Consider the following 113713-nt stretch of genomic DNA (forward strand, 5'->3'; position numbering starts at 1 on the left):
ACATGGTGCTCGCCGCCCAGATAAAGATCGAAACGGCCTTCCAGCACATAGATGAATTCATCCTGCGTCGGATGGACATGCGGCGGCACGAAGGTGCCGGGCGGGTCCAGCGTTTCAAAGGAAAAACAGGCCTCGCCCTCGGATTTCATCCAGTAGGTATGGCCGAGAATGCTCCACTCCACCTCATCAAGGCCGGTTCCGGCGCGGGTGATGCCGGGTTCCGTGTTCACTTGAACCATGTTCGCAATGGCGGTCTTCATGCTGGTTCTCTCCGTCCTGGCCCGTTGCGGGCGCGCTGTTCTCCTCTGGCCGGGCGGCACTTGTAACGGGGTCCTGCCCCGTGCCTGTCTCCGGCCTGTCCCTACGAGACGCGCTTCTGCCCCCTCCCGTCTATCCGCTGGGCGAAAGGCTTCATGCGCTGCGCGAAAAACCGCCGTTTACCGCTTTCCTTCGCCGGCTGTCCGGTGTTAGCATTTGTACTGACTGGTCCAGCAATGAGCGAAAAAAGCCGAGGGGACGGGCCAGAGAACGCTGGTGCAAACCATGCAGATGCAAGCGATCCAGATGCCACTTTCCGGCCACGCCCGGGTGGCGACGCAGGACGTGGACCAGGCAGCGGAGGAGGTCGGGCGGATTTTCTGCTCCCATCGCCTGCGTCCGCGCGATCATGGACGTGACTTCTTCGCCTGCCACAACAGCCGCGCCTTTTCCGGCGGCTCCATCAACTATGTTGCCTATGGCGGCGAGGTGGAGATTGATCCGGGCTGTCTGGAGCGGTTCTTTCTGGTGCAGATTCCGCTGACCAGTGGTGCGGAAGTGTGCATCGGCAGCCAGATGGTCACAACCGGGGCCGCACGCGCGGCCTCCGTTCTCTCCCCCACCCGGCCCAGCCTGATGCGCTGGAAGGCCAGCTGCGGGCAGGTGATCCTCAAGCTGGAGCGGCAGGCGGTGGAGGACATGTTCGCCGCGCTGACGGGGAGCGAGGCGCAGGAAATCGTCTTTGATCCGCAGCTGCGGCTCGACAGCGAGCCGGGGCGGACGCTGGGGGCGCAAATCCTTGCGCTGGCCCGGCTGGCTGACCAGATCCCCCGCGGTGATCCGGCCGGAGCAGAGGCGCTGAACCGGCTGGGCTGGTCCACCACCCATGCGCTGCTGTGGACCCATGCAGGCACGGCGCGGGACAGGCTTTGCGCCACGCCTCAGGACATCGCGGGCGCCGGGCACAAAGTGTCGCGGGCGCTCGACTACATCGATGCCCATCTGGCAGATCCCATTGACTTCGCTGAGCTGGCCAGCGCCTGCGGCTACAGCCTGCGCGCCTTGCAGCTCGCCTTTCAGGCCGAGCGGGGCCAGACGATATCGCAGGCGCTTCAGGAGCGGCGGCTCAGCATGCTGCGCCAGCACCTGATGGCCGCGCGCGGCCGCAGGGATGGAACGGCCAATATCACCACGCTGATGCAGGCCTGCGGGCTGCAGCATGCCGGTCGGGCTGCCGGTGCCTACCGGGACCTGTTCGGCGAGACACCCGCTGAAACCCTGCGGGCACTGCGCAAAAGCATCATCTGAAAAGCTGTGCCAGCAGCGTGAGACGCGTGCCAGAGAGCGCGGGCGTCACTCCCCGGTGCCGGCTGTTTCGTCCTGTGTCTCATCAGGGGCCTCGTCCCACATCCGGCCCAGGTCCTCGGCATATTCGGTGCAGACGACAATCGCCTTTTCGCCCGGGTAGTAGAAGGCATTGGCCTCACCGCACTCCTCGATCCGCACTCGCACCGTCACCGGCAGGCTGAAAAGCGCGTTGAGATCCTTGATTTCCGACGCAACCAACGAGCGGGCCGGCTCGCCGCCCTTTCCCGGCACGAGCACCAGTTTGCCTTTGTTCCCGGATGTCTTCCCGATTGTGTCCAGGGCCCTGCCCCAGGAGGAAGCCATCAGTTCCCATTCATCGGGACAGTCTTCCATCCGCTCCTCGGGCAATTCCAGCTCACGCGCCACCTCGGCGCGCTCATCCGGATTGGCGCCGTAGAAGTGGCAGACAAGCATGTAGTAGCGCTGAAGGTCCGTTCCGTGCTGGCCGTGATAGACCGGCCCATCGCCTTCCCGCTCCGCCTCGTCATGGGCCAGACTGTAGGCATAGGCCGTATCATAGACGATCGTGACCGCCGCATCCTCTTCCCACAGCTGATGGATCAGCAGCGTGGCCAGAGCGTCGGCCGCATCTTCCTCGCGCCCCAGAACCGGCAGCTTCAGCACATCCACAAGGGCATGGCCGAATTCGTGGTAAAGTGTTGAAATGATGTTGGACTGGATGAAGCTGTCGCGTGCCTCATCTCCGCGTGCCGCAGCCAAGCCGAGAGCAAAGGCGAGCGCAAATGCAATGAGCCTCATTCGAGCATAGAACTCCGGCGTTGAGCTGGTGCCACATTCCCGTCAATCACATATCCGCTTCCCGGCAGGGCCACAGCTGCCTGACGGCACCGGGCACCTGGGAGGCGCAGAAACATCCCGGTCAGCCGTGCAGCCGTGCCGCAAGGGTTGGCGGCACGCGCAGCGCGGCAACGGCCATGCGCGCAGCGGCGCGGCGAAGGCCCGTCCGCGCCTCCCCGCCCGGCATCCCGGCAATGGCGCTGCTGCGCAGCAGGCGGATGCGGCTGCGGCCAATGCGGCGGACCAGATCGAAATCCGCCATCCCGGCCAGATCCCGATGGCCGCCCAGCTCCTCGTAGAACCTGCGTGAAATCAGCAGCCCCTGATCCGCGTTCGGCATCGCCAGGATCCGGCTGCGCAGCATCGCGCCGAACTCGGACAGACGCGCCCCGAAGCCGAAGGCATCCAGCTTCAGCCGGAAAGCGGCTGCGCAGCGGTTCGCCTGACCGGAGCGTTCCACCCGCTCAATGAATGTCTGCACATCCTGATGCCAGCCGTGTTCCAGCACGGTGGAGGCATTGAGAAACAGCAGCCAGGGGGACTTGCGCGCCAGCGCCGCTCCGTGCGCAAAACGTGCGCCCTCCCCCTTCGCCAGCACCTCGAACTCGCAACCGGCCGCATCCGCCACCTTGTGCGTGGCATCGGACGAGCCGCCATCCACAACCAGAACCTCGCGCACGAGGCCATCCGCCGCGCCCGGCACAAGGGCCGTCAGCGCATGCGCCAGCTGGGCTTCATTGTCATGTGTGGCAAGGACAACACTGATCATGAAACGGGTTGTAGCGCCTTTTCGGGGGTCTGGCGAGAGAGGCCTTGCCCGGCTTGCATTTTCAGCTAATGTTCTGCTTATGTTCTCATTGGAGAGTCGCTGAAGCATGGCGCGGATTGATCAGACGGAACAGGACACCCGGGAAGCTGCCATGGCCGCATTGCGCCTCGATGAGGATCTGCGGCGCGGGCGCGGGGCCGCGCTCAACATGCCGGGCCGCTTCGAGCGCCAGCAGCGCGAAGGCTTTGACGATGGCTGGGAGACGCCGGACGATCTGCCGCCGCTGAAGACCACGGTGCAGGAAGAGAAGGCCCGCACCATCATCACGCGCAATTCCTCGCCCGACATTTCCTTTGACCGCTCGATCAACCCCTACCGGGGCTGCGAGCATGGCTGCATCTACTGCTTTGCCCGGCCCAGTCATGCCTTCATGGGCCTCTCCCCCGGCCTCGACTTCGAGACACGGCTCTTTGCCAAGCCCAATTCAGCCGAACTGCTGGAGCGGGAACTGGCACGGCCCGGTTATCAGGTGCGCACCATCGCCATCGGCACCAACACGGACCCCTACCAGCCCATCGAGCGGCGCTACAAGCTGATGCGGGAGATCCTGACGGTGCTGGAGACCTACAATCACCCGGTCGCCATCGTCACCAAATCGGCGCTGGTGCTGCGCGATGCGGACATCCTGTCGCGCATGGCGGAGAAGGGTCTGGCCAAGGTGGCGCTGTCCATCACCTCGCTCGACAAGGACCTGGTGCGCACGCTGGAGCCCCGCGCCAGCGCCCCGCACCGGCGTCTTGGCGCGCTGAAGGGGCTGTCGGAAGCGGGCATCCCGGCTTCCGTGATGATGGCGCCGGTGATCCCGGCCCTCACGGACAGCGAGATCGAGGCGCTGCTGGAAGCCGCCGCAGAGCATGGCGCCACCGAGGCCGGTTACATCCTGCTGCGCCTGCCGCTGGAGGTGTCCGAACTGTTCCGCGACTGGCTGCTGCGCAACCGGCCGGACCGCTACCGCCATGTGATGAACATCCTGCGCTCGATGCGCGGCGGCAAGGACTATGACGCCGAATGGGGCCAGCGGATGCGCGGGCTCGGCCCCTATGCCCAGCAGATCGGCCAACGCTTCAGCCTCGCCTGCAAGCGGCTGGGGCTGAACCAACGGCGCAAGAAGCTGAACACGGAGCTTTTCACCCCGCCGCAGGTGGGCGGCGTGCAGCTCTCCCTGTTCTGATCTGGGACGTTACTGGTCCTTGCTCTTGCATTGCGGCCGGGAATCATCACGATCCGCTCCATGAGCAAGGCCCCCTCCCTTTTTGATCTGCGATTCGGCGACACACTGGATGCCGCGCTGGAAGCCGGACATGCCGCAGGCCTCCGCGGCGCACTGTGTGGCGTGGACGAGGCCGGGCGCGGACCGTGGGCCGGGCCGGTCGTCACCGCTGCCGTGATCCTCGACTACTCAAACCTGCCGGTGGGCCTGAACGATTCCAAGAAGCTCACCGAGAGCCGGCGCAATGCCCTCTATGACGAGATCTGTGCCACGGCTTTCGTCAGCGTTGCCAGCAGTTCGGCCGCCACAATCGACCGGATGAACATCCGTGCCGCAACGCTGGACGCCATGCGCCGGGCCGTGGCGGGTCTCTCCCGGAAAGCTGGCTATGTCCTGGTGGATGGCCGCGATGTGCCGCCGGGGCTCGGGGTGGACGGGCAGGCGCTGATCAAGGGCGACGGGCGGTGCCTTGCCATTGCTGCGGCATCCATCGTTGCCAAGGTCACCCGTGACCGGATGATGGAACGGGCGGACGGGCTTTTTCCCGGCTATGGCTTTGCCGTGCACAAGGGCTATGGCGTACCGGCCCATGCCGCTGCCCTAACGGTGCTCGGCCCCTGCCCCCTGCACCGCATGTCATTCCGGCCCGTGGCTGCAGCCGTGCGGGACTGAGCTTCACCTTACCCAACAAAAAAGCGGCCCGCAGGGGCCGCTTTCATGAGATCAGTGATCCGGCAGGCTTCAGTTGAGGCCAGCCTTGACCTGCTCGATGCTCTTGGCCGTCAGACCCTCGGCAACGGAACCCGTCACCTTGGCCACCAGCATGCTTTCAGCAGCGGCGACCGCCAGATCAGCAGCCTTTGCCTTCACTTCCGCGATGGCATGGGCTTCGGCCTGGGCAATCTTGTCTTCGGCAGACTTGGTGCGCCGGGCAATCAGCTCTTCCAGAGACCGGGTGGTCTCCAGCGTCAGCTGCTCTGCCTCTGCACGGGCCTCAGCCACGATTGCTTCAGCTTCCGCTTCCGCCTCATGACGGCGGCGCTGATAGTCGGCCAGAAGCGCCTGAGCTTCTTCACGAAGCTTGCGGGCTTCTTCCAGATCCGTGCGGATCTTGGTTGCGCGGCTGTCAAGCGCTGCCGTGATCTTGGCCGGAACACCGAGCCAGGCGATCAGGACAAAGAACAGGATCAGGCCGACCAGTGCCCAGAATGATGCATCCATGACCGGTCTCCTTACTTCGCCGCAGACTGAACGGCAGCGTCTGCTTCAGCCTTGGCCGGAGCCACACCGATCAGAGCTTCCACCAGGGCGGAAGATGTCTCGCTGGCGATTTCACCAACCTGGGCCAGAGCCTTGTCCTTGATGGACGAGATATGCGCATCGGCCTCTGCCAGCTTGGCCGCAAGGCCCTGCTCGGCGGTGGCGCGGCGTGCATCCGTCTCAGCCTTGAGCTTTTCACGGGTGTCCTGTGCAATGCCGCGTGCACGGGCACGGGCTTCGGACAGGGCCTGCTCGTAAGCGGCAATGGCTTCGTCGGTCTCCCGCTTCAGGCGCTCGGCTTCCGACAGATCGCCCGCGATGCGGTCGTGACGGTCCTCGAGAATGCCAGCGATGCGCGGCAGAGCCACATTCTTCATGATCCAGTAGAAGACCAGGAAGGTGACGAACAGCCAGAACAGCTGCGAGACAAAATGAGTCGGGTCGAACGGCGGGAAACCTGCCCCGTGTTCTGCCGCCGGAACGTCCAGGATAACCTGCCCGTCCACAGTAGTATGGGTTTCGCCTGCCATTATCGCCTCCAGATACCGGGAAGGCGGCGCAGGTGCGCCGCCCCCGGTCTCATTCGTTCCAATACGCCGTTAGGGACGATTAGACGGCGAACAGGAGCAGAAGGGCGATCAGCAGCGAGAAGATGCCCAGAGCTTCGGTCACGGCGAAGCCGAACACCAGACGGCCGAACTGGCCATCAGCAGCGGACGGGTTGCGCAGGGCGCCCGACAGGAAGTTGGAGAAGATGTTACCCAGAGCCAGGGCGACGAGGCCCATGCCGAGAGCGGCGATACCAGCGCCAATGAACTTTGCTGCTTCTGCTTCCATGACACGTGCTCCTAATTGACGTTTGTCAGCGTTGTCAGGCGGCCTTTGCGGCCACATGAGTTGGTGAGTTTAGTGAGACGGATGAAGGGCGTCGTTGAGGTACATGCAGGTCAGCAGCGTGAACACATACGCCTGCAGGAACGCAACGAGGAACTCCAGTGCCGTCAGCGCCACCGTCATCCCGAGCGGGAGGACGGCCCCGAACATGCCAGCTGCACCCATGGCGCTCATGCTGACAACGAACCCGGCGAACACCTTGAGGGTGATATGGCCCGCCAGCATGTTCGCGAAAAGACGAACCGAGAGGCTGATCGGGCGGGAGAGGAACGAGATCACTTCGATCGGCGCAACAAGCGGCACCAGTGCGCCCGGCACACCAGCCGGAACGAAGAGGTGCAGGAAGTGCAGGCCGTGACGGGCGAAGCCGTAGATCGTGACCGTCAGGATCACGAGCAGCGCCAGGGCGAAGGTCACGATGATCTGGCTGGTGATCGTGTAGAAATACGGGAACATGCCGAGCAGGTTCGCGACCAGCACGAACATGAACAGCGAGAACACCAGCGGGAAGAAGCGCATGCCTTCCGTTCCGGCGCCGTTGCGCAGCATCCCGGCCACGAACTCGTAGCTGAGTTCAGCCATGGACTGCCAGCGGGACGGGATCAGGCCGCGGCTGGAAGACGAGAAAATCAGGAACGCCGCAGCGGTAATGACCGTCACCACCATGAACAGGGCGGAATTGGTGAAGGACAGATCGATACCGCCGACCTCGATCGGGACGAGCGTCTTGATATGAAACTGATGGATCGGATCGTTCGCCACCGGTCAACCTTCGTTCTATCGTTCACAAAGCGCTGTTTGCGCGGGCTCTTAGTCGTCGCACCGCCGTCACGTCAAGTCACTTTCGGGGAGAATCCTGCGAAGACTCGTCAGAATCTTCATCTTTCCCACCCGGTGTGACCGGCTTGCGCCAGGCCTCCCCCTGCTCAGGCACCACTCCGGCCGACCTGAGCACATTGAGAATCCCCGCACCGAACCCCAGCAGAATGAAAACGACAAGCCCGAGGGGCATCGTTCCCAGCCACTGATCCAGGAGCCAGCCAATCATGCCGCCCGCCACGATCCCGGCAATGAACTCCGAAGAGAGCTTCATTGCCTGTGCCATGCCGGCCGTCGAACTGCGGCTCGCCTTTGCCTCTGCGCGTATTTCGCTTTGGCGGCGCTCTTCCAGCAGCTGATTGAGCTTCTCCCGTCGAGACGACAGGTCAGCTTCGGAAATTTCAGAGGATCCTTCTTTGGCATCCCCTTGTTGCGGCGAACGGTCCATAGGCCCCTCACATTCAACAAAGGAAACGCCGGTCCTCCGTCGCCCCCTTAAGCCGGGCGCACAATAGTCGGCACCACCTGCCCTGTCAAGAACATGGGTTAGGAATTCAACTTATTGAAACAATTGAATTTTCTGGTTCTGTGAACAAGTTCCAGCACGACTTTTCCGCCCCGTTTGCCCTTGCCTTGCCACAGTTCGGTGCTGCGTCATACCGCGTCGCGGAATCGCTCTGCCGTTTCAAGGTCCACGGACACCAGCTGCGACACCCCACGCTCGGCCATGGTGACGCCGAACAGCCGGTTCATCCGTGCCATGGTGATCGGGTTGTGAGTGATCACCACGAAGCGGGTTTCCGTACGTCTCGCCATTTCTTCCAGGAGGTCGCAGTAGCGCTCCACGTTGGCATCGTCCAGCGGCGCATCCACTTCGTCGAGCACGCAAATCGGCGCCGGATTGGTGAGAAACACGGCAAAAATCAGTGCCATGGCCGTCAGCGCCTGCTCCCCGCCGGACAGCAGCGTCATGGTCTGCGGCTTCTTGCCCGGCGGGCGGGCGACGATTTCAAGGCCGGCATCCAGCGGATCATCACTGTCCACCAGCTGCAGTTCCGCCGTGCCGCCGCCGAAGAGATGGGTGAACAGCCGCTGGAAATGGCCGTTGACGATCTCGAAGGAGGCCAGCAGGCGCTCGCGCGCCTCGCGGTTGAGGTTGGAGATGCCGGTCCGCAGGCGCTTGATGGCCTCGATCAGATCATCACGCTCGCGCGCAAGTGTCTCGCGCTGTGTGTCGATTTCCGCCAGCTCATCATCGGCGCGCAGGTTCACCCCGCCCAGCCGCTCTCGCTCGGCCTTGAGCCGTTCCAGCTTGCGCTCCATGCTTTCCGGGTCCGGCAGCGGTGCGCCTTCGGTGAAGCCTGCCAGTTCGGGCAGCTGGATCAGCGGCACATCCAGCGCCTCGGAGATGCGGCCGATGACCGTCTCCACACGCTCGCGGGCAGCAGCAACACGCTCTTCAGCACGCACATGGCCCTCGCGGGCGCGGAACAGCACCTCCTGCGCCTCCCGCGCCATGCGGTCCACGTCCGATAGGGAGGCCTCGGCCTTCACAAGTGTGTCATCCGCCTCCTGCTTGGCAGCTTCCGCCTTGGCAATCGCGCTGAAAAGGTCGCGGCGGCGGATTTCGATGTCCTCCGGCGCCTCGATCAGCTCCTGCCGCTCGTCCTCCGCCTCGCCCATGCGGGCGCGCAGGGTTTCGATCTGGGAGGCGGCATTGGCGGCGCGGCTGCGCCAGCTTTCATGCTCGCGGGCAATCGCCTCCAGCCGCCGGTCGCGCATCTGCTTTTCACGGGCGATACCATCGGCCATCACCCGCGCTTCGGACAGGGCGCTGCGGGCTGCGGCCAGCTGGGTGTGAAGCTGATGGATTTCCTCCGTCAGTCCACCCGAATCGGGCAGCTCCTCCAGCCGTTCAGCCGCTTCCTCGACTCGTTCGGCAGCTTCTTCGGCTTCGGCAGACAGGCGCCGGGCCAGATCCTCTGCCCCTTGCAGGCGCAGCGCCAGCTGGGAGAGCACCCGCTCTGCCGCCATCAAGGCCTCACGAGCCTCGCTCAGGGCTTTCTGATGATCGCGCAGCTGCTGGCGTGCCGCCTGCTCCCGGTCTGCTGCCTGCTGCACGCGGGAAGAAGCCGCCTCCAGCGCCTCGCGGGCGGTCTCCACCCGTTCTCCGGCAATGCCGATTTCACCGGCCAGCGCCGCCAGACGGTTGCGCTGCGCCAGCCGCTGGGCAGCGGGTGTCGGGGCATCAGCGGCAACGGTAAAGCCATCCCAGCGCCACAGGTGCCCCTCTCGGGAGACAAGCCTCTGGCCGGGCTTCAGCAGCGCCTGAAGACGCGGTCCATCTTCCGCCGCAACGATGCCGATCTGCGCCAGACGGCGGCGCAACTCGGCGGGAGCCTCCACGTCTGACGCCAGCGGGCTTGCGCCGGATGGCAGGGGAGAATCACCAGCCGCCGTACTTTCCGCCGTTCCGGACCAGCGCACGGGCGCGCCCTCGTCCAGCGAGGCTTCCAGATCATCACCCAGTGCTGCACCCAGCGCCGTTTCTAGGCCGGGCTTCACGGTCATGCGGTCCACCACGGGCGCATGCGCCCCGGCGGCCACCATGTTGAGCACGCTTTCCAGCGTGCGCGCTTCGGTTTCCAGCCGCTGCAACACGCGCTCGGCCTCGGCCTGCGGTGCACGGGCGCCCTGCTCCGCCTCGCGGGCGTTGCGGGTATCCTGCTCCGCCGTCTCCAGCCGCTCCTCGGCCTCCAGAACGGCAGCTTCGCACAGCTCCACCTCTTCGGCGCGCCCGGCAACGCCGTCGGCGGCATCCATCTCGGCCCGCAGCGCCTCATACATGCGCGAAGCGTCCGCGGACTGGGAGCGCAAGCGCTCGGCCTTGCCCCGCGCTTCATCCAGCGTGCGCTGCATCTGCTGGCGCTGCGCTGTCACCCGCGCTTCAGCGGCGGTCTTCTCGTTCAGAACCTCTTCGAGATCACGCACCTTGCTGCCCGCGTCCTCGACGCGCTCTGCAGCCAGTTCGGCGCGTTCGGCGGCGGTTTCGCCCTCTTCCAGCAGTTCGGCCCGCTCTTCGGCCAGCCGTTCCAGAACCTCGCTGTTTTCCTCGATCATCCGCTCTTCGCGGGCAAGGTCTTCCGCCAGCTGCACAAGGCGGCGGTTGAGGTCCACCAGCTTTTCGCGCACGCGCCGGTCTTCGGCATCCAGCTCGTTGCGAGCGATGACAAGCCGCTGCAAGGCAGCCCCGGCGCGTGCGGCTGCATCGCGGATCTCCGGCAGGCGGTGGGCCGCAATGGCCTGCGTCTTGGCGGCCTCTGTCTGTGCTTCCGCAGCAGCCACCACCTCGGCACGCGAGGCAGTGAACATGCGGTCCGCCTCTTCCAGACCTTCACGGGCCTCATTCAGGCGCAAGTAAAGGATTGCAGCTTCCGCTGAGCGGATCTCGGCAGACAGGTTGCGGTAGCGCGAGGCCTGCCGGGACTGGCGGCGCAGGCTGTCGAGCTGGCCGTCGATCTGCACCAGCACGTCTTCCAGACGTTCGAGATTCTGCTCCGCTGCCCGCAGCCGGATTTCCGCCTCGTTGCGGCGGCTGTGCAGACCCGAGATGCCGGCCGCCTCTTCCAGGATCTGGCGGCGGGAGGTGGGCTTGGCCGAGATCAGCTCACCGATCTGCCCCTGCCGCACCATGGCGGGAGAGCGGGCGCCGGTGGAGGCATCGGCAAACAGCAGCTGCACGTCACGGGCGCGCACATCGCGCGAGTTGATGCGGTAGACGGACCCTGCCTCACGCTCGATGCGGCGGCTCACTTCCAGCATGTCGCTGTCGTTGAAGCCGGTGGGCGCCTTGCGGTCGGCATTGTCGAGGAACAGCGTCACTTCCGCCGTATTGCGGGCCGGACGGTTGAGGCTTCCGGAGAAGATCACATCGTCCATGCCGGAGGCACGCATGTTCTTGTAGGAGTTTTCCCCCATCACCCAGCGCAGCGCCTCGACAAGATTGGACTTGCCGCAGCCATTGGGGCCGACAACGCCGGTCAGCCCGTCGCCGATGACGAATTCCATCGGCTCGACGAAGGATTTGAACCCGGCCACGCGCAGCTTGTTGAACTTCACGCCGCGCCTCCAACGGTGAGGAGGAGGGAACGATTGTTCTGATGGCAAGGCAGCTCCGCCCCCCTCCCCCAACGTGGGGAGGGGTAAGGGGGGGGGGGCTGTGAGCCTGCTTGTGTCCGGGAGGCACCGCGATTTCTCAAGCGAACTGTCAGGCCGCTGTTTTCCAGAACAGAAAAGCAGCGGAGCATCGAAATGCCGAGCCCCCCACCCCCAGCCCCTCCCCACAAGGGGGAGGGGGGCGAAGAGACAGCCGCAAAGCCGTGGTCACGCAACATCACCGCCCCAGCCAGGGCACGGCTATCCCGCACCGGCCAAACGGCCGGGCAGGCAGAAGCCATTACCCTGTCGAGCATTTCTGTCACGCGCATGCGCCCCCGGAAAGATGCCGCCCGCCCCAGGAGGCCGGATGGCTGCAGGACACGGCTCCCCAGCCATGCCCTTTGGCGCAGACTCCGGCTGACGAGAGGGGCTCTTGTCAAGGAAAAGCCGCTTCTGACCGCCCGGATCAAACCGCCAATTGCGGGAATAGCGGGGAAAACGGCAATAAAACGCCCCGCCGCAGACCGGCTGCGGCGGGGCGGAAGCTCAACTGGAGCCTTGCTCAACTGGCCCCTTGGGCTCAGAGGTGCTTTTCGATGACCTTGGCAAACTCGTCGAAGGAGGACGCGCCGACAATACGCTCGCCGTTGACGAAGAAGGTCGGGGTCGAATTGACACCGAATTCCTTGGAGGCCCGCTCCTGCACGGCGGTGATGCCATCGAGAAGCTGCTGGTTGCCGAGGCATGCCTCGAAGCTTTCCTGCGTGAAGCCGAGCTGCTTGGAGAAATTCAGCATGGCGTTATAGGGGTCCTGCGTGAAAGCCCAGCTGCGCTGATCGGCGAACATGGCCGAGAGGACGTCGAAATACTTGTCCTGCGGCGCGCAGCGGGCCAGCATGAAGCCGCCGGAAGCGACGGGATCCAGCGGGAACTCGCGCATGATCATCTTGGCCTTGCCCGTGTCGATATACTGCTTCTTCAGCTCGGGCAGGGTGTTCTTGTGGAAGTTGGCGCAATGGCCACAGGTCAGGGACGCGTATTCGATGATGGTCACCGGCGCATCTTCGTTGCCGATCACCATGTCACCGAGGGGGCCCGGCTCCATCAGCTTCGCAACATCTGCCGATTGGGCAAAGGCCGGGACGGAGGTTGCCAGGGCGGCGGCAAAGGTGGTTGCGGCGGCGCTGGCCAGAAGCTGTCTGCGGGTAAGGTTCACGATCATATCCTGCCTGATACTGTTTGGCGGTCGCAGTCATGTGCCCGCTTGCAAGGGACACGTCAACCGGACAGTGCAATTGTGGCAGCAGTGGGAAACACACGTGTCCGTGATATCGAAAGCCTGCCGCAGCGGCAGAAAACCGCATGGCAAGCGGTGTTTTGTCCTGTTGAAGGCTCTACTCAGCTGCCGGAGGAGCGGGCGATGACCTGCTTGCCAAGGGTCTCCAGCGCCTGGCGCAGGCCCTTGTGCTCCAGCCCGTCAAGCTTGGCATCCAGCTTCTTCTGCTCGTCATCCGTCAGGGCGCGCAGGGCGGGCCGCTGCTTCTTCACCGGCACGGTCACCGGCTTCTGGACGATACGGATGCGGCCTATTGCAGCCCAGCCGAAATAGGCGTTGATGCGCTCCAGCACGATGGGCATGTCATGGGTCAGCATAAGGGCCGTTGCACCATCGGTGTTGACCACGAGCGTTGCAGGCTCCGGCACGCCCGAGCCATCCCGGTCCGGCGTGCGCGGCCAGATCAGCCGTTCGGGCCGCACCCTTTCGCCGTAGCGATCGCCCACGATGTCCGGCCAGCTGGCCACCAGATCAGCCGAGGCAAAGCCGCGCTTGCGGAAGACGGGCTCCATCGCCTTGCCGATCAGATCGGCAAGCGGGCGCGACTGCACCCGTCCCTGTCTGCCTGATCCGCCCAAGCTGCTCATCGGTCTGCCCAATTCCTTCTGCGGCCGGCGCATTGCGCCTGCATGTGCCTGTCAAACTCCTCCTTGCAGTTTGCGCCGAAATCAAGACCAGCCTCTTAACGCCAGAATGGCGGGGCATTTTCACCCGCTTTTCCCCAGCTGCCGCACAGGGCAAGCCTTGATTTACCGCCGCTCCCGGCCAAGCTTTGCGCCATGGACGCATCATCTCCGCCCCTTCTGCAGGATCAGGCCACCGCTCAGCGCGCGCAAGAGCTTCTGGCCTGGTACGACTGCCACGCCCGTGCCCTGCCCTGGCGCGTGCCTCCGCATGAGCGGGCGGTGGGCGTTGTCCCGGATCCCTACAGGGTGTGGCTGTCGGAGATCATGCTGCAGCAGACCACCGTTGCCGCCGTGAAGGACTATTTCCTCGCCTTCACCGCCAAGTGGCCGAAGGTCACGGATCTGGCAAACGCCGAGACCGATGACGTGATGAAGGCATGGGCCGGGCTCGGCTATTACTCCCGCGCCCGCAACCTCAAGGCCTGCGCCGAAAGGATCGCCTTTGAGCTTGGCGGCCGTTTTCCCGAGACCGAGGAAGGCCTGAAGGCGCTGCCCGGCATCGGGCCCTATACGGCGGCAGCCATCGCCGCCATCGCCTTTGACCAGCGCGCTGCCGTGGTGGACGGCAATGTGGAGCGGGTGTTGTCGCGGCTGCATCTGATCGAAGAGCCGCTGCCCGGCGCAAAGCCCGCCATCCGTGCGGCGATGGATGCGCTGACCCCTGAAAAAAGGCCGGGCGACTTTGCGCAGGCCGTGATGGATCTGGGCGCCACCATCTGCACCCCGCGCCGCCCCGCCTGTGCCCTGTGCCCCTGGAGCGCGCCTTGCGAGGGCCGCCGTCAGGGCATCGCCGACACCCTGCCCCGCAAGGCGGCCAAGGCGGAAAAGCCGACGCGGCGGGGCGCAGCCTTCGTCATGCTGCGGGATGGCGACGGCGCCCTCGCCCTGCGCAAGCGTCCGCCCAAGGGGCTTCTTGGCGGCATGGCCGAAGTGCCCGGCACGGTCTGGAGCACGGATTTTGCCGAAGAGACGGCGCTTTCAGCCGCCCCCGTCAAGGCCCGCTGGCACCAGCATCTGGGCGTTGCCACCCACACCTTCACCCACTTCCATCTGGAGGTGACCGTCTACAGCGCCACATTGCCTGCCGGCACGCCCCTGCCCGAAGGCTGCTGGTGGTCAGAACCGGGCGATGTGGAGGGCGAAGCCCTGCCGATCGTGATGCGTAAGATCATCTCGCACGCCCGCCGGTGAGCCCCTGCGAACGCGGCTATTTTCCCTTATCAATCAAGGCTTTGCGATTCCTCTTGCTTTTTCCATGCCGTCAGGATTGATCGCGCACCATTTCGCGTCGATCAGAAAGTCATCGGCACATGTTCAAGCATACTGTGAAGGACGTTTTCACCCCTGCCGAATGCGCAGAGATCATAGCCCTCGCCGAGAATGCGGAGATGACGGACGGGGGCTTGGTCGGCGGTGTGCAGCACACCATCCGCCGCGCACGCATCTCCTGGCTCGATGATCAAGGCAGTGCTGCCTTTGTCATGGACCGCATTCTTGCAACGGTCGCGGCCGCCAACCGCGAGGCCTTTCAGTTCGACATCACCGATTTCAAGGAGCGGCTGCAGGTCGCCGCTTATGACGAGACGGATGAAGGCCACTACGACTGGCATTCCGACATCGGCGACGGCCCCATCGCCCGCCAGCGCAAGCTCACCATCGTTGTTCAGCTGACACCGCCCGCGCTCTATGATGGCGGCAGCCTCGATCTTGATCTGGGCAGCACCAAATGGTCAGCACCGAGAGAACAGGGCTCTGCGACGCTTTTTGCCAGCTTCATGCTGCACCGGGTTACCCCGGTCTCACGCGGGCGGCGCTATTCACTGACCTGCTGGTGCCATGGGCCATCCTTCCGTTGACACCCATTGTGAAGATACCAACGGGAAAAATGAGGGACCTCAACCTGAGGGGCTGGACAGCCACTGTAGAATTATTCTAATGTAGATCCAGTTCAAACCTGCTGAATGAAGTGAGTCTCATCATGAAGGGCAATCCCAAGGTCATCGACTGCCTCAACGAGGCCCTGTTCCTCGAACTGGGCGCCATCAACCAGTATTGGCTGCATTACCGCCTGCTGGATGACTGGGGCTATACGCGCCTCGCCAAGAAGGAGCGCGCCGAGTCGATCGAAGAGATGCAGCATGCGGACAAGATCACGTCGCGCATCATCTTCCTGGAAGGCCATCCCAACATGCAGAAGCTGGCTCCCCTGCGGATTGGCCAGACCATCAAGGAAGTGCTCGAGTGTGACCTCGCCGGCGAATACGACGCCCGCACCTCCTACGCCAAGTCCCGCGAGATCTGCCGTGAGGAAGGCGACATCGTTTCCATGCAGCTGTTCGAAGAGCTGCTGAAGGACGAGGAAGGCCACATCGACTTCCTCGAAACCCAGCTTGAGCTGCTCGGCCGCATCGGCGAAGAGCGCTACGGCATGCTGCAGGCAGAACCGGCCAACGAAGTCGGCGAATAAGTATCAGGCCCCAAAGATCATTCAGAGATCCCAAGAAGCGCGCTGGCCCCGGCCGGCGCGCTTTTTTGTTTGGTGCAACAGGGCTACCGGCGGCCGGCACCACCTCTCCATCGTCTTCCCGGCCAAGCGTAGCGCGAGCCGGGACCGGTGAGCCAAGGTGCCTTTTTCCCGGTGTCAGTCCGATAAGCCTCGACTCACCGGCCCCGGATCTTCGCTTCGCTTTCGTCCGGGGTGACGACGGATGGATTTTCTATGTGATGGAGGGCTTCGGAGAGGCACCTATCCGCGGCTCACCCGCCAATCCGCCGCCATCTCAGCTTGCGCGCTTGCGCGGCAGCATCTCAGCTTGCGCGCTTACGCGGCAGCATCTCAGCTTGCGCGCTTGCGCGGCGCGGGTGCAGGCATGCCCTGGAGAACTTCGGCGCGGACGGGGCGTGGCGGGGAGAAGAGATGCCCCTGCGCCATGGAGACATCAAAGTCCAGAAGCTCCAGCACCTGCGATTCCGTCTCCACATGCGAGGCAATCAGCGTCATGCCGTAGCGGTGCAGCAGATTGCCGAAATCGCCCGGATGGATATGCCCGTGATCGGAGCTGCGGCGGCCAATGAGATAGTCCGCATGCAGCTTGGCATAGCGGAACCCGCGCTCGGCCAGTGACTTGAAGTCCATCTTCAGGTCATGGATCTGGTCGATGGAGAAATGGAAGCCGATCTCGGCGAGAGCGCCGAGGCTTTCCATCTCCACAACGCCCATCTGCGCCACATCGTCCTGCGTGAACTCGAGGATCAGCAGGTCGCTGAAGCTCTTGTTGTTGCGCACGAACTCCAGGAAGCCGGGAAAGAACGTCTCGTCCGCCAGCGAAATGGAGGAGACATTGCAGAACAGGGCTGCATCGCGGTTGCGTGTCGTCAGGCGGCGGATCACCTGCACGGAGCGGAACAGCAGCAGATTGTCGATGCGCGGGATGAGGCCCGAGCGGATCGCCTCCGGCAGGAAGACGGCCGGCTCCAGAACCTGGTCGTTGCCGTCTCTCAGGCGCGTGAAGGCTTCATAATATTTCACCCGGCGCTGCGGCAGGGTGACGATCGGCTGCAGGAACAGATCCACCCGGTTGGCATTCAGCGCCGAGCGGATCATCTCGCGCATGGCCGGATCGGCCTTTTGCGAAACCGGGGCCTGCGGCTGGAATGCCGGACGCGGCGGCTCCGGCTCGTTGCGGAAGCCGGGCTGCTCGAAACCGCCGAACACAGGCTCGATCCGCCCGCCGGGCATGTGCTCGGGCTGATGCTGATGCGGCTGATGCGGCGCGTGCTGCGGCTCCGGCTGGCGCTGCGGCTCGGGAGCGTGATGCCCCTGATGCTGCGGCTGATAGGCCGGCTGCTGCTGCGCGGCATAGGCCTGCGGCTGCTGGGGCGCGTCCTGATAATAAGGCTGCTGGGCGTAGGCCGGCTGCTGATACTGAGGCTGCTGGGGCGCAGCCAGCTGCGGCTGCATGTGCTGCGGCGCCTGCTCATAAGGCTGGCCATGATAGGCAAGGCCCTGCACGGGCGCCGGGCCGCCAATGGCGCGCTGGTCCTCGATGCGGGTTTCCATGTCGGACATGGCTTCCGCCATCTGCTTGACCAGCGTGCCCAGCACCTCGATCTCGGCAAACAACGGATCGATTTCCTCGCGGGTGCGGCGCGGAATGGTGTGCTCGACGCCCGTCAGGCGGCCTTCGAGATTGTTGACGTCCTCATCCAGCTCCAGCAGCCGGTCTTCCAGACGCTCGACAACGTCGCTGACTTCGCCCCGGTCGCGGCCACGGCCCAGCACCACCTGCACCACGATCATGGTGCACATCAGCGCAAGCGACAGCGACAGCGCTTCCCCCGGCGGACGGCCAAACTGATAAACGAGCACAGCGGCGGCCGACAGGGCAATCACGCCCATACAGATCAGAATGATGATGGTCGCTAAACGCCCCATGCCTTTGGCCGCACTACCCCGAATCAATACTCTGTTAACGATTTTGCCCGAAAGCCGCTGTAGTTCCGACTCCGCAAACCCGCCTTTACGGGGAAAACTTTGCCTAGTTCTCATTAAAGCGCATTAATAATGGTTAACAGTGCGGCGCTGCGGCCTTCCTGCAACGCAACAACGGCCAGCCGCAAAAACCCTTGCAATTCGCTGCGAGAGCCATAGCCTTATCATCAGGGGCTGAAACGGGAGGCCCGCTATCTCTTGAACAAACGGGGAGATTGGCGGAGTGGAAGGACAGTCGGCCAGTGAACGGGAACCGGAAGCGCGCCTTGCCCGCGCAGGCGGTACCGTTCGGCCCGCATCCGGCACCGGCAACAGCTCGCAGCCAGCCGTCAACCGTGACCTCGTCCGCCTCGCCCTGCACAAGATCACCGGCAGTCCGGAGTTCTCGGCATCCCAGCAGCTGCGCCAGTTCCTGACCTTCGTGGTGGAGGCCTCCATCGCCGATCCGCCGGTCCCCCTGAAGGGCTACACCATCGCCACACAGGCACTGGGGCGGGACGACAGTTTCAACCCAGCCACAGACCCGATCGTCCGGGTGGAGGCGGCGAGACTGCGCAAGCGCCTTGAGGATTATTATGCGGGCACCGGACACAGCGATCCGGTGCGCATCATCATCCCCAGAGGCAGTTACCAGCCCGGCTTTCACCTCATGCCCGTGCCGGAATCCGGAACTGCCCCCGAAACGAAGCCGGAGGCAGGGTCAGAACCACCCTTCCCCGCCGATCCAGCGCTTACGCCTCCCACCTCTTCCGCAAAGTTGCTGGAAACACCGCAGGCGCGCAGCTTTCCGGCCGTTCTGCTGCGCCCGGCGGTGTTCTTTCCGCTGATGGCGATCGCCTTCGCCGCAGGTTACGCCGCCGCACACCTTTAGCCGGTTCCAGTCATGGAAGGCGCCATCCTGTGGTGTGGCTCTGGCCGAGGCCGCACGGCACCAGAGAAAATCCCGCAGAGAAATCAACCATGAAACCCTGAGCCCCCGGCCGATTGGATGGCCTTGCCGTCACTATTTACGAGGCTGACAACGCTTTGTTTACCACGTTTGCACAACACTCAGCCGACAGTTCAGACAAGACCTGCCTGAAGACATCTGACAAGAGCGGGAGTAACCCGGGGATGGGGAGCCTTCCGGACCTCACAAGGTCCATTCATGTGCGCGTTCTTGACGCAAGCCCGGCGGATGCAACCCGTGCAGCCACGGTCTGTGCGCGGCTGAGCGGTGCTGTTGCCGATCCGCTGGTCTATTCGGACCCGCGCCAGTGCCTCGATGCGCTGAGCGACGCTTCGGCCGATGTGCTGATCATCGACATCGAGACGGCCGGTGGAGACGAGGCGCTTGCCCGTTTTGCCGTGCGCAGCCCCGGTGCGATCATCATCGCCACCAGTTCCCACGGTTCCGTCACGCAGGCCATGAATGCCATGCGCGCCGGAGCACACGACTTCATCGCCAAGCCCTTCACGCTGGATGCCTTGATGAGCAAGGTGCAGGCCCAGCTCGACGGCCGCCGCCCGCAGCTTCAGCCCCAGTCCGCACGCCGGGACACCCCGGCCATGCGCCAGATGGATCCGGCCTCCCGCGCGCCCATCGGCCGCTTCACCGGCACATCACAGCTGATGACGGGCGTCTACAATCAGATCGGCCGCCTTGCGCCGTCTGATGCCCCGGTCTTCATCACGGGTGAATCCGGCACGGGCAAAAGCCTGTGTGCCGAAGCGATCCACGTTCTGTCCGGCCGGGCCGGCAACCGCTTTGTCTCTATCAACTGCGCCGGGCTTTCGGTGGAGCGGATCGACACGGAGCTGTTCGGTGATGGCAGCGAGGCCTATCCTGGCGCCACGGCACAGGCGGCCGGCGGCACCCTGTTCCTTGATGAGGTGAACGAGCTGGACCTGTCGCTTCAGGCCAAGCTTCTGCTGCTGCTTCAGGACAAGGGGCTGGCGAAGCCGGAGGATGGCGCGCCATCCAGCCTGCGCATCATGTGTTCTTCCAGCCGCGATCCTCTGGCGGAAGTCGCCACGGGCCGTCTGCGGGAAGACCTTTATTACCGGCTGAACGTGCTGCCCGTGCATCTGCCGCCCCTGCGCGAGCGCCGCGAGGACATCCTGCCGCTGGCACTGGAGTTCCTGACCCGCTTCGCCGGCGAGGACCGCAGATCCTTCCGCGGCTTTGATGCCGATGCGGAAGCGCGGCTTGAGGCTTATGCCTGGCCCGGCAACGTGCGCCAGCTGGAAAACACCATCCGGCAGATCGTGGTGATGAACAACGGCACGGCGGTCACCTATGACATGCTGCCGCATTTCATCCGGGAGGCCTCTGCCCGCGCCCGGCTGGGCAGTGATGAAGCCCGCGAGCGCCGCCGCCCCGCACGCGGCGCCCGGCCGCTGGCTGCCATAGAGCCCCTTTGGGCGCAGGAGCGGCGGATCATCGAAGATGCGCTGGATGCCTTTGACGGCAATATCGCACTGGCTGCTGCAGCGCTCGAGATCAGCCCCTCGACCATCTACCGCAAGAAGCAGTCCTGGTCGGAGCGCTCTGCCGCCATGTGAGTGCAGGCCGAGCGGCGCAAGCCCCCCGAAAGTCCGAAAACCCGAATCCTCCGGCCAATCAGCCGGAGGATTTTTTCGTTTGGTCCGGCATTGACAAGGCCCGCAGGCGCTCCTAAATCGGGGGCTGTTAGCACTCGCTGTTGAGGAGTGCTAACAAGACGCGGGGCAACCCGCGATCTCTCGAGCCATCAACATTATGGATTGCGTGCTGCTTCATATGGGGGCACGCCGCATGAGAGGAAAGAGCCAAATGACGTTTCGTCCGCTGCACGACCGTGTCGTTGTTCGTCGCGTAACCTCCGAAGAGAAGACCGCCGGCGGCATCATCATTCCGGACACCGCCAAGGAAAAGCCGCAGGAAGGCGAAGTCGTCTCCGTCGGCGCTGGCGCCCGCAAGGACAACGGCGAACTGATCCCGGTTGACGTTAAGGCTGGTGACCGCGTGCTCTTCGGCAAGTGGTCCGGCACCGAAGTCAAGATCAACGGTGAAGACCTGCTGATCATGAAGGAATCCGACATCATGGGCGTGATCGCCTGATCAGGCGGACCTCCGGATTTCACTGACATCAACCCAAATTAGAGTGAGACGATAAAATGGCTGCCAAGGACGTAAAGTTCGGTGCTGATGCCCGCGAAAAAATGCTGCGCGGCGTCGATATCCTCGCAAACGCCGTCAAGGTGACCCTCGGCCCGAAGGGCCGCAACGTGGTCCTCGACAAGGCCTTCGGCGCTCCGCGCATCACCAAGGACGGTGTGTCGGTTGCCAAGGAAATCGAGCTGGAAGACAAGTTCGAGAACATGGGCGCCCAGATGGTGCGCGAAGTGGCCTCGAAGACCAACGACATCGCCGGTGACGGCACCACCACCGCCACCGTGCTGGCCCAGTCCATCGTCAAGGAAGGTGCCAAGGCTGTTGCCGCCGGCATGAACCCGATGGATCTGAAGCGCGGCATCGACCTCGCTGCTGCCGAAGCCGTGAAGTACCTGGTGTCGGTTTCCAAGAAGATCACCACCTCTGAAGAAGTCGCTCAGGTCGGCACCATTTCCGCCAACGGCGACGTGCAGGTTGGCAAGGACATTGCCGAAGCCATGCAGCGCGTCGGCAACGAGGGCGTGATTACCGTCGAGGAAGCCAAGTCTCTTGAGACCGAGCTGGAAGTCGTCGAGGGCATGCAGTTCGACCGCGGCTACCTGTCCCCGTACTTCGTCACCAACGCCGAGAAGATGCTCGCCGAGCTGGAGAAGCCCTACATTCTCCTGCACGAGAAGAAGCTCTCCAACCTGCAGGCCATGCTGCCGGTTCTCGAAGCTGTGGTGCAGTCGGGCAAGCCGCTCCTCATCATCGCTGAAGACGTCGAAGGCGAAGCTCTGGCGACCCTCGTCGTCAACAAGCTGCGCGGCGGCCTCAAGATCGCTGCCGTCAAGGCTCCGGGCTTCGGCGACCGCCGCAAGGCCATGCTGGAAGACATCGCCATCCTGACCGGCGGCACGGTGATCTCCGAAGACCTCGGCATCAAGCTGGAGAGCGTCACGCTCGACATGCTCGGCCGCGCCGAGAAGGTCTCCATCTCCAAGGAAAACACCACCATCGTTGATGGCGCTGGCTCCAAGGACGACATCGCTGGCCGCGTTGCACAGATCAAGGCGCAGATCGAGGAAACCACCTCGGACTACGACCGCGAGAAGCTGCAGGAGCGTCTGGCCAAGCTGGCTGGCGGCGTCGCCGTCATCCGCGTTGGCGGTGCAACCGAGATCGAAGTGAAGGAAAAGAAGGACCGCGTCGACGACGCCCTGAACGCGACCCGTGCGGCCGTCGAAGAAGGCATCGTCCCGGGCGGCGGCACCGCGCTCCTGCGCGCCAAGGCTGCTGTCGAGAAGCTGTCCTCCGACAACGCTGACATCCAGGCCGGCATCAAGATCGTCCTGCGCGCCCTTGAGTCCCCGATCCGTCAGATCGTCGAGAACGCCGGCGTGGAAGGCTCGATCGTCGTCGGCAAGATCCAGGAGAACAACGACGTCTCCTTCGGCTTCGACGCTCAGACCGAGACCTATGTCAACATGATCGAAGCCGGCATCATCGACCCGACGAAGGTCGTGCGCACTGCCCTGCAGGACGCCGCTTCCGTCGCCGGCCTGCTGATCACCACCGGCGCCATGGTTGCCGAGCTGCCGAAGAAGGACGCTCCGGCAATGCCGGGCGGCGGCATGGGCGGCATGGGCGGCATGGACTTCTAAGAAGTCCCTACGCTTCAGAGATACGGAAAGGGCGGTCCTCGGGCCGCCCTTTTTGCATGGGGCTCTGCTATTTGATGGGTGCTGTCAAAATGCGGATAAAAGTCCGCACACTCGAAGAATTTCTATCTAATTGATTTTTATACCTATTTCCAAATTCTCATTCCGGAAGCATCTTCCAGAGCGGCGATTTCTGATATAAGGGGGATAAAAGGAGGACCCGAATGCCAATCCATGATCCTTGCGCACTGCTCGACCGGTTGCTGAAAGAGCCTGCTGAAAGTCCTTGGCTTGAATTTAAGGTTGGAAACAAGGATCCAAAAGAGATTGGAGAGTACATCTCGGCTCTTGCAAATTCCGCAATGCTCGCAGGCAGAGACAGGGCATTTCTAGTCTACGGCATCGAAGACAGTACGATGAAAAGAGTAGGCACAGACGTTCGCCTGCGAACATCCAAATACGGCAATGAAGATTTCCAGAACTGGTTGACACGAAAAATTGCGCCTAGAGTGCTCGTAGAGATACAGGATTTCATCTGCGACGGACTACATTTTTCAGTAGTCGCGGTGGAACCTTCATACGAAAGGCCAGTAAAATTTGGCGACACAGAGTTTATCAGGGTTGGGCAAAACAAGAAGAAGCTGGCCGATTTTCCCGAACTCGAGCGCGCGCTCTGGATTGCAACAGGCCGCCGGAGCTTTGAGACAGCAGTGGCGGCTTCAAACGCCAAGATCAGTGATGCTCTGGAGATGCTCGATCCTGATCCAATCTATGACCTGACAGGAATACCCAAGCCAAAGAACAACGACGAAATTATCAGAAAGATGATTGATGAAGGGTTTCTGATCGACAATCTGGAAGGGCGCTTTGATGTCACCAATTTGGGTGCGATCATGCTTGCACGTGATGTTACAGTCTTTCCTTCCATAGCAGGCAAGGCGGTCCGTATCATAAAGTATTCTGGCCAGGACAAGTCCAAGTCCGAATTTGAGCAGGAAGGAAAGAAAGGATACGCCGTCGGCTTTGCAGGAATGATGCGTTTCTTGATGGAACGTCTGCCAAAGGAAGAACGGTATATTGACGGCGTAAGGCGCATGGTTCCACACTTTCCCGAAACAGCAGTCCGGGAGGTTATCGCCAATGCTCTCATTCACCAAGATTTCATGGCGACAGGAACTGGGCCTGTCATCGAGATATATGACAGTCGCCTGGAAGTAACGAACCCGGGAAACTCGCTGATTAGCACCGATCGTATTATCGATGAGAGGCGCTCAAGAAACGAAAAACTTGCAAAGGCTATGCGCTCTTTTGGTCTCTGTGAAGAACGTGGAGGTGGGTTAGACAAGACGCTTATCGAAATCGAGGCACGACACCTGCCACCTCCAGATTTTATTTCCTCCGAAACATCAATGCGTGTTGTTCTTCTTGCACCGCGAAACTTCGGGCAGATGTCGAAGGCTGAGAAACTGAGAGCCTGCTTCCATCATTGCGTTCTTCGATGGATGGCACAGGATTACATGAGCAATACGACATTGCGTGACCGGTTCTCATTGACCCGTGATGATTATCAAGCCGTCTCTGCCGTCATTGCCGAATCGATTAAACGCGCCCGCATCGCGCCGGCCGATCCGGATCAAGGCAAACGTAATGCGAGATATGTGCCTTACTGGGCAGCCTAAGTCTCAATAGCTATCCTACCGGATTATATTCACATCCCTCCCCCGCAAGCGTCCTTCAAGGCAGGGCAGCTGGGGCCGGGATGGTCATGAATATTCAGGAAATTCTCGCCGAGAGGTCGGTCTGGACCTCGGACTTCATGGAAGCCACCGCCCATCTTGGGGCGCATGTGGCGGAGCCGTTTCTGACGACGGTCAATCTGGTGACGATCCATCAGATGACGCGCGCTGCCAAGATCGGGCTGGTCACCGCCTGGCAGGAGGACCCCGGCCTTGCGGAGGATCTGGGGGCGAGCTGGGCGTGGAGCCTCGACGACCGGCACTATCTGGTGCGCGCCCTGCGGCTGGAGCGCGAGCGGCATCTGGGGCTGAGCTATTTTCCCTTCGAGGTTGACGGCATCCGCAGCCTGATCGCGGCGGCAGAAGCCGCCTCACACGGGCACCGGCACGTGCATCCGGTCTTCGTGCTCTACACCAGCTTTACCGGACCGGAGCACCGGATGAGCGAAGGCTGCCTGTTCATCGATGCGCGGCGCATGCAGGACTTCCTGTTCAACCGCAACCGCCTGACGCTTCGCCCGGCCATCGTCACGCTTGAGGAGGCAAGGCATGCGGGCGCCCGGCCCTGGTATGAAATGTTTCCGCTGAAGTGAGGCCGTATGCTCACGCGCCCTGCCCTGCCTGCGTCAAGGCAAGAGACAGACCAGCGCAGGGAGCAGTCCATGTCTCTTACCGACGTTCTCAAGACCCAGTCCACCTGGACCTACAACATCATGAAGGCCTCATCCAATCTGGGCGAGGTGATCCGGGAAGACGCGATCACGAGTGTCAATCTCGCCGTGATCAATGATCAGTCGACCGGCCAGAATCTCGGCCTCGGCACGACAAGCCTGCAAGGCGCCAAGCTGGAGATCGAATTCGGCGGCGACTGGATCTGGAACTACAAGGGCTCCGTCCTGCTGGTGCAGGCGAAGAAACTCGATGTCGTGAACAGGTTCCCGTTCTACACGATCGACATCAACCAGATGAACACGCTGATTGCCACCACAAAGAACGGCTACTTCGGCGACAGCCCGGCCATCGGGCTCTACGTTTTCTACAACAGCTTTTCGGACGAAAACCCGGCCGATTTCGGCTGCACGATGATCAATGCCACAACGCTGCAGACACAGCTGACGCTGACGGGCCAGATCAACCAGAAGACGGCGCAGGTGTCTCCTACTCAGATGAAGACGGCCGGCTGGGCCCCCTGGTGGCAGATCTTTGCGTGATCCGGCCCATGTCGTGAAGTCCGGCCCGGCCTTGGCGCCGGGCCGGACTGATCCTTGTTTCTCAGCCCCGCGCCGGAATATTGACCGCCTTCTGGTTGGCCGGGCGGGCCATGCAGGCTTCGAACCAGCGCAGCACGTTCTTGCGGGTGGCAAGGTCCACGTGCTCTGCTGCCTCATAGAAGCCGGAGAGGGTGCGCAGCCAGGGCCATGAGGCCATGTCGGCGATGGTGTAGTCCGCGCCCATGATGAACTCGCGGCCCTCAAGACGCTGATCGAGCACACCCAGCAGGCGCTTCACCTCGTCGCGGTAACGCTCGAACGGGCGGCGGTCCTCATATTCGCGGCCGGCGAATTTGTGGAAGAAGCCGAGCTGGCCGGACATGGGGCCAAGGCCGCCCATCTGCCACATCAGCCACTGGATGGTCTCATACTTCCCGGCCGGATCCTCCGGCAGGAATTGGCCCGTCTTTTCCGCAAGATAGATGAGGATGGCACCCGATTCCCAGATGCCGAAAGGCTTTCCGTCCGGGCCATTGGGGTCGATGATGGCGGGGATCTTGTTGTTCGGGTTCAGCGACAGGAACTCGGGCGTCATCTGGTCACTGGAGCCGAAATCCACCAGATGCGGCTCATAGGCAAGGCCCGCTTCTTCCAGGAAGGCGCTGACCTTGATGCCATTCGGCGTCGGCAGGGAGTAAAGCTGGATACGGTCAGGATGCTGGGCCGGCCACTTCCGGGTGATCGGAAAATCCGCAAGGCTTGTCATGTTCGGGCTTTCGCTCTTGTGCCAAAGGGCGGGAGGGGAGATAAGACGCGAGGCAGAGCACCCCGCTTGTCTAACTTAAGCATCTTGTCCGCCCTGCCAAGACCGTACCCTGTCAGAATTTCCAAACCTGCGGCTGAGAAGCGGCCACATATCACGAGAGGCCCTTGCCATGATGGATGAAGACCGCGTCGTGAATCTGGAGATCGGCCTTGCCCATGCCATCCGCACCATCGACGACCTCAACGCCGTGGTCATCGAGCAGGGCAAGCAGATCGAGCGGCTGACGCGCAAGCTGAGGGAAATGACGGACCAGATCGACGAGCTGATCGAGACGGGCATTTCCGCCCATCCCGTCACCCGCCCGCCGCATTATTGAGTGCGAACACTCAATTGTTCACGAAGCCATCGATCATCGAGACGATGGACTGGCTTTGCGCGGTCTTCGCATTGGCATTCGGGTTCGTTACAGGGAACAGATTGAAGAACTCGCGGGCGTAATATTCGTTACCGCTGGCGATTTGCGGACCTGCGACATCATAGTTGTTCGTCGCAAAGGACGCATTCTGCTGGTATTGGCCAAGCCAGTCATACTTGTTCCAGATCGTGGCACCAGCCACATTGCCAGCCAGAGAGGCAAAGTTCTGGCCGGCGTACCAGTTGGCAAGCGCGGCCGGTGTCATCAGCGTATGGCCCGTATGCACCTGGTTGCGCGCCGTGGGCACCAGCGCAATGCTGGCGGCATAGGCAGCTCCCGTACCCTGCGCCGTCGCAACCTGATTGGGCTGAATGCGGAAATCCATCAGACAGAGCGGCCGGAGGCGCTTGTTGATCTTGGATGGAAAGAACGAACTTTCCCAACCTGCATTCTTGCGCGCCCAGAATGTGCCCTCGAGCGCCCCTGCATTCACATAGTAGAGGCCGGTCGGGCCCGTTGCCTGCGACCGCCCATTCATGTCCACCAGATCGCCTGTCGTGATCGCCTGCGCATTTGCAATCATGGCGGCAATCGTCGCCTGAAAATCAGCAAGGGAAACGCCGAGGCGGACAAAGACATAATACTTGCTCTTGTAGACCGGCCCCTGAACCTGCTGAAGACTGGACGAAAGCGCCGTACGCGGGTTGGTGATCTGATTGATCATCCCCGCCACCGCAAAATAGACGCGCGTGCGGGCCGTAGTCGCCAGAAAGCCGGCCTGATGCAACGGCCTGAACCGGGTCGTATTGTCCGACCCCGCCAATCCGTAATAGGTGCTTGGCAACTGAGTGCCCTGCAACACGAGATGATCCTCGTAGTTGCTGCTTTCCGCCCGCGGATCCAGCCGCACGGTGCCGAAGCCCGCATTGTTCGCATCGATCATCTGCAAGGTGGCATCGGTCTGCTGGGGCATCTGACTCTCCCGGAAAGGGCGGCGGCTCGGCCGGATTTTCGCTCTGTCAGATAGACGCAGAGCGGGAGGCAGACGTGAAATTCCCGCTGATTGACCCCGCAAAAGGTTTGTGCCATAAAGCCCGCATCATCAAGAGAAGGGCTGGCGCCCTCGCCAACCTGCCCGGCCGGGCAAGGTGGTCCCCGCAAAGGGATGTGGCCATGGGGAAACCCAGGGCAACCAAGCGGTCAGAACGTCAATGCGCCAGTCCTCCTCGGGCAACCGAAGGAGGATTTTTTAATGTCGAGAAGAGAGAGTAACGCCGTGAACGCATCCGTCCAGATTGTCCTGGCCGGGGCACAGCTGAAGGACCTGGCCGCACCTGCCGCCCGTTCTTCCCTGACCGCCTCGGAGTTTTATGTCCTGCAGCGCCTGCGTCAGTTGAAACTGACTGCCGCGCTCCGCCGTACACATGCGCCGCTGACCTCAGAGATGCGCAAGACACGGGTGGAAGGGCTGATCGCACTGTGGAACACAGGTTGTTCCAAAGCGGTCGACGAGAGCCTTTACGCCGATCTCGAGCGTCGCGCCCGGCAGAGCTTTCCCGGCTGAACCGCCGCGGAACCCGTTCCCGAACCACGCTATTTTCACGTGCCATGGCTGAAAAGCCTTGCGCTTCGTGCTGTTCCGCCTGCCCCCAAACAGGCCACAAGCCGGTCAGGACTGCCTGACCGGCTTCTTCTTTCTGTTCGTCATGGCAAGACGAAAGTGGAGAGGCTTTCACCAATGGACTGATGCCAAGGCTTTCGATGCCGACGCATCACGCCTTGAAATCGCTCAGGCGCCGCACGGGCTTGACCGCCCCTCAATGAGCCCGGCTCACCCGGAGCTGACCTCAGCACTCCGCCGGAACCGGACGCGGACGGCCATCCTCATCCACGGCGACGAAGGTGAACATCGCTTCGGTCACCTTTTCCCGCTGGCCATAGCGGTGGCGCAGGGCCCAGGCTTCCATGTTGATTTCCATGGAGGACCGGCCGATCCGGCCAACGCGGGTGTAGATGCACAGCACATCACCCACATGCACCGGACGGATGAATTTCATCCGGTCGATTGCAATGGTCACAACGCGGCCACTGGCGCGCTGGCCAGCGGCAATGCCGCCTGCAAGGTCCATCTGCGACAGCACCCAGCCGCCGAAAATGTCGCCCGAGGCGTTGGTATCGGCCGGCATGGCCATAGTGCGAAGGGTCAGGTCACCGGTTGGCTGTTCGGTTTCTGCGTCCGAAGTGGCTGTCACATGGCTCTCCATGAAAGACGGTGGGGAGGAAAATCAGAGGGTTGCGGCCTGCTTGAGCACTTCGGGGCGCTCGAGGCAGTAATAACCGGAGATACGGCTGATGGTGCCGAGCCGCTTCCAGTCGTTCAGCACGCGGCTGACATTCTCGCGCGCAGCACCTGCCATATTGGCAATCTCGGACTGGCTGAGCTTGTAGTGAATGAGGATGCGGCCGTTATCCAGCGGCTTGCCGAAGGTCTCCGACAGCTGCATCAGCGTCTGAGCCACGCGGCCCGGCAGCGGCAGGAAGGAACGGGCGGCCAGAACATCGTTGGACTGCCGCAGCCGCTTGCCGACGATGGACAGCATGTGCCGGTAGAGCTGCGGGTTTTCATCGGCAAAGCGCTCGAAAGCGGACTTGTCGATGAAGGCGAGCCGTGCCGCCTTCAGCGCCGTGACAGTGGCCGAGCGCGGGCGCCCATCGAGCAGCGCCAGTTCACCCACCAGATCCCCCGGCCCCAGCACGGCGAGCAGCTGCTCATCCCCTTCGACGGACAGAATGGAGACCTTGAGGGAACCTTCCAGAATGGCGTAGCAGCCATTGCCCGGATCGCCGGTCTCGAACAGGATCGCTCCCTGGTTCACCTTCATCGGACGCGCCAGACGGGTGAGCCCGTCCGCCAGCTCTGACGGCAGCCCCTCGAGAGTGAAGCTGTTGTCGAGAAAACCCTTGAGATCCGACACGAGACGCTGCCCCTTGGCTCATGGCAGACACACGGCCCTGCGCCGCCCGCCTGCCCAGTAAAAATTGTCTACCCTGCCTCTGGCAATCTCGCAAAAACTGCCCATATCCACAATAGCAGACAGCGAGAGCTGTTTGCCTCCTCCCGAAGAACGGCTCCAGCCCCCACTGGAGCCGTTTCCGTTTGCGGAAGGCAGATCGAGGACTGGCAGGAGAAAACCGGCTGGTACGCCTTCAGTAAAGGAAGATGTCCTTCTCTGCCAGTGTGTTGAAGAATTTGAGGCTTTTGAGCACGGCAAAATGCCGCTCGCGCCTTGCAAGCTCCGCCTTTGGCAGTTGCCGCCGCAGACGGTCATCGATGATCGCAGGCCGCGCCACGACGAAAGCCATTTCAGGAAGTCCGTCGAAGTGATGCCTCAGCGCCTCCTGCAGTTCCGCCTCGGTTGGCGGGTCCGGCAGCATGGGGCCGCTGGCCAGCAGCGGAAAGCCAAGCTTCAACACAAAGCGGCTGAAACGGCGCAGCGCCCGCCCTTCCCCTTGCGGGTAGATGAGAAGCGGACGGGTGGCAAGGCCCTCAGCCTCCACCGACCGTGCCAGCAGCCGAACCAGAGCCCGGTGGCGCATCAGGCCATCGGACAGGGTGATGAATTGCGGTTCAGCGCCGAAATGTGCCATGAAGCTGCGGATCTGGGCGGCCATCTCCTCAAGGATGATTTCGTCGGGCAGCAGCCCGAAACCTGCGCGGCGGCCAAACCAGCCGGGGCTGCGGAAGGATGGCCCCAGTTCCTGCCGCCAGCGGGGGCTCATCGGCATGCCGAAGGCGCCTGTCAGCGTCAGGGTCAGGCCAACCAGTGCATGACCTGCGCCGCCATCCACGACCTCGCGCAAGGGCGCATATTCACGCCGCCACAACTCGGAGAAAGCAAGACAGCCCACCGCGCTGAGGCGGCCCTGCGCCAAAAGCTTGCGGATCGCCCGGTCCGTGCCGAACGCGAAGCCATAATCGACTGCCGCCAGGGTGATCCGTTTCATTCCGCCCCCTACCCGCAATTTATCGCGGGGCACCATGCCTCTTTGCTAACCGCAAAAAGGCTTGGAATACAATCGGAAACAGAAATTCAGGCATAACCTTGCGGCATCAGCCTATTGCGCAGACATCCAGAGAGCGGGATCAATCGGCTCCAGCGGCGGCCCTTCCGGCTGATCGATGACATAGACCAAGAGGTCCTCAAGCGGCACGCCCTCAACCTTGCGCGTGAGGGTTGCCACAAGCTCCACCCGGCCAAAGGTCTCCGACAGCCGCTCGGCCGCATCGCGCCGTGCTTCGGTGACATAGAGCCCCGGCACGGAGAACAGCTCCGGCCCCGGCTGCGGCATCATCACATAGCGGATGCGGTCATTGAGCTGGATGACAGGAATCTCACCCCGGAAGGCAAAGGCCATCTGGCCATTGAGGCCGTAGCCCATGGTGGCGATGTAGCCAGCCCCTTGCGCATCGGCGATCTGGCGCAGTTCATCATGGATCTGCTGCCAGCCGCGCATCTGGAACGTGGGGTCCTTGCGGGCGAACTTGCCGGTGAAGGGCGACACCGCATGCACCTGCACTGCTGCGCCAAGGCCAAGCCCCAGCACAACCGCCACCGCCGCAAGCCCGCGCCAGAAGCGTGCTGTGCTGCCAGCCACAAACACCGCCGCCATGATGCAGAAGGCCGGGAACACGGGCGCCGGCCAGTTGCCCTGCACACGCGAATGCAGCGCATGGACGAGCAGATAGGCAAGAAACGGCAGCGTCGTCAGCACGATCAGCCCGGCGCCTGCCTCGCCCTTGCCCATGCGCCGGACCAGTTGCCACAGCCCGGCCAGGGCAGGAATCGCCACAAGCGGATTGAGCAGGCCCAGGAAGGCGCCGATGAATTCGATGATGAACTTTTCCGTCCAGTCACCCCGCCCGGCGCGGCCGAACTGCTTGTAGAACGAAGCCCAGTCATGGCCCGCATTCCACATCAGCACCGGCGACAGCACGGCAAGAGCAATGAGCCCGCCCGCCCATAGCTGCCAGGAGAGGAACCAGCGGCGGTTGGCGGGCATCAGCAGCCACAGCACGATCCCGGCGCCAAGGAACAGCACGGAATATTTGGAGACGAGCCCAAGACCTGCGAACAGCCCAACTGCCAGCCACCAGCTGGGTTTTCCTGAAGCGGTGAGTTCCGCCAGAGCCCAGAGCGTCAGACCCCAGAAGAACACGGAAGGCGCATCAGGCGTTGCCAGCACAGCGCCGATGCCGACCAGCAGCGTCGCGTTGAGAAACAGCACGGACAGCCCGGCCACACGCGGGCCGAACAGCAGGAAGGCCGTGCGCCACAGCGCCAGCGACCCAATGGCCGCCGACAGGATGCTGACGAGCCGCAGCCCCAGCGCCGTGTCACCGGCCATCTGCTGGCCCAGCCAGATCCACCAGGCCACCATCGGCGGGTGGTCGTAATAGCCGAAAGCCGGATAGAGGCCCCAGAGCCGGTAATAGCCCTCGTCCTCGACGATATAGGCACTGGCCCCCGTCCAGAGGCGCAGCGCCGTCAGCGCCAGCACCAGAAGGACAAGCAGCTTCGGCTGCAGCCACAGCGGCAGGTCTGCCACTCTTTCGCGGCCTGTTCCCAATGCGCCCGTCTGTCCAGCCATGATCAGGTCACCCTCAGGACTTGCGCCAGGTCAGCACGGAGGAGGCAGCATAGTTCCACACCGCGCCCATCACCGCACCGGCAGCGCCAGCAATCCACCACACCGGCTCATTTTCATAGATCAGGTTGGCAACGCCGACATTGGCCAGCACGCCGACACTGCACACCGCATAGAAGGTGACGAGACCGCGCAGCATGGCAAGGCCTGTCAGCCGCCGGTCGCGGTAGGTCAGCTGGTTGTTGAGGAGGAAGTTGGTGGTCATGGCAACGAAGGTCGCGGCAATCTGCGCCTGGTTGAAGTCCAGCTCCAGCGCCAGCAGCGACGCGCGCAGCGCCACCAGATGCACCAGCACGCCGCTGGCGCCCACAAGGCTGAACATGAGGAAGCGGACGGAGACCATGTCGCCGAGATACTTCGAGACCAGAAGGCCCAGATAATCCAGTGTCACCAGCGTATCGAGCTTGCTTTCCCCTTCCTGCCGCTCGCGGAAGACAAAGGGCAGCTCGCGGATGCGCAGGCGTCCCTCGCCGCTGGCCACAATGTCCAGCAGGATCTTGAAGCCTTGCGCCGAGAGGCGCGGAGCAAGTTCATCGACCACTTCCCGCCGCAGCATGAAGAAGCCGCTCATCGGGTCGGAGAGCGTCACCTTCAGCAGCTTGCGCGCCAGCGCATTGGCGAAATTGGAGCCCGCCTTGCGGATCGCGGAGAGGCCCTCGCCGATATCCCCGCCTTCCACCTTGCGGCTGGCCACCGCCAGATCCACCTCGCCGGAGCGCAGCGCCGCCAGCATGCGCGGCAGCAGCGTCTCGTCATGCTGCATATCCGCATCCATAACCGCCACAAAGGGAGCAGACGACGCCAGCATGCCTTCGACGCAGGCACCCGAAAGGCCCCGGCGTCCTACCCGGCGGATCACGCGGATGCGCGGATCTTCGGCGGCAATGGCGCGGGCTGCGGCGGCGGTGCCATCCGGTGAGTTGTCATCGACGAAGATGACTTCCCAGGCCACGCCTTCCAGCGCCTTGCGCAGCGCCGCAATCACCAGCGGCACGTTGCCCCGCTCATTATAGGTCGGCAGAACCACCGTGAGTTCCGGCGCGGCGCCATGTTGCGCCTCTGTCCGGTTCAGGCTCACATCCATGCGGAAAATCCGTTCTTCAATCATCTTGCGGCGGCCATCTGCCTGCCGGTCTGTTTGGCCGGGAACATAGCCAAAAGGCCGCCATTTGCAAGCGAGGCGCGGTTGACGCCAGCCTGCGGCCCGTTGCCGCCCGCGCAGCTTTTGCCGTGCCTTTGCAAAGGCTCGCCGCTAGACTGGCGGCCTGATCAGGAAAGCAGGCCATGACCTCAGTCGATATCCGCCCCGCCGTCACCCGCGTGCCCATGCATGAAAGCATCACGCGGGATGAGATCAACACGCTGGTGGACAGCTTCTATGATGCCGTGCGCGCCGACGAACGCCTCGGCCCTATTTTTGAAAGCCGCATGGCTGGGCACTGGGACGCGCATCTGGAACGGATGAAGGGCTTCTGGGGCTCCGTGCTGCTGAAGACCGGCGAATACAAGGGCCGCCCGGTGCCTGCCCACCTGCCCATGCGCCAGGAGGTGGAAAGCGATGATTTCCGCCGCTGGCTCACCCTCTTCCGCGCCACCGCCCGCCACGTCTTTGCCGATCCGGAAGCTGCCGCCATCGTCATCCGCCAGGCCGAGCGCATCGCCACCAGCCTCTGGCTCGCCATGCTCGGCACCCCCTTCGACCGCCCGCCGGGATTTCTGTTCGGGGAGGAATAGGGGGAAGGCGCTCTCTTTTGAGCACAGCGCCCTTTTTCCACCTTGAGCTACGATATGCAGGCGTCGTGCATGAAGCCAGACACAGATGGGGAAGGTCTGAAGTCTCGTTACTCCGGCACGGCGTTTCAGCCCCCCTTCCCCTGGTGGGGAGGGGCAAGGGGGTGGGGGGAAAGACCTTTCCGTCTGGCAAAGTCTCCATTGATTACAGACAGCTTCTCCTCTCCAGCCTCTTCAGGAAAAGCTAATTTTTTCAAAATCTTGCGGACTCAGAGCCCCCCACCCCTTACCCCTCCCCACGAGGGGGAGGGGGGCGGAGAGACCCTGTCACAGAGCAGATGCATCACTGCGGGCAATGCCCGAACCTGATATGTGAATCCGGTAGCCTCAAGGGGGAGGGGAAATGAGAGGCCGTGCTGTGCAGGGCAAACAGCCTTTTTCCCCTGCCATCCATTTCAAACGCCGCCCACCACAGGAAGAGGGCGTGCAGGCTGAAAACAGGCACCGCCCGCTTCCCCGCCCAATGCCTTGCCCGGCGGGCTGGTTTCGTCTAGGAAACAGCCAGCCGTTTCAGGGGCATGAAAGCCGCTGGACATGACCGCAAGCCTGTTGCACAGCATCCCGGAAAGCAGCCTGTTCCATGTCAAATCCGAAGACCCAGAAACTGAAGGCGCGGCTGCCGCGCGGCTTTGTTGACCGTTCGGCAGCGGATATCCGCGCCACGGAAGAAATGGTCGCGAAGATCAAGGCGGTTTACGAGCTTTACGGGTTTGATCCGGTCGAGACGCCGATGTTCGAATACACCGACTGCCTCGGCAAGTTCCTGCCCGATACGGACCGGCCGAATGCGGGCGTCTTTTCCGTGCAGGATGATGACGAACAGTGGCTGAGCCTGCGTTATGACCTGACGGCCCCGCTCGCCCGCCATGTGGCCGAGCACATCAACGAGATCCAGCTGCCGTTCCGCAGCTACCGGGCAGGCTGGGTGTTCCGCAACGAAAAGCCCGGCCCCGGCCGCTTCCGCCAGTTCATGCAGTTCGACGCCGACAGCGTCGGCGCGCCGGGCGTCGGGGCTGACGCGGAAATGTGCATGATGTTCGCCGACACGCTGGAGGCCCTGGGGCTGAAGCGGGGTGAATATGTCATCCGAGTTAACAACCGGAAGATTTTGGATGGTGTTCTGGAAGCCATCGGCCTTGGTGGTGATGAGAACGCTGATCAGCGTCTCACCGTTCTCCGAACCGTTGATAAGCTAGACAAGTTTCCTGTTGCGGAGATTCGAAAGCTTCTTGGCGATGGACGCTTCGATGAATCGGGCGACTTCACCTCAGGAGCCAAACTGGCATCAGACCAAATTGATGTCATCCTCGCGATGACCAATTCTCTTTCGATGTACGTGGCTGACCCTGATGAAGCTGAGCTGCTTCGCCGCCGCAATTTGCCCGTTGGTGAGAGACATAGTGCATTCGCTCTCGGTGTTCCAATGTACAATGGGACATTCCCGCATTGGAATGAAACATCCGCCGAGGGCATCTGGTCTCTCGCTCAGATTCAAGATTATTGCGTTTCAGCCGGTTATTATTCTGATCGAATCCGCATAGACCCCTCCGTCGTGCGCGGCCTCGAATACTACACCGGCCCCGTCTATGAGGCGGAACTGCTGTTCCCCGTCACCAATGAAAAGGGTGAGGTGGTGCAGTTCGGCTCCGTTGGCGGCGGCGGGCGCTATGACGGGCTGGTGAAGCGCTTCACGGGCCGCGATGTTCCGGCCACGGGCTTTTCCATCGGCGTGTCGCGCCTGATGAGCGCGCTGAAGAACCTCGGCAAGCTGGAAGGCAGCGAGACGCTGCCGCCGGTTCTCGTCACCGTCATGGACGGCGATGCGCAGGCCATGGCGAATTATCAGAGGCTAACCCAGAAGCTGCGCGGAGCCAAAATCCGCGCCGAGATGTATCAGGGCAACTGGAAGAAGTTCGGCAACCAGCTGAAATATGCCGACAAGCGCGGCTGCCCGCTGGCCATCATCCAGGGCTCGGACGAGCGCGCCAATGGCGAAATCCAGATCAAGGACCTGATCGAGGGCAAGCGTCTTTCAGGTGAAATAACCGACAATGTAACATGGCGCGAAAGCCGCCCGGCGCAGGTGACGGTGACCGAAGACGAAATGGTGGAAACCGTGAAGCGCATGCTGGCCGGGCAGGCCGAAGACCGCGCCCGCGCGACAAGCTGAGGACAGGACGATGACGGGAAGCACCGCAGCGAACGGATCAGGGGCAGATGCCGGCACCGCACGGCTGGCGGCAACCGCACTGGCGCGGCTGCAGGCCGCCGGGCATACGCGCATCGACCCGCCGATCCTGCAGCCTGCGGACACGTTTCTGGATCTGGTGGGCGAGGACATCCGCCGCCGCCTGTTCCTGACCAACGGTGCCGATGGGCCGGAGCTGTGTCTGCGCCCGGACTTCACCATTCCCGTCTGCCGCCAGCACCTCGAAAGCGAACCGGCCAACCGGCGCGATGACTATTGCTACGCGGGCCCCGTGTTCCGCCAGCGCCCCGGCGGCATCGGCGAGATCCCGCAAGTTGGCGCCGAAAGCCTTGGCCGCTCCGACCGGGAACAGGCGGATGCCGCCATGCTGGCACTCGCGACCGGCGTGCTGGCCGACCTTGGCATCACGGATCCGGTGATCCGCATCGGCGACGAAACGCTCTTCACCGCCGTGCTTGCCGGGCTGAACCTGCCCGTGGTGTGGCAGCGCCGTCTGCGCGGGTTGTTCGGCGAGACGGCCCGGCTGGACGCGGCCATCGCCCGCATGGGCGGCGAAGGCATGCAGGATGACAGCGCCACCCGCCTCGGCTTCCTCGCCGCGCTCGACGGCGCCAATCATGAAGCCGCGCAGCAGGTGGTCACCGATCTTCTGTCCATCGCCGGCATCACCGCCGTGGCCGGGCGCAGCGCCAGCGAAATTGCCGAACGCTTTCTGGAGCAGGCCGCCCTTGCCAACGGCTCGGGCGCCAATGCGGGCGCGGCGGCCACCTTGCGCGACTATCTTGCCATCAAGGGCCAGCCGGATGTGGCGCTTGGCGAGCTGAAGGCCTTCGCCAGCCGTCATGGCCTGGACCTTTCCGGCCCGCTTGCGGCCTTCGAGGCCCGGCTTGCGGCCATCAACGCCCACGGCCTTGCCGCCTCGCGCATGCAGTTTGCCGCTGATTTCGGCCGCCGCCTCGATTATTATACCGGCTTCGTCTTCGAGATGACCGCTGCAGGCCATGACCTGCCGGGGCAGATCGTCGGCGGCGGGCGCTATGACAAGCTGCTGCGGCTGCTGGGCGCCCCGCACGAGGTGCCCGCCGTCGGCTTTTCGCTGTGGCTGGACCGGCTGCAGACCGTTCTGGAGGCTCGCGCATGACCCGTCTGATCATCGGCATTCCCTCCAAGGGCCGCCTGCAGGAAAAGACCTCCGAGTTCTTCGCCGCCAGCGGGCTGCGGATCGTGCAGCCGGGCGGCGACCGCAATTACCGCGGCGCCATCAAGGGGCTGGAGGATGCGGAAATCGCCTTCCTCTCCGCCTCCGAGATTGCGCGCGAACTGGCGGAAGGCACCATCCATTTCGGCATCACCGGGCTGGATCTGGTGCATGAAAGCATCGCCGCGCCGGAGCGCCTCGTGCATGTCGTCACCCCGCTCGGCTTCGGCCCGGCGGATGTGGTCGTCGCCGTGCCCAAGGCCTGGATCGACGTGGAAACCATGGCCGACCTCGGCGACGTGGCCTCCGACTTCCGCGCCCGCCATGGCCGCAGCCTGCGGGTTGCCACCAAATACGTGAACCTGACCCGTGCCTTCTTCGCCCGGCAGGGCATTGCCGATTACCGGATCGTCGAGAGCGCCGGCGCCACGGAAGGTGCGCCTGCCGCCGGCTCTGCGGAACTCATCGTCGATATCACCACCACCGGCTCGACGCTGGAAGCCAACGCGCTGAAGATCCTGAAAGACGGCGTCATCCTGAAGAGCCAGGCCCATCTGGTCGCTTCGCTGAAGGCGGACTGGAGCGGCACGGCACTGGGAGCAGCCCGCACCATTCTGGACCGGGTGGCGGCTGAAGAAACCGCAAGGGGCCTGCGCATCGTCCGGGCGCTCGTCACCGATCCGCGCGGCGCGGTGAAGGCCGTGCTGCCGCTGGGAGCTGAACTCGCCTTCGGCCATCCGGCCGACGAAACGGTTCTCGCCCTGCTCTGCCCCAAGGATCAGGTGGCCGACTGCGCCCAGAAACTGATCGAGCATGGCGCCCAGACGGTCAGCGTCGAGACGCCGGACTACATCTTCCGCAGCACCAACCGCCTGTTCGATCCGCTGGCGGAAAAGGTAAGACCCTGAAAAATGGCCGCCTTGCGGGCTAGAGAGCGCAAGGCGGCCAGTCTCATCGGGGGAAGACCGGTGCGCCGCGCGGGGGGCTGCGGCACCGGCAACCGTTTCTGCAACAGCTTCACGGTATGAGATGTACGCTGAAAGCTGCCCGGCGGATCAGGCCGGCATGGCAACCGGCCGCGCGAATGTGGCACGGTGTGCTTCCAGCGGCGCACGGCGGCAGCAGCCCTCAAGGTGATCGTTCACAAGGCCCATGGCCTGCATGAAGGCATAGACGGTGGTCGGCCCGACAAAACTCCAGCCGCGCTTCTTGAGATCCTTGGACAGGGCCACACTTTCCGCTGACTGGGTGATCTGCGACAGCGTCGCCCGGTCACAGCGCAAGGGACGCGCCTCCGGCTTCGGCTCGAAACGCCAGAAATAGGCCGCCAGAGACCCGAACTCGGCCTTCAGCTCGATCGCGCGCCGGGCGTTGTTGATGGTGGAGACGATCTTGCCACGGTGGCGTACGATGCCCGTATCCGCGAGGCAGCGGGCAATGTCCTCATCGCCGAACTCCGCCACCTTGTTGAAATCAAACCCGGCAAAAGCCGCGCGGAAGCCTTCACGCTTGCGCAGGATCGTCAGCCAGGACAGGCCGGACTGGAAGCCTTCGAGGCAGATCTTCTCGAACAGGCGGTGATCATCCGTGACGGGCCAGCCCCATTCCTCATCGTGATAGATGCGGTAATCCTCCAGCCCGCCATACCACTTGCAGCGGTGCTGGCCATCCGGCCCCTCGATCAGACCATCCATTCCTGCCTCCCGCATCTGGGATTTTTGTTCTTTTTTTGTTCTATATGCTTTTCATCCACGCCGCAAACAGAAAAGCCGGCGCGAAGGCCGGCTTTGTGATCTTGTGAAACCCGGAAGGATCAGGCGAACAGGGCGTCGATGTCGTCCTGGGTGGCCACATCCATGTCGGACTTGAGCGAGGGGCCGTTGAGCAGAGCGGCGTCGCCCTCGGCCTGCGCCCGCATCTTGACCTCGAAGTCGTTGAAGCTCTCGATACCGCCCCAGATGTTCATCATGTCGATGATGCGCTCTTCAATGAAGCGCAGGGTATTGATCACCTTGGTGATGCGCTGGCCGGTCAGATCCTGGAAGTTACAGGCTTCAAAAATCAGGATGACCTTTTCCTGGATATCCTGCGCCATTTCACGGTCATGGCCGCTCACGCGGGCCGACAGGGTGTTGGCGGTCTCGTCGATGAACTCGGCTGCGGACAGAATGCTTTCCGTGGCACCCTCGGTGCCCTCGACAACGGCATCCAGCTCGTTGGAAACGCGCGCCATCTCCTCACCTTCCGACCCGGTGGTGTGGTGCAGGGCTGCGATTTCCTTCTTCGTGGCGTTGATCGCCTCATAGATCGCGTCAAGTTCAGCCTTCAGCTTGGCAGCTTCATTGAGTTCCTTGCGGAACTCCTTCAGCACCTGATCGCTGATGGTTTTGCTGTCTGCAGGCTCGTTGCCCTGCACGAGCGACTTGAGCGCCCGAATCTCCGCCATCAGTTCCTGATGGCGGTATTCCTCCAGTCTTTCTGGCTGCGCTGCAGCCGTCGCATCACGGAAAAGACTTTCAACCCGGAATGCACGTTTTGCCGCCGCCATAACTGCTCCTGCCATCACGCAAATACTGTAGGAGATTGCCCATCCTGGGGCTGATTTATATCCGCCGATGTTTAAGGAAATGTTCCCGGGTTCCGTTGAAACGCGCAGATGATACGGATTCAGGTCCTTGATGCGATTTTGGTTTTCAAGCTGTGGCGCAAACGATTAAAGTCCGCCGGCGTGGATGGTTAACGCCGCGTCAGGAAGGTCCCGCAGCCCGGTGAAGCAGTTTCAGATGCCGCGCATTTCCATCACATGTCTTGCCCTTCTGCTTGCCGGCAGCCTCGCCGGCAAGGCTGTGGCGCAGCCGGATACCTTCACCACAGAGGAACTTGTGACCGGCTTCAACGCGACCGTCTTCGGCCTCGAATACCGCACCTGGAGCTGGCAGCCCTACCTGGTGAAGAAATTCGCCAAGCCCGTCCGGTTCCGCATCTTCAGCCTGTCGCACAAGGACCGCCGGGCCGAAGTCGAGGCCTTCATTGCCGAAATGGACCGCAAGATCGCAGGCATTTCGATCCAGGTGGCCAGCGCCACCGAAGAGCCGAACTTTGACGTCTACATCGTTGACCGGCACCAGTATGAGGACGTGGTGCGCCAGTCGGTCTACAAGGACATGACCGCCGATGCGCCGGGCCGCTGCCTTGTGCGGGTGGAGTCCGGGCGCCGGGGCATCAAGAACTCCCGTGCCGTCATTGTTTCCGATGAGGGCGACTTCCTGTTCCGCCGCTGCCTGGTGGAAGAGCTGCTGCAGGGGCTCGGCCCCATGAATGATGATGACCGGCTGGTGCATTCGGTCTTCAATGACAGCTCGCGCCACAACCGCTTCACCGTTTTCGACCAGCTTATCCTGAACATGCTCTATGACCCGCGCATCAAGCCCGGCATGTCCCCTTCCGAGGCGGAGAAGGTGCTGCCGGTGGTTGTGCGGGACGCCCGGCGGCGGATCCAGCCCTGAGCCATCAGGCCCCTCGCATAAGGCTGGGTAACCAGCCGTTCACCATATCCGTAAACCGCTCCTTTACCTTGATTCCAGATTGCCGGACTGGTTAGCGCGCCGTTCACCCTTTCCACGCGGTCAGATACCTAAAATTTGAACGAATGCCGGTCTCCGGCTTGAAGGCTATCTGTTTGCGAGTAACGCCAATGAAGCGGATACGGACCCTGACTGCCGCCGGGCTTCTCAGTGCCCTTGCACTGGTGCCCGCGGCCACACCAAGCGCCATGGCCCAGAGTGCCGGCCGTGCCACCCCGCCGCCGGTGATCCTGAGCCCGGATCTGGCAGAACCCTGGCTGCTGCAGCTGCGCCCCCATGGCATTCAGCCGCCAAGGCCGCAACCGCCGCAGCAGAGCTGGTTCTCCTTCAGCAGCAGGCAGCCTGCCCCCGTGCAGCTGGCCCATGCCGAGCCTGCCCGCAAGGCACCGCAGGCCACCCGTCAGATCGACCCGAAATTCCTGCCTGCCGTGGTGGACTACACCGGCCCCCACAAGCCGGGCACCATCGTGGTGGATACCAACACCCGCTATCTCTATCTGGTGCAGGCGGGCGGGACAGCACGCCGCTATGGCATTGGCGTCGGCAAGCCGGGCTTTGAGTGGGCCGGCACCCACAAGGTCACCCGCAAGGCGGAATGGCCGGACTGGCGCCCGCCGGCTTCCATGCGCAAGCGCCGCCCGGAACTGCCCACCTTCATGGCGGGCGGGCCGAACAACCCGCTGGGCGCCCGGGCGCTCTATCTGGGCTCTTCGCTCTACCGCATTCACGGCTCGAACGAGCCCTGGAGCATCGGCCATGCGGTGTCCTCCGGCTGTATCCGCATGCGCAACGAGGACGTGACCGACCTTTACGAGCGCGTCGGCGTCGGTGCGACGGTGATCGTCATCTGATCTGGCGGCGCAGCCCCGGGAACGGGGCTGCTGCCGTTTGACGCGAAAGATCCCGGCCATGTTCCCCTTCTCCAGATCCCGGCGCTCTGCCGCTCCCCATGCGGGCGCGGTCTATCTGCTGGCAGCCGTTGCTGCGGGCATCTCCGGCGGGCTGGCTGGCACGGCCTTTCATCTTGGCGTGGATGCCCTCTCCAGCCTGTACCGCGATCTGCGCCTGGCGGTGACGGCCCCGCTGCTCTCGGGCCTCATGACGGCCGCCATCTCCGCCCTTGCCGCACTTCTTGCCGCCCTGATCGTGCGCCGCATCGCGCCGGAAGCCGCCGGCAGCGGCATTCAGGAAGTGGAAGGCGCCATGGAGGGCTTGCGGCCCATGCGCTGGGTCCGCGTGCTGGCGGCAAAGTTCACCGGCGGTTTGCTAGCGCTGTCCTCCGGGCTCGTTCTTGGGCGGGAAGGCCCGACGATCCACATGTCGGCCGCCGCCGCCGCAGGTATTTCGCAAGGCCTGGGCTTTACCGCAGATGACCGGCGCGGATTGCTCGCGGCAGGCGCTGCGGCCGGTCTTGCCGCCGCCTTTTCTGCCCCGCTCGCTGCCATCCTCTTCATCGTGGAAGAAACCCGCCGCCAGTTCCCCTATGGCTACCGCACCTATATGGGGGTGATCCTCGCCAGCATCGCCAGCGGCCTCACGGTGGAAGGCCTTCTGGGCACCCGCCCGGCGCTGGAGATCGACACCAGTGCCCTGCCCGTTCTGAGCTTTCCGCTGTTCATCCTGCTCGGCGCGCTGCTGGGTGCGCTTGGCACCGGCTTCAACAGCGCCGTCCTCGCCAGTCTCGACGCCATCCAGAAACTGCCGAAACGGCTCTGGTGGCTGCCGCCTGTTGCTGCGGGCGGCCTGACCGGCGCCCTGCTGATTGCCTTTCCGCTTGCAACGGGAGGCGGCGATCAGCTGGTCAGCTTCGTCACGGCCGATCATCTGGGCCTTGGCCTGCTTCTGCTGCTGACTGCGCTGCGTTTTGCCGGGGCGCTGGTGTCCTACAGCATCGGTGTGCCGGGGGGCATCTTCGCGCCGATGCTCTCCATCGCCACCTGTGCGGGCCTTGCCTTCGGCGTTGTGGCAAGCCAGCTGCTTCCCGGCGCGGATCTCCCGGCACAGGCATTTGCCATTGCCGCGATGGGCGGCTTCTTTGCCGCTTCGGTGCGGGCGCCGCTGGTGGCTGTCGTCCTTGTTCTGGAGCTGACGGGCGCCTATCCGCTGCTGCTGCCGGTGCTCGTCACCTGCGCCGCCGCAACGCTCGCCGCCCATGCGCTGAACGGGCGGCCGATCTATGAAATGCTGCTGGAACGCACGCTCCGCCTTGCAGGCGAGACGCCGCCGCCAGCGGAAAAGGACCGCACGCCGATCCAGCTCGGCCTTCCGGGAAGCTGAGCCGGCTCATACCAAGGCTTTCGATGCTGACGCATCACGCCTCGAAATTGCTCAAGCGCCGCACGGGCTTGACCAACTCTCGATGAGTCAAGCTCATCGAGAGTTGGTATCAGTGCGTGGCAGCTGCCGCCTTTTCCTGCAGCACTTCCGGACAGGGCCCGCCATAGGCCCAGTCCAGCAGTTCCGCCGTATGCACCACGGGTATATCGATCCCGGTTCCGATCTGCGTCATGCAGCCGATGTTGCCGGTGGCGACCAGATCCGGCATCGTCTTGCGGATGTTGGCGACCTTGCGGTCCCTGAGGCGCGTGGCGATTTCGGGCTGGAGAATGTTGTAGGTGCCGGCCGAACCGCAGCACAGATGTCCCTCCGGCACATCCTTCACGGTGAAGCCTGCGGCCTTCAGCAGGTTCTTCGGCTGGCGGGTGATCTTCTGCCCGTGCTGCATGGAACAGGCGGAGTGATAGGCGATGGTCAGCCCGCCGGGACGCACCGGCGCGCCCAGATCCAGCCCGGTCAGAAACTCGGTGATGTCCTTTGCAAGACCGGACACCTGCGCCGCCCGCTCCGCATAGGCCGGGTCGTTGCGCAGCATGAAGCCATAGTCCTTGATCGTCGTGCCGCAGCCGGAGGCGGTGATGAGGATGGCGTCGAGCCCCTCGCCATCCGCCTCGCGCATCCACACATCCACATTGCGCCGGGCGTCGGCGAGCGCATCCTCTTCCCGGCCCATGTGATGCACCAGCGCACCGCAGCAGCCTTCGCCCTTGGGCAGAACCACCTCATATCCGGCGCGCGTCAGCAGGCGGATGGTGGCATCGTTGATGGATGGGGCAAGCACCGGCTGGGCACAGCCGTTCAGCAGGGCAACCCGGCCCTTCTTCGCCGCCGCCTGCGGCTGGAAGTTGCCCGGCGCCTCATAAAGGCCACGCCCCGGTGCCTTGGACGGAGCAAGCGACAGCATCGCGCCCAGCTTGGCAAAGGGACCGCCCAGCGCCTTGAAAGCGCCTGCCAGCGGGCGGCCCATATAGGCCCCCACCAGCGCCAGCCGGAAGCGGCCGGGATAGGGCAGGACAGCGGCCAGCAGCGAGCGGATCAGCCGGTCGGCCAGCGGGCGGCGCCAAGTCTGCTCGATATGGGCGCGGGCATGATCCACCAGATGCATGTAGTTCACGCCAGACGGACAGGTGGTCATGCAGGACAGGCACGACAGGCAGCGATCCACGTGGCGCACGATCTGCTCGTCTGCCGGACGGCCGTTCTCCAGCATGTCCTTGATCATGTAGATGCGCCCGCGCGGGCTATCCAGCTCATCACCCAGCAGGGTAAAGGTGGGGCAAGTGGCCGTGCAGAAGCCGCAATGCACGCATTTGCGCAGAATCTTCTCCGATTCGGCCACATGCGGATCTGCGAGCTGTTCGGCGGTGAAATTCGTCTGCATACGTCACCTGAGGGTCAAGGGTCACAGATCCGGCGCGATACGGCCGGGATTGAGAATGCCTTTGGGATCGAACTGGGCCTTGAGCCGGCGCGACAGCGCCGCAAGCGCAGGCTCCTGCGGCTCGAACACAGGCACGCTGGAGCGCGCGCCAGCATCCGCCCGCACCAGCATGGCATGGCCGCCGCCGTGGTCCGCCAGAGCGTCACGGATGGGCACGTCATGCAGATTGCCATCAAGGCACTGCAGCCAGACCAGCCCGCCGCTCCAGTCATAGAAGGCTTCCACCGGAATGCTCTGCTTCAGGCTGGCGAGATATCTTGCCCCCGAAGCTGGCGGCAGCGACACGCGCCAGACCGGCAGGCTGCCGCCCGCAAAAGGCTGGCAATCGCGGATCGCGGCCCAGGCGGCACGGGAGGCTGAATCCTCCAGCCGCTCCACGGCAGCCCCGCCCGGCAGGACCTCAGCCAGCAGGCGGGACAGCGCGGCAAAACGGTAATCGACAGAGGGGCCGAAGCCCTCCAGCCGGATCAGCGTCACCGCCCGGCCCCGGTCCTGTCCGGCAAGGCCCAGCCTTACAAACAGGCCTTCAGGCAGATGCGCCGCCGCCGACACTTCGGCAGGCGTTCCCATCGCCCGGCAGAGGGCGGCAACCGCCGTGGCATCGTCCAGCCCCTCGATCAACAGGCTCACGCTGGTTTCCGCCCGTGGATTGACCTTGAGCGTCAGTTCGGTGGACAGCGCCAGCGTGCCCCAGGAGCCGCAGAGCGCACGCGGCAGATCGTAACCCGTGACGTTCTTCACCACCTTGCCGCCGGCCCGGAAGATCTCGCCGCGCCCGGAGACAGCCTCCAGTCCCAGCACGTGATCACGGGCAGCGCCCGCCTTGATGCGGCGGGGGCCGGAGAGATTGGCAGCCAGTGCTCCGCCCAGGGTCCCTTGCGCGGAAACGCCGCCCAGCAGCGGGCCATAATCCATGGGCTCGAAAGAGAGCTCCTGCCCAGCTGCGGCCACCGCCGCCTCGATCTCCGCCAGCGGCGTGCCCGCCAGCGCGGTCAGCACCAGTTCGGCAGGCTCATAGACGAGGATGCCGGACAGGGCCGACAGGTCGGCCACAAGTCCAGCCTGCACCGGGCGGCCCAGCGCGCGCTTGGAGCCCTGCCCGATGATTTCAAGCGGCAGATCCTCGGCAGCCGCATGGGCCACAAGGTCGCGTAATTCTCCTGCATTGCGCGGCCGCACGGCCTTCAGCGCAGCGGCACCGGGAGCCAAGGTGGTCTGGTCTGGGGTCATCTGTTCCACCTGCTCAGAAACGCGGAATGTCCGGGAAGGGCATCTGCCCCTTGTGCACATGCATGCGGCCAAGCTCGGCGCAGCGGTGCAGCACGGGGAAGACCTTGCCGGGATTGAGAAGCTGGCGCTCGTCAAAGGCGCATTTGACCCTCTGCTGCTGGCGCAGGTCATCCTCGGAGAACATCTCCGGCATCAGGTCGCGCTTTTCGATGCCGACGCCATGCTCACCGGTCAGCACGCCGCCCACCTCGACGCAAAGCCGCAGGATGTCGGCGCCGAAGGCCTCGGCAGCCTCCAGTTCGCCCGGCAAATTGGCATCATAAAGGATCAGCGGATGCAGATTGCCGTCCCCGGCGTGGAAGACGTTGGCGACCCTGAGCCCGTGCTTTTCCGACAGCGCCCGCATGCCGGCCAGCACACGCGGCAGCTCGCGCCGGGGAATGGTGCCGTCCATGCACAGATAGTCCGGCGAAATGCGCCCCACCGCCGGGAAAGCCGCCTTGCGCCCGGCCCAGAACACCAGCCGCTCCTCTTCGCTCGTCGAAACGCGCAGATAGCCGGAGTTGTTGGCGCGGGCGATTTCCTCCACGCGGGCCAGCAGATAGTCCACCTCCGCCTCCGGCCCGTCCAGCTCCACGATCAGCAGCGCCTCGGCCTCGCGCGGATAACCGGCATGGACGAAATCCTCCGCCGCTTCCAGCGCCAGCTTGTCCATCATCTCCAGCCCGCCGGGGATGATGCCTGCGGCGATGATATCGGCCACGCAGCGTCCGGCATCTTCGGTAGCAGAGAAGCCGACCAGCGCGGCGCGGGCCGTTTCCGGCTTCTGCAGGATGCGAACGGTGACTTCCGTCACGACGCCCAGCAGTCCTTCGGAGCCGGTCATCATGGCCAGGAGATCATAGCCTTCCGCATCCAGATGCTTGCCGCCAAGCCGGATGACCTCACCGGTCACCAGCACCATTTCGAGGCCCAGCACGTTGTTGGTGGTGAGGCCATATTTCAGGCTGTGCACGCCGCCGGAATTCTCCGCGATGTTGCCGCCGATGGAACAGGCGATCTGCGAGGACGGGTCCGGCGCGTAATAGAAGCCCTCGTGCTCCACGGCGCGGGTGATGCCGAGGTTGGTCACGCCGGGCTGGACAGTGACGGCACGGTTGGGAAAGTCGATGTCGAGGATGCGGTTGAACTTCATCATCGACATGAGCACGCCATCGGCCACCGGCAGCGCACCGCCGGAGAGCGAGGTGCCGGCCCCGCGCGGCACCACCTTGACGCCGTTGTCATAGCAGTAGCGCAGGACGGCCGCGACCTGCTCCACCGTTTCCGGCAGCACGACGATCAGCGGCATCTGCCGGTAGGCGGTCAGCGCATCGGTCTCATAGGGGCGCATGCCGGTGTCATCGGCGATCACACCCTCTCCCGGCACGATGGCCTGAAGCGCGGAAACGATCTCCGCCCGGCGCGCCAGAACGGCGCCATCCGGCTGCGGCATGGCAAGTCCGGCCATTTTCTCTCCTCTCCGGCAAAAATGTGATCCATTCTTGCCCTCCTGCCCGTAAGACAGCAAACGGACCGGCTCCACCGCCCCGGAAATGCCTTCTGTCAGCCTTACGGAAAGGCAGTCTGGCAAAAAACCGGCGCAAGCGGAATATCCGGTCCCTTACTAGCTCTCTTTCCGGCGGGAATAAAATGAGCAATCTGACCGATATGGAAATCTTCGCCCGGGTCGTCACAGCCGGCAGCATGTCGGCCGCAGGACGGGAGATGGGGCTTTCCCCTGCCGTCGTGTCGAAACGCATCCGCCGGCTGGAAGACAAGCTCGGCACCCGCCTTCTGCAACGCACCACCCGGCAGATTGCCCTGACAGAGGCTGGCCATGGCTTCTATGACCGGGTTCTCGCCATTCTTGCCTCGGTCGAGGAAGCCGAAACCTTTGTGACACGGGGATCGGCGCAGGCGCGCGGCACGCTGAAGGTCAGCGCGCCCACATCCTTCGGCCGCATGCACGTGGCGCCTTATCTCGCCCGCTTCCTAGAAGCCAATCCGGACCTTTATGTCAGCCTCGACCTGTCGGATGAGTTCGTCGACATCGTCGGTGACGGCTATGATCTCGCCATCCGTATTGCCGAACTGTCCGACTCCAGCCTCGTTGCCCGGCGCCTTGCGCCCGTGCACCGGGTACTCTGCGCCGCCCCGTCCTATATCGAGCGGCATGGCGAGCCGAAGAGCATCGATGATCTCGTCGAGAACCACGTCCGGGTTGCCGCCGCCGCGCAGGACCCCTGGCGGCTGATGGGGCCGCGTGGCCTGGAAATCGTCAAGACGGACGCTCCCTTGCGCACCAATTCCAGCGAGGTGGTGCGCGAAGCGGTGCTGGCCGGCGTCGGCATTGCGCTGCGCTCCACCTGGGACGTGGGACCGGAACTGCGCGAAGGCAAGCTGCAGATCGTCCTGCCCCAATACCGCGCCTCCAAGGACGTGGGCCTGCATGCGGTCTATCCCACCCGGCGCTTCCTGCCGGCCAAGGTGCGGGTTTTCATCGACTTTCTGGCCCAGCTCTACGGCCCGCAGCCCTATTGGGACGAGGGCCTGTCCGGCTGGCTCGGCAGCATGGAGCGCGCGGCGGGCTGACGGCGTAGCTCTGCGTATGAGCCACAGTGACGCACCCGCTTGCAGCTTGAAAAGAGTAGAATATCTTCTCTGTGACCGGCTTGGCGGCCGTGACTGAGGGAGAAACGCGATGAAATATGTAGTGCTTGCTGCAGCCATGCTGGCTGCTGCGGCGACGGGGGCACGTGCAGACGGCGATGCCGCTGCGGGCGAAAAGGTCTTCAAGAAGTGCATGGCCTGCCATGAAGTTGGCGCGAGTGCCAAGAACAAGGTCGGGCCGGAACTGAACGGCATCGTCGGGCGCCCGGTCGCCGCGATTGCCGAGTTCAAATACTCTCCGGCCATGACCGAGTTCGGTGCCGGTGGCAAGGTGTGGGACGCAGAGACCCTGCACACCTATCTGGCCAACCCGAAAGGCTTGATCCCAAAGACGAAGATGGCTTTTGCCGGTCTCAAGAAAGATCAGGAAGTCCTCGACGTGATCGCCTACATGAACCAGTTTAACGAGGACGGTTCAACCAAGTGATCCGTATCTGCGGACTTGCAAGGCCGGGCCCAGCGCCCGGCCTTTTGCGTTTTCATGCAGCTCAGGACCTCTCGATCGTCATCCCGGCCAAGCGCAGCGCGAGCCGGGACCGGTGAGCCGGGGTGCAAGTTGGTTGAACGAAGGAAGAGAGCCGAAGCACCTCGGCTCACCGGTACCGGATCTCCGCTTCGCTTCGTCCGGTATGACGACGGAGGGGACACGGTCTAACTCCACCCCCTCAATGCGGCTCCCCTGTATCCGTGTGATGCGCCCGGATGCGGCGGACGGTCCACCAGACGGCGAGCAGCACCAGCGGCACCGACATCCCCGAGACCAGTCCCGGATCGGGCATGGGCACACCCGCTTCCTTCAGGCCCTTGGCGAGATAGCCCACCAGCCCCACCACATAGTAGCTGACGGCGGCCACCGAGAGCCCCTCCACCGTCTGTTGCAGGCGCAGTTGCAGCCGGGCGCGGCGGTTCATGGAATCGAGCAGATCCCGGTTCTGGCGTTCCATGTCCACATCCACCCGCGTGCGCAGCAGCGTCGTGGCGCGGGCAAGTTTGCGTGACAGGTTGATCTGCCGGTTCTCCACCGACTCGATGGTGCGCATGGCCGGGGCAATCCGGCGTGCGAGAAAGGAAGCCAGCCCGAGATAGCCAGGAACCGGGGCTTCCTCGATGGTCTCCAGCCGTGCCTTGAGAATGCTGTGATAGGCACGGCTCGCCCCGAAGCGGTAGGCGCTGGCGGCCGCGCCCGCCTCCAGATCCGCCGCCAGATCGGAGAGACGCTCCAGCAGGTGGCGGTTGCTGTCCATGTCCGACGCCCCGCGCATCTCCCCGGTCAGCTGCACAAGCTCCTCCTCGATCCGCCGGACATCCGGCGAGAGCTCCGTGGCCATGGGCAGGCCAAGCAGTGCGAGCGTGCGGTAGGTTTCCACCTCGATGAGACGCTGCGCCAGCGCGCCGGTCTGGCTGGGCGCCATGCCCCTGTCGATGAGCAGAATACGCGTCAGCCCCTCGCCGTCCTGCCGGAAATCAGTCATGGCGACGGCCCGCCCCTCCTCGGATTGGAGGGCGGCCAGGCTTGCCCGGTCGAACCACCGGGCAAGCGCAGCCTCGTCGTGACCATTTTCCGGCACGACATCCAGCCTTGCCGCCACCAGCATCGGCCCCGGAGCCCGGAAGCCCGATCCGAAGGGATGACCGGCGGGAATCCGCCCGAAGGGATGCCCGCCATCCGGTACCACGTCAAAGGTGTAGGTGATGAATTCCGAATGCTGCTCCCAGCGCAAGGAGCCACCCGCCATCGGCAGAACATGCGAGCGGTCGCTCTCCCCCGGCCCCTTGACGCCCTGGCTGCGGCAGAGATCGGCAAACCAGATCCGGTCATCCCGAATGGCCTGAGAATCACAGGTGAAGGCGTAATGCAGCAGGATGCGCGGGCTTTCCAGCGCGCGGAACGGGCGGGCATGAAGCTCGCCCAGCACGGCCGCCCTCAGGTGATGCTTGCCGAATGGCAGCAAGCCACCGGTCTGCTGCGTGTTTGCGTCCGCGTTCATTCTCGCCCCCGTCTTCCTGCCTCAAAGTGGCGCAGGATCCTCGCATCTGTCATGCGCAAAATTGCGACGGAGGCAAGCTGCGACACAATGTAAGGGCTCATGCAAAGGTAGAACTTGCAATTGGACAAAAAATTTGACCAATTATCGCAAGAGAAAGGAATGCCGCATGTTCGCCAAGGTCAATCATGCCCGTACCGCCGATGCCGTGGTGGATCAGATCGAGCTTCTGATCCTCAATGGCGTGCTGCGCCCGGCCGACCGGCTGCCGCCCGAGCGGGAGCTGGTGGATCTGGTGGATGTGTCGCGGCCGATCCTGCGTGAGGCCCTGAAGACGCTGGAAGAGCGCGGGCTTGTGGTGAGCCGCCAGGGCGGCGGCACCTATGTGGCCGACCTGACCGGTTCGGTGTTTTCTGAAGCGCTGGTGGATCTCATCGCCCGCCATCCTGCCGCTATCGAGGACTATCTCGACTTCCGCAGCGACATTGAAGGCCTTGCAGCAGCCAAGGCAGCGGCAAGGTCCACCGCTGCCGATCACGCCCTGCTGACGCGCATTGTCGAAGCCATGGCCGCGGCCTTCGAAGCGGAAGACCATGAAGCCGAGGCACGCCTCGATGTGGAGTTTCATCAGGCGATCGGTGAAGCTGCCCATAACATGATCCTGCTGCACACGCTCAGGGCCTGCTACCGCCTGCTGGAAACCGGCGTCTACTTCAGCCAGCAAAAGCTCTTCCGCCATCCCGGCGCCCGCGAGGCGCTGCTGGACCAGCACCGGACCATCCTCGCCAAGGTGACCGCCGGCGACAGCGAAGGCGCGCGGCAGGCCGCAGAAGCACACATTGCCTTTGTGCGCCGCGCGCTGACGGAGGCCGGGCAGGAAGGCGCCCGCAGCGCCCTGTCGAACCTCAGGCTTGATCAGCGCATTGCCAGCCTGCCGAAACCCCGGCGCGCCAAGGCCAAATCAACAGCCAAATCATCAGCCAAACCGGCGGCCGCCCGCCAGACGTGAAACCCGGACCGAAGTCCCGCCACCTTGGGAAGGATCTGAAAGCATGCCCATCATTACCGAGATCGAAGACCTCAAGCGGCTGTACAAGCGCCGTGTGCCACGGATGTTCTACGACTATGCGGAGACCGGCAGCTGGACCGGGCAGACATTCCGCGAGAACTCCTCGGACTTTGACGAGATCCGCCTGCGCCAGCGTGTGGCTGTCGACATGGCAGGCCGCAGCACCGCATCGCAGATGGCTGGGCAGGACTGCACCATGCCCGTGGCGCTGGCCCCGGTCGGGCTCTGCGGCATGCAGTCTGCCGACGGCGAGATCAAGGCCGCGCGCGCGGCCGAAAAATTCGGTGTGCCCTTCACCCTGTCCACCATGTCGATCTGTTCCATCGAGGACGTGGCCGAGCACACCAGCAAGCCGTTCTGGTTTCAGGTCTATACCCTGAAGGACGACGATTTCATGCGCCGCCTGTTTGACCGCGCCAAGGCGGCCAAATGCTCGGCGCTGGTGATCACTGTCGATCTGCAGGTGCTGGGCCAGCGCCACAAAGACCTGAAGAACGGGCTCAGCGCGCCCCCAAAGCTGACGCCCTCCTCGATCCTGAACCTGGCCACCAAGGTACCCTGGGGCCTGGAAATGCTGCAGACCAAACGGCGCTTCTTCGGCAACATCGTCGGCCATGCCAAGGGCGTGACCAATCCCTCCTCACTCAGCACCTGGACGGCGGAATCCTTCGACCCGTCGCTGGACTGGGACCGCATCCGCGAGTTCCGCAAGTGGTGGGACGGCCCGGTGATCCTCAAGGGCATTCTCGATGCGGAAGATGCGAAGAAGGCACTGGATGTGGGGGCCGATGCCATCGTCGTGTCCAACCACGGCGGCCGCCAGCTCGACGGCGCCCTCAGCTCCATCCGGACCCTGCCGAAGATCATGGATGCGGTGGGGGACAAGATCGAGGTCCATCTCGACAGCGGCATCCGCTCCGGTCAGGACGTGCTGAAGGCGCTGGCCCTCGGCGCCAAGGGCACCATGATCGGCCGCGCCTTTGTCTACGGTCTGGGCGCCATGGGCGAGGCCGGGGTGACGCGGGCCCTTGAGGTGATCCACAAGGAGCTGGACATCACCATGGCGCTTTGCGGCGAGCGCAACGTCAAGGATCTGGGCCGCCACAACCTGCTGCTGCCCGCGGACTTCGCCGACCGCTGGCGCTGACAGCCCGGCCGGGTCCGCCTCACCTGAGCAGGCGGACCCAGTTGGCGGCAAGGCGGGCGCCGGTGGCATCGGCACGGGGCGCGTGCCGGGCAATCTCGGCTTCCAGCCGCTGCGCCCAATCCGGAGTATTCTCGGCGATCATGCCGGCGAAATCCCGCGACCAGTCGCGCACTTCGGGCTCGGCCGCCTCGAAATGGAACTGGATGCCATAGGTCGCCGCGCCCATGCGGAAGGCCTGATGACGTGTCTGGGCGCTTGTGGCCAGATGCACCGCGCCTTCGGGCAGATCAAACGTGTCATTGTGCCAGTGGAACAGCGGCGCACCCTCCCCCAGCGCCGACAGCACCGGATCCGCCTTGCCCGCATCGGTTGGCGTCACGTCATGCCAGCCGAACTCGATGGGCCTGCCGATGATGTTGCGCCCGCCGAAGGCCCGGGCAACGAGCTGCGAGCCAAGGCAGATGCCCAGCACCGGCCTCTGCTCCTCGTGAAAGTCGCGGATCAAATCACAGATCTGCGGCAGAAAGGGCGAGCCCTCGTCATCCAGCGCGTTCTGCCCGCCGCCAAAGACGGCAAGGCCGGAGAAATGCTCAGCGCGCTGCGGCACCGGCTCCCCCTCGAAGGCCTTCACCACGGTCACTTCGGCCCCCGCATCCTGAAGGGCGCGGCCAACCTGGCCGTGATGCGTGAGCGGATAGTTTTCGATGACAAGAACGTGCATGGGGTCTCCGGCAGATATCGGCAGCGCTGGCGAATGTGGCAGTATCGCTGTCTTAGTCAAGGGAAGACGGCGCACTGTCCGCCGCCCTCCCTTTGAATGGAGAACACGACGATGCCGTTGCAGAACCGGGTCTGGCCCGATGGAGAGCTCGTCTCTCACCCTTGCCGGGGCCTGCTGATGGGCAACCGGGGCGGACGGCTGCACGATCCGGCCACGCAGACCATCCAGCGGCATCAGGCCTCCCGCCGCTGGATCTGCTGCGTCCTCTCCTTCAAGAACCGCCGCCGTCAGGTGATGGGAGCGGGCTATACGGAACTGTTCTTCCTGGATGAGGTGACGGCTCTTGCTGCCGGGCACCGGCCCTGCTTTGAATGCAGACGGGCAGAGGCGCAGGCCTATGCCACGGCGGCGGCCCGGCATCTTGGCCTTGAGGCCGTGCCCGGCGCGGACTGGATGGACCGGCAGCTGGCACCCGAGCGCGGCCCGCGCTGGCAGGGCAAGCCTGCTGATGGCGCGGCTCTCACGTCCCTGCCGGATGGCACCATGCTGACGGACGGAGCCGGATTTCTCGCCCTCAAGTCAGGCCGCCTGCTGCGCTGGAGCCCGGACGGATATGCGGCCACGAGCCCCGTCTCTCGCCTTCGTGTCATCACCCCGGCGCTGTCTCTAGCGGCCCTTTCTGGCGGATATCAGCCAACCTGGCATCACAGGACCTGAAGCTTCCCTCAGGTTCCATTCACAAACCAGATCGGTTGCTTCAACGACTATCATTTGAAATTCCCGCGTCTACGGCGCATTCTCCCGGCCCGGACACCCGGCAGAAGAGAGACATGAGATGACGATGGCTGAAAGCCGGATTGCCGCCCCCGCCTCCCCGCTGACCTCGAAGGACCTTGGCCTTTATGGCCTCACCGTCTTTTCCTGGGGCTTCAGCTGGATCGCCATGAAGGGGCAGGTGGCGAATGTGGCCCCCGAAGTTTCCGTCTTCTGGCGCTTCGTGCTCGCCGCATCGGTGATGCTGGGCTGGAGCCTGATCCGCAGGCAAAGGCTCGCCTTTCCGCTCCGCACCCATCTGCGCTTTGCCGCGCTCGGGCTCTTCATCTTCTCCACCAACTTCACCCTGTTCTATTATGGCGCCAAATATCTGCCCTCCGGCCTGCTGGCAGTGGTGTTCTCGCTGGCTTCCGTCTTCAATCTGATTCTCGGCGTGGTGCTGTTCCGGCAGAGGCCGAAGCTGATCATTCTGGGCGCCGGGCTCATCGGCTTTTCCGGCATTGCCCTGATGTTCTGGCCGCAGATTGCAGGCGCTGAACTGAACCTTGATGCGCTGAAGGGCCTTGCCCTGTGCACGGCTGGCACCCTGTCCTTCTGCCTCGGCAACATGGTGTCCTCGTCCAACCAGACGGCGGGCATCAGCATCACGTCGGCCACCACCTGGGGCATGATCTATGGCGCGGCGCTGCTCGGCACCTTCAGCCTGCTGCGCGGCGACAGTTTCGCGGTGGAGCCGACACTCACCTATCTCGGCAGCCTCGCCTATCTGTCGATCATCGCCTCCGTGCTGGCCTTTGCCTCCTACCTGACGCTGCTCGGCCGTATCGGTCCGGCGCGGGCGGGCTATTCCACGGTCATCTTCCCCGTGGTGGCGCTGACGGTTTCCACCATCTTTGAAGGCTATGTCTGGACCTTCGCTGCCCTGCTCGGCCTCGTCCTCGTCATTGCGGGCAATGTGATCATGCTGCGCAGCCGGTAAGCGGCAGATCTATTCCGCCGCCTGCGGCACCGACAGGTTGTCGAGAGACGAGATGATGTGTTCCACCAGCGCTTCCGTGACACGGGAATGCTGGTGCCAGGAGCGCATGACGGCAATCTCGCACTCCGGCAGCTTGGGAAAGCCATCAGCTTCCGCCAACACCCTCATGCCGGGACGCAGAGCCGATTCGGGCAGCACCGAGACCGCCAGCCCCGCCAGAACGGCAGCACCGACGGCGGTGGAGTTCCAGCTGGAATAAAGCAGCCGGTGCTCCCGCCCGACCGAGCGCAGCGCCAGAAGCGCCGCACGCCGCCAGCCGCAGGTGGCACGGCCAAGGGCCAGCGGCAGCACGTCCTCGTTTTCCACCGCATGGCGGGCTGACGTGACCCAGAGCAGCGGCTCGCGCCGGATCACCTCGTCGCGTTGACCGCCGGGCTTTTCCACGTGGGTGATGATCGCCACATCCAGCTCATTGGCGACAACGAGGTCAATGAGATTGGCGGTCGGGGCACAGACCACGCTGACCTCGGCCTTGGGATTGGAGCGGGAGAACCGCGCCAGAATTTCCGGCAGGAAACGGTCGGCATAATCATCCGGCGTGCCCAGCCGCACCATGCCCTGCACTTCGGTTTCGTCGAAGGCGGCCAGCGTCTCGTCATTCAACTGCACCAGACGGCGGGCATAGTGCAGCAGCTTCTCCCCCTCTTCGGTGAGACGCGACAGGCGCCCCTCGCGCATGAAGATGGGGCGGCCGATTCTCTCCTCCAGCCGCCGCATCTGCATGGACACGGCGGACTGGGTCTTGTGCACCATCTCCGCCGCGCGGGTGAAGCTGCCATATTCGGCGATGGCCACAAATGTGCGCAATTGATCGAGATCGAGCATCAAACCCTCGCCATACAGACGCCGAAGACGCAGAAATACAGGACTTTTCCTGCATCCGCAGCCCTTCCATCACCAACATTGATCAAATCCATTAAAAACATTCGTTAGATAAATTCAAGCGGCTCTGACATGGTCCCTCTATCGGAAGAGCGTAAAACTACTGAGCTCGACCGGAAGAATATGACAGACCATGACGGGAGCGAGGCCTCCCGGAGACGAAGGAGTTTGACGCCATGTACGCCCCGCTCAAGACGCAGCTGATCCACCGCATCGCCGGTATCGCAGCGCGAGCATGGCGCGTGCTGCGTAACCGCCATCAGGCGGGCAAACTCAATGACCTCACAGATGCTCAGCTCGCAGATATCGGGCTGACAAGGGGGGATGTTCGCGAAGCACTTGCGGCGCCCTTCTTCCGTGATCCGTCGTTTGCCCTGACCAAGGCCTCCCGGAGCAATGCACAGGCACCGCAGGCACAGGTTCCGGCCAGCATCGTGCTGATCCCGCAGCCTCAGAAGGCCGCACCGGTCTTTGCAGCATCCAACGCAGGCCCGCAAATGGCTGCCTGAGACTGATGGACGGGATCTCGCCTGCCGCCGTCCCCCCGCGCAGGCTTTGAGGTCTGGTCCATCGCCCTACCCCGTCGGCGATTGCCTTGCCGACAATACCTGGCCCGCCTCCCCCGGCGGGCCTTTTTTATCTCACGCCCGGCCCGGCAAGGCAGAGGGGCCGAAACGCTCGAACAGGCCTTCGATCGCCTTCATGTGGTTTTCCTGAAAGGCGCGCCCGGCGGACAGCCAGTCTTCAACAATGGATGCACCCGGCACCGGCGCCTGTGCGGCCGCCTCCGGCTCGGGTACGCTTTCGGGGGCAGGAGCCGGTTCAGGCTTTCGTGCCGCCGCCGGGCGGGCTGGAGCCTCGGGCGCGACTGGAGTCGGCGCAGGCTGCGCGCTGCTGGCCTGCCCTGCCGTTGGCATTCCCCAGAAGCTGGCCGCCTTGCCGGCCGCATCGGCGGCGGAACCGAAGAAGCCCGACCAGAACGACTGCACCGCTTCGCCATAGCCCGCCATCATCGCCACACCCGGCATGGGCTTCGGGCGGCCGCGGGCATAACCGGCCATGAAGGCATCCAGCAAATCTCGCGCCTGCCCTTGCAGGAAAGGCCGGGCCACATTCCCAAGCGCCAGCGTTGCGGCAACGGGCATGAGCGCGGCCACGGCCTCCTGCTGCACGCCCGTGAAAGCCGAGATCTGCGATGCCACCGCCTTCTGCAGCGGATCGGAGCCATAGAACCAGGGCACGGGCGCCGCCGAGAAGGGCTCGGCCATCACGGACGGCGCTTGTCCCTGCAGGAAGCTCATGAAGGACTGGAACGCGTTGGGCGCGGCCGTCGTATGCTTCAGGCCGGTGAAGGCGGTGGGGATCAGCGCCCCCATGGCCCGGGCCACATCCGCCTCGTTGAGGCCGAACTGCTGGCGCACAGCATCGACAACCTGTGCGGGATCGAAGGAGAAGGGATGTCCTGCCATGCCGTTCATAATGCCTCGCACCGGATCGTGAGCCTTCCCCATGATCCGCGCAACGGCGGCAGACGTCAAATGGCGCGTTGCGCCTGAGCCCCGCCCGGCCCGTCCATCAACAGGGAGTTGAAGTCCGGGCCGGTCAAACGGGCCTTGTCAGTAGGCGTAATCCGCATAAGCGCGGGTCACATCGCCCTGCCATTCGCCGTGGAACTTCGCCAGCATCTGGTCTGCCGGGGAAATGCCGAGGGCAAGTGTCTCTTCCACGGTTGCCAGATGCACCCGCTCGTCCTGGCCGCCGTCATTGAGGCGGGCGCGGCGCTTCAGGCCTTCCAGCGACAGGGCCGTCATCTGGCGGGCGAGATCCAGCACCTTGCCCTTGCGGAACGGCGTCTGAAGACCATGGATGGGCACACCGTTGCGCAAGGCAAGGCGCTCTTCCGCCGTCCAGTCTTTCACCATCTGCCAGGCGTCCTCAAGGATGCCCTTGTCATAGAGCAGGCCCACCCAGAGCGCGGGCAGCGCGCAGATCTTGCGCCAGGGGCCGCCATCGGCGCCGCGCATCTCCAGATATTTCTTCAGGCGCACGTCCGGGAACAGGGTGGACAGGTGGTTGTTCCAGTCACCGATGGTCGGCAGCCCATCCGGCAGCCGGTCCTTCAGCGCCCCGTTCATGAACTGGCGGAAGGTGGTGTCCGTCGCATCGTGATAGGTATCGCCGCGCTTGACGAAATACATCGGCACGTCGATGCCCCAGTTCACGTAGGCTTCAAAGCCGAAGCCGTCCTCGAAGGCAAAAGGCATCGGCCCGGTGCGGTCGGCGTCCGTGTCCTTCCAGATTTCGGCGCGGAACGACTGGAAGCCATTCACCTTGCCTTCCGTGAAGGGCGAATTGCCGAAGATGGCGGTGGCCACCGGCTGCAGCGCCAGACTGACGCGCAGCTTCTTCACCATGTCGGCTTCGCTGGAGAAGTCGAGATTCACCTGAATGGTGCAGGTGCGGTACATCATGTCGAGGCCGAGCGAGCCGACCTTCGGCATGTAGTTGGTCATGATCGCATAGCGCGACTTGGGCATGACCGGGATCTGGTCCCGCCGCCAGTCCGGCGTGAAGCCGAGGCCCAGGAAGCCGATGCCGAGCGGTTCGGCAATCTCGCGCAGCTGCGCCAGATGCGCATGGGTCTCGCGGCAGGTCTGGTGCAGGCTGTCGAGCGGCGCACCCGACAGCTCGAACTGTCCGCCCGGCTCGATGGAAATAGCGCCGCCAGCAACCGGATCGGCAAGACCGATGATCTTGTCACGGTCCGAGATGCGCTCCCAGCCCAGCATGGTCTCCATGCCCGTCAGCAGGGCCTCGATGCCGCGCGGCCCCTCATAGGGAACCGGAGAGAAGTCCGCCTTGTAGAAGGGAAACTTCTCGTGCTCGGTGCCAAGGCGGAAGCCGTCTTCCGGCTTGCAGCCCGACTCCAGATGTTCAGCGAGTTCACGGGCGCCCGAAATCGGGGTGGAATCAACGGTATCGCGGGCCATGCGTCGTCTTTCAAACTTGAGATCGGCGCGCACATTACCGGGGGCCTGCGCGCCACACAATCAAACTTGTTTGATGAATGGGGTTACCAATCGCCAATTACCGATTGAACAATCGCCAGCGCGGCCACTGCGGCCGTGTCGGCGCGCAGAATCCGCGGTCCAAGCGGAATGGCGGTGACGAAGGGAAGGCTCTTGAGCTGCGCGCGTTCGGCTGCCGAAAAGCCGCCTTCCGGGCCGATCAGGACAGCTGGCGGCACAGCGGCACCCCCTTCGTCCCTGAGGACGGCGAGCAATTGCAGCGGGTTGGCACCATCATCGCTTTCGTCGCAGAAGATGATGCGCCGCTCCCCTTCCCGCGCCGTCCAGTCCGCCAGCACGGCAGCCAGAGCCCGGGGCTCCTCGACCGTGGCAAGGCCTAGGATGCCGCATTGCTCGGCAGCCTCGATCACATTGGCGGTCATGCGTTCGGTGTTGACGCGGGCCGCCTGGGTGTGCGCGGTGATGACCGGCACCAGCCGCGCCGCTCCCATCTCCACCGCCTTCTGCACCATGTAGTCGAGGCGGGCGTGCTTCAACGGCGCGAAGAGATAAACGAGGCCGTCAGAGGACGGCTGCGGCCGCGTCTGCTCATGCGGGCAAAGCAGGACGCTCTTGCGGCTGGGCAGCTTCAGGCGCGCGCGCCATTCGCCGTCCCGGCCGTTGAACAGCAAAACCTCATCGCCCTCTGCGAGCCGCAGTACGTTCAGAAGGTAATTGGCCTGGGTCTTGTCTGCGGCAATTTCTGCATCCGGGGCAAGCGCAGCCTCCACAAACAGGCGCTGCATGCGGAATTCGTATTTGGCCATGGCGTCATCCTGATTGGGCAGGGGTCTGGTGGCTTGCAGGACAAGCGGGAACGCCGCCCCTTTGTGGGGGGCGGCGTTCCATCATTCAAGCCTTGAGGCTCAGATCAGGCCGTTGCCGGGTCTTCGCCTGCGCCATGGGCATTGCCATGGCCTGCCGGCTTGTGGTGACCGGCTGCCGGCACCTCATCGTCCTCGTCCGTCTTCTTGTGGTCGCCGTGGCCGATGTACATGTAGAACATCGGCACGACGAACAGGGTGAAGAGCGTGCCGACCGCAAGGCCCGTGCTGATCACCAGACCGATCGAGTAGCGGGCCGCAGCGCCGGCACCTTCCGACATGACGAGCGGAAGGACGCCCAGCACCATGGCGCCTGTGGTCATGAGGATCGGGCGCAGACGCTCACGCGCTGCTTCGATCATCGCATCCTGCTTGCTCAGGCCGTGCTGCTCACGCTGGGCATTGGCAAACTCGACCATGAGAATGCCGTGCTTGGTGATCAGGCCCACAAGCGTGATCATGCCCACCTGCGTGTAGATGTTGAGCGTTCCCGCCCCCATGAACAGCGGCACCACGGCACCGAAAATCGACAGCGGCACCGACATCATGATGATGAAGGGATCGCGGAAGCTTTCGAACTGGGCCGCCAGCACGAGATAGATCACGATGATGGCGAGGCCAAAGGCCATGATGATGGTGTTGCCTTCGTTCACCTCAAGGCGCGACTGGCCGGCATAGTCCTCGAAGAAGCCTTCCGGCATTTCCTCGCGGGCAATCTGCTGCAGGGTCGCAAGGCCGTCACCCGTGGTCACGCCCGGCATCGGCAGGGCAGAGAGCGTTGCCGAATAGAGCTGGTTGAACTGCTCTTCGGCCACGGCCGTTGCATTGGTCTCGATCTTCACCACGGAGGACAGCGGCACCATCGCCCCGCTCGCCGAGCGGACATAGAGTTCGCCCAGCCGTTCCGGGTTCATGCGGAACTGCTTTTCCACCTGCGGGATGATTTCGTAAGCGCGGCCATCACGGTCGAACTTGGCAACCTGGGCATCACCCACAAGGATGTTGAGGGTCTGACCAATGGTCGAAACCGGCACACCCAGAGCAGCTGCACGGTCGCGGTCGATGGTGACCGTGGTCCGGGGCTTTTCGAAGGACATCGAGTTCTGCACCACGATGAACTGGCCCGAGGCGATGGCACGCTGCTTCACCTGTTCCGCCACTTCATAGACCTGTTCGGCGGTGCCGGTGGTCTGAAGGACGTACTGGATCGGCAGGCCACCGCCGCCGCCCGGAAGCGATTCCGGCGCGAAGACGAAGGCTTCCACACCCGCAGACTTCTGCAGGCCCGCCTGGACGATCTGCTGGATCTCCTTCTGCGACTGTTCACGCTCACCCCAGGGCTTCAGCACCCAGATCGCAAACGCGCTGTTGGTGCCGCCGAAACCGACGATCTGGAACCGCGTGTCCACACCCGGCGCATCATCGGTCAGTTCATAGAACTGGTTCGTGTAGAGCTCGGTGTAGTCGGAGGTTGCGTATTGCGGAGCCGTCACAAGCGAGAACAGCGCGCCCTGATCTTCTTCCGGAGCAAGCTCGGAGGAGATCTTGACGAACATGAAGCCCGTCAGGCCCATCAGACCGATGACAACGAGCAGCGTCACCGGCTTGTAGTTGAACGTCGCCTTGAGGCGGCGTCCATACCAGACGGTGAGCCGCGAGAAGATCCGGTCCACGAACTTCTGGAAGCGGCTCTGGTCCGCCGTCAGCAGGCGCGAGGACATCATTGGCGACAGCGTTACCGCGACGAAGCCTGAGATGAACACGGCACCGGCCAGCGTGAAGGCAAATTCGCGGAACAGCGCCCCGGTCAGCCCCTGGGCAAAGCCGATGGGAGCATACACGGCGCCCAGCGTGATCGTCATGGCCACCACCGGCCCGAAGATTTCCTTCATGCCGATGATTGCCGCCGGAATGGGCTTGAGGCCCTCCTCCAGATGCCGGTGGATGTTCTCCACCACCACGATGGCGTCATCCACCACGAGGCCGATGGCGAGCACCATGGCCAGCAGCGTCAGGGTGTTGAGCGAATAACCCAGCGCCCAGAGGAAGAAACACACACCGATGAGCGACAAGGGGATGGTCACAATCGGAATGATCACCGAGCGGAAGGACCCGAGGAACAGCAGGATCACCAGAATCACGATGACCACGGCTTCGCCGATGGTCTTGAACACTTCGGTGATCGAGGCGCTGATGAACTGGGTCGAGTCATAGGTGATCACGACCGACATGCCCTCAGGCAGGTTTTCCTGCAGCTTCGGCAGTGCATCGCGGATGCCCTGTGCCGTATCCAGCGGGTTGGCGGAGGGTGTCGGCATGATGCCGAGGAACACACCGCCCTGACCGTTGAAGGACACGCGCACATCCGTGCTCTTCGAGCCGAGTTCCGTGCGGGCCACGTCACGCAGGCGCACCACATCGATGCCATCGGAGCGGATTGGCAGGGCGCCGAAGGCTTCCGGCGTCTGCAGCGTGGTCCTGGTCTCGATCTGATAGGCGACGTATTCGTTTTCCGTCTTGCCGGGAGCCGACAGGAAGTTTGCGCTCTGGATGGCCGAAAGCACCTCCGCTGCCGTCACATTGCGGGCGGCGAGCTTGATGGGATCGATCCAGATACGCATCGAGAAGGTCTGCTCACCCAGGATCTGTGCATCCGCCACGCCCTCGACAATCGAAAGCTGCGGCTGGATCACGCGGGAGGTGAACTCGGTGATTTCCTGCGGCGACATCACGTCCGACAGCACCGTCAGATACATGATGGCGAAGGACTGGCCGGTACCCTTCTGGATCACCGGATCCAGGGCTTCCGTGGGAAGCTGGCCACGGACCTGCTGCACCTTGGAGATGACCTCCGTCAGTGCCTTGTCCGGGTCAGAATTCAGCTTCATGTTGACCGTGACGGTCGACACGCCGAGGGTACTTTTGGACGACACATAGTCCACGTTTTCCGCCGAGGCGACAGCCTTGGCGATGGGCGTGGTGATGAAGCCCTGAATGAGGTCCGCACTGGCACCGACGAAGGCCGTCGTCACGGTGATCACCGTTTCGTCGATCTTCGGGTACTGGCGGATGGACATGTTCAGGATGCCCTGCGCGCCCATCAGCAGGATCAACACGTTGACCACTACCGCCAGCACTGGCCGCCTGATGAAAATTTCGGAGAAATTCATTCTTACTCTCCGGTCGTCATGCCCGTGGCATTGGGCATGATCGTATTGTCGATGGTCACGCTGTTGCCGGCGGCAAGCTTGTTCTGCCCGGCATTGACGATCACATCGCCGGCGGAAACGCCCTTGCTGACCTCGATCTGGGTGCCGAAGCGGCGGCCTGCGGTGACGAACACCTGCTCGACGATCTGCTTCTTCGGCGCATCAGCGGCGGCGCCTTCCTCGGGCTTGGCATCGACGACGCGGAAGACGTAGGTGCCATAGAGGCTCTGCACCACCGCCGTCTGCGGCAGGGCGATGACGTTCTCCTCGGCCGGCAGGACGACGTCGACAAAGGCGAACTGGCCGGGGCGCAGCAGGCCTTCCGAGTTGTCCACTTCCGCCTGCAGCGAGACGAGGCGCGACTGCGGATCGACCTTGGGGTCGATGCCGGTGATCTTGCCGCGATGGCTGAACTCGCCTTCCGTCAGACCTGCCTTGATTTCCTGGCCGATGCTGACGAGCGGCAGCTGCTGCTCGGGGATGGTGAAATCGACCTTCATGACCTTGAGGTCCTGCAGGGTGGCGATGACCGTGCCGGGCTGCAGATACTGGCCTTCGTCCACCCGGGCGATACCGATGGTGCCGGAGAAGGGCGCGACAATCTTCTTGAGGTTGATCGCGGCCTGAACGCGCTCCAGCTGCGAGCGGGAGGCATCCAGCGCCGCCGTCGCATTGTCGAGATCCGAGGTCGAGCTGAAGCCGCGGGTGTTCAGCGCAGAGGCACGGCTGAGCGCCTGCGCATCACGTGCCTCGTTCGCCTTGGCGGCGATCATGTCGGCCTGTTCGGTTTCGTCATCAAGCTGCACCAGCAGCTCGCCCTTTTCCACGTCCTGGTTGGACACGAATAGGATTTCCTTGATGATACCGGAGGTTCTGGCCGGGACATCCACGCCCTGACGCGCGCGGATGGTGCCGATGGACTGGATCACGGGCTCGACCCGCTCCGGCTCCACGGTCAGCGCCGAGATGGTGATCGGCGGGCGCGGCTGTGCGAAGAACGCCTGGATCATCCCCGCGCGGAAGTTGTCGAACCACCAGGCGCCGTATCCAAGGCCACCTACGATCGCAATGGCAATAAGCCCGATAATGAAACGTTTCATCTGTTTCCCGGTCATGCGGCGAACCGGCCGCTTTCTAATGCGACTGCCCCCCACAGTTTCCTGCCGGGCTTTGCCGCGGATAGTATCGCTGGAGCGAAGGATTTTCGATCACTCTTTATAGGGGTAATCACCAATCTGCGCTCATTGGCTTGCAAACTTTACCGTCCGGACGGTAAAGTCAAGATGACGCAATGCGGAAAATGACAAGCAGCGGCGGTGAATGTGACTGAAGTGCAACAGGGTTCAAGACAGGCAAAGCGGGAAGCGACACGGGAGCGGCTCATTGATGCAGCCGTGGAACTCGTCTACGCAGAAAGTGCCCGAAAACTGTCGCTTGAGGCCGTTGCCGAAAGAGCTGGCGTCTCCAAAGGCGGGCTGCTCTATCACTTCAAGTCCAAGTCCGATCTGCTGCGCGCCATGGTCGAGCGGCATATGGCGATGGTCAGCAAATCGGTCAGCGAGGCTTTTGAGGAAACCTTGCGCGACAGCAAGCCCAATGCCCTGATGCGGGCCTATCTGATTGCCGTGGCGCGGGACGTCTGCCCCTTGAGCGAACCGCCTGCCGGAATGCTTGCCGCCATTGCCGAGGAGCCGGAGCTGCTGGCCCCGGTCAAGGCGCATCACGTCAGCCTTGTCCGCGAAATCCGCGCGACCTGCGAAACGCCCGAGCTTGCGGAGATTGCCTTCCTGGCGATCGAAGGCGTCTGGCAACTGATGATGTTTTCCGTCTGCCCGTTCTCGGAGGAAGAGATACTTCAGCGGCTCGACCGCCTTTCCGAGCTGCTGGCCAATCCTCCGGCCGCATTCACAGGCAATCGGGAGCAGGACGCCCCGCGCTCTTGACCCCGGCTGCCCGTCCGTCCACCTTGGCGCCAACAGGCAGGACGAGTGGCGTGACCGAAGCATCCCCGAATTCCAACATCGCCGAATTCACGGTTTCCGATATCTCCTTTTCCATCAAGCGCACGCTTGAGGATGCTTTCGGCTATGTGCGGGTGCGCGGCGAACTGGGGCGCATCTCGCGGCCCGGCTCCGGTCATATCTATCTCGACCTCAAGGATGACCGGTCGGTGCTGTCCGCCGTCATCTGGAAGGGTGCCGTTTCCAAGCTGAAGATCCAGCCGGAACAGGGGCTGGAGGTGATCGCCACCGGCAAGGTCACCACCTTCCCCGGCCAGTCGAAATACCAGATGGTCATTGATGCGCTGGAACCGGCGGGTGCCGGGGCGCTGATGGCGCTGCTGGAAGAGCGCAAGCGCAAGCTCGCAGCCGAAGGCCTGTTCGCACCCGAGCGCAAGAAGCCGCTGCCCACCCTGCCGCGTGTCATCGGCGTCGTCACCTCGCCCACCGGCGCGGTGATCCGCGACATCCTGCACCGCATCTCCGACCGCTTCCCGCTGCATGTGCTGGTCTGGCCCGTGCGCGTGCAGGGCGAAACCTGCGGGGCGGAAGTCGCCAACGGCATCCGCGGCTTCAACGCCCTGCCCGAGGGCGGGGCCATTCCCAGGCCGGATCTCATCATCGTTGCCCGTGGCGGCGGCAGCCTTGAGGATCTGTGGGGCTTCAACGACGAAGCGGTTGTCCGGGCTGCTGCCGAAAGCGCCATCCCGCTGATCTCTGCCGTGGGCCACGAGACCGACTGGACGCTGATCGATCTGGCCGCAGATCTGCGCGCCCCGACGCCTACGGGCGCGGCCGAAATCGCCGTGCCGGTGAAGGCGGAGCTGATGGCCTCGCTCAATGATCTGAACCGCCGCCTTTCCGCCGGGCTCTTGCGGCTGGTGGCCAGCCGCCGGACGGAGCTGCGCGCTGCTGCCGCCGCCCTGCCCGCCCCGCGTGACCTTCTGGCCCTGCCGCGCCAGCGCTTCGACTTTGCTGCAGGCAATCTGGAGCGCGGGCTGTCCGTCAACACCCGCGCCCACCGCACCCGGCTGATGCGCGCCGAGGCTCTGCTCACGCCGCTGACGCTGGCCCGCCGCACCACGCAGGCCCGCGACCGGCTGACCGGTCTGGAAGAGCGGCTGGCCCGTGCCCTCACCGTTGCCATTGCCAGCCAGTCGCAGCGGCTCAACGCCGTCTCCGGCCGCCTGACGCCCGCTCCGCTGATCCGACAGATCCGGCTGGGGCAGGAGCGGCTCGGCACGCTCTCCACCCGGCTGGGCCGCACCGGCCAGCAGCTGACACAGGAGCGCCGCGCCCGGCTCGACAGTCTGTCCAAGCTGCTGAAGTCCCTGTCCTACAAGGATGTGCTGTCACGCGGCTATGCGCTGGTGCGCGCTGCCGATGGCCAGCCACTGCGCAACCCCGCCGATGCCCCCGCCGGCACCTTGCTCTCCATCGAACTGGCAGGCGGGCAGCTTGCTGCCGAAGTGGTGGAAGGTGACGGCCCCGCATCTTCTTCCGCCAGCAGCAGCACCGTGCCGCCTGCAAAGAAGCCCCGCGCCGCCAAAGCCGCCGCGTCGAAGCCGGATGCACCGGCTTCCAGCCAGGGCAGTCTGTTCTGAGGGCAAAGATCCCGGGTGAATTTCGCAGGGCTGTCCGCCCTTTGGAGGGCTCCCGGCCAATGGACAGGCTCTGCCCCCTTCGCTAGCGTGCCCGCAGGATCCGGCCTCATTGCGGGAGCAGAAAAGCCATGCATTTCGACCTGACCGAGGAACAGAGCCTCATCGCCGAAACCGCCCGCAAACTGGCGGCAGACCGGCTGGCGCCGCTGGCCGAAACGCTGGACCACGGCGGCGGACGCGAGGCGTTTCTGGAGAACCTGAAGGTTCTGGCCGAAAACGGCTTCATGGGCCTCAATGTACGGGGCGATTACGGCGGCACGGAAGCCGGTACGCTGGCCTTTGCGCTCTCCGTCGAAGCTCTGGGCCAGGCCTGCGCTTCCACCGGCGTCACCGTGTCGGTGTCCAACATGGTGGGCGAAGTCATCCAGGCCGTCGGCAACGAAGCCCAGCGCGCCGCCTATCTGCCGAAGCTGACCGATGGCACCTATGCGGCCGGCGGCTTCTGCCTGACGGAAGCTGGCGCCGGCTCAGACCCGGCCGGCATGAAGACCCGCGCCGTGAAGGACGGGGACAGCTACATCCTCAACGGCGCCAAGCTCTACATCACCTCCGCCGAATATGCGGGCGTCTTCGTCGTCTGGGCCGTCACCGATCCTGCCGCACCTAAGGGCAAGGGCATTTCCTGCTTCCTCGTTGAGGCCGGGACGCCGGGGCTCATCATCGGCAAGGCGGAAAAGAAGATGGGCCAAACGGGCTCAGCCACCAACGAGGTATTGTTTCAGGACTGCCGCGTGCCCGTCTCTGCCCTGATGGGGCAGGAGAACCAGGGCTTCCGCGTTGCGGTGGGAGAACTGGCGGGCGGGCGCATCGGCATCGCCGCCCTGTCGCTCGGCATTGCGCGTGCCGCCATGAGCGCGGCCAAGGCCTATGTGAAGGAGCGCCAGCAGTTCGGCGCACCCCTGTCGGACATGCAGGGCATCCAGTGGATGATCGCCGACCGGGAAACCGAACTGGAAGCTGCCCGCCTTCTCATCATGCAGGCCGCATGGCTGAAGGATCAGGGCCGCCCCTTCGCCCGCGAAGCCTCCATGGCCAAGCTCTTTGCCTCGGAAGCCGCCCAGAAGGCCACCTACACCGCCCTGCAGCTCCATGGCGGCGCCGGCTACATCAAGGACTACCCGCTGGAGCGCTACGCCCGCGATGCCCGAATCACGACGATCTACGAAGGCACCAGCGAAATTCAGCGCCTCATCATCGCTCGGGAAACACTGAAGGGGATTTGAGGGGCAGAGATTGGCGGAAAGGCACGCGCCTCTCGTCCTCTCTCCGTCTTGCCATGGCTTGACCATGGCATCCACCCCGTTTCCCATCAGCCTGCAAGGCCTGTGACGGGATGAATATCCGTCCCCGCCGGACTCCCTGGATAGGCAAGGGCATGGATGCCATGGTCAAGCCATGGCAGGACGAAAATGGGGAGGCTTGCAGCCCACCACAGGCCCACCGGAATGCGGCCGGCCGGTGTCACGAAACACAGGCCAGCCCCACTCATTCACCTTACAGCACACGTCCCGGATTGAGGGTGTTCTTCGGGTCGAAGGCGGTTTTGATGCGCTGCATCAGGTCGAGCTCCAGCTCGCTCTTCACCTGCTTCATCAGATCGCGCTTCAGGCGGCCGATGCCGTGTTCGGCAGAGATCGAGCCGTTGAACTCGTGCACGATGCCGTGGACCAGTTCGTTCATCTCGTCCCAGCGCGCGATATAGGCTTCCTTGTCCGCGCCGATGGGCTGACTGACGTTGAAGTGGATGTTGCCATCGCCCAGATGGCCGAAGGGCACCGGGCGGCAGCCGGGCACCATGGCCTCCACGGCGGCAATCGCCTTGCGGAGGAAAGCCGGGATCGCAGCAACCGGCACGGACACGTCATGTTTGATCGAGCCGCCCTCCGCGCGCTGCACTTCCGACATGCCGTGGCGGATGTGCCAGAAGTCGTTCACCTGCTGCAGGCTTTCTGCGAAGGCCGCATCCTCGACGACGCCCTTCTCGAAGGCTTCGCCCAGAATGGACTCCAGCAGGTCGCGCACGGGGAAGGCTTCGGTGCCGGAGGAAAGTTCCATCAGCACATACCAGGGATGGCTGCCGGACAGCGGATCGCGGGCGCCATTGAGATGGCGCAGGCAGAACTCCAGGCCGACGCGCGGCATGATTTCAAAGCCGGTGAGAATCGGTCCGGCCTGCCCCTTGGCGAGCGAAAAGAGCTGCAACGCGTCTTCCGGGCTCGCCAGACCAACGAAGGCGGCTTCCAGCTTCTTCGGCTTGGGGAAAAGCTTCAGCGTGGCGGCCGTGATGACCCCCAGAGTGCCTTCGGCGCCGATAAATAATTGTTTCAGATCATAACCGGTGTTGTCCTTGCGCAGGGCGCGCAGGCCATTCCAGATGTCGCCGTTTGCCATCACCACTTCGAGGCCGAGAACCAGATCGCGGCTGTTGCCATAGGCCAGAACCGCGGTGCCGCCGGCGTTGGTGGAGAGGTTGCCGCCGACCTGGCAGGAGCCCTGCGCGCCGAGCGAAAGCGGGAACAGCCGGTCGACCTTTTCCGCCTCGCGCTGCAGCGCTTCCAGCACCACGCCGGACTCCACCGTGATGGTGAAACCGTCCGGATCGACGTTGCGCACCTTGTTGAGCCGGCCGAGCGAAAGGACGATCTCATCCCCGGATTCCTGCGGGATCTGGCCACCGACGAGGCCGGTGTTGCCGCCCTGCGGCACGATCTTGAGCCCCTGCTCATCGGCATAGCGCAGCACCGCGCTGACCTCTGCCGTCGAACCGGGACGCAGCACCATGGGCGTCACGCCCTGATAAAGATCGCGCCACTCCACGAGGTAGGGCGCCTTGTCTGAGGCAGCAGTCAGAACATTGGCAGCGCCGATGATTTCGGCAAAGCGGGCGGCGTGGGCAGTATCGGCCATGACGGGCTCCCTGAAGGTCCGGCCCCGGCAGGGGCAAAACTGACGACAGCGCGCCGCTATCATATCGCAGGCCGCCGGTCCAGCCGGAGCTTTGCCACAGGCGCGGCAGCAGACTTGAAGCGGGGAACCGCGTGTGCCATAGGAAGCCAGCCCGCCGGGCAGACGGTTAAGGAAGTCATCTGGAGAAAAACATGGCGGAAACGCACGGACTGATGAAAGGCAAACGCGGCCTCGTGATGGGCGTTGCCAACAACCGGTCGATTGCCTGGGGTATCGCCAAGGCCCTCTCGGATGCAGGCGCTGAAATCGCCCTCACCTACCAGGGCGAGGCCCTTAAGAAGCGCGTCGAGCCGCTGGCCGAACAGCTGGGCGCCATCGTCGCCGGCCATTGCGACGTCACCGACGCTGCCAGCATTGACGACGTGTTCGCCCATCTGGAAAAGACCTGGGGCAAGCTCGACTTCCTCGTCCACGCCATCGCCTTCTCCGACAAGGAAGAGCTGACCGGCCGCTATGTGGACACCACGCCGGGCAACTTCGCCCGCACCATGGACATTTCGGTCTATTCGCTCACCGCTGTCACCCAGCGCGCCGAAAAGCTGATGACCGATGGCGGCTCCGTGCTGACGCTGACCTATTACGGCGCCGAAAAGGTGATGCCGCACTACAACGTCATGGGCGTTGCCAAGGCGGCTCTGGAAGCCAGCGTCAAGTATCTGGCGGCAGACCTCGGCCCGCAGAACATCCGCGTCAACGCGATCTCCGCCGGTCCGATCAAGACGCTCGCCGCCTCCGGCATCGGCGACTTCCGCTACATTCTGAAGTGGAACGAATACAACGCCCCGCTGCGCCGCACGGTCACCATCGAGGAAGTGGGCGATGCGGCCATGTTCCTCCTGTCCGACCTTGGCCGTGGCATCACCGGCGAAGTGCAGCATGTGGACTGCGGCTACCACGTCGTCGGCATGAAGGCCGTGGACGCACCGGATATTTCGGTGGTCAAGGAGTGATCTTCAGGTCCGGGACCTGAAGCAGGATTGAAAGGGCACCCCACCGGGTGCCCTTTTTGCATTTGGACTACCCGCATTCCGGTCTCGCAAAATTTACCGGGCCGCTTCCGCCGGGCACATGCCTCGTTTACAAAGCCATGGCATTCTCGCACAGCAGCATCCAGTGCCCCGCCCGCTGCGTATCTTCCCGAAAGAGACCTTATGGCCGACCTCACCGAGACCGGAACGCTCCGCATGAAGCTGCAAGTTTCCACACTGCTCATCTTCATCCGTCACGGCCAGACCGACTGGAACGCGGAAGGCCGGATGCAGGGCCAGAAAGACATTCCACTCAATGACACAGGCCGTAGTCAGGCCCGCCGCAACGGCAAGGCATTGGCCTCGTTCCTGGCGCATGGGGGCATTGATCCGGCGGAACTGCGCTTCATCGCCTCGCCCCTCGGCCGCACCCGCGAGACCATGGATCTGATGCGCGAGGCCATGGGCCTGCCCGCCGGAGGCTATGAGCTGGAGCCCCGCGTCAAGGAAATCACCTTCGGAGATTGGGAAGGGCGCACCCTTGAGGAACTGGCGGCGAGCGATCCCGAGCTTGTTGCGCAGCGCCGGTCCGACAAGTGGGGCTTCGTGCCGCCGCAGGGCGAAAGCTACGCCATGCTATCGCAGCGAATCAGCGGCTGGCTGGCCGAGCAGACGGCGCCCTCGGTCTCCGTCATCCATGGCGGCGTGATCCGCGTGCTGCGCGGCCTGCTGGAAGACCTGCAGCCATCCGAAATCCCGAGGCTCGATGTGCCTCAGGATGTTGTCTATCTGTGGAAAGACGGAAAGCTCAGCCTGATCTGAGAGGCTGCCCTCAGCTTTCGATCTGCAGATCGTAGAGCTTCCGCTGGCCGCCCTCGACGTCATAGAAGACGCGCACCTTCTGGCCCGGCTTGATGTCATCGACGAAGAAATCCACCGGGAAGGTGTAGGTCGTCCCGTCGGTCATGGTGATGGTGGCGGTGTCCACGTTGATCTGGGCGATCTCCCCGGTCGCTTCGTCAGCGAGAGCTGCCGAACTTACCAGCCCAAACAGGCCAAGGGCGATCAAACCTGCACGCACATGCTTCATTCTCTTCTCCGGTCTCTCGGCGGGTGCCGGCCGCTCATGGCAGGTTCGCCATGGGTAGGGCATCCGAAGGTTTGGCCGTCCAGTCCTTGCCCGCATTCCATGACCTGCCTATGTCAGCATGCGAAGCACCGGCACGACTTTAAGCAAACCTGTAAGGGAAACTGAAGGCGTTTTCTTGGCAGGATCGGGATATCACCGGAGGAAGGCATGGCACCATCATGAAAATCGGCGCAGAGACCGGCAGTCCCGCGAGTTTTTATGCCCTCCTGCCGGCCTTCACGGAGTTTGCCGGTGTCGCCGATGCAGGCGGCTATGCCCCGGTTCCCGATGACTGGATCGTCTGCATCGCCGACATCCTGCAGTCCACCGCAGCCATTGCCGCCGGGCGCTACAAGGATGTGAACATGGTGGGTGTGGCGGTGATTTCCGCCCTCACCAACAAGCTCGGCGTCGATCAGGTGCCCTTCGTCTTCGGCGGCGATGGTGCCACCGTGCTGGTGCCGCCGGAAGCGCGCGGCGTTGCAGCCGAGGCGCTGGCCGGTGTCGCCCGGCTGGCCGGACAGGTCTTTGCGCTGGATCTGCGCACGGCGCTCATCCCCGTCAGCGTGTTGCGCGCCCGTGGCACGGATGTGCTGGTGCGCAAGTTCGAGCTGAGCCCCGGCAATTATCTGGCCATGTTCTCCGGCGACGGGCTGCAGCTTGCGGAAACCATCCTGAAGGATCCGGACGCGGTGCGCCCCTTCCTCTCCGGCGTCGAGGCCCCTGCCGATCCCGATCTCACCGGCTTTTCCTGCCGCTGGGAGCCCCTGCCCTCCCGCCATGGGCAGATGGTCAGCCTGATGGTGCGGCCAGCCACGACGAGCGATCCGGCAGCGCTCAAGACCCTGATGAGCGGCCTGCGCCAGGCAACGGGCAGCGACCCGCAGGCAGCGCAGATGCCGGAGGCCCCCGTCACGCCGCAAGCCCTGTCCCTGCGAACAGCTCCGGACACCCTGACCCGGGAAGCCAGACTGCTCGGCGGCGGCAAGCTCCGCCTGAAAGAGGTGCTGAAGATCATTCTCGGCGTGGCCGCCGTGCGCTTTTCCCGCTGGACCGGCTGGGCCATCGGGCCGCTTAAACCTTCAGAATACATGCAGGACATGCTGACCAACACCGACTACCGCAAGTTCGATGACACGCTGCGGCTGGTGCTGGACCTGAACGAGCAGCAGATCAACGGCCTCAAGGCGTTTCTGCAGGCGGAGTTCGCTGCCGGGCGCATCATCTATGGCCTGCATCAGTCAGACACCGCGCTGATGACCTGCCTTGTCTCCGACATGGCCGGGCGCCAGCACGTGCATTTCGTGGATGGCGCCGATGGCGGGCTCTCCGTTGCCGCAAGGGCCTTCAAGGAGCGGCAGCAGCAGCTTCAGGACGCGCAGGCCATTTGACCGCGGGGCATTTCCCACCTAAGACACTGGCCCCAGAACTGTTACGATCAGCCACAGGCTTTCCATGTCGCACAATTCCTTCGGCCACCTCTTCCGTTTCACCACCTGGGGCGAAAGCCATGGGCCGGCGATCGGCTGCGTCGTGGATGGCTGCCCGCCGCTGATCCCGCTGACGGAAGCCGACATTCAGGGCTTCATGGACAAGCGCAAGCCCGGCCAGAACCGCTTCACCACCCAGCGCCGCGAGCCGGACGAGGTGAAGATCCTCTCCGGCGTGATGGTGGATGAGGATGGCGTGCAGAAGACCACCGGCACGCCGATTTCCCTCTATGTGGAAAACACGGACCAGCGCTCCAAGGACTATTCCGAGATCAAGGACCGCTACCGTCCCGGCCACGCCGATTACACCTATGATGCTAAATACGGCATCCGTGACTACCGTGGCGGCGGCCGCTCTTCGGCCCGCGAAACCGCCATGCGCGTTGCCGCCGGCGCCGTTGCCCGCAAGATCATCCCGAATGTCACCATCCGCGCCGCGCTGGTGCAGATGGGCCCGCACAAGATCGACCGCAACAACTGGGACTGGGCGGAAGTGGACAACAACCCCTTCTTCTGCCCCGACGCGAAGATGGCAGCGTTTTACGCGGATTATCTCGACGGCATCCGCAAGGCCGGCTCTTCCGTTGGCGCGGTGATAGAGGTGGTGGCCGAAGGCGTGCCTGCAGGCCTTGGCGCCCCGCTCTATGGCAAGCTGGACCAGGACATCGCCAGCGCGCTCATGTCCATCAACGCGGTGAAGGCCGTGGAGATCGGCAACGGCTTTGATGCGGCGAGCCTGACGGGCGAGGAGAACGCTGACGAAATGCGCGCCGGCAATGCCCGCCCGCTGTTCCTCTCCAATCACGCTGGCGGCATTCTGGGCGGCATTTCCTCGGGCGAGCCGATCGTGGCGCGCTTTGCGGTGAAGCCCACCTCCTCCATCCTCACCACGCGCCAGTCGGTGACGCGGCAGGGGGACGAAGTGGATGTGATGACCAAGGGCCGCCACGACCCCTGCGTCGGCATCCGCGCCGTGCCCGTGGGCGAGGCAATGATGGCCTGCGTGCTGGCGGACCATTTCCTGCGCCATCGCGGACAGGTTGGATAATCTTTCAGCGACACTGAAAACAGGATGTTCTTTTCCTTGCGGCTGAAAGCGCGATGCGCTAGCGTCAGCGCATGAGACTAGATCATTGGCTTGCAGCAAACGGAGAAAGCCGCAGCGCATTTGCGCGGCGGGCTGGCCTGTCACCGGCTTCGGTGACGGCTCTGTGCAACGATCCCGGCGCCTGGGTATCGCGTGACATGGCACGCAAGATTGCCGAGGCAACCGGCGGCGGCGTCACGCCCAATGACTTTCTCGGCCTTTCCATCACCAAGGAGCATCCCGTGTCCCAGGCCCGTGTAGCCGAAGCGATCCGTGCCTTTGAGCGCGGCGAAATGGTTGTCGTCACCGATGACGACGACCGCGAGAACGAAGGCGATCTGATCGTTGCCGCCACCAAGGTGACGCCGGAGCAGATGGCCTTCATCGTGCGCCACACCTCCGGCATCGTCTGCGCGCCGATGACCCTGGCCGCCGCCAAGCGCCTGCGCCTTGACCCGATGGTCTCGAACAATGACGCGCCGCTGTCGACCGCCTTCACCATTTCCGTCGACTACCGCCACGGCCTGACCACAGGCATTTCGGCGGATGAGCGCTGCGCCACGGTGCGCGGACTGGCGAACCCGAATGCCGGACCGTCCGATTTCGTCCGCCCCGGCCACATCTTCCCGCTGATCGCCAAGGAAGGCGGCGTGCTGATCCGCTCCGGCCATACGGAAGCCGCCGTGGACCTGTGCCGCCTGGCCGGGCTCGAGCAGGTGGGCGTCATTTCGGAACTGGTCAACGATGACGGCACCGTCAAGCGCGGCACGCAGGTGGCCGAATTTGCCGCCGAGCACGACCTCAAGATGGTGTCCGTGTCGGATCTCATCGCCTGGCGCCAGCGCACGGAAAAGCTGATCGAGCGCGTCAACGAGCAGCCGATCCAGACCGTGGCAGGCCCCGCCTATGCGGTCACCTATTCCACGCCCTATGACCCGATGCACCATGTCGCCATCGTCTATGGCGACATCCTCGACGGGCGCAGCGTGCCTGTGCGCCTGCAACTGGAGTCGGTTCTGGACGATGTGTTCGGCGCTGCCCAGCCGCTCGACGCGGTGATGAAGAGCTTTGCGGACCGGGGGCGCGGTGTCATCGTGTTCCTGCGCGAGGGCTCGGTAGGCGTTGCCCGCCAGTCCCGCCGCCAGCGCACGGATCTGGAAGCTGCCGAGTTTGAAGAGCACGGTTCGGCGCAGGTGCGGCAGGAACAGTGGCGCGAGGTTGGCATCGGCGCGCAGATCCTCAAGGATCTCGGCGTCACCTCCATCCGCCTCCTCTCCTCCCGCGAGCGCCACTACGTCGGCCTCGAAGGCTTCGACATCAAGATCGAAGCCACGGAAATACTGGAAGCCTGAGGCTTTTCGGAAGACACATCAGAACGCCGCAGCTTAGCCCTGCGGCGTTTTTTGTTGCGAGGTGAGGCCTTGCCTCTCAACACGCTCACGCTGTCGTCCCGGACGCAGCGAAGCGGAGATCCGGGAACCACTCACTCGCAGAGCGGTCAGGTTGTTGCGAAGCGCAAAGGCGCTCGGCGGAGCAGAAGCAGCAATGCCGCTACTATACCAAGGCTCTGAGATGCTGACGCATCACGCCTTGAAAATGCTCAAGCGCCGCACGGGCTTAACCAACGCTCGATGAGTCAATCTCATCGAGCGTTGGCCTTGCCCGGACGGGCAACACGGCAATTCTCTGGAAATGAGTAGACCCCGGATCGCGCTGCGCTTGTCCGGGGCGACGCAGGAGTGGGAGGCAGCGCACTGAAAATGCGGAACGCCGCCGCAAGGGCGCTTCATACACATGATCAATGGAAAACAAGTGGTACAGACGGGTGGATTCGAACCACCGACCTTCGGAGCCACAATCCGACGCTCTAACCAACTGAGCTACGTCTGCACGGGCTGAGAGGGCAAGCCTCCCGCATCAGCGCTTCCGAAAGTTCGAGGCCCTTGGCCAGCAAAACAACGGCGCGGACCGTCAGCGCTGCGGTCCGTCTTTGCAAGCGGTCTTCTAATCGAGCTTTCCTGCGGCGGCAAGCAAAAAAGCAGCGTCATCAACATGGAGGCGCCTGCCCTGTGGGCAAGCCGGACAAGCCGCAGACCTGCGGAGCTCCATTTCCCTACACAACCGCTACCTCTCCTGCGTCATCCCGGATCTCCGCTTCGCTGTCGTCCGGGAAGACGAAGGAGAGGTATTCAACACCATCGCTCAGTTGCAAGGTCAGGTCACTCTGCCAGCACGCGCTGGGGCGGGAAGATGACTTCCACCAGCGTGCCCTGGTCCGGCACGCTGTCGATGCGGAAGGCGGCGCGGTTGGCCTCCACCAGCGCCTTGGTCAGCGGCAGGCCAAGGCCGGTGCCGCTGCCGGGGCGGGCGGTGTGAAGCTGGCGGAAGGGCTCCAGCGCGGCGGCCAGATCCTTGGCATTCATGCCCGTGCCCGTATCGCGCACCCGCAGCGCCACCTCGCCCGTGGGCTCCAGCGCCGAGGACACGATCACCTGCCCGCCGGAGCGGTTGAACTTGATGGCGTTGGACAGAAGGTTCAGCACGATCTGGCGCAGGGAGCGCAGGTCCGCCACCACATTGGGCACCGTGACCGGCAGGCTGGCGCGGATGATCACCCGCTCCCGGTTCGCCTGCGGCTGCATCAGGGCCACGCATTCGCGCACGATCTCGTTGACGGAGACGGCGGCGAAGGTCAGGTCCATCTTGCCCGCCTCGATCTTCGACAGGTCGAGAAGATCGTTGATCAGGCTCATGATGTGCGAGCCGGACGTGCGGATATCCTTCAGATATTCCTTGTAGCGCTCGTTGCCGATGGCGCCGAAACGCTCCTCCATCATCACTTCCGAGAAGCCGATTATGGCATTGAGCGGAGTGCGGATCTCGTGACTGATCTTGGCAAGGAAATCCGACTTCTGCGAGCTGGCGGTTTCCGCCTGGCGCTTGGCCTTGGTCAGTTCTTCCTCAGCCGCCTTCCACTGGGTGATGTCGCGCAGCACCGCACAGAACTTCAGCGTATCATTGCCCTGCCCCAGCCGGCCGATGGTCATGAACAGCGGAATGAGCCCGCCGGAGGACACCCGGCCAATCACCTCGCGCCCGTCGTTGAGCACGCTGGCCACGCCGTTGCGGGACAGGCCATCAAGATAATCCAGGGCCGAGCGGTGGCTCTCAGGGGCGAGAAATTCGGTCAGCGGCGCACCGGTGATATCGACGCGCGCGGCCCCGAACAGCGCTTCGGCAGAGCCATTCGCCTTGAGAATGGTGCCGAACCGGTCCAGCAGCAAGACGCCGTCCGTCGCCGTTTCGAGGATCGTGTCCATCTCGGCAATCTGCTCGCGGGCACGGGCAAGCTCCCGCTCCACATGCGCCGGAATGGCAGAGGGCTGGGCGGCCACGGCAGCAGCAGGCGCCGGAGACGCCTCGCCGGCCGGCGGCTGGCGGCATTCGATGATGGAAACCATCAGCCCGCGCCCGCCATTCCACGGCACGGTGTGCATGCGGGCAAAGACCGGCTTCAGCCGGCCATCGGCCAGCCGCAGCTTCATGGTCTCATCCAGCGTGCCTTCCAGCCGGTCACCCGGCAGATGATCGGGACCGGCAAACAGCGCCTCGAAGCCGCCTGCCTCGTCCAGAGCTTCCAGATTGGGATAGCCGAGCAGCGCCAGCAGCGTCTCGTTGGTGTAGAGCACCTCGCGGTCGCGGACGATGGCAATGCCGATGGGCAGCCGGTCCAGAAGGCGCGGATCGACGGGGGCGGCAGGCGGGGCGACCGGACGCAGCCGGGCAGCGGCCTCCGCAATCTCCTCTTCCGTATCGTCATCAAGGCCGAAGTCACCTTCAAGCCTTGCGCCCAGCGCTTCGGCAATCTTGCGGAAGGCCGCCCGCTCCGGCTTGGTCAGGCGCGAGGCATCCACCGGCACCACGCGGGTGGGCTTGCCGGTGAAAGGCACGACGCGGCTGTCGGGACGCGGCTGGGCGGCAGGTTCAGGCTGAGGTTCGGCAACGGCAGCCGCTTCACCTTCCGGTTCTGGCTGCGCCACCGGCTCTGCGGTGGCAATCTGCATCGCCTGTTCCAGCGCTGCAAAATCATCCGCCGCAGGGGCTGCCTCTGCAGCCTCGCCGGCAACGCTGTCACCGGCCTCGTCAGCCACCGGCGCCGGAGCTTCGTCCTGCCGGACGTCAGCGTCCTCTTCAAGGGCAGGTTCGTCCTGAGCTTCGGCAGCTCCGGTTTCAGAAGCCGCTTCAGCGTCAACCTCCGCCTCAACGACGGTCACGTCTTCAGCGGCGTCAGCGGCCTCTTCCCCGGCTGCGAAACCGGTGTCCGGCAGAGCCAAAGCCTCCGGGGCTGCGTCCTGCACCGTTGCTTCCGGCTGCGGGACGGCCTCTTCCGGCGCGGCCTCGGCGGCCGTCTCTTCCGAGAGGGGGTCTTCCACTTTCTGGCGGTAGGCACGCGGCTCCGCACTGGCCGCTGCATTGGCGGCTTCACGGGCCGCAGCCCGGCGCTCGACAGCGGCATCAAACTCACGGGCGAGCGTACGCACCGCCTTCTCGATTTCCTTCGGCTTCAGCGGCTGATCACCGGTGATACCGACCTTCGGCGCATCGCCAAAAAGATCCGCTTCACGCGGCGCATCCGCCTTGCGGGCCGCGGTCGTTGCCTTGATATCCTCGATCCAGCTGTGTGCCGCAGATGCTGACGCTACGGCCAGCGGACGCGCATCTTCTTCAGGCGCATCATCCTCTTCGGGCTGATCAGTCTCCGGCGCCATCTCCTCAGCGGCGGAAACGGCTTCAGGTTCGGACGCAGCTTCAGGCTCGGGCTCTATGGCCTCGTCAGCAACGGGACCGGCATCTTCCGCCTCGTCTTCGGCCCCGGCCTCATCAGTCAATTCCGGCACGCGCGCAAGAATGACTTCCGGCAGAGCCTCGACAGCTTCCACCTCAGACGTCAGGTCAGCAACTGGAGCCGTTTCAACGGCGGGTTCTGCGGCGGCAGGCTCTACGGCGGCAGGCTCTGGGCTTTCAGCGGCTTCCGTTGCCAGCGGCATGGCCTGCGCAGGTGCCTCCGCCTGAGGCTCTGCGTCGCCAAGGCGCACCACGCCAAAGCCGCGATAGCCTTCAAAAACGCGCCGGCGGTCAAAGGCAGGCAGTGCCGCCATATCCACCGGCACCCGCAGACGCCCGCCATCGACGGGCCAGTCCAGCGTCTTGCCGCTCCAGGTGTCGCGTCGCAGCAGGGCACGGGCAATGCTGCCGCGCGGATCAAGGCCAAAGCGTTCGGCAACCTCGGACCAGGTCATGCCGGTGATGGCGCCTGCATCCGGGCCAAGCGCATCGGTGAACTCCGGCGAGACAAAGGTAAAACGCTGGTCCACATCCATCTTCCAGGCAAAACGGACGGAGCGCTCCCGGTGCTCGAAACGCGCGGGCGTTTCAGCTGCCGGGGCATCTTCGACGGGCGTTTCAGCGGCTTCCGTGACGGGCGGCCCGGAAACAGTCACCGGCTCTTCAACGGGCTGCGGAGCGGCAGCCTCTGCAGCCTCTGCAGCCTCTTCGGGCGCTGTTTCCCCGCTCCGGGCATTCTCTTCTGCGGTCAGCTCAACGGCCTCAGACCCGCCAGCCTCAACTGTGGCAGCTGCCGTCTCAACCTCATCCGGGGCATCAAGATCCAGTGGCTGGTCATCAACCAGCATCAGGCTGCGGCCATCGGCAAGCGGCAGGCGCAGGGCATCGTGAAAGGCGCCCGCAATCATCAAGGTGCCAGTGTCCGGCTCGAACCCCGCCGCCTCTCCGGCCGTCAGCCTCGCGCCAAGCACCCCGGCAGCAGCCAGAACAGTGCCGTTTGCGTCCAGCATGAAGGCGCTGTGCTCCGGCCCCTGCAACAGGCTGGCATAGGCCGCCAGCGCATCGCCCGGCGCCTCGGCCCCATCGACGGCAGCAATCAGGGCGCCGTAGCTGCCGTCCGGCAGTTCCAGCCGCTGGCACTGGCAGGTGAGCAGAATGGCGCGCAGGCCCTTGTAGAAGCGCAGCCGCTCCAGCACCGGCTTGCCAACCGGGCCATCAGCCGCGATCCGCGCCAGATGCGGGCGCGCCTGGGAACGCTCAAGTCCCGGCACCTGCCCCAGGTCTTCGGCGGAAGAGGCATCAAAGAAGGCCGCGCCTGCGGCATTGGCCCACAGAATGCTGTCCGCCGCTGCGTTCCAGATCCATGCTGGACGGCCGGAGCCTGCCAGCCGTGCCACCGGGGCCAGGCTGCCGAGCTCCAGAAAGGTCGTCAGGTGCTCGTCCATGGGTCAACTCCACTACGCCGGAAAGGAACCTGCGAACCCGGACGGTCTCAGGCCAGCAAAAACATGCGTGGTCAGCCGGGGCCTTTCGGTAAATATCTAGTTAAATACCGTCAAAGCCAGCCAGCGTCCACGCCAGAGCCCCCAATCGCAGGAACGGCCTTGCCTTGTGGTTAATCCGGAGGCGTCATCCGGCTGCGTCCACGGCCTTGTTATCTCAGGGTAAACAAGACCATAACACCGGTGTTCCAATTTGAACGCTCTGCCCGGCGGCCGTGCAACGCAGGACAGCTGACACTACACGCTCTGCGGGAAATTCCGTATTTTTCAAACCCGTGGGACGCGAGACTTGCCTAACGGCGCCCCCGCGTGTTTTGATCCTTCCACGGGGACATCGTGCAGTGCAGATGGAAACCAGTCCGCAGACCTCAGGGAGTTGCGGCACTGCGGCATCAGGCACTTGCGCCCCGCCGAGTGAAACACAGGGGAGTGATACCACATGGCTGCGGACAAGAACACGTTCGAGATTCCCGATCAGATGCGCGACTTTGCCGAGAAGAGCGTTGATCAGGCCCGCAAGGCCTTTGACGACTTCATCTCCCTGACCCACAAGACGGTTTCGAATGTTGAAGGCTCCGCCACAGTGGTGCAGTCCGGCGCATCCGACATCAACCGCAAGACCCTCAGCTACGCCGAAGAGCACGTGGATGCGGCCTTCCGCTTCGCCCAGCAGATGGTGCGGGCCAAGGACGTGGAAGAAATGATGAAGCTGCAGCAGGACTATCTGCGCCGCCAGATGGAACAGCTTGGCGAACAGGCGCGTGACCTCAGCGACACAGCCACCCGCGCCGCTCAGGACGCCGCCAAGGCCGTGAAGGAATAACAACACACCGCCCGCGCCTTTCAGCACGGAACCAGCCGGTTTCCGGATTGAAGGCCTGGGCGCTCCCGCTGCGGAACTCTTTGGCTCTTGCCGGGTTCCTTGCACAGAAGATCCCGTACCAGCTCTTGCAGCGATGCAGGAGACGCTATGGCTTACCGGATTTTTGTGCAGTGCAAAATAATATTGCAATGCAGCAAAACCTCACCTATATTAAGCATGCGGATGACGAGGGCGGGGCCATACGGGCCTGCCGCCCTCATGCCGGGTGCGATTGTCACGTGATCGACTCCGGCCCAAGCAGGAGATGACACATGAGCGAAATGTTGACGCCGGAGACCCCGGCCAAGGCTGCGCCGAAGGCGCGTGCCACCAAGACCACCAAGCCGGCCACTGCCGCTTCCCCCTTTGCTGAATTCGAGGCTTTTGCCATGCCCAAGATCGAAGTTCCCGCCATGGTCCGTGAAATGACCGAAAAAGGCATCGAACAGGCCCGCGACGCCTACACCAAGGTGAAGTCCGCCGCAGAAGAGGCGACCGACCTGCTCGAAGACACCTTCGAGACCTCCCGTCAGGGCGTTGTCGAGTTCAACATGAAGGCTCTCGACGCTGCCAAGACCAACACCGACGCCACCTTCTCCTTCATCAAGGACCTGATGTCGGTGAAGACCGTTGCTGAAGCCATCGAGCTGCAGTCCACCTTCGCCCGCCAGCAGTTCGACACGCTGAGCGCCCAGGCCAAGGACATGCAGGAATTCGCGACCAAGCTGACCACCGACGTTACCGCGCCGGTCAAGGAAGCTGTCGAGAAGTCCTTCAAGGACCTGAAGGCAGCCTGAGGCAGCCTCGCGCGATGGCCTGACGCTTTCAGGCCAGGCTGAATTCAAGCCCCGGACGCTTCTGCGTCCGGGGTTTTTCTTTTCACGCTTTCGTGATCCGCCTTCCGCACCTGCGGCAAAGGGTCTGCAACCTGCTCTCAGGGCCTGCCCGGAAATCCACGGGACACAGGCCTATGGCGGCAGCAGATATCGCTGCGGCACCTGCATTTTCCAAAGGTTAGAGGGACGGGAAGCCTGAACGCCTCCCGCGCGCATCCAACCGCGGGTTGAATGCATGACAAAGGCAGCCTTGCCGCTCCGAAGAAAAGGGGAGTTTCAGCGTCCACTTTTAGAATCATTCTAACTTATTGATTTAATAGACTTGTTGACATACAGGAGTTTAAAACTCATATTTCGCGCGCCTCAGGTGGCCGCCTGAGACAAGTTATGCGGAATGTCATTTCTGCAGACCGGAGGATTACAATGAGACTGACGAAGATGAATTCCCTTGCCCGCACCAGCCTGCTGGCAGCACTTCTTGCTGCAACCGCTTCCACGGCTGCTGTCGCCGATGGCGAGGTGAACATCTATTCCTATCGCCAGCCCACGCTTATTCAGCCGCTGCTCGATGCCTTTACGGCAGAAACCGGCATCAAGACCAATGTCATCTTCGCCAGCGAAGGCCTGGAAGAGCGCATTGCGGCCGAGGGTGCAAACTCCCCCGCCGACGTGCTGCTGACCGTTGACATTGGCCGCCTTGATGGCGCCAAGCAGGCAGGCATCACCCAGCCGGTCGTTTCGGAACTGGTTGCCAACGATATCCCGGCTGCATTCCGTGATCCGGAAGGCCACTGGATCGGCCTGACGTCGCGCGCCCGTATCGTTTATGCCTCGAAGGACCGTGTCGAACAGGACACGATCACCTATGAGGAACTCGCCGACCCGAAGTGGAAGGGCAAGATCTGCACCCGTTCGGGCCAGCACGTCTACACCATTGGCCTCGTCGCTTCGATGATCGCCAACAAGGGCGCTGAAGAGACCGAGAAGTGGCTTGTTGGCCTGCGCGACAATCTCGCCCGCAAGCCGGCCGGCAACGACCGGTCCCAGGTTCAGGGCATCATGAATGGCGAGTGCGATCTGGCGCTTGGCAACACCTATTACATGGGTGCCATGATGAACAACGAGAAGGAGCCGGAACAGAAGGAATGGGCAGCCTCTGCCAAGATCCTGTTCCCGAATGCCGCTGACCGCGGCGCACATGTCAACATCTCCGGCGTCGTGATGGCCAAGCATGCGCCGAACAAGGACAATGCGGTCAAGCTGATCGAGTTCCTGACCACCGGCCAGGCCCAGAAGATCTACGCCGAAGCGAACTTCGAATATCCGGTCACCCCGGGTGTGGAGCCGTCCGATCTGGTCAAGTCCTGGGGCGAATTGAAGGCTGACAGCCTGCCGCTCTCGGAAGTGGCGAAGTTCCGCAAGGAAGCCAGCGAACTGGTCGACAAGGTTGCCTTCGACGAAGGCCCGAAGTCCTGACCGCCTGACCTGGGCTGATCAAGAGGGGTGCCGGAAGATTATTTCCGGCACCCTGCTTGCATTTGCCGTCCCGTGATGTGCTATGACGCGGCGTGAAGATGCCGGTCCATCCAGAAGAGCCCCGACAAGAGCGCGCATGAACGCAGCCCCCAGAAAAGACCGGATCTGGCTGATCTCAGCCATTCTTTCCGCTGTCCTGATCCTCATGCCTGTCGCGGCGCTGTTCCTGATGGCGCTGGAGTCTTCCGGTGGCAACTGGAGCCATCTGTTCTCCACTGTCCTGCCGCGCGCCCTGCAGACGACCGCCCTGCTGCTGCTGGGCGTGGGCGTCCTGACCGGCGTGACGGGCGTCATCACCGCATGGCTTGTCACCATGTGCCGATTTCCCGGACGGCGCCTGTTTGACTGGGCGCTGCTGATCCCGCTGGCTGTGCCGACCTACATCATCGCCTTTGCCTATGTGGACGTGATGGCCTATTCCGGCCCCGTGCAGAGCACGGTCAGGGCCATCTTCGGCTTCCGGACGGCACGGGACTACTGGTTCCCGGAGATCCGCTCGCTGGGCGGCGCCATCTTCGTGATGAGCGCGGTGCTCTACCCTTATGTCTATCTCTCGGCCCGGGCGAGCTTTCTGCTGCAATCCGCCAGCGCACTGGACGTGGGGCGCACGCTGGGAGCCGGGCCGCTGCGGCTTTTCCTGCGTGTTGCCCTGCCGCTGTCGCGTCCGGCCATTGCCGCCGGCATCGCCCTTGCCCTGATGGAATGCCTCAACGACATCGGCGCCGTCACCTTCTTCGGCGTGCGGACGCTGACCTTCTCTATCTACGACACCTGGCTGAACCGCTCGAACCTTGCCGGAGCCGCGCAGCTTGCCTGCGCCATGCTGATCATCGTCGTGATTCTGCTGGCGCTTGAGCGGCGCGCCCGGCGGCATCTGCGCTTCGACAGCAGCCGGGGCAAGCACCACGCCCCGGCGCGTTACCAGCTCACCGGCCCACGCGCGCTGCTGGCCATAGCCGTCTGCGCCCTTCCGATTGTGCTCGGCTTCATCGTCCCGGCGAGCATGCTGGCCGGCCAGGCGTTCCGCCGCCTTGAACAGGCACAGGATCCGGCATTCCTGCTGGCGGTGCGCAACAGCGTGGTGATGGCGCTCATCGCCTCCAGCCTCATCACCGGCCTTGCCATCACGCTTGTCTATGCAGCCAGGCTGCACAAGTCGAAGCTGCTGTACATGAGCGGCCGCATCGCTTCAATCGGGTATGCGGTGCCGGGCACCGTGCTTGCCGTAGGCATCCTCATTCCGCTCGCCAGCCTCGATAACGCCATTGACGCTATGATGAAGCAGATGTTCGGCTTCGGCACGGGCCTGCTGCTGATCGGGTCCGGGACCGCACTCGTCTACGCCTATCTCTGCCGTTTTCTCGCGGTGGCGCATGGACAGGTGGAAGGCGGCTTCGGCAAGATTTCGCCCAACCTCGACATGGCAGCGCGCACGCTGGGGCGCGGTTCAACGCGCATTCTGGGCGAAGTACACATGCCGCTGCTGCGCCCGGTGCTGCTGTCGGCGCTGCTCATCACCTTTGTTGACTGCATGAAGGAACTGCCCGCAACGATCCTGCTGCGGCCGTTCAACTTCAACACCCTGGCGACGAGCGTCTACGAAGCGGCATCGCGCGAGGCCTTCGAGGAGGCAGCCCTGCCGGCTCTGGCGATCGTTGTAACAGGGCTTGTTCCGGTGATCCTGCTGGCCAGCACCAGCGCGCGCAGCTTCCGGCAGAGCGTCAGCAAGCGGGGGCTTGCAGCGGCGCCTTGAGGAGAGGGCCCATCCGTCAGGCCGCGTGAATGGCAGTCCCGCCGGCGTTTTCCATCGGCACAGTGGAGGACGAGGCCAGGGCGGGCAGATCTTCACACCCCTCCCCCTCATGCGCGGCCCGCCACTTGATGAAGGTCTCAGCCGCCATCGGCTTGCCGAGCAGATAGCCCTGCACGGTCTTGCAGCCGGACAGGCGCAGGAAGTCGAGCTGGAACTCGGTCTCAACCCCTTCTGCCACCACGTCATAGTCAAGGCTCTGTGCCATGGCCAGAATGGTCTGGACGATGGCGCGATTGCTCTTGTCCTCGCCAAGGCCGGCCACGAAGGAGCGGTCGATCTTGAAGGTGTCGAAGGGCATGCGCTGAAGATGGGCAAGGCTGGAATAGCCGGTGCCGAAGTCATCAATGGCAAAGCGGATTCCGGCCATGCGCAGGCGCTCTGTAGCACTGCGCACCCGCTCCGGATCGGCCATGGCGACGCTCTCCGTAACTTCCAGCTCCAGAAGCGAAGGCGGGAAGCCCGTCCGGTCCAGAATCTCCAGCACGCGTGAGGGGAACTCCGGCCATTCCAGCTGACGCATCGAGACATTGACCGCCAGGGACAACCCTTTGCCCTGATCAATCCACTCCCGCCCCTGACGGCAAGCCAGCTCAAGTATCCTGTCGCCGAGGCGCAGGATCAATCCGGTTTCCTCGGCAATGGCGATGAAAGCTGCCGGTGTCAGCAGCCCGCGCTCCGGGTGGTTCCAGCGCGCAAGAGCTTCCGCCCCCGTGACCTCGCCGGTCGCCGCTGAGACTTTCGGCTGGAAGAACACGGTAATCTGCCCGGCTGCGAGCGCCATTGGCAATTCGGCTTCCAGAGCGAGCCGTTCCTGCGCTTTCACATCTGCAGCGATCTGGCCAAAAGTGAAACAGCTGCTCCCCCCTGCGTTCTTGGCAGCGTACATGGCAATGTCAGCATTCTTGAGAATTGCGCTGAAATCGCGCCCGTTGGACGGGAAGTTTGCTATCCCGATGCTCGCGCCGATGGACAGCTGCAGCCCGTTCACATCGCAAGGCTCTTCCACGGCTTTCAGGATTTCAGCTGCCAGCGCCAGAATCTCGTCCCGCCTGTCCTCCCCGGCAGGATAGATCAGCGCAAACTCGTCACCGCCCAGCCGCGCCAGATAGCGGATCTGCATGCCGTAGCCCGCCGTAAACCCGGTCTCGGAACGGCCGAAAGTCTGCAGCACCGCTTCAAAGCGGGAGGCCACTTCGCGCAGGAGAATATCGCCGCACTCATGACCGTAGCTGTCATTGATGCGCTTGAACCGGTCAAGGTCGATGAACATCACCGTCAGCGGCCGCGGGCTGCCATCGGCCTGCCGCATGTAGCGGGCGAAATGCTGGCGGAAAGCTTCCCGGTTGGGCAGGCCGGTGACGGAATCGGTGAAGGCCAGCTTGTTGATCTGCTCCATGTTGGAGCTGATCTCACTGACCATGTCCCTGTAAGCGCGGGCCAGAACGCCGATCTCGTCGGTGCGCTCGACCGGGAACTTCACATCGAACTCACCTGCACTCACCTGATGGGCGATGGAAGTCAGACGCTTGATCGGCTTCAGGAAGCCATTGCCGAAATGCAGCAGCACGGGAACGGCAACAGCCAGGAGGCAGACCGACACAATGGCATTGCGCAGCCAGATGCTGTGCAATTGACTGGTGATCGCCGTCCGCTCTGCCGAAACCAGCACGGCGCCTGCCACCGTGCTGCCATCGGCGGACCAGACCGGCATGGCAACCGAAATGCGCCCTGTCTCGACAAGTGTCTGATCCTCCTTGGCGGAATAGGCCGCCAGAAGCAGCGGACTGATCTCCTGCTGCTCGAAGATCCCGGTCTTCGGGTCAGAATCGACAAGGATCGTCCGGCGCGGGTCCCAGACATAGGCCTGCTGCACCAGACCGCTGGCTGCGATGCTTTCAAGCTCCTGGGAGAGGATCAGATAATGGTGGTTGGCCAGTTGCGGCACGGCGAGCCGGCTGACGGTGGCCCCGATCGAGTGCACGTGAGCAACGGACTTGGCCTGCTCGTCCTGATAGTCAAGGACGCTGGCCGTCACCAGTGTAATTGCGGTCAGACACGCAAACAGCAGCACCACGAACAGCGTAAACCGCATTCGCAGCCCAAACCGCTGGCCCGTTCGCCGCTTCCACGCCATGCCCAGTGCGAGTGCCATCGTTCCCCGGCCAATCCCGTCGCATTACCCAACCCCACAAGTCGCATGATCTCACGAAAAGTTATCATTGCGATTGACGGCCTAGAGAAAAATGCGGACCGGCAGGAAACCATGACACGTGCTTATTCACCTAAGTAAATCCCCCCGGAACCAGTGACCGCCTGACATTCCAAGGACAAAACTGCGCCCGGACGCTGCCGCAGCGCGTTAACGCCTTACCCGGCGGCGGGCGGAAATACCGGGTTCCCGGCCCAAAATGATACAGATCAGCAAATACACGGATAGCGGGCAACCGCACCCTTGTAACGATCTTCCCGGACCTCTAGGCTGATGGCACACCCGGGATGGAAAGATCAGGCCCATGCGAACAAGACTCCTCAAAAGTGTGGCATTGGCGCTGTTGCTTGGCATAGGCCCAGGCGCCGCACAGCAGGCCTCCGATACCGTGGCGCCGGAACGGGCGACGGGTACGGCAGCGGCAGCGCGCATCGAGGCAAAGCAATTCATGGTGGCAGCGGCCAATCCGCTGGCCGTGCAGGTCGGCCGGGACGTGCTCGCCTCCGGCGGCAATGCCATCGACGCCATGGTGGCTGTCCAGACGGTGCTGGGACTGGTGGAGCCGCAGAGCTCCGGTCTCGGCGGTGGTGCCTTTCTCGTCTACTTCGATGCGGCAACCGGCCAGCTCACGACCTTTGACGGCCGCGAGACAGCCCCGGCAGAGGCAACCCCGAAGCTCTTTCTCGACGCTGAGGGCCAGCCGCTGAAATTCATGGAGGCGGTCATCGGAGGGCGCTCCGTCGGCACGCCGGGCACCGTGCGGCTGCTGGAAGACGTGCACCGCCAGCACGGGCGTGCAGAGTGGGCCAGCCTGTTGCAGCCGGCCGCAAAGCTGGCAACGGAAGGCTTTGCCGTATCGCCGCGCCTTGCCGTGCTGATTGCAGCAGATGGTGACCGGCTGAAAAGCAATGAGGCGGCGCGCAACTACTTCTTCGACGCCACCGGCGCCCCGCTGCAGGTGGGCGCCATCCTGAAGAACCCGGCCTATGCCGAAACCCTCGATGCCATTGCCAGCGGCGGGGCGGATGCCTTCTACAAGGGTCCCATTGCCGAGGGGATCGTGCAGACCGTGCGCGGGGCGCAAGGCAATCCCGGCGTCCTGTCTTTGAGCGATCTTGCCAATTACCGTATCAGGCAGCGTGACCCGGTCTGCTTCAGCTACCGGGCGCTGGATGTCTGCGGCATGGGGCCTCCGTCTTCAGGGGCCGTGGCCGTCAGCCAGATCCTTGGTACCATCGAAAACTTCGATATCCGGGGCCTTGGACCGCAGAATCCTGAGAGCTGGCGGCTCATCGGTGATGCGCAGCGTCTCGCCTTTGCCGACCGCGAGCGCTATCTCGCCGATCCGGATTTCGTGCCTGCTCCCATCAAGGGACTGATCGCCAAGGATTATCTCGCCAAACGCGCCGCGCTGCTGGATGACGGCAAGTCGCTGCCGGCCGATGCCGTGAAGCCGGGCGAGCCGGAGTGGGACCACGCCTTCAACTATGGCACTGGCGAAGCTCTGGACATGCCTGCGACCAGCCATTTCGTCATCACCGACAGGGACGGCAACACCGTCTCCATGACGACGACCATTGAAAGCGGTTTCGGTTCGCGGCTGATGACAGGCGGCTTCCTGCTCAACAACGAGTTGACAGACTTCTCCTTCAAGACCCATGACGGCAGCCTGCCGGTGGCCAACCGTGTGGAGCCCGGCAAGCGGCCGCGCTCCTCCATGTCGCCCACCATCGTGATGAAGGACGGCAAGCCGCTGCTGGCCATCGGCTCGCCCGGCGGCAGCCAGATCATCGGCTATGTGGCGCAGGCGCTGATTGCCTATATCGATTGGCAGATGCCGGTGGAAGAGATCGTCGCCCAGCCCCACCTCATCAACCGCTTCGGCACCTATGACCTGGAAGCCGGCACGGCAGCCGAACAGTTCGCCGAACCGCTGAAAGCGATGGGGTATGAGGTGAAGCTCAGCGAAATGAACTCGGGCCTGCACGTGATCGAGTTCACACCCGATGGACTGGCCGGCAGTGCCGATCCCCGCCGCGAAGGCACCGCCATGGGCGAGTGACCGCTGAACGTCAGCTGAAAAGACGAAGGGGGCAGCCACCGCTGCCCCCTTTATCTGTTTCCGGTCTGGTGCGGTCCGGCTCAGGCCGCAATCAGCCTGGCTTCTGTAGCAGCCTTGACCTCATCAAGGGTCACGCCGGAGGCCAGCTCCACCAGATGCAGGCCGTCGTCCTTCACGTCAAAGACGCCAAGGTTGGTGATGATGCGGTCAACGCAGGCAACACCGGTCAGCGGCAGGCTGCAGGCCTTGAGCAGCTTGCTTTCGCCAGCCTTGGAGGTGTGGTCCATCAGCACGATGACGCGCTTGACGCCCGCCACCAGATCCATGGCGCCGCCCATGCCCTTGACCATCTTGCCGGGGATCATCCAGTTGGCCAGATCGCCCTTCTCCGACACTTCCATGGCGCCGAGGATCGACAGGTCGATATGGCCGCCGCGGATCATGCCGAAGCTGTCGGCGGAGGAGAAGTAGCTCGTGTGCGGCAGCTCGGTGATCGTCTGCTTGCCGGCATTGATCAGGTCAGCATCGACCTCATCATCCGTGGGGAACGGCCCCATGCCGAGCATGCCGTTTTCCGACTGCAGGGTCACATGCACACCATCGGGAATGTAGTTCGAAACCAGCGTCGGGATGCCGATGCCGAGGTTGACGTAGAAGCCGTCTTCCAGTTCCTGCGCGGCCCTCTGGGCCATTTCTTCGCGAGTCCAGGCCATGTTCCAACTCCCCTCAGGCTGCACGCGTGGTGCGCTTTTCGATGCGCTTTTCAAAAGTGCCGGCGACGATGCGGTCCACGAAGATGCCGGGGGTGTGGATCTGGTCCGGATCCAGTTCACCCACCTCGACGATCTCCTCGACCTCCACCACCGTCTTCCTGCCGGCTGTCGCCATCATCGGATTGAAGTTGCGCGCGGTCTTGCGGTAGATCAGGTTGCCTTCCTTGTCGGCCTTCCAGGCCTTGACGAGGGAAACATCGGCGATGAGGCCGGTTTCCAGAATGTAGGTCTCGCCGTTGAAGTCCTTGTGCTCCTTGCCCTCGGCAATCAGCGTGCCGACGCCGGTCTTGGTGTAGAAGCCGGGGATGCCAGCCCCGCCTGCACGGATGCGCTCGGCCAGCGTGCCCTGCGGGTTGAACTCCAGTTCCAGTTCGCCATTGAGATACTGACGCTCGAAGGTGGCATTCTCGCCCACGTAGGAGGAGATCATCTTGCGGATCTGGCGGGTCTGCAACAGCAGGCCAAGGCCGAAGTCATCCACACCCGCATTGTTGGAAATGGCGGTGATGTCCTTCGTGCCGCTGTCGCGCAGCGCCGTGATGAGATTTTCCGGGATACCGCAGAGGCCGAAACCGCCGGCCATGATGGTCATTCCGTCAAACACAAGCCCCTCGAGGGCGGCCTTTGCGTTCGGGTACACCTTGTTCATCGTTGTCTCCTCAAGTCCGGCCATGGCCCTCAAGCCCTGCCCGGCACAGCATGCGCGCGCTCGCGGCAGTCCTCCCGCAGCCCCGGCCGCACCGGACAGCCCGGTCCGGCCCTCTGGCCAGGTTGCAACGCAACAAGACTAAGATTTTCGGCAGGCGTCAACTGCCAGAAAGGCGGGAACGGCGTTTCAAACGCTTCAGGTAAAAAACTAAACGGTTCACTCTTCAGCCGCGGTCAGGAGCCGGCGCTCCGAACGCAGCCGCCGGGCGATGCGTTTAAGCCGGCGAAGAGCGAGATAGGCGCTGCCTGCCGCGGTGAGCGCCCGTTCAAAAGACAGTGTCTCGACAGGATCGCCGCCGAAGCGCTGCTTGTAGAACTGGACGCCCGCGCCAAAGCACAGTTCGTTGTAGCCGGAGGCTTCCGCCCATTCGATCAGCTTGGCAAAGAGCACAAGCCCCGGCGAGAACCGGTGCCATTTCGCATCCCCCATGGAGATGAGCGTCGCGCTGACCATGCTGTTGTGGCACAGCACGCAGATGGCCCCGGCGATTTCACCGTCCTGTGCCTGCAGGGCAAAGACCTCAACAGGCCCTTCCAGCAGGTCATCATAATAGCGCCCTTGCGAGGCGTCCTGCTCCAGCAGATTGGCCCAGCCCTTTTCCGCAAAGCGCTGCGCCCTCTGGCGGCGCAATTGCCGCAGGAAGGCAGCCTTCTGCGCCACACCATCGGCCTGTACGAAGCTTACACCCTCCGCCTGCAGCTTGCGGTACTTGCCCCGCGCCTCCTTGTAGACCGACCGCTTGCGCCAGCCGCCGGCGCCATAGCCGCCCTCAAGATCCAGAACATATGTCGGCTCGGCTTCCGGCTGGCGCACCACATGAAACAGCGGGTTCGGAAAGCCGCTGATGCGCGGCGGCATCTTGGCAAAGCGGATCAGATCCACATCCTGCAGCGCTTCGTCGATCAAAGGCCAGATCGCCCCACCCTCAAAAGGCTGGAACGGCGCTTCGCTGGCAAGCACGGGAGCGCAAAGATCGGCGAGGTCAAAATCGGGCATGCCGCCAATACGCAGCGGGCCGCGGCGGGTGACCATCAGAGGCACAAGCATCCGGGTACGGCCGGTCGCAGCATCGCGCACTTCCAGAAGGCGCATCCGGGCGCCCGCCGTTGCAGCGACATGGCAGTTGAGCGCATCAAGGACATCCGGCCGCTGGAATGCTGTTGCCACCGCATTGCCTGGCAGCGCGGCCCAGAGACGCCCAAGCAGGGGCCGTGTCACCTCCCGGTGGAGGACGCCGCGAAGGCCGCTTACAGCCTCGACTGCAGCCGAACCCAGAACCTGCGGTTCCGCAGAAACGCTTTCCACCGGAGACTCCTGATACGCAAACACATGAAACAGGCCGGCCCCCTAACAAGGGTCCAAGTGCGCATCAGTCTAACGGGGAAATCTAAAGCAACCCTTCATGCGCAGGGCAGGACGTAGAAGATCAATGACGCCACACCTTCACCGCTGAAATGAGAAGGATGGCGGCCAGGAGCGGGAGAAGGACATAATCAGGAATAATGCCGAGAAGCTGCGCTCCAGCAAATGTGCCCAGGATAGAACCAGCAGCCATGATCAGGACGAATTTTCCGTTCCGCCGTACGACTGAGAAGCTCGCATCCTGACTGTATCTCGAAAAGCCCGCGAGCATTGTCGGCAGGCTGACCGCCAAGGAAAGACTGCCGGCCAGCTTGATATCGGCACCGAAGAGAAGAACAAGTACAGGAATCAGCAGCTCGCCGCCTGCCACCCCGAGCAGTGAAGCAACGATTCCAATCAGGAAACCTGCCAGAATCCCGGCCAGGATCTGCGCTGTTCCGGTCATGAGCGGCTCACCTGCCGCCGCCCCATGGCCGAAAAGAAGAACTACCGCAATCAGGACCAGCATGATGGCGATGACACGGTAGAGCGTTTGCGAGCGCAGGCGTGTAGCCCAGCCCGCTCCGTACCATGCTCCCAGCAAACTGCCTGCCAGCAGGTTCAGCACAATGGACCAGTGGCTCATGACAAGGGAAAGGGGAACCGCTGCGGTGCGGAACGGCAATGCCGATGCCACGACAACAAGGCTGATCGTCTTGTTGAGGATAACGGCCTCCAGGGCTGCAAAACGAAACAGGCCGATGAGCAATGGCAGCCGGAACTCGGCACCGCCAAGCCCGATGAGGCCACCAAGCGCGCCTATTACCGTACCTGCTCCGAATGATGCTGCCGCATTCCGCCGCCCGATGTCTCCCAGCCCGGCCATCGATATGTTCCTTCGGCTATATTGCTCGAAGTTCTATAGGGCGTCTTGCAGGCAGGTTACAAGCGGCCAAAGCGTTGCCTTGGTGATTCAAATGGCAGATCAGCCCCCGGCCGCAATCGCCCGGCGCTGATCGCTCTCGCGTTGCAGTTGGCTACGCCGCGTCAGGATCGATGTGGCGATGACGACGACCGTCACAATGCCCACAAGGATCGTACAGGCCGCGTTGATTTCCGGTGTCACGCCCAGGCGCACCTGCGAATAGATCTTCATCGGCAGCGTCGTCGCGCCGGGGCCTGTCGTAAAGCTGGCGATCACCAGATCATCCAGCGACAGGGTGAAGGCCAGCATCCAGCCGGCAATGACACCCGGCAGGATCAGTGGCAGGGTGATGACGAAGAAGGTGCGCGCCGGCGGGCAGCCGAGATCCTGCGCGGCTTCCTCCAGCGAACGGTCAAAGCCGACAAGGCGCGACTGCACCACCACCGCCACATAGCAGGCGGCGAACGTGGTGTGGGCCAGCATGATCGTCCAGAAGCCCCGCGCCTGATCGATGGCCACGAAGAGCAGCAGCAGCGACAGGCCGAGGATGACTTCCGGCATCACCAGCGGGGCGAAGATCATGCCAGAGAACAGGGTGCGGCCCGGGAACCGGCCGAAGCGCACCAGAACCAGGGCTGCCAGCGTGCCGATAATGGTGGCCAGGGTGGCGGAGAGGAAGGCCACCCGCAGGGTGACGCCAGCTGCCTCCAGAAGCTGCTGATTGTTCATCAGCTCCACGTACCACTTGGTCGAAAACCCGCCCCACACGGTCACAAGGCGCGACTCGTTGAAGGAAAAGACCACCAGAATGACGATCGGCAGGTAGAGGAAGGAGAACCCCAGAACCAGCGACGTGACGTTGAACCAGGAGGGACCGTTTTTCATGCCGCCTTCTCCGATGCCTTCTGCTGCTGCCGCTGGAACAGCACGATGGGAATGACCAGAATGAGCAGCAGCACCACCGCCACCGCGGAGGAAACCGGCCAGTCACGGTTGTTGAAGAACTCCAGCCACAGGGTCTTGCCGATCATCAGCGTCTGCGATCCGCCGAGAAGATCGGGGATGACGAACTCACCGACGGCAGGAATGAACACCAGGAAACAGCCGGCAATGACACCGGGGATCGACAGCGGGAAGGTGATCGTCCAGAAAGCCTTCCACGGCGGACAGCCCAGATCCTGCGCCGCCTCGAGCAGGCTCTCGTCCAGCTTTTCAAGGCTGGCATAAAGCGGCAGGACGAGGAACGGCAGATAGGAATAGACGATGCCGATATAGACGGCCGTATTGGTGTTCAGGATCGACAGAGGCTGGTCAATGACGCCGACCCACAGCAGCAGCTGATTGAGCAGGCCTTCATTCTTCAGAATGCCGATCCAGGCGTAGACGCGGATCAGGAACGAGGTCCAGAACGGCAGAATGACCAGCATCAGCAGGGTCGGCCGCCAGGATTTCGGGCTGCGGGCCATGCCATAGGCGATCGGGTAGCCCACCAGCAGCGTGATGAAGGTGGAAACCGCAGCAATGGTGACGCTCGACAGATAGGAGCGCCAGTAAAGATCATCCTCGATCAGCCAGACATAGTTTTCGAAGCTGAGTTCGGAGAAGGCTTCCTTGAAGCCGTCCCAGCCGGCCGACCAGTCGAACACCGGCGCATAGGGCGGGATCGAGACCGCGACATGCGACAGCGAGATCTTGAAGACAATGAAGAAGGGAACGAGGAAGAACAGCATCAGCCAGGCATAGGGAATGCTGATGACCAGCCATTTCCCCAGCTTGCCCTTGAGTTTCTCAAGACCGGTTTCTTCCATCGTCCCCGTCCCTTCCAAGAAGCCGCCTGCAGAGGGTTGCAGGATCTGCGGCGCGTGACGCCCGGCACCCCGTGCGTCAGCCTCAGTTTGTGAGGATCACCCCTGCGTCCCGTCCCCAGGACAGGACCACCTTGTCATCCCAGCCGATCGGCCGTTCGACGAGACGGGTGCGGTTGGTCACGGTCGAGCGCATGGTCATGCCCTCTCCGGCGCGCGAATGGTAGACGGACATGTCGCCCAGATAGGCGATGTCCCAGACCTCCGCACCCACCTTGTTGACCGCGCCCGGCTCCTGCGTGCCGTGCTCGATGGTGATCTTTTCGGGACGGACCGCATACCAGACCGTCTCCCCGACAGCGGCGCTGGTGTCCTGCAGCGTATCGATGAGGAAGCCGCCATGATCTCCGCTCACCGACAGCTTCGTTCCGCCTTCGCCGCGCTCGGCAACAGTGGCCTCGATCAGATTGATGTCGCCGATGAAATCGGCCACGAAGCGGCTGTTCGGCGTTTCATAGATCTCGGCCGGTGTTGCCACCTGAATGATCTCGCCCGCATCCATGACGGCGATACGGTCAGCCATGGTCATGGCCTCTTCCTGATCATGCGTGACGACCAGGAAGGTCATCTTCAGCTCCTCCTGAAGAGCCATCAGCTCGAACTGGGTTTCCTCGCGCAACTTGCGGTCCAGTGCGCCCAGCGGCTCGTCCAGCAGCAGCACCTTGGGCCGCTTGGCGAGTGAGCGGGCCAGAGCCACGCGCTGGCGCTGGCCGCCGGAGAGCTGGTGCGGCTTGCGCTTGCCGAATTTCTCCAGCTTGGTCAGGCGCAGCATTTCGGCCACGCGCGCCTCGATGTCCGCCTTGGCCATGCCGTCCTGCTTCAGGCCGAAGGCGATATTGGCCTCGACGCTCATATGCGGGAACAACGCATAGGACTGGAACATCATGTTGACGGGGCGGCGGTAGGGCGGCACGCCGGACAGGTTCTGGCCATCCAGCAGGATCTCGCCCTCGGTCGGCGTTTCGAAGCCGGCCAGCATGCGCATCATCGTCGTCTTGCCGCAGCCCGAACCACCGAGCAGGGCGAAGAACTCGCGCTCATAGATCTTGAGGCTGAGGTTATCGACGGCGGTAAAATCACCGAAGCGCTTGGTGACATTTCGGAATTCGATGAAAGGGACCGACTGGGGATTTTCCCAGGGTGCAAAGGACCGCCGTACCGGTCCGATCGGTTTCTTGGCCAAATTCCACCCCCAACGCTACCGGAAAATGTCCGGCGTCCCACCCCTTGGGATGCCTGATCAGAAGCCCGGCGCAGCCAAGGCTGCGCCGGACCAGAGCCTGTCAGCGGCCGCTCTTGACCTTGGTCCAGACGCGGTTCTGAATGCGGCTGATCTGCGCATTCTTGGTCGACACGGTGTAGAGCTTCTGGATCGTCTCTTCATCCGGGTAGATCGCGGTGTCTTCGTAGACATCCTTGTTCAGCAGCGGCTTACTGTCCTTGTTGCCATTGGCATAGAACACGTAGTTGGACGCCTTGGCGATCACCTCAGGCCGCATGATGTAGTTCAGGAACTCGTGCGCCTCGGCGACGTTCTTGGCATCCGAGGGGATCGCCATGTTGTCGAACCACATCAGCGCACCTTCCTTCGGGATGGAGTACTCGACGGTGACGCCGTTGTTGGCTTCTGCCGCACGGTCACGCGCCTGCAGGATGTCGCCCGACCAGCCGATCGCCATGCAGGCATCGCCATTGGCGAGCGCGTTGATATACTCCGACGAATGGAACTTGGTGATATAGGGCTTGATCGTCGCAAGCAGTTCGCCGGCCTTTTCAATGTCCTCGGCGCTGTCGCTGTCCGGATTGAGACCCAGATAGTTCAGGGCAGCGGGGATCATTTCTTCAGGCGTATCGAGCATGAAGATGCCGCAATCAGCGAACTTGGAGATCACTTCCGGCTTGAACACCATCTCCCAGCTGCCGGTCGGAGCGTCCGGCATGCGTTCCTTGATCTTGTCGACGTTGTAGCCGATGCCGGTGGTGCCCCACATGTAGTTGATGGCGTATTCGTTGCCCGGGTCATATTTGGTCAGGCGCTCGGAAATTTCCGGCCACATGTGCACGAGGTTCGGCAGCTTCGACTTGTCGAGCTTCTGGAACACGCCGGCCTGGATCTGACGGCCGAGGAAGGTGCCCGTCGGCACCACGATGTCGTAGCCGGTGCCGCCTGCCAGCAGCTTGGTCTCAAGCGTCTCGTTGCTGTCAAAGACGTCATAGACCACGCGGATGCCGGTTTCCTGGGTGAAGTCGGCCAGGATCGATTCGTCGATATAATCCGACCAGTTATAGACATTCACCACGCGCTGCTGGGCTGCTGCAGAGCCCGCCACAAGCGCGGCGGCCGCGACACCCGAAAGAATGGCCTTCAACATCTGTTCCGTCTCCACTGATTGCAGCGGGCCTGCGCCCGGTTTTCTCACATAGCCGCCGTGCCGGAGGCGAGGCCGCGACCGGCCAGCGTCTATGCCATTGCCATTGAGACTAGAAGCGAAATCTCAAAGGCTCAACAGCTTGATAGGTCCCGGACGATCATTTTTGCGGCACACTTCCGCCTTCCCTTTCAGCACGGTTGCACGTCACAAATATGTCTGCCGCTCCAGGCTGGAAATCTCGCGGCCAAAGGCGTTGAGTTCCTCGCGCTTGATATCCGTCAGGACCTTGTGCATGTGGTGGCCCACTGCCTCCTTCATCCGGGCGGAGGCTTCAAAGGCGTCGATCGCCTCGTCCATCCACGGCGTCAGGCGCTTGTAGCCTTTTTCATAGGCATTGCCCTCGACCGGCGGGGGCGGCATGACACCGGCACTGATGCCGTCCAGCATGCCGGAAATGACGCCGGTCAGCACCAGATAGGGGTTGGCATCGGCGCCCGCGATCCGGTGTTCGATGCGGGAGGCCGCCGGCTTGCTGGCCGGAACGCGCAGGGCCACCGAGCGGTTGTCATAGCCCCAGCAGATCGATGTCGGCGCATAGGAGCCCGGCTGCATGCGGCGGAAGCCGTTGAAGGTCGAAATGTAAAGCAGCAGCGACTGGGGCATGGTGTCGAGCAGCCCGGCGATGGCGTGCTGGAGGCGCGTCTCCCCTTCCACAGGGTCGGCAAAGATATTGCCCAGTTCGTTCTCCAGCGACACGTGCACATGCATGCCGTTGCCGGGCCAGTCCACGAAGGGCTTGGCCATGAAGGAGGCCTTGAGATTGTGCTTGCGGGCAACGCCCGCCACGAGGCGGCGCAGCAGCACCGCGTCATCTGCGGCCATCAGCGCATCGCGCCGGTGATGCAGGTTGAGCTCGAACTGGCCAGGAGCCGCTTCAGACACGGCCGCATCGGCCGGAATGTCCTGCATTTCCGCCCCGCGCCGGATTTCATCCACCAGCGTCATCAGCGATTCAAGATCCGACAGGGCATACATGTTCTGCCGGGCCGGGCCGAGATGGGTGGCGAAGACCGGCTTGGGCGGGCCGCTCCAGTCGCCTTCGCTTTCCTCGAAGAGATAGAATTCCAGCTCGAAGGCCGCCGTTGCCGACAGGCCGTGACTGGCGAGCTTGCCGTTCATCCGGTCCAGCACGTGGCGCGGATCAATGAGGAAGGGTTTGCCCTCCCGGTCATACATGTGCATCAGCACCTGCGCCGTCTTGCGGGCGGCCCAGGGCACCAGCGTCAGCGTGCGGGCAATCGGCCAGCACACGCCGTCCATATCGCCCGTCTCGATGTGAAGGCCGGTCTCCTCCACCTCACGCCCCCAGACGTCAACGCCAAACAGCGCGAAGGGCAGCGCAACGCCTTCCTCGAACACCTTGCGGATCGCCGTGCCGGGCAGCCACTTGCCGCGCAGCACGCCGTTGGTGTCCGGCAGGATCACCTCGAAAGTGTCGATGTCCGGATGCTCAGCCAGAAAGCGCTCCAGCACCTCCTCCCAACCCTCATCCTCCGGGCGCACCCAGGTCTGGCGGGGAATCGTATGCATGATGGCTCTCCTTCCGGCGTCAGCGGTGTCCGTCCGGCCTTGTGGCCCGCAGTTGCACCGTGAGGCAAATTGTGATCACGTTGCAGGAAGGCTGTCAAGCGCATCTGCCCAAGCGGCAAGCATGCCTGCCAGAAATGCAAGATCGAAAGGATCAGCCACAGTGGCAAAGACCGGAGCTTCGAACGAGCCCCCGCCAGCGGGTGCGGCAGCACAACGCCCCCAGGAAAAGGGCCAGGAAAAAAGCGCAGAGCGTGGTGTGGCGCGCGGCCATGTGGACCGCAGCATCCGCCACGCCTTGATCACGGGCCGCTTCATCCCCGGCAAGGCCGTGACCTTGCGCGGCCTTGCCGCCGAACTGGGCGTCAGCCCCATGCCGGTGCGCGAGGTGATCCAGCGGCTGGCTGCCGAAAACGCCCTGTCGATTCGCGCCAGCGGCCGGGTGCAGGTGCCGGACATGACACCCGAGCGCTTTGACGAGATCCTGCGCGCCCGCCTGCTGCTGGAGCCGGAACTGGCCCGCCGCGCCCTTCCCGCCCTCGGCAAGGCCGATGCAAAGGAGCTTGAAGACATCGACAACCGCATGGATGTCAGCATCGCCAGCGGCGACGCGGAAGGCTACATGCGGCTCAACCATGCCTTCCACTTCCGCATCTATTCCGCCGCCCGCTCCACGGTACTGCTGCCGCTGGTGGAGAGCCTGTGGCTGCAGTTCGCCCCCTTCATGCGCACCGTCTATGGCCGTCTTGGAACGGCAGTTCTGGTGGACCATCACAAGGAGGCCATAGCCGCCATCCGCCAGCGCAACGGCGAGGCGCTCGCCGCCGCCATTTCCGCCGACATCCAGGACGGAATGGACTTCATCGAACAGGCCTGAGGACCGGCTGAACAGCCGGGCGCACAGAAAACAGTTGACCGGGCGCATTTTGTGATCACAAAATCAGGACAACTGGACGGACGAGGATGCAGCTCATCAACCGGCAAGAGGAACCGGGAAACTGCATCTGCTTGACGGAACGCCATCCGGGCGCAAGATGCCTGCGCCCGGCGTTGCAATGCGGCATGCGCCAATCCGGGCTGACACCGATATGCAGGAGCCCAGCGTGAGCAAGAAGAAGAAAGCCCAGCCCGTGACGAGCCCGCGCGGCGTGGCAGATATGGCGGCGGCCCAGACCTGGCTTGCCGAGCGTGGCATCGAAGACATCGAATGCATTGCCCCGGACCTTGCCGGCGTTGCCCGCGGCAAGATGATGCCGACGGAGAAGTTCCTCTCCGGCCCGGTCATGACCATGCCGTCCTCGATCTTCGCCCAGACGATTTCCGGCGACTATCCGGAGGATGACGACCGCTTCCAGCACAATCCGATCGACGGCGACCTCTATTTCCGTCCCGACTATTCGACGCTGACCACCGTTCCGTGGGAAACCGACCCGACGGCGCAGCTGATCCATGACGCCTATACCCGTGACGGCATTCCGGTAGAGACGGCCCCGCGCAACGTGCTCAAGCGCGTGCTCGGCCTTTATGAGGAAAAGGGCTGGCAGCCGGTGATCGCGCCGGAAATCGAGTTCTATCTGGTGCGGCCCAACACCGATCCCGATTATCCGCTGGAGCCGCCGACCGGCCGCTCGGGCCGCCCGGAGGCAGGCCGCCAGTCCTATTCCATCTCGGCGCTGAACGAGTTCGACGATCTCATCGACGATATCTATGACCTGTCCGAAAAGCAGGGGCTGGAGATCGACACGCTGATCCACGAGGAAGGTGCGGCGCAGATGGAGATCAACCTGCGTCACGGCCATCCGCTGGAGCTGGCCGATCAGGTGTTCCTGTTCAAGCGCACCATCCGCGAAGCAGCGCTGCGGCATGACATGTATGCCACCTTCATGGCCAAGCCCATGTCGAACCAGCCGGGCTCGGCCATGCACATCCACCAGTCTCTGACGGACATGGAAACCGGCCGCAACATCTTCTCCAACGAGGATGGCGAGGCGACACGCGAGTTCCTGTCCTTCATTGCCGGCCACCAGCAGTACCTGCCGAACGTCACCTGCCTGATGGCCCCTTACGTGAACTCCTACCGCCGCTTCTCCCGCAACACGGCGGCGCCGGTCAACGTTTACTGGGGCTATGACAACCGCACGGTCGGCCTGCGTGTGCCCTATTCCAAGCCCGATGCCCGCCGCCTTGAAAACCGGGTGCCCGGCTCGGACGCCAATCCTTATCTTGCCATCGCCGCTTCGCTCGCCTGCGGCTATCTCGGCATCGAGGGCAGGCTGCAGCCGGACGAGCCGCGCATGTCCGATGCCAGCAACATCCAGCATTCCCTGCCGCGCGGCCTGATCGAGGCCGTGGCGCTGTTCGAGGAATGCGAGGAACTGACCGAGGTCTTCGGCGAGAAGTTCGTCGCCACCTACCGGGCGATCAAGCAGGAAGAGTTCGAAACCTTCATGTCCGTGATCAGCCCCTGGGAGCGGGAATACCTCCTGCTCAATGTCTGAAATCCCGCCGGGCAAGGGCGCAACTCCAGCCCCTGCCCGGCCTTAACGCCCGACGGAGCCTGAAATGAACGGTGTATCCAACCGCTATCCGACCGCAGAGCTGCGTGCCCTTGATGCGGCACATCATTTCCATCCCTTCACGGATACGCTCCAGCTCAATGCGGAAGGCAGCCGGGTGATCACCAATGCCAAGGGCGTGTGGCTGACCGATTCAGAAGGCAACCGCATTCTGGACGGCATGGCGGGCCTGTGGTGCGCCCAGATCGGCCATGGCCGCGAGGAAGTGGCCGAGGCGGTATACAAGCAGATGCTGGAACTGCCCTATTACAACACCTTCTTCAAGACGACCCATCCGCCGGTCATTGCCCTCTCCGAGAAGCTGGCGGAGATCTCGCCGCCGCAGTTCAACCGCACCTTCTTCTGTTCGTCCGGTTCCGAGGCCAACGACACCGTATTCCGCATGGTCCGCTTCTACTGGGACCAGATGGGCAAGCCCGAGAAGAAGGTGATCATCGGCCGCTGGAACGGCTATCACGGCTCGACGCTGGCCGGCACCAGCCTTGGCGGCATGAAGGCGATGCACGAGCAGGGCGACCTGCCGGTGCCGGGCGTGCGCCACATCGACCAGCCCTACTGGTTCGGTGAAGGCGGCGACATGTCTCCGGAGGACTTCGGCATCGCCGTCGCCCGGCAGCTGGAGCGCGCCATCGACGAGATCGGCGAGGACAAGGTGGCTGCCTTCATCGCCGAGCCCATTCAGGGCGCCGGCGGCGTCATCATTCCGCCCTCGACCTACTGGCCGGAAATCTCCCGCATCCTCAAGGAACGCGACATTCTCTTCGTCGCCGACGAAGTGATCTGCGGCTTTGGCCGCCTCGGCACCTGGTTCGGCTCGGAATATTTCGGCATCGAGCCGGACCTGATGCCCATCGCCAAGGGCCTGACCTCCGGCTACCTGCCCATGGGCGGCGTGCTGGTGTCGGACAAGGTGGCAGAAGGCGTCATCGGCAAGGGCGGCGAGTTCTATCACGGCTACACCTACTCCGGTCACCCGGCCTGCGCGGCTGCGGCTCTGGTCAATCTTGAGATCATCCAGCGCGAGAAGCTGGTGGAGCGGGTGGCCAATGACATCGGCCCCTATCTGCAGGCCCGCTGGCGCGCGCTTGGCGATCATCCGCTGGTGGGTGAGGCCCGCATGACCGGCCTTGTCGGCGCGCTGGAACTGGTGCCGGAAAAGGGCAACCGCAAGATGGCCTTTGCCGATACGGGCACCGTCGGCACCCTGTGCCGCGACATTTCCTTCGGCAACGGTTTGATCATGCGTGCCGTGCGCGACAGCATGATCATCTCCCCGCCGCTGGTCATCAGCCACGACGAGGCCGACCAGCTCGTCGCCCTCGCCCGCAAGACGCTGGACGACACCTGGGCCGAGCTGAAGCGTCAGGGCAAGGTCGCCGCCTGAAAACGGCTAACGCCGCAAGATCGCATGCTCCCCCGCAAGGCCGCCGCCCTGTGGGGGATTTTGCATTCAGGGCGCATTTCACAGCGCGCCCATCTCCTGCCACAAACCTGTTGAACCTTACCATTCTGTAACGTGACCGCCATCACAGTGGAACAACACGGCTTCGGCTACGTTGTCACCATGAACTCAAGGCAGCACTGCCAGTCTGGCCCGGCCAGCAGGGCAGAATGTTCCGGAGAAGGAGGCTTCGCCATGTTGAACCGGGCTACCAGAATAGCGTCAGCGTCGCTTCTGTCGGCAGCCGTCGTGCTTGCAGCCGTGTCTACGGCGGAGGCAGGCCGCCGCCATCACCACCGTCATCACGGTCATGGCTGGGAAACAGGGGCTGCCATTGTCGGCGGGCTTGCTGCTGGGGCGCTCATCGGCTCGGCGTTGTCTGCGCCGCGCTATCCTGCACCAGTCTACATGGCCCCGCCGCCGCCACCGGTCTACCATCACCGTCCGGCGCCCCGCGTCTATTACCAGCAGCCGGCACCGGTCCATTACCGCCCAGCGCCCTGGAGCCCGGCCTGGTATCAGTACTGCTCGTCGCGGTACCGCTCGTTTGATCCGAGAACCGGTTATTTCCGCAGCTATTCGGGCCGCTACGTTTTCTGCCAGTAGGCATCGTTGTTTTCAGCAGACCTTTGGCCTGGACGCTCCGCCGTCCCGGCACCAGACCTTTTGACTTCAAATTTCGAAAAGGGTGGCCTTATTGCAGGCCCTCTGCGCCGTCAGGAGGCGTGAGAACCGGCTTCCGGTTTGCCCAGAACACTGTCTGGCAAGCTCCCGCCAGCCCAATCAGCCCTCGTCCTTCAGGACGGGGGCTTTTTTCAATGCGCTATGTCTTTCAGGACTGGCCGCCCGGTGCTGCTCTCAAGGCGCCGCGCACGGCGCTTTCCAGCGCCTGCAAAAAGCGGGACCGGTCCTGCCGGGAGAAGGAGGGGCCGCTTTCCCGGATTTCGCCAATCTCGCGCAGATGCGTTCTCAGGTCCCGCATGGCCAGCGCAAGGCCCACATCCCGGAACGGCTTGCCCGAAGGACCGAGCACGCTGGCTCCCGCCTTCACACAGCGGGCCGCCAGCGGCACATCGGCCGTTACCACAACATCACCGGGGGCGGCGCGCTCCGCGATCCAGTCGTCGGCGACATCCAGGCCCTCGGACACGACCACCCGCAGCACCAGTTCGCTCTCCGGCAGACGCATGAAGGCGTTGGAGACGAAGATCATCTGCAGGCCATGCCGTTCTCCAACGCGCACCACTTCTTCCTTCACCGGGCAGGCATCCGCATCGATGTAGATGACCGTCATGCAGAAGCCTTTCCGGCAGCCAGATAAGCCAGAATGCCATCGGCCGCCGCCATGCCCGTCGCAAAGCAGGCCTGAAGCAGGTAGCCGCCGGTGGGCGCTTCCCAATCGAGCATTTCACCTGCTGCAAAGACGCCGGGCCGCTGGCGCAGCATCAGGCCGTCATCGAGTGCCTCAAGCCGGATGCCGCCAGCCGTCGAAATCGCCCGCTCCATGCCGCTGGTGCCCGTCAGCTTCAGCTGCACCTGCTTGATGGCGGCTGCAAGCGCCCCTGGCGAACCATCCTGAGGCGTGAGGGATTCCCGCAGGAGCGCCACTTCCACGGGCAACAGCCCCGCAGCCTTGCGCAGGAAGGTGGAAAGCGATTGCTTGGCCCGCGGCCTCGACAGGCGGCCGGCGAGCGTTGCCACGTCCATGTCCGGGCGCAGGTCGATGGAGAGCACAGTCTCCCCTTCGCTGGCGATCGCCTCACGCAGGGGAGCGGACAAGGCATAGACCGCACCGCCCTCGATGCCCGTGCGGCTGATCATCGCCTCCCCGCGCTGGCGGATATCTCCATGGGCCAGTTCGATACGCTTCAGCGGCTGACCGGCAAAACGCTCCGCAAAGAAAGGCGACCAGTTGCACAGGAAGCCGCAGTTGGAGGGGCGCAGCGGCGTCACATCCACACCCCAGCCTTCCAGCACGGAGAGCCAGTCCCCGCGCGAGCCAAGGCGGGGCCAGCTGCCACCGCCCAGCGCCAGAAGCGTGGCACGGGCAGGCAGAGCTTCCAGCGAACCGTCCTGAGCGCGGAAGAGGTTGCGGCCTTCAGCGCCCTGCCCCTCCCAGGTCTGACGCAGACGGAATGTGACGCCCTGCTTCTCCAGCCGTGCGAGCCAGGCACGCAGCAGCGGCGAGGCCTTCATCGCCTTCGGAAACACACGGCCGCTGGAGCCTACAAAGGTTTCCTGCCCCAGATCTTCGGCAAAGCGGCGCAGCGCCTGAGGGTCAAACCGGCGGATCAAAGGCTCAAGAAAGGAACGGCCGCTGCCGTAGCGTTCCAGAAGGATCCCGATGTCTTCGGAATGGGTCAGATTCAGCCCGCCCCGGCCGGCCAGCAAAAACTTGCGCGCAGGTGAGGCCATACGGTCGAGGATCATTACTTTATGCCCGGCCGCCGAAAGCTTATCCGCAGCCGCCAAACCCGCAGGGCCAGACCCTACGATTACCACATCCGTCATTTTACCAGTTTACCCTGATTTTTCGAACCAAAACCTTGCGGGACAGGACAAGTTTACGAAAAAGATTCACTTTTCCCTTTGGTTACCCCTAAAAATTTGCAGCAAACAGGGTTTTATTAGCAAATAAGGCTGCTTGCTGATGTCAGGAGCACGATCGGCGGGAATCAGCTTGGAGCGCAACCCCATCCGGAGCTCCTGCCCGGCGCATGGAGATTGGAGCATGGCGGAGACACAGAAGCTTATTCTTGTTGTCGATGCGGACGTCAAGGTGCTGACAGCATTTCAGCAGCTGCTTGGCAGCAAGTTCCAGATCGTTACGGCCCGCAGCGCCGTCGAGGCGGTCGCCTGGATCGAGCGCAACCCGTCTGTCGCCGTCGTCATTTCCAGTCTGAATCTGCCCGACATCGACGGCGTCGAGTTTCTGAAGTCCGTCACCGATTTTGCGCCTGTCGCGGCCCGCATCATGCTGACGGCTGACCGGTCTCTGGAAGTCGCCCGCCGTGCGGTCAATGAGGCGAATGTCCTCATGCATCTGCTGAAGCCATGCCCGGCCGACGAGATCGAGAATGCCATCCGTTCCGGACTTGCCTACCACAACCGGGTTCTGAAGGAGAAGAACCTGCTGGAGAAGACACTCTCCGGTTCGGTGAAGCTGCTGATCGACATGCTGGCCCTGTTCCACACGGACGCCTTCCGCAAGACGACCGTCATGCGCCAGCAGGCACTGAAGGTGGCGAAGGCCCTCGGGCTCAAGAAAATCTGGGAACTGGAGATGGCGGTCATGTTCTCGCCGCTCGGTGAGGCGTTGCTGCCGCGGGAAATCCTCTCCCGCTACCGTTCGGCCAAGACCCTGACGGACCCCCAGCGTGAATTGCTCGCCCGCGCTCCGGAGCAGAGCCGGGATCTGTTGCGCAACATTCCCCAGTTCGAGCGGATTGCCGAGGTGCTGTATTACTCGGGCAGAGGCTTTGACGGCTCGGGTTTCCCGACAGATGGCCCGACCGGCAAGGACATCCCGCTGCACTCGCGCATTCTCAAGATCCTGATCGATCTGTGGTACGCAAGCCCGGACACGGGCGTCGATCTGGCCGCCTTTGAAGCGCTGAACATCAACCGGCGGCAATACGATCCGGCGCTGCTGAAAGTCGTGAGGGCATGCCTGCTGGAAACGGAACAGAGCCTCACCGAGCGCTCTCAGATCATAGCCTGCCATATCCGCGCCCTGCGTCCCGGTGACATTCTCATCGACGACATCATCACCGATGGCAGCCATGAACTGGTCCTGTCGCGCGGGCATCAGCTGACGGAAACGACGATCAAGCGCCTGTCGCAGTTCGACCGCCTGACCGGCCTGCGCCAGCCCATCCGGGTGAATAGGCAGGAAGTGCTGTTTGCAGATCCTGTGTCTGGTGCAACCTCCGCGCCTTCGAACACGGCGTCCGACCGCAGCAAAACGCTGTCGCCAGGACAGGGCCAGCAGGTCCACGCCCAGCTGGATGGCTCGCAGCAACAGCAGGGCATGTCCGCAGTGACCGAAAACCTTATCGGCTAGGCAGACAGAACCAGCGCTCTCAACTGGAGGCCCGCTGCTTGTCGAGCATCTTGAGGATGCGCACGAACCGGCCAAAGGACTGGATCGTCGCAAAGGCATAGCCCTTCCAGCCTGCGAAGATGAAGCGCCGCATGATCAGGTACTTCAGCATCTCGACCGGAAATTCGGTGACGAGACGCAGGCGCAGCAGCAGCCCGTTCTTTTTCTTCTGCGTGGCGGCCGCCAGATCTGACGTGTAGTTCAGCTTGGCAATCGCGTGGCCCCAGGTGCGGAACGAGAAGTGATGCTGGCGGCCCTTCAGGATGCCGGTGGTGAAGCCTTCATCCACATCCATCCGGTCATAGGACGGCTCCAGCCGGATGCGGGCGTGTTTCAGATTGTACAGCCGGGGCACCTTGCGGTAGTCGGCAAAGGGGCGCGGCCGCTCATCGCCCGGCAGAACCATGGTGTTGCGCACGAGATAGCAGGCGTGCTGCGGTTCCCCATTCCGGAACAGGCCCGCAATCTCCTGCCGCAGCTCCGGCGTCACCACTTCATCGGCATCGATGTAGAAGACCCAGTCATTGCGGCACTGCTTTTCACCAAAGCTCCGCTGCGGCCCGAAGCCGGCCCACGGATTGCTGATCACCCGCGCCCCGAAAGACTCACAGACCGCCACCGTGTCATCGGTCGAGCCGGAGTCGATGACGACGATTTCCCGCCCCAGCCCCTGCACGCTCTGCAAGGTGCGGCCGATACGGTCCCCTTCGTTGAAGCAGCGGATCAGGACGGAGATCGGGGCAGGAACGTCGGACATGCAACCACCAGACCGGAATAGCGGGCTTGAAAGCAGACGGACAGACGCAAGCCGGAAGCACTGCGTCACGGGCTGCCCGGCTGCGAGGTATTGCGGAAAAGTTTGATCGGATCAAGCGGGATGGATAAACAGGCCCTCACGGCGAGGCCCGCGAGAGGGCACCCCTCCGAGTGACAGGACGGCAGGCACATGATGCAAGGCGCATTTCTCAGACGCTTCCGCAGGCTGCGGCATAATCTGTGCAACTATGTGCTGATCTGGTTCCTGCGCGGCGACAAGCCCTCCCCCTTTGCCAGCACGCTGCTGATCCCCTTGCATGAAAAGGACCTGCCCTTCTTCCGCGAGCATATCGGCACGACGCTGAAGAACCTTGTACAGCCTGTTGATGAGCTCGTCCTTGTGGGCACGGCGAAAGCCTGCGCTGAGCTCGAGGGCTTTTCGGTGGACGGCTGCCCGGTGCGCATCATCCCGGAAGCGCAGGTGCTGCCCGCAGATTTCTCCGCACACGGCTTCACCGACAGTGCGGGCAAGAAACGCAGCGGCTGGATCACCCAGCAGATCATCAAGCTCAGCTGGCCGTCCTACATCGGGTCAGAAAGCTGCATCGTTCTGGATGCGGACACCTTCATCAACCGCCCGGCCAGCTATATCAGCGCCGAAGGACACTACTGGCTGTTCACGGCCGACGATGAAAACCCTGGCTGGAACAGTTTTGTCGAGAAAGCCCTCGGCCGCCCGAAACAGTTTCCCTGGTCACTGGTGGCGCACACGATGATTTTCCGGCGCGGGGCCATGGCCGCCCTGCAGGCTCACATTGAGCAGCGCTTCAACCAGCCCTGGCTGGAAGCGCTCCAGTCCCTGGTGAAGGACAGGGCAGACCACTTCTCGGAATACGAGCTTTACGGGACATTCGTCTGCGAGCATCAGGACTTCGGCTACCGGCACCGCTACTTCTACAACGTGAAGCGGACCAAGAAGGGCACATTCCTGAAGGGCATGCGCCTGCGTCTGTCACGCTTCATCTCCAATCACGTGAAGACCGACTAACCCGCCGTTCCGGCTCTTGCGCCCGTATCAGAACGGATCCTTGCGCAGGCCCGCGTAATAGAGCTTCTTGCGGATCGAGCGCAGCAGCTTGCCGAGCTTGCTCTTCGGCCGCGGCGGCATGGTCGGGTCGGTGACATTGCGCTTCTGGCCGATGTGGCGCGCAACACCCGGCAGCAGATAGGCAACGCGCTTGCCGTCCTGCTTGATGACGGCCGACATCTTGTCATGAAAATGCTGGGCAAAGGGCGCATAGGACTCGTACAGCGCCTTGGTGATCAGCCCCGGATTGCTGGACCAGCCGAAAAATTCGGGATGGGCATCGGCCCGCATCAGGCGGAAATCAACGCCCTCCACCGTCAGCGGATCGGACTTTTCCCGGAACTTTTCCTTGATCTCGTCATAGGCGCGCAGTGACACATTGGCGATTTCCGGATGGGTCTCCAATGCGCGGATCGCAGCTTCCCAGTTGACCGGGCCATCGAATTGCCAGTCATCTTCCAGATGGAAGATATAGGGCGTTGTGGCCGTCGAATAGAGCCTGTCGATGGAGGCCATCAGGCCCATGCGCTCGGGGCTGGAGATGACCTCCGCCCAAGGATAGGTCCGGCGCACTTCATCGATGATGGCGTCGTCCCGGGAATCCTCATGGATCAGAAAGGTACCGCCCGTGTTGAAGCGGCGGAAGGAGGCAAGCGTCTCGGCCAGCAGATCCAGCCGCCCGCAGCTGGTGACGCAGATCGTGACAGTTCCGGGAATTTCGACCGCAGCAGTCATCGGATTTGCCAGCCTCACTTGCGCGCAGAAGAAACGCGCCGCCGGGGCTTGCGCAAAGCCATCACCGGGACGCAGTCAGGCCGCAGATACCATTTGGCCACAGGGCTGGCAACCGGTCTGGCTCGCCACCAGCCTTACGAATAAAAAGGCCGGACCCGTCAGGGCCCGGCCTCAAAACTTTCGGCAACACTTTAAGTAATTTTTACGTATGGAATGACGCTCTTATCGGGGCTTTTGATGACAGGCGTATGACCTGGGGAACAGTCAGATACATTTTCCGCCCGCGACCGGTTTCTGACGGTGCCAGCCACTCCCCCAAACAGAGGAGGCAAAACCCGCTGGCCATGCGGCGCGGGACCGGCATATGTTACGTTAAAGTCAATTGAGGCTTTGTCCCGTGACAGGAAAGGACATCCGCAGCCCGGAGCTGCCGGATGCCAGTGGAGGATCCCGGAATGACAGCGGCAATCGTTGGATGGGCGCACCTGCCTTTTGGGCGGCACGCGGAGGAAACCGTCGAGAGCATGATCGTCAAGGTGGCTGTTGATGCCATCAGCGACGCCGGGCTTGAGCCGAAGGATATCGGCGAGATCTACCTCGGCCACTTCAACGCGGGCTTCTCCCCGCAGGATTTCACCGCCTCGCTGGTGCTGCAGGCAGACCCTGCCCTGCGCTTCACCCCGGCAACCCGCGTCGAGAACGCCTGCGCCACAGGCTCTTCCGCCGTGCATCAGGGCGTGCGCGCCGTCAGCTCGGGCGCGGCCCGTTTCGTGCTTGTGGTGGGCGTCGAACAGATGACCACGACGCCGGGGCCGGAAATCGGCCGCAACCTGCTGAAGGCCTCCTATCTGCCGGAAGAAGGTGACATTCCCGCAGGCTTTGCCGGTGTCTTCGGCAAGATCGCCGAGACCTATTTCCAGCGCCACGGCGACCAGTCGGACGCACTCGCCCGCATTGCCGCCAAGAACCACAAGAACGGCGTCAACAACCCTTACGCCCAGATGCGCAAGGACCTCGGCTATGAGTTCTGCCGCACGGAAGGCGAGAAGAACCCCTTCGTGGCGGGCCCGCTGAAGCGCACGGACTGCTCGCTCGTCTCGGATGGTGCGGCCGCGCTGGTGCTGACGGATACGGCCACAGCACTCGGCATGAAGAAGGCCGTCGCCTTCCGCTCGCTCGCCCATGTGCAGGATTATCTGCCCATGTCGAAGCGCGACATCCTGAAGTTCGATGGCTGCCGCCATGCCTGGGGGCAGGCGCTGACGCAGGCGCGGATGGGTCTGGAGGATCTTTCCTTCGTCGAAACCCACGACTGCTTCACCATCGCCGAGCTGATCGAATACGAAGCCATGGGGCTGGCGCCGGAAGGCCAGGGCGCGCGTGCCATCCTTGAAGGCTGGACCGAAATGGACGGCAAGCTGCCGGTCAACCCGTCCGGCGGCCTGAAGGCCAAGGGCCATCCGATCGGCGCCACCGGCGTGTCCATGCATGTCCTCACGGCCATGCAGCTGACCGGGGAAGCCGGTGGCATTCAGGTGAAGAATGCGGAAGTCGGCGGCATCTTCAACATGGGTGGTGCTGCGGTCGCCAATTATGTGTCGATCCTGCAGGCGCTGAAGTGATTTGAAGTTGCCTCCGGGCCGGGCTTGGCAGTCCGGCCCGGAGGTTTCCTTACGTCACGAAGATACCTTCATCAGCACGATGCCGCTGATGATGAGAAGCGCGGCCGCCACACGCGCAGGCGAGATCACCTCACCCAGCATGACGACGCCGAGCGCAAAGGCCCCGACCGCGCCAATGCCGGTCCAGATGGTGTAGGCCGTGCCAAGCGGCAGATCGCGCATGGCCAGCGCCAGCAGGGCAAATGAGCCGATCATGCTAACAATCATGACGAGGGTTGGAAGAGGCCGGGTGAAGCCGTCTGACAGCTTCATCACAAAGGCCCAGACAACTTCGAGAATTCCGGCAGATAGCAGATAGATCCAGGACATGATGACCTCGTTGCGGGCCGTCCCGGAATGCTGGCACCCATGAGCGGGCGAAGAGGCCGTCCTCTGTTGCCCCCATATGGGACCGGGAGAGAAACGGGTCAAGCTGCCATTTTTCCGCTTGAAAAATGTGGTTTCCTGGACAATCAATTGATCAACAATATTTTACCTGTCCACGCTTCGATTTGATCACTGTTCATTTAACAGAAACGGTGCGTCAAGTTGTGCAGTGCGGAAAAATCATTACATAGTCCCTTGGGCTGCGACAAAGCGCCCTGTTCAGACACTTTGCTGTTCGGAGATTTCTGATGATCCGTCTTGCCGCCTCTGCCCTTGCTCTCGGCCTGCTGACTGCGCCGGTTCTGGCCGCCCCTGTGGCCTATGAATTCGACAAGAGCCATTCCAACCTCTCGTTCTCCTACAACCACCTTGGCTATTCCACCACCGACGGCCGTTTCGGCACCTGGGATGCCAAGCTGATGATCGATGCCGATCAGCCGGAGAATTCCTCGATCGAGATGACGATCGACACCAACAGCCTCGACACC

At 63.3% G+C, this 113713-nt stretch carries 100 protein-coding genes, 1 tRNA gene and 1 riboswitch (2 of these 102 running past the window's edge); of the genes, 50 read left to right on the forward strand and 51 right to left on the reverse strand.

Annotated features, from left to right (window positions below; translation table 11 throughout):
- Nucleotides 1–260, reverse strand: partial view of a cupin domain-containing protein gene (locus tag IF10I1_RS21120; RefSeq protein WP_163001204.1) — the 5' portion only. The gene continues 241 nt to the left of window position 1, outside the view; the window shows 260 of its 501 coding nt (coding positions 1–260); its start codon is at nucleotides 258–260; the stop codon falls past the left edge of the window.
- A 283-nt stretch (nucleotides 261–543) separates the two neighbouring features.
- Between IF10I1_RS21120 and IF10I1_RS21125 the strand changes: the two genes are divergently transcribed.
- Entirely contained in the window at nucleotides 544–1566 is a 1023-nt protein-coding gene (locus tag IF10I1_RS21125; RefSeq protein WP_186415258.1) for an AraC family transcriptional regulator, read from the forward strand.
- A gap of 45 nt (nucleotides 1567–1611) precedes the next feature.
- Here the strand turns inward: IF10I1_RS21125 and IF10I1_RS21130 are convergent, their stop codons facing one another.
- Together IF10I1_RS21130 and IF10I1_RS21135 are read right to left on the reverse strand one after the other, a co-directional pair.
- Complete coding sequence (locus tag IF10I1_RS21130) at nucleotides 1612–2385, reverse strand: DUF4344 domain-containing metallopeptidase (RefSeq protein WP_186415259.1); 774 nt, start codon at nucleotides 2383–2385, stop codon at nucleotides 1612–1614.
- 121 nt (nucleotides 2386–2506) lie between these two features.
- Nucleotides 2507–3193 carry a glycosyltransferase gene (locus IF10I1_RS21135; RefSeq protein WP_186415260.1) on the reverse strand — a complete coding sequence of 229 codons (687 nt, stop codon included), beginning with the start codon at nucleotides 3191–3193 and terminating at the stop codon, nucleotides 2507–2509.
- Nucleotides 3194–3299: 106 nt separating this feature from the next.
- On the opposite strand from IF10I1_RS21135, the gene IF10I1_RS21140 reads away from it, so the two are divergent.
- Nucleotides 3300–4424: a PA0069 family radical SAM protein gene (locus IF10I1_RS21140; RefSeq protein WP_186415261.1), complete on the forward strand. Its 1125-nt coding sequence runs from the start codon at nucleotides 3300–3302 to the stop codon at nucleotides 4422–4424.
- Between the two features lie 60 nt (nucleotides 4425–4484).
- Nucleotides 4485–5135: a ribonuclease HII gene (locus IF10I1_RS21145; protein WP_122521103.1), complete on the forward strand. Its 651-nt coding sequence runs from the start codon at nucleotides 4485–4487 to the stop codon at nucleotides 5133–5135.
- Between the two features lie 69 nt (nucleotides 5136–5204).
- Here the strand turns inward: IF10I1_RS21145 and IF10I1_RS21150 are convergent, their stop codons facing one another.
- The 8 genes from IF10I1_RS21150 to IF10I1_RS21185 form a co-directional block, all read right to left on the reverse strand.
- Nucleotides 5205–5684, reverse strand: a complete 480-nt coding sequence (locus IF10I1_RS21150; RefSeq protein WP_094462342.1) for an ATP F0F1 synthase subunit B — start codon at nucleotides 5682–5684, stop codon at nucleotides 5205–5207.
- 11 nt (nucleotides 5685–5695) lie between these two features.
- Nucleotides 5696–6253 (reverse strand): F0F1 ATP synthase subunit B, encoded by a 558-nt coding sequence (locus tag IF10I1_RS21155; protein ID WP_094462343.1) that lies wholly within the window; start codon nucleotides 6251–6253, stop codon nucleotides 5696–5698.
- Between the two features lie 79 nt (nucleotides 6254–6332).
- The gene (locus tag IF10I1_RS21160; RefSeq protein ID WP_019963171.1) at nucleotides 6333–6560 is read right to left on the reverse strand and encodes a F0F1 ATP synthase subunit C; all 228 of its coding nucleotides are present in this window, start codon (nucleotides 6558–6560) and stop codon (nucleotides 6333–6335) included.
- Between the two features lie 69 nt (nucleotides 6561–6629).
- The gene (locus IF10I1_RS21165; protein WP_019963172.1) at nucleotides 6630–7379 is read right to left on the reverse strand and encodes a F0F1 ATP synthase subunit A; all 750 of its coding nucleotides are present in this window, start codon (nucleotides 7377–7379) and stop codon (nucleotides 6630–6632) included.
- A 76-nt stretch (nucleotides 7380–7455) separates the two neighbouring features.
- Entirely contained in the window at nucleotides 7456–7884 is a 429-nt protein-coding gene (locus IF10I1_RS21170) for an AtpZ/AtpI family protein (RefSeq protein ID WP_122519391.1), read from the reverse strand.
- Between the two features lie 206 nt (nucleotides 7885–8090).
- A complete protein-coding gene (gene smc, locus IF10I1_RS21175; protein WP_186393152.1) occupies nucleotides 8091–11555 on the reverse strand; it encodes a chromosome segregation protein SMC in 3465 nt (1154 codons plus the stop codon).
- A 619-nt stretch (nucleotides 11556–12174) separates the two neighbouring features.
- On the reverse strand, nucleotides 12175–12816 hold the full coding sequence (locus IF10I1_RS21180) for a DsbA family protein (protein WP_058897860.1): 642 nt from the start codon (nucleotides 12814–12816) through the stop codon (nucleotides 12175–12177).
- Nucleotides 12817–12992: 176 nt separating this feature from the next.
- Nucleotides 12993–13517 (reverse strand): DUF721 domain-containing protein, encoded by a 525-nt coding sequence (locus IF10I1_RS21185; RefSeq protein WP_081625950.1) that lies wholly within the window; start codon nucleotides 13515–13517, stop codon nucleotides 12993–12995.
- 192 nt (nucleotides 13518–13709) lie between these two features.
- Here IF10I1_RS21185 and mutY point away from each other — a divergent pair, with 192 nt between their 5' ends.
- The 3 genes from mutY to bfr all read left to right on the forward strand — a co-directional run bounded on the left by mutY (nucleotide 13710) and on the right by bfr (nucleotide 16083).
- Complete coding sequence (mutY, locus tag IF10I1_RS21190; protein WP_186392061.1) at nucleotides 13710–14807, forward strand: A/G-specific adenine glycosylase; 1098 nt, start codon at nucleotides 13710–13712, stop codon at nucleotides 14805–14807.
- A gap of 119 nt (nucleotides 14808–14926) precedes the next feature.
- The gene (locus IF10I1_RS21195) at nucleotides 14927–15472 is read left to right on the forward strand and encodes a 2OG-Fe(II) oxygenase (protein WP_186392062.1); all 546 of its coding nucleotides are present in this window, start codon (nucleotides 14927–14929) and stop codon (nucleotides 15470–15472) included.
- A 122-nt stretch (nucleotides 15473–15594) separates the two neighbouring features.
- Entirely contained in the window at nucleotides 15595–16083 is a 489-nt protein-coding gene (gene bfr, locus IF10I1_RS21200; protein ID WP_019963179.1) for a bacterioferritin, read from the forward strand.
- Between the two features lie 369 nt (nucleotides 16084–16452).
- On the opposite strand, the gene IF10I1_RS21205 is transcribed toward bfr, so the two are convergent.
- Complete coding sequence (locus IF10I1_RS21205) at nucleotides 16453–18051, reverse strand: EAL domain-containing protein (RefSeq protein ID WP_186392063.1); 1599 nt, start codon at nucleotides 18049–18051, stop codon at nucleotides 16453–16455.
- Nucleotides 18052–18331: 280 nt separating this feature from the next.
- Between IF10I1_RS21205 and IF10I1_RS21210 the strand changes: the two genes are divergently transcribed.
- From IF10I1_RS21210 to IF10I1_RS21240, 7 genes are all read left to right on the forward strand, one after another.
- Nucleotides 18332–18979, forward strand: coding sequence for a hypothetical protein (locus IF10I1_RS21210; protein WP_123193620.1), 648 nt, complete (start codon nucleotides 18332–18334; stop codon nucleotides 18977–18979).
- Between the two features lie 242 nt (nucleotides 18980–19221).
- Nucleotides 19222–20652 carry a sigma-54 dependent transcriptional regulator gene (locus IF10I1_RS21215; protein WP_058897865.1) on the forward strand — a complete coding sequence of 477 codons (1431 nt, stop codon included), beginning with the start codon at nucleotides 19222–19224 and terminating at the stop codon, nucleotides 20650–20652.
- Between the two features lie 250 nt (nucleotides 20653–20902).
- Nucleotides 20903–21190, forward strand: coding sequence for a co-chaperone GroES (groES, locus tag IF10I1_RS21220; RefSeq protein ID WP_019963183.1), 288 nt, complete (start codon nucleotides 20903–20905; stop codon nucleotides 21188–21190).
- Nucleotides 21191–21246: 56 nt separating this feature from the next.
- On the forward strand, nucleotides 21247–22887 hold the full coding sequence (gene groL, locus IF10I1_RS21225; protein ID WP_050472022.1) for a chaperonin GroEL: 1641 nt from the start codon (nucleotides 21247–21249) through the stop codon (nucleotides 22885–22887).
- Between the two features lie 221 nt (nucleotides 22888–23108).
- Nucleotides 23109–24563, forward strand: coding sequence for an ATP-binding protein (locus IF10I1_RS21230; protein ID WP_186392065.1), 1455 nt, complete (start codon nucleotides 23109–23111; stop codon nucleotides 24561–24563).
- An 86-nt stretch (nucleotides 24564–24649) separates the two neighbouring features.
- Entirely contained in the window at nucleotides 24650–25213 is a 564-nt protein-coding gene (locus IF10I1_RS21235) for a hypothetical protein (protein ID WP_186392066.1), read from the forward strand.
- 69 nt (nucleotides 25214–25282) lie between these two features.
- Nucleotides 25283–25831: a hypothetical protein gene (locus tag IF10I1_RS21240; protein WP_050472024.1), complete on the forward strand. Its 549-nt coding sequence runs from the start codon at nucleotides 25283–25285 to the stop codon at nucleotides 25829–25831.
- 61 nt (nucleotides 25832–25892) lie between these two features.
- Here the strand turns inward: IF10I1_RS21240 and IF10I1_RS21245 are convergent, their stop codons facing one another.
- Nucleotides 25893–26597 (reverse strand): glutathione binding-like protein, encoded by a 705-nt coding sequence (locus IF10I1_RS21245; RefSeq protein ID WP_050472025.1) that lies wholly within the window; start codon nucleotides 26595–26597, stop codon nucleotides 25893–25895.
- 169 nt (nucleotides 26598–26766) lie between these two features.
- On the opposite strand from IF10I1_RS21245, the gene IF10I1_RS21250 reads away from it, so the two are divergent.
- Nucleotides 26767–26973, forward strand: coding sequence for a SlyX family protein (locus IF10I1_RS21250; protein WP_050472026.1), 207 nt, complete (start codon nucleotides 26767–26769; stop codon nucleotides 26971–26973).
- Nucleotides 26974–26983: 10 nt separating this feature from the next.
- On the opposite strand, the gene IF10I1_RS21255 is transcribed toward IF10I1_RS21250, so the two are convergent.
- On the reverse strand, nucleotides 26984–27985 hold the full coding sequence (locus tag IF10I1_RS21255) for a hypothetical protein (protein ID WP_050472027.1): 1002 nt from the start codon (nucleotides 27983–27985) through the stop codon (nucleotides 26984–26986).
- 121 nt (nucleotides 27986–28106) lie between these two features.
- Nucleotides 28107–28218: riboswitch (SAM-I-IV-variant riboswitch) on the forward strand.
- A 46-nt stretch (nucleotides 28219–28264) separates the two neighbouring features.
- Here IF10I1_RS21255 and IF10I1_RS21260 point away from each other — a divergent pair.
- Nucleotides 28265–28576: a hypothetical protein gene (locus IF10I1_RS21260; protein ID WP_208994300.1), complete on the forward strand. Its 312-nt coding sequence runs from the start codon at nucleotides 28265–28267 to the stop codon at nucleotides 28574–28576.
- A gap of 283 nt (nucleotides 28577–28859) precedes the next feature.
- Here IF10I1_RS21260 and IF10I1_RS21265 read toward each other — a convergent pair whose 3' ends face one another.
- From IF10I1_RS21265 to IF10I1_RS21285, 5 genes are all read right to left on the reverse strand, one after another.
- On the reverse strand, nucleotides 28860–29276 hold the full coding sequence (locus IF10I1_RS21265) for an acyl-CoA thioesterase (protein WP_019963192.1): 417 nt from the start codon (nucleotides 29274–29276) through the stop codon (nucleotides 28860–28862).
- Between the two features lie 21 nt (nucleotides 29277–29297).
- Nucleotides 29298–29987 (reverse strand): Crp/Fnr family transcriptional regulator, encoded by a 690-nt coding sequence (locus IF10I1_RS21270; RefSeq protein ID WP_050472029.1) that lies wholly within the window; start codon nucleotides 29985–29987, stop codon nucleotides 29298–29300.
- A gap of 232 nt (nucleotides 29988–30219) precedes the next feature.
- The gene (locus IF10I1_RS21275; protein WP_186392067.1) at nucleotides 30220–31017 is read right to left on the reverse strand and encodes a ChbG/HpnK family deacetylase; all 798 of its coding nucleotides are present in this window, start codon (nucleotides 31015–31017) and stop codon (nucleotides 30220–30222) included.
- Between the two features lie 111 nt (nucleotides 31018–31128).
- Nucleotides 31129–32661 (reverse strand): glycosyltransferase family 39 protein, encoded by a 1533-nt coding sequence (locus tag IF10I1_RS21280; RefSeq protein ID WP_208977604.1) that lies wholly within the window; start codon nucleotides 32659–32661, stop codon nucleotides 31129–31131.
- A gap of 13 nt (nucleotides 32662–32674) precedes the next feature.
- Nucleotides 32675–33802 (reverse strand): glycosyltransferase family 2 protein, encoded by a 1128-nt coding sequence (locus tag IF10I1_RS21285; RefSeq protein ID WP_058900505.1) that lies wholly within the window; start codon nucleotides 33800–33802, stop codon nucleotides 32675–32677.
- A gap of 200 nt (nucleotides 33803–34002) precedes the next feature.
- Here IF10I1_RS21285 and IF10I1_RS21290 point away from each other — a divergent pair, with 200 nt between their 5' ends.
- From IF10I1_RS21290 to hisG, 4 genes are all read left to right on the forward strand, one after another.
- Nucleotides 34003–34452, forward strand: a complete 450-nt coding sequence (locus IF10I1_RS21290; RefSeq protein ID WP_186415265.1) for a group III truncated hemoglobin — start codon at nucleotides 34003–34005, stop codon at nucleotides 34450–34452.
- A 637-nt stretch (nucleotides 34453–35089) separates the two neighbouring features.
- Nucleotides 35090–36679 (forward strand): histidine--tRNA ligase, encoded by a 1590-nt coding sequence (gene hisS, locus IF10I1_RS21295; RefSeq protein WP_186424646.1) that lies wholly within the window; start codon nucleotides 35090–35092, stop codon nucleotides 36677–36679.
- 10 nt (nucleotides 36680–36689) lie between these two features.
- Nucleotides 36690–37859, forward strand: a complete 1170-nt coding sequence (locus IF10I1_RS21300; protein WP_186392070.1) for an ATP phosphoribosyltransferase regulatory subunit — start codon at nucleotides 36690–36692, stop codon at nucleotides 37857–37859.
- Entirely contained in the window at nucleotides 37856–38824 is a 969-nt protein-coding gene (gene hisG / locus IF10I1_RS21305) for an ATP phosphoribosyltransferase (protein WP_050472034.1), read from the forward strand. Before IF10I1_RS21300 ends, hisG begins: the two co-directional genes overlap by 4 nt.
- 147 nt (nucleotides 38825–38971) lie before the next feature.
- Here hisG and IF10I1_RS21310 read toward each other — a convergent pair whose 3' ends face one another.
- Entirely contained in the window at nucleotides 38972–39610 is a 639-nt protein-coding gene (locus IF10I1_RS21310) for a DNA-3-methyladenine glycosylase I (RefSeq protein ID WP_122519379.1), read from the reverse strand.
- A 119-nt stretch (nucleotides 39611–39729) separates the two neighbouring features.
- Entirely contained in the window at nucleotides 39730–40464 is a 735-nt protein-coding gene (locus IF10I1_RS21315; protein WP_050472036.1) for a protein phosphatase CheZ, read from the reverse strand.
- A gap of 235 nt (nucleotides 40465–40699) precedes the next feature.
- On the opposite strand from IF10I1_RS21315, the gene IF10I1_RS21320 reads away from it, so the two are divergent.
- The 3 genes from IF10I1_RS21320 to clcA all read left to right on the forward strand — a co-directional run bounded on the left by IF10I1_RS21320 (nucleotide 40700) and on the right by clcA (nucleotide 43777).
- Nucleotides 40700–41422, forward strand: coding sequence for a DUF2927 domain-containing protein (locus tag IF10I1_RS21320; protein WP_058900507.1), 723 nt, complete (start codon nucleotides 40700–40702; stop codon nucleotides 41420–41422).
- Nucleotides 41423–41610: 188 nt separating this feature from the next.
- Nucleotides 41611–42351: a L,D-transpeptidase gene (locus IF10I1_RS21325; protein ID WP_050472037.1), complete on the forward strand. Its 741-nt coding sequence runs from the start codon at nucleotides 41611–41613 to the stop codon at nucleotides 42349–42351.
- Nucleotides 42352–42388: 37 nt separating this feature from the next.
- Entirely contained in the window at nucleotides 42389–43777 is a 1389-nt protein-coding gene (gene clcA, locus IF10I1_RS21330) for a H(+)/Cl(-) exchange transporter ClcA (protein ID WP_244284653.1), read from the forward strand.
- Nucleotides 43778–43886: 109 nt separating this feature from the next.
- Here the strand turns inward: clcA and glcF are convergent, their stop codons facing one another.
- Genes glcF through IF10I1_RS21345 form a run of 3 tightly spaced genes read right to left on the reverse strand, consistent with a single transcriptional unit; the run spans nucleotide 43887 to nucleotide 48018 of the window.
- Entirely contained in the window at nucleotides 43887–45218 is a 1332-nt protein-coding gene (gene glcF / locus IF10I1_RS21335; protein ID WP_186392072.1) for a glycolate oxidase subunit GlcF, read from the reverse strand.
- 21 nt (nucleotides 45219–45239) lie between these two features.
- Nucleotides 45240–46508, reverse strand: a complete 1269-nt coding sequence (glcE, locus tag IF10I1_RS21340) for a glycolate oxidase subunit GlcE (RefSeq protein ID WP_186392073.1) — start codon at nucleotides 46506–46508, stop codon at nucleotides 45240–45242.
- Nucleotides 46509–46521: 13 nt separating this feature from the next.
- Nucleotides 46522–48018, reverse strand: a complete 1497-nt coding sequence (locus IF10I1_RS21345) for an FAD-linked oxidase C-terminal domain-containing protein (protein ID WP_050472040.1) — start codon at nucleotides 48016–48018, stop codon at nucleotides 46522–46524.
- 182 nt (nucleotides 48019–48200) lie between these two features.
- Between IF10I1_RS21345 and IF10I1_RS21350 the strand changes: the two genes are divergently transcribed.
- A complete protein-coding gene (locus IF10I1_RS21350) occupies nucleotides 48201–49142 on the forward strand; it encodes a LysR family transcriptional regulator (RefSeq protein ID WP_123193608.1) in 942 nt (313 codons plus the stop codon).
- Nucleotides 49143–49251: 109 nt separating this feature from the next.
- Complete coding sequence (locus IF10I1_RS21355) at nucleotides 49252–49647, forward strand: cytochrome c family protein (protein ID WP_050472042.1); 396 nt, start codon at nucleotides 49252–49254, stop codon at nucleotides 49645–49647.
- 238 nt (nucleotides 49648–49885) lie between these two features.
- On the opposite strand, the gene IF10I1_RS21360 is transcribed toward IF10I1_RS21355, so the two are convergent.
- A complete protein-coding gene (locus tag IF10I1_RS21360) occupies nucleotides 49886–51208 on the reverse strand; it encodes a DUF3422 family protein (RefSeq protein ID WP_186392074.1) in 1323 nt (440 codons plus the stop codon).
- Between the two features lie 166 nt (nucleotides 51209–51374).
- Here IF10I1_RS21360 and IF10I1_RS21365 point away from each other — a divergent pair, with 166 nt between their 5' ends.
- Nucleotides 51375–52214 (forward strand): FadR/GntR family transcriptional regulator, encoded by an 840-nt coding sequence (locus IF10I1_RS21365; RefSeq protein ID WP_122519377.1) that lies wholly within the window; start codon nucleotides 51375–51377, stop codon nucleotides 52212–52214.
- Between the two features lie 43 nt (nucleotides 52215–52257).
- The gene (locus IF10I1_RS21370) at nucleotides 52258–53421 is read left to right on the forward strand and encodes an alpha-hydroxy acid oxidase (protein WP_050472045.1); all 1164 of its coding nucleotides are present in this window, start codon (nucleotides 52258–52260) and stop codon (nucleotides 53419–53421) included.
- 19 nt (nucleotides 53422–53440) lie between these two features.
- Here the strand turns inward: IF10I1_RS21370 and IF10I1_RS21375 are convergent, their stop codons facing one another.
- Nucleotides 53441–54142: a type 1 glutamine amidotransferase gene (locus IF10I1_RS21375; protein WP_186392075.1), complete on the reverse strand. Its 702-nt coding sequence runs from the start codon at nucleotides 54140–54142 to the stop codon at nucleotides 53441–53443.
- A 111-nt stretch (nucleotides 54143–54253) separates the two neighbouring features.
- Here IF10I1_RS21375 and IF10I1_RS21380 point away from each other — a divergent pair, with 111 nt between their 5' ends.
- On the forward strand, nucleotides 54254–54859 hold the full coding sequence (locus IF10I1_RS21380; protein WP_186392076.1) for a hypothetical protein: 606 nt from the start codon (nucleotides 54254–54256) through the stop codon (nucleotides 54857–54859).
- A 118-nt stretch (nucleotides 54860–54977) separates the two neighbouring features.
- Nucleotides 54978–55895, forward strand: coding sequence for a DMT family transporter (locus IF10I1_RS21385; protein ID WP_050472048.1), 918 nt, complete (start codon nucleotides 54978–54980; stop codon nucleotides 55893–55895).
- A 9-nt stretch (nucleotides 55896–55904) separates the two neighbouring features.
- Here the strand turns inward: IF10I1_RS21385 and IF10I1_RS21390 are convergent, their stop codons facing one another.
- Entirely contained in the window at nucleotides 55905–56780 is an 876-nt protein-coding gene (locus tag IF10I1_RS21390; RefSeq protein WP_050472049.1) for a LysR substrate-binding domain-containing protein, read from the reverse strand.
- Between the two features lie 233 nt (nucleotides 56781–57013).
- On the opposite strand from IF10I1_RS21390, the gene IF10I1_RS21395 reads away from it, so the two are divergent.
- Nucleotides 57014–57346: a DUF1127 domain-containing protein gene (locus IF10I1_RS21395; protein WP_050472050.1), complete on the forward strand. Its 333-nt coding sequence runs from the start codon at nucleotides 57014–57016 to the stop codon at nucleotides 57344–57346.
- Nucleotides 57347–57478: 132 nt separating this feature from the next.
- On the opposite strand, the gene IF10I1_RS21400 is transcribed toward IF10I1_RS21395, so the two are convergent.
- From IF10I1_RS21400 to IF10I1_RS21420, 5 genes are all read right to left on the reverse strand, one after another.
- Nucleotides 57479–58306: a DUF937 domain-containing protein gene (locus tag IF10I1_RS21400; RefSeq protein WP_186392077.1), complete on the reverse strand. Its 828-nt coding sequence runs from the start codon at nucleotides 58304–58306 to the stop codon at nucleotides 57479–57481.
- Between the two features lie 147 nt (nucleotides 58307–58453).
- On the reverse strand, nucleotides 58454–59827 hold the full coding sequence (locus IF10I1_RS21405; protein WP_186392078.1) for a glutamate--cysteine ligase: 1374 nt from the start codon (nucleotides 59825–59827) through the stop codon (nucleotides 58454–58456).
- Nucleotides 59828–59910: 83 nt separating this feature from the next.
- Nucleotides 59911–60672: a 16S rRNA (uracil(1498)-N(3))-methyltransferase gene (locus IF10I1_RS21410; RefSeq protein WP_164477488.1), complete on the reverse strand. Its 762-nt coding sequence runs from the start codon at nucleotides 60670–60672 to the stop codon at nucleotides 59911–59913.
- A 104-nt stretch (nucleotides 60673–60776) separates the two neighbouring features.
- A complete protein-coding gene (locus tag IF10I1_RS21415; protein WP_186392079.1) occupies nucleotides 60777–63899 on the reverse strand; it encodes an efflux RND transporter permease subunit in 3123 nt (1040 codons plus the stop codon).
- Between the two features lie 2 nt (nucleotides 63900–63901).
- A complete protein-coding gene (locus tag IF10I1_RS21420; RefSeq protein WP_186392080.1) occupies nucleotides 63902–65038 on the reverse strand; it encodes an efflux RND transporter periplasmic adaptor subunit in 1137 nt (378 codons plus the stop codon).
- A gap of 216 nt (nucleotides 65039–65254) precedes the next feature.
- Here IF10I1_RS21420 and IF10I1_RS21425 point away from each other — a divergent pair, with 216 nt between their 5' ends.
- The 3 genes from IF10I1_RS21425 (at nucleotide 65255) to IF10I1_RS21435 (ending at nucleotide 68825) form a co-directional block, all read left to right on the forward strand.
- The gene (locus tag IF10I1_RS21425) at nucleotides 65255–65881 is read left to right on the forward strand and encodes a TetR/AcrR family transcriptional regulator (RefSeq protein WP_208977303.1); all 627 of its coding nucleotides are present in this window, start codon (nucleotides 65255–65257) and stop codon (nucleotides 65879–65881) included.
- A 50-nt stretch (nucleotides 65882–65931) separates the two neighbouring features.
- Complete coding sequence (xseA, locus tag IF10I1_RS21430; protein WP_186392081.1) at nucleotides 65932–67542, forward strand: exodeoxyribonuclease VII large subunit; 1611 nt, start codon at nucleotides 65932–65934, stop codon at nucleotides 67540–67542.
- Nucleotides 67543–67670: 128 nt separating this feature from the next.
- The gene (locus IF10I1_RS21435; RefSeq protein WP_186392082.1) at nucleotides 67671–68825 is read left to right on the forward strand and encodes an acyl-CoA dehydrogenase family protein; all 1155 of its coding nucleotides are present in this window, start codon (nucleotides 67671–67673) and stop codon (nucleotides 68823–68825) included.
- Nucleotides 68826–69096: 271 nt separating this feature from the next.
- On the opposite strand, the gene IF10I1_RS21440 is transcribed toward IF10I1_RS21435, so the two are convergent.
- Nucleotides 69097–70509: an FAD-binding oxidoreductase gene (locus tag IF10I1_RS21440; RefSeq protein WP_186392083.1), complete on the reverse strand. Its 1413-nt coding sequence runs from the start codon at nucleotides 70507–70509 to the stop codon at nucleotides 69097–69099.
- Between the two features lie 191 nt (nucleotides 70510–70700).
- Here IF10I1_RS21440 and fabI point away from each other — a divergent pair, with 191 nt between their 5' ends.
- Together fabI and IF10I1_RS21450 are read left to right on the forward strand one after the other, a co-directional pair.
- On the forward strand, nucleotides 70701–71519 hold the full coding sequence (fabI, locus tag IF10I1_RS21445) for an enoyl-ACP reductase FabI (protein WP_050472059.1): 819 nt from the start codon (nucleotides 70701–70703) through the stop codon (nucleotides 71517–71519).
- 201 nt (nucleotides 71520–71720) lie between these two features.
- On the forward strand, nucleotides 71721–72359 hold the full coding sequence (locus IF10I1_RS21450) for a histidine phosphatase family protein (protein ID WP_186392084.1): 639 nt from the start codon (nucleotides 71721–71723) through the stop codon (nucleotides 72357–72359).
- Between the two features lie 10 nt (nucleotides 72360–72369).
- Here the strand turns inward: IF10I1_RS21450 and IF10I1_RS21455 are convergent, their stop codons facing one another.
- Complete coding sequence (locus tag IF10I1_RS21455) at nucleotides 72370–72627, reverse strand: DUF1344 domain-containing protein (protein ID WP_055455035.1); 258 nt, start codon at nucleotides 72625–72627, stop codon at nucleotides 72370–72372.
- A 218-nt stretch (nucleotides 72628–72845) separates the two neighbouring features.
- Between IF10I1_RS21455 and IF10I1_RS21460 the strand changes: the two genes are divergently transcribed.
- From IF10I1_RS21460 to ribB, 3 genes are all read left to right on the forward strand, one after another.
- Entirely contained in the window at nucleotides 72846–74057 is a 1212-nt protein-coding gene (locus IF10I1_RS21460; RefSeq protein ID WP_186392085.1) for a DUF3095 domain-containing protein, read from the forward strand.
- Nucleotides 74058–74121: 64 nt separating this feature from the next.
- Nucleotides 74122–75204, forward strand: a complete 1083-nt coding sequence (aroC, locus tag IF10I1_RS21465) for a chorismate synthase (RefSeq protein ID WP_058897894.1) — start codon at nucleotides 74122–74124, stop codon at nucleotides 75202–75204.
- A gap of 71 nt (nucleotides 75205–75275) precedes the next feature.
- Entirely contained in the window at nucleotides 75276–76595 is a 1320-nt protein-coding gene (ribB, locus tag IF10I1_RS21470; protein ID WP_050472064.1) for a 3,4-dihydroxy-2-butanone-4-phosphate synthase, read from the forward strand.
- A gap of 461 nt (nucleotides 76596–77056) precedes the next feature.
- Here the strand turns inward: ribB and IF10I1_RS21475 are convergent.
- Both IF10I1_RS21475 and IF10I1_RS23035 read right to left on the reverse strand, forming a co-directional pair.
- A tRNA-His gene (locus tag IF10I1_RS21475) sits at nucleotides 77057–77133 on the reverse strand.
- Nucleotides 77134–77462: 329 nt separating this feature from the next.
- Nucleotides 77463–81533, reverse strand: coding sequence for a histidine kinase dimerization/phospho-acceptor domain-containing protein (locus IF10I1_RS23035; RefSeq protein WP_186424647.1), 4071 nt, complete (start codon nucleotides 81531–81533; stop codon nucleotides 77463–77465).
- Between the two features lie 496 nt (nucleotides 81534–82029).
- On the opposite strand from IF10I1_RS23035, the gene IF10I1_RS21485 reads away from it, so the two are divergent.
- From IF10I1_RS21485 to IF10I1_RS21500, 4 genes are all read left to right on the forward strand, one after another.
- Complete coding sequence (locus IF10I1_RS21485) at nucleotides 82030–82413, forward strand: phasin (RefSeq protein ID WP_019963236.1); 384 nt, start codon at nucleotides 82030–82032, stop codon at nucleotides 82411–82413.
- Between the two features lie 311 nt (nucleotides 82414–82724).
- Nucleotides 82725–83249: a phasin gene (locus IF10I1_RS21490; protein WP_019963237.1), complete on the forward strand. Its 525-nt coding sequence runs from the start codon at nucleotides 82725–82727 to the stop codon at nucleotides 83247–83249.
- Nucleotides 83250–83711: 462 nt separating this feature from the next.
- Nucleotides 83712–84764: a Fe(3+) ABC transporter substrate-binding protein gene (locus IF10I1_RS21495; RefSeq protein WP_094462377.1), complete on the forward strand. Its 1053-nt coding sequence runs from the start codon at nucleotides 83712–83714 to the stop codon at nucleotides 84762–84764.
- 136 nt (nucleotides 84765–84900) lie between these two features.
- Entirely contained in the window at nucleotides 84901–86577 is a 1677-nt protein-coding gene (locus IF10I1_RS21500) for an iron ABC transporter permease (RefSeq protein ID WP_094462378.1), read from the forward strand.
- 16 nt (nucleotides 86578–86593) lie between these two features.
- Here the strand turns inward: IF10I1_RS21500 and IF10I1_RS21505 are convergent, their stop codons facing one another.
- Complete coding sequence (locus IF10I1_RS21505) at nucleotides 86594–88789, reverse strand: bifunctional diguanylate cyclase/phosphodiesterase (RefSeq protein WP_208977606.1); 2196 nt, start codon at nucleotides 88787–88789, stop codon at nucleotides 86594–86596.
- 361 nt (nucleotides 88790–89150) lie between these two features.
- On the opposite strand from IF10I1_RS21505, the gene ggt reads away from it, so the two are divergent.
- The gene (ggt, locus tag IF10I1_RS21510; protein ID WP_186424648.1) at nucleotides 89151–90908 is read left to right on the forward strand and encodes a gamma-glutamyltransferase; all 1758 of its coding nucleotides are present in this window, start codon (nucleotides 89151–89153) and stop codon (nucleotides 90906–90908) included.
- Nucleotides 90909–90988: 80 nt separating this feature from the next.
- On the opposite strand, the gene IF10I1_RS21515 is transcribed toward ggt, so the two are convergent.
- The 9 genes from IF10I1_RS21515 to IF10I1_RS21555 form a co-directional block, all read right to left on the reverse strand.
- Nucleotides 90989–91621 (reverse strand): CoA transferase subunit B, encoded by a 633-nt coding sequence (locus IF10I1_RS21515; protein ID WP_186424649.1) that lies wholly within the window; start codon nucleotides 91619–91621, stop codon nucleotides 90989–90991.
- A 13-nt stretch (nucleotides 91622–91634) separates the two neighbouring features.
- Nucleotides 91635–92330 carry a CoA transferase subunit A gene (locus tag IF10I1_RS21520; RefSeq protein ID WP_050472070.1) on the reverse strand — a complete coding sequence of 232 codons (696 nt, stop codon included), beginning with the start codon at nucleotides 92328–92330 and terminating at the stop codon, nucleotides 91635–91637.
- A gap of 216 nt (nucleotides 92331–92546) precedes the next feature.
- A complete protein-coding gene (locus tag IF10I1_RS21525; RefSeq protein ID WP_186424650.1) occupies nucleotides 92547–93695 on the reverse strand; it encodes a GNAT family N-acetyltransferase in 1149 nt (382 codons plus the stop codon).
- Nucleotides 93696–93816: 121 nt separating this feature from the next.
- Nucleotides 93817–94617 (reverse strand): sulfite exporter TauE/SafE family protein, encoded by an 801-nt coding sequence (locus IF10I1_RS21530; protein WP_186424651.1) that lies wholly within the window; start codon nucleotides 94615–94617, stop codon nucleotides 93817–93819.
- Between the two features lie 99 nt (nucleotides 94618–94716).
- The gene (locus IF10I1_RS21535) at nucleotides 94717–95541 is read right to left on the reverse strand and encodes an ABC transporter permease (protein WP_186415271.1); all 825 of its coding nucleotides are present in this window, start codon (nucleotides 95539–95541) and stop codon (nucleotides 94717–94719) included.
- Complete coding sequence (locus IF10I1_RS21540) at nucleotides 95538–96464, reverse strand: ABC transporter permease subunit (protein WP_050472073.1); 927 nt, start codon at nucleotides 96462–96464, stop codon at nucleotides 95538–95540. The genes IF10I1_RS21535 and IF10I1_RS21540 overlap by 4 nt, the downstream gene beginning before the upstream one ends.
- Before the next feature lie 82 nt (nucleotides 96465–96546).
- Nucleotides 96547–97704 carry an ABC transporter ATP-binding protein gene (locus IF10I1_RS21545; RefSeq protein WP_050472074.1) on the reverse strand — a complete coding sequence of 386 codons (1158 nt, stop codon included), beginning with the start codon at nucleotides 97702–97704 and terminating at the stop codon, nucleotides 96547–96549.
- A 100-nt stretch (nucleotides 97705–97804) separates the two neighbouring features.
- Nucleotides 97805–98893 carry a polyamine ABC transporter substrate-binding protein gene (locus IF10I1_RS21550; protein WP_050472260.1) on the reverse strand — a complete coding sequence of 363 codons (1089 nt, stop codon included), beginning with the start codon at nucleotides 98891–98893 and terminating at the stop codon, nucleotides 97805–97807.
- A gap of 204 nt (nucleotides 98894–99097) precedes the next feature.
- Nucleotides 99098–100483, reverse strand: coding sequence for a glutamine synthetase family protein (locus IF10I1_RS21555; RefSeq protein ID WP_050472075.1), 1386 nt, complete (start codon nucleotides 100481–100483; stop codon nucleotides 99098–99100).
- Nucleotides 100484–100643: 160 nt separating this feature from the next.
- Between IF10I1_RS21555 and IF10I1_RS21560 the strand changes: the two genes are divergently transcribed.
- The 4 genes from IF10I1_RS21560 to IF10I1_RS21575 all read left to right on the forward strand — a co-directional run bounded on the left by IF10I1_RS21560 (nucleotide 100644) and on the right by IF10I1_RS21575 (nucleotide 105103).
- On the forward strand, nucleotides 100644–101357 hold the full coding sequence (locus IF10I1_RS21560; protein ID WP_082675845.1) for a GntR family transcriptional regulator: 714 nt from the start codon (nucleotides 100644–100646) through the stop codon (nucleotides 101355–101357).
- A gap of 211 nt (nucleotides 101358–101568) precedes the next feature.
- Nucleotides 101569–102978: a glutamine synthetase family protein gene (locus IF10I1_RS21565; protein ID WP_050472261.1), complete on the forward strand. Its 1410-nt coding sequence runs from the start codon at nucleotides 101569–101571 to the stop codon at nucleotides 102976–102978.
- Between the two features lie 64 nt (nucleotides 102979–103042).
- Nucleotides 103043–104440: an aspartate aminotransferase family protein gene (locus IF10I1_RS21570; protein WP_050472077.1), complete on the forward strand. Its 1398-nt coding sequence runs from the start codon at nucleotides 103043–103045 to the stop codon at nucleotides 104438–104440.
- Nucleotides 104441–104692: 252 nt separating this feature from the next.
- The gene (locus IF10I1_RS21575) at nucleotides 104693–105103 is read left to right on the forward strand and encodes a BA14K family protein (RefSeq protein WP_094462381.1); all 411 of its coding nucleotides are present in this window, start codon (nucleotides 104693–104695) and stop codon (nucleotides 105101–105103) included.
- Between the two features lie 226 nt (nucleotides 105104–105329).
- On the opposite strand, the gene IF10I1_RS21580 is transcribed toward IF10I1_RS21575, so the two are convergent.
- Both IF10I1_RS21580 and IF10I1_RS21585 read right to left on the reverse strand, forming a co-directional pair.
- Entirely contained in the window at nucleotides 105330–105791 is a 462-nt protein-coding gene (locus tag IF10I1_RS21580) for a YaiI/YqxD family protein (protein WP_186392090.1), read from the reverse strand.
- The gene (locus IF10I1_RS21585; RefSeq protein ID WP_186392091.1) at nucleotides 105788–107008 is read right to left on the reverse strand and encodes a TIGR03862 family flavoprotein; all 1221 of its coding nucleotides are present in this window, start codon (nucleotides 107006–107008) and stop codon (nucleotides 105788–105790) included. Before IF10I1_RS21585 ends, IF10I1_RS21580 begins: the two co-directional genes overlap by 4 nt.
- Nucleotides 107009–107228: 220 nt before the next feature.
- On the opposite strand from IF10I1_RS21585, the gene IF10I1_RS21590 reads away from it, so the two are divergent.
- Entirely contained in the window at nucleotides 107229–108560 is a 1332-nt protein-coding gene (locus IF10I1_RS21590; RefSeq protein WP_186392092.1) for an HD domain-containing phosphohydrolase, read from the forward strand.
- 19 nt (nucleotides 108561–108579) lie between these two features.
- On the opposite strand, the gene IF10I1_RS21595 is transcribed toward IF10I1_RS21590, so the two are convergent.
- Nucleotides 108580–109356: a glycosyltransferase family 2 protein gene (locus IF10I1_RS21595; RefSeq protein ID WP_186392093.1), complete on the reverse strand. Its 777-nt coding sequence runs from the start codon at nucleotides 109354–109356 to the stop codon at nucleotides 108580–108582.
- A gap of 189 nt (nucleotides 109357–109545) precedes the next feature.
- Here IF10I1_RS21595 and IF10I1_RS21600 point away from each other — a divergent pair, with 189 nt between their 5' ends.
- Nucleotides 109546–110403, forward strand: a complete 858-nt coding sequence (locus IF10I1_RS21600; protein WP_186392094.1) for a DUF6492 family protein — start codon at nucleotides 109546–109548, stop codon at nucleotides 110401–110403.
- 27 nt (nucleotides 110404–110430) lie between these two features.
- On the opposite strand, the gene IF10I1_RS21605 is transcribed toward IF10I1_RS21600, so the two are convergent.
- Nucleotides 110431–111177 (reverse strand): glycosyltransferase, encoded by a 747-nt coding sequence (locus tag IF10I1_RS21605; protein ID WP_050472083.1) that lies wholly within the window; start codon nucleotides 111175–111177, stop codon nucleotides 110431–110433.
- A gap of 455 nt (nucleotides 111178–111632) precedes the next feature.
- Between IF10I1_RS21605 and IF10I1_RS21610 the strand changes: the two genes are divergently transcribed.
- Nucleotides 111633–112799 carry an acetyl-CoA acetyltransferase gene (locus IF10I1_RS21610; RefSeq protein ID WP_058897908.1) on the forward strand — a complete coding sequence of 389 codons (1167 nt, stop codon included), beginning with the start codon at nucleotides 111633–111635 and terminating at the stop codon, nucleotides 112797–112799.
- Between the two features lie 54 nt (nucleotides 112800–112853).
- On the opposite strand, the gene IF10I1_RS21615 is transcribed toward IF10I1_RS21610, so the two are convergent.
- Nucleotides 112854–113168 carry a multidrug efflux SMR transporter gene (locus tag IF10I1_RS21615; protein WP_186392095.1) on the reverse strand — a complete coding sequence of 105 codons (315 nt, stop codon included), beginning with the start codon at nucleotides 113166–113168 and terminating at the stop codon, nucleotides 112854–112856.
- Nucleotides 113169–113473: 305 nt separating this feature from the next.
- Here IF10I1_RS21615 and IF10I1_RS21620 point away from each other — a divergent pair, with 305 nt between their 5' ends.
- Nucleotides 113474–113713: the beginning of a YceI family protein gene (locus IF10I1_RS21620; protein WP_050472086.1), read on the forward strand. The gene runs 336 nt beyond the window's last position; only the first 240 of its 576 coding nucleotides appear in the window; it begins with the start codon at nucleotides 113474–113476; its stop codon lies off the right edge, out of view.

The sequence above is a fragment of the Pannonibacter sp. I15F10I1 genome (assembly GCF_900185665.1).
Classification (GTDB): Bacteria; Pseudomonadota; Alphaproteobacteria; order Rhizobiales; family Stappiaceae; genus Pannonibacter; species Pannonibacter indicus.

Coding starts and splice junctions, on each gene's coding strand:
- IF10I1_RS21565 (WP_050472261.1), top strand. CDS start 101,569: ATGCAGGAGCCCAGCGTGAGCAAGAAGAAGAAAGCCCAGCCCGTGACG.
- IF10I1_RS21575 (WP_094462381.1), top strand. CDS start 104,693: ATGTTGAACCGGGCTACCAGAATAGCGTCAGCGTCGCTTCTGTCGGCA.
- IF10I1_RS23035 (WP_186424647.1), bottom strand. CDS start 81,533: ATGGACGAGCACCTGACGACCTTTCTGGAGCTCGGCAGCCTGGCCCCG.
- IF10I1_RS21600 (WP_186392094.1), top strand. CDS start 109,546: ATGATGCAAGGCGCATTTCTCAGACGCTTCCGCAGGCTGCGGCATAAT.
- IF10I1_RS21350 (WP_123193608.1), top strand. CDS start 48,201: ATGAGCAATCTGACCGATATGGAAATCTTCGCCCGGGTCGTCACAGCC.
- groES (WP_019963183.1), top strand. CDS start 20,903: ATGACGTTTCGTCCGCTGCACGACCGTGTCGTTGTTCGTCGCGTAACC.
- IF10I1_RS21135 (WP_186415260.1), bottom strand. CDS start 3,193: ATGATCAGTGTTGTCCTTGCCACACATGACAATGAAGCCCAGCTGGCG.
- IF10I1_RS21485 (WP_019963236.1), top strand. CDS start 82,030: ATGGCTGCGGACAAGAACACGTTCGAGATTCCCGATCAGATGCGCGAC.
- IF10I1_RS21515 (WP_186424649.1), bottom strand. CDS start 91,621: ATGGCCTGGACTCGCGAAGAAATGGCCCAGAGGGCCGCGCAGGAACTG.
- IF10I1_RS21170 (WP_122519391.1), bottom strand. CDS start 7,884: ATGGACCGTTCGCCGCAACAAGGGGATGCCAAAGAAGGATCCTCTGAA.
- IF10I1_RS21585 (WP_186392091.1), bottom strand. CDS start 107,008: ATGACGGATGTGGTAATCGTAGGGTCTGGCCCTGCGGGTTTGGCGGCT.
- IF10I1_RS21230 (WP_186392065.1), top strand. CDS start 23,109: ATGCCAATCCATGATCCTTGCGCACTGCTCGACCGGTTGCTGAAAGAG.
- ribB (WP_050472064.1), top strand. CDS start 75,276: ATGAGACTAGATCATTGGCTTGCAGCAAACGGAGAAAGCCGCAGCGCA.
- IF10I1_RS21255 (WP_050472027.1), bottom strand. CDS start 27,985: ATGCCCCAGCAGACCGATGCCACCTTGCAGATGATCGATGCGAACAAT.
- IF10I1_RS21245 (WP_050472025.1), bottom strand. CDS start 26,597: ATGACAAGCCTTGCGGATTTTCCGATCACCCGGAAGTGGCCGGCCCAG.
- IF10I1_RS21325 (WP_050472037.1), top strand. CDS start 41,611: ATGAAGCGGATACGGACCCTGACTGCCGCCGGGCTTCTCAGTGCCCTT.
- IF10I1_RS21285 (WP_058900505.1), bottom strand. CDS start 33,802: ATGGATGTGAGCCTGAACCGGACAGAGGCGCAACATGGCGCCGCGCCG.
- IF10I1_RS21435 (WP_186392082.1), top strand. CDS start 67,671: ATGCATTTCGACCTGACCGAGGAACAGAGCCTCATCGCCGAAACCGCC.
- hisG (WP_050472034.1), top strand. CDS start 37,856: ATGACCCGTCTGATCATCGGCATTCCCTCCAAGGGCCGCCTGCAGGAA.
- IF10I1_RS21580 (WP_186392090.1), bottom strand. CDS start 105,791: ATGACGGTCATCTACATCGATGCGGATGCCTGCCCGGTGAAGGAAGAA.
- IF10I1_RS21520 (WP_050472070.1), bottom strand. CDS start 92,330: ATGAACAAGGTGTACCCGAACGCAAAGGCCGCCCTCGAGGGGCTTGTG.
- aroC (WP_058897894.1), top strand. CDS start 74,122: ATGTCGCACAATTCCTTCGGCCACCTCTTCCGTTTCACCACCTGGGGC.
- IF10I1_RS21160 (WP_019963171.1), bottom strand. CDS start 6,560: ATGGAAGCAGAAGCAGCAAAGTTCATTGGCGCTGGTATCGCCGCTCTC.
- IF10I1_RS21570 (WP_050472077.1), top strand. CDS start 103,043: ATGAACGGTGTATCCAACCGCTATCCGACCGCAGAGCTGCGTGCCCTT.
- IF10I1_RS21300 (WP_186392070.1), top strand. CDS start 36,690: ATGACGGGAAGCACCGCAGCGAACGGATCAGGGGCAGATGCCGGCACC.
- IF10I1_RS21130 (WP_186415259.1), bottom strand. CDS start 2,385: ATGAGGCTCATTGCATTTGCGCTCGCCTTTGCTCTCGGCTTGGCTGCG.
- IF10I1_RS21555 (WP_050472075.1), bottom strand. CDS start 100,483: ATGCATACGATTCCCCGCCAGACCTGGGTGCGCCCGGAGGATGAGGGT.
- IF10I1_RS21280 (WP_208977604.1), bottom strand. CDS start 32,661: ATGGCTGGACAGACGGGCGCATTGGGAACAGGCCGCGAAAGAGTGGCA.
- IF10I1_RS21370 (WP_050472045.1), top strand. CDS start 52,258: ATGCCCATCATTACCGAGATCGAAGACCTCAAGCGGCTGTACAAGCGC.
- IF10I1_RS21530 (WP_186424651.1), bottom strand. CDS start 94,617: ATGGCCGGGCTGGGAGACATCGGGCGGCGGAATGCGGCAGCATCATTC.
- IF10I1_RS21125 (WP_186415258.1), top strand. CDS start 544: ATGCAGATGCAAGCGATCCAGATGCCACTTTCCGGCCACGCCCGGGTG.
- IF10I1_RS21235 (WP_186392066.1), top strand. CDS start 24,650: ATGAATATTCAGGAAATTCTCGCCGAGAGGTCGGTCTGGACCTCGGAC.
- ggt (WP_186424648.1), top strand. CDS start 89,151: ATGCGAACAAGACTCCTCAAAAGTGTGGCATTGGCGCTGTTGCTTGGC.
- hisS (WP_186424646.1), top strand. CDS start 35,090: ATGTCAAATCCGAAGACCCAGAAACTGAAGGCGCGGCTGCCGCGCGGC.
- IF10I1_RS21155 (WP_094462343.1), bottom strand. CDS start 6,253: ATGGCAGGCGAAACCCATACTACTGTGGACGGGCAGGTTATCCTGGAC.
- IF10I1_RS21440 (WP_186392083.1), bottom strand. CDS start 70,509: ATGGCCGATACTGCCCACGCCGCCCGCTTTGCCGAAATCATCGGCGCT.
- IF10I1_RS21290 (WP_186415265.1), top strand. CDS start 34,003: ATGACCTCAGTCGATATCCGCCCCGCCGTCACCCGCGTGCCCATGCAT.
- IF10I1_RS21455 (WP_055455035.1), bottom strand. CDS start 72,627: ATGAAGCATGTGCGTGCAGGTTTGATCGCCCTTGGCCTGTTTGGGCTG.
- IF10I1_RS21505 (WP_208977606.1), bottom strand. CDS start 88,789: ATGGCACTCGCACTGGGCATGGCGTGGAAGCGGCGAACGGGCCAGCGG.
- IF10I1_RS21375 (WP_186392075.1), bottom strand. CDS start 54,142: ATGCACGTTCTTGTCATCGAAAACTATCCGCTCACGCATCACGGCCAG.
- IF10I1_RS21150 (WP_094462342.1), bottom strand. CDS start 5,684: ATGGATGCATCATTCTGGGCACTGGTCGGCCTGATCCTGTTCTTTGTC.
- IF10I1_RS21345 (WP_050472040.1), bottom strand. CDS start 48,018: ATGGCCGGACTTGCCATGCCGCAGCCGGATGGCGCCGTTCTGGCGCGC.
- IF10I1_RS21610 (WP_058897908.1), top strand. CDS start 111,633: ATGACAGCGGCAATCGTTGGATGGGCGCACCTGCCTTTTGGGCGGCAC.
- IF10I1_RS21615 (WP_186392095.1), bottom strand. CDS start 113,168: ATGTCCTGGATCTATCTGCTATCTGCCGGAATTCTCGAAGTTGTCTGG.
- IF10I1_RS21540 (WP_050472073.1), bottom strand. CDS start 96,464: ATGGAAGAAACCGGTCTTGAGAAACTCAAGGGCAAGCTGGGGAAATGG.
- IF10I1_RS21595 (WP_186392093.1), bottom strand. CDS start 109,356: ATGTCCGACGTTCCTGCCCCGATCTCCGTCCTGATCCGCTGCTTCAAC.
- IF10I1_RS21310 (WP_122519379.1), bottom strand. CDS start 39,610: ATGGATGGTCTGATCGAGGGGCCGGATGGCCAGCACCGCTGCAAGTGG.
- IF10I1_RS21185 (WP_081625950.1), bottom strand. CDS start 13,517: ATGAGCAGCTTGGGCGGATCAGGCAGACAGGGACGGGTGCAGTCGCGC.
- IF10I1_RS21410 (WP_164477488.1), bottom strand. CDS start 60,672: ATGGCCAAATACGAATTCCGCATGCAGCGCCTGTTTGTGGAGGCTGCG.
- glcE (WP_186392073.1), bottom strand. CDS start 46,508: ATGACCCCAGACCAGACCACCTTGGCTCCCGGTGCCGCTGCGCTGAAG.
- IF10I1_RS21590 (WP_186392092.1), top strand. CDS start 107,229: ATGGCGGAGACACAGAAGCTTATTCTTGTTGTCGATGCGGACGTCAAG.
- IF10I1_RS21140 (WP_186415261.1), top strand. CDS start 3,300: ATGGCGCGGATTGATCAGACGGAACAGGACACCCGGGAAGCTGCCATG.
- IF10I1_RS21195 (WP_186392062.1), top strand. CDS start 14,927: ATGTTCAAGCATACTGTGAAGGACGTTTTCACCCCTGCCGAATGCGCA.
- IF10I1_RS21460 (WP_186392085.1), top strand. CDS start 72,846: ATGAAAATCGGCGCAGAGACCGGCAGTCCCGCGAGTTTTTATGCCCTC.
- IF10I1_RS21400 (WP_186392077.1), bottom strand. CDS start 58,306: ATGGCAGGACATCCCTTCTCCTTCGATCCCGCACAGGTTGTCGATGCT.
- fabI (WP_050472059.1), top strand. CDS start 70,701: ATGGCGGAAACGCACGGACTGATGAAAGGCAAACGCGGCCTCGTGATG.
- IF10I1_RS21380 (WP_186392076.1), top strand. CDS start 54,254: ATGCCGTTGCAGAACCGGGTCTGGCCCGATGGAGAGCTCGTCTCTCAC.
- IF10I1_RS21365 (WP_122519377.1), top strand. CDS start 51,375: ATGTTCGCCAAGGTCAATCATGCCCGTACCGCCGATGCCGTGGTGGAT.
- groL (WP_050472022.1), top strand. CDS start 21,247: ATGGCTGCCAAGGACGTAAAGTTCGGTGCTGATGCCCGCGAAAAAATG.
- glcF (WP_186392072.1), bottom strand. CDS start 45,218: ATGCAGACGAATTTCACCGCCGAACAGCTCGCAGATCCGCATGTGGCC.
- IF10I1_RS21265 (WP_019963192.1), bottom strand. CDS start 29,276: ATGGAGAGCCATGTGACAGCCACTTCGGACGCAGAAACCGAACAGCCA.
- IF10I1_RS21490 (WP_019963237.1), top strand. CDS start 82,725: ATGAGCGAAATGTTGACGCCGGAGACCCCGGCCAAGGCTGCGCCGAAG.
- IF10I1_RS21315 (WP_050472036.1), bottom strand. CDS start 40,464: ATGGCGGCGGCAAAACGTGCATTCCGGGTTGAAAGTCTTTTCCGTGAT.
- IF10I1_RS21275 (WP_186392067.1), bottom strand. CDS start 31,017: ATGAAACGGATCACCCTGGCGGCAGTCGATTATGGCTTCGCGTTCGGC.
- IF10I1_RS21405 (WP_186392078.1), bottom strand. CDS start 59,827: ATGGCCCGCGATACCGTTGATTCCACCCCGATTTCGGGCGCCCGTGAA.
- IF10I1_RS21145 (WP_122521103.1), top strand. CDS start 4,485: ATGAGCAAGGCCCCCTCCCTTTTTGATCTGCGATTCGGCGACACACTG.
- mutY (WP_186392061.1), top strand. CDS start 13,710: ATGGACGCATCATCTCCGCCCCTTCTGCAGGATCAGGCCACCGCTCAG.
- IF10I1_RS21355 (WP_050472042.1), top strand. CDS start 49,252: ATGAAATATGTAGTGCTTGCTGCAGCCATGCTGGCTGCTGCGGCGACG.
- bfr (WP_019963179.1), top strand. CDS start 15,595: ATGAAGGGCAATCCCAAGGTCATCGACTGCCTCAACGAGGCCCTGTTC.
- IF10I1_RS21395 (WP_050472050.1), top strand. CDS start 57,014: ATGTACGCCCCGCTCAAGACGCAGCTGATCCACCGCATCGCCGGTATC.
- IF10I1_RS21450 (WP_186392084.1), top strand. CDS start 71,721: ATGGCCGACCTCACCGAGACCGGAACGCTCCGCATGAAGCTGCAAGTT.
- IF10I1_RS21535 (WP_186415271.1), bottom strand. CDS start 95,541: ATGAAAAACGGTCCCTCCTGGTTCAACGTCACGTCGCTGGTTCTGGGG.
- IF10I1_RS21605 (WP_050472083.1), bottom strand. CDS start 111,177: ATGACTGCTGCGGTCGAAATTCCCGGAACTGTCACGATCTGCGTCACC.
- IF10I1_RS21320 (WP_058900507.1), top strand. CDS start 40,700: ATGCCGCGCATTTCCATCACATGTCTTGCCCTTCTGCTTGCCGGCAGC.
- IF10I1_RS21500 (WP_094462378.1), top strand. CDS start 84,901: ATGAACGCAGCCCCCAGAAAAGACCGGATCTGGCTGATCTCAGCCATT.
- IF10I1_RS21495 (WP_094462377.1), top strand. CDS start 83,712: ATGAGACTGACGAAGATGAATTCCCTTGCCCGCACCAGCCTGCTGGCA.
- IF10I1_RS21260 (WP_208994300.1), top strand. CDS start 28,265: ATGTCGAGAAGAGAGAGTAACGCCGTGAACGCATCCGTCCAGATTGTC.
- IF10I1_RS21420 (WP_186392080.1), bottom strand. CDS start 65,038: ATGAAACGTTTCATTATCGGGCTTATTGCCATTGCGATCGTAGGTGGC.
- IF10I1_RS21180 (WP_058897860.1), bottom strand. CDS start 12,816: ATGATCGTGAACCTTACCCGCAGACAGCTTCTGGCCAGCGCCGCCGCA.
- IF10I1_RS21360 (WP_186392074.1), bottom strand. CDS start 51,208: ATGAACGCGGACGCAAACACGCAGCAGACCGGTGGCTTGCTGCCATTC.
- IF10I1_RS21250 (WP_050472026.1), top strand. CDS start 26,767: ATGATGGATGAAGACCGCGTCGTGAATCTGGAGATCGGCCTTGCCCAT.
- IF10I1_RS21550 (WP_050472260.1), bottom strand. CDS start 98,893: ATGTTGAAGGCCATTCTTTCGGGTGTCGCGGCCGCCGCGCTTGTGGCG.
- IF10I1_RS21215 (WP_058897865.1), top strand. CDS start 19,222: ATGGGGAGCCTTCCGGACCTCACAAGGTCCATTCATGTGCGCGTTCTT.
- IF10I1_RS21390 (WP_050472049.1), bottom strand. CDS start 56,780: ATGCTCGATCTCGATCAATTGCGCACATTTGTGGCCATCGCCGAATAT.
- IF10I1_RS21205 (WP_186392063.1), bottom strand. CDS start 18,051: ATGGGGCGTTTAGCGACCATCATCATTCTGATCTGTATGGGCGTGATT.
- IF10I1_RS21385 (WP_050472048.1), top strand. CDS start 54,978: ATGACGATGGCTGAAAGCCGGATTGCCGCCCCCGCCTCCCCGCTGACC.
- IF10I1_RS21415 (WP_186392079.1), bottom strand. CDS start 63,899: ATGAATTTCTCCGAAATTTTCATCAGGCGGCCAGTGCTGGCGGTAGTG.
- IF10I1_RS21240 (WP_050472024.1), top strand. CDS start 25,283: ATGTCTCTTACCGACGTTCTCAAGACCCAGTCCACCTGGACCTACAAC.